The sequence below is a fragment of the Microbacterium sp. TPD7012 genome (assembly GCF_003075395.1).
Classification (GTDB): Bacteria; Actinomycetota; Actinomycetes; order Actinomycetales; family Microbacteriaceae; genus Microbacterium.
In genome coordinates, this window is sequence record NZ_QDFV01000003.1 from 55,156 (window position 1) to 169,223 (window position 114,068).

Genomic DNA, 114,068 nt, shown 5'->3' on the forward strand with positions numbered 1-114,068 from the left:
CGATGCTCCGGGGGCTCTCGACGGTGATCTGGATCAGACGCCGAAGTACAGCTCGTACTCGAACGGGTGCGGGCGCTGGGCCATCGGCAGGATCTCGTTCTCGTACTTGTACGAGATCCAGGTCTCGATGAGCTCCTTGGTGAACACGCCGCCCTCGAGGAGGAACTGGTGGTCCTCCGCCAGTGCGTCGAGCGAGTCCAGCAGGGAGTTCGGGACCTGCGGGATGCCCTTGGCCTCCTCGGGGGGAAGCTCGTAGAGGTCCTTGTCGACCGGCTCGTGCGGCTCGATGCGGTTCTTGATGCCGTCGAGGCCCGCCATCAGCTGTGCGGCGAACGCGAGGTACGGGTTGCCGGAGGCGTCGGGTGCGCGGAATTCGATGCGCTTGGCCTTCGGGTTCGAGCCCGTGATCGGGATGCGGATCGCAGCGGAGCGGTTGCCGGCCGAGTAGACCAGGTTGACCGGAGCCTCGAAGCCCTTGACCAGACGGTGGTAGCTGTTCAGGGTCGGGTTCGTGAAGGCGAGGAGCGCCGGCGCGTGGGCCAGGATGCCGCCGATGTACCAGCGCGCGATGTCGCTGAGCTGTCCGTAGCCGGCCTCGTCGTAGAACAGCGGCTTGCCGCCATCCCACAGCGACTGGTGCGTGTGCATGCCGGAGCCGTTGTCGCCGTAGAGCGGCTTGGGCATGAAGGTCGCGACCTTGCCCCACTCGTCAGCCGTGTTCTTGACGATGTACTTGAACTTCAGGATGTCGTCCGCCGCGTGGACCATCGTGTCGAAGCGGTAGTTGATCTCCTGCTGGCCCGCGGTGCCGACCTCGTGGTGCGAGCGCTCCAGGATGAAGCCCGCCTCGATCAGCTTGAGCGTGATGTCGTCGCGCAGGTCTGCCGTCTTGTCGACGGGGGAGACGGGGAAGTAGCCGCCCTTGTACGGGGTCTTGTTGGCGAGGTTCCCGCCCTCTTCCTCGCGGCCGGTGTTCCACGCGGCCTCCTCGGAGTCGACCTTGTAGAAGCTCTCACCGGCGGTGACCGAGTAACGGACGTCGTCGAAGATGTAGAACTCGGCCTCGGGGGCGAAGTAGGCCGTGTCGGCGATGCCGGTGGACGCGAGGTACTTCTCGGCCTTCTTGGCGACCTGACGCGGGTCCTTCGAGTAGATCTCACCGGTGCGCGGGTTGTAGATGTCGAAGATCATCACGAGGGTGCTCGCCTCGCGGAAGGGGTCGATGTACGCCGTCGTGACATCGGGGATGAGCTGCATGTCGGACTCGTGGATGCTCGCGAAACCGCGGATCGAGGAGCCGTCGAAGAGCTGGCCCTCCGTGAAGAACGCCTCGTCGACCGTCGCCGCAGGAATGTTGAAGTGCTGCTGCACACCCGGGAGATCGGTGAAACGGATGTCAAGGAACTTGACGTCGTTCTCCTTGATGTAGCTCAGAACCTCGGACGAATCTTTGAACATGTACGACTCCTGGATTGCGGATCGATGGCTTCACGGCCATTGTGCACAGTACGGCTGGGGCGTTTCCCCAGGGTGTCCGTATTGTTTCGGGCATGTTACAGGGGTCGCCTAGGCTGGAGCAGTGACGGATGCTGTGAACACGTACCCCGGTGAACGACTCGGACTGCCGACCTCGGGCCCGGGAAGCGTGGCCAGAGTCGGTCGCCGCATCGGTGCTCTCGCCATCGACTACGCCGCGGCGACGATCATCGCGACGGCCTTCCTCGGGTTCGACCAGTTCGCGCTGCCCACCGAGGCTGGGCTGTCCCAGTTCGCGCCGATGATGGTGTTCGCGCTCCTGCAGATCCTCTTCATCCCGACCGCCGGCGGCAGCCCGGGCCACCGGATCCTCGGCATGCGCGTCGTGCGCCTGGACGGCGCCTGGGTCGGCCTGTGGCGACCGATCGTGCGCACCCTGCTGCTGATCGTGGTCGTGCCGGCCGTGATCTGGGACGCGGATCAGCGCGGCCTGCACGACAAGGCGATAGGGACGGTCCTGATCCGCGCCTGAGTGCGCGTCAGATCCGGCCGCGGTTGCGGCGTCGTGCCTCTCGCGGCGCCCGGCCACCGAGGAACGAGCGCGCGGGGTCCACGATGTACCCGCGGCGCAGGGCCTCGCGCCCGATCAGCATGCGGAAGCCCATCTCGTCGCGATTGCTGAGCGTGACCTCCGCGAGAACCTCCCGATCGACGAGACGCACGAGGAGCTTCACGACCAGGCGCTCCTGCGCGTGTCCGGAAGAGCTTCGCACCGCGCGCCGGTCGTGGACGGGCGTCTCGACGACGACGGCATCCTCCTGGCTGTCCTGCCAGGGCTTGACGCGGAATCGGACCCAGTCCTCGCCCTCGCGCTCGAACTCGTCGACGTCGAACGCGTGCAGCGAGGAGGTGCGGGCGCCGGTGTCGATCTTGGCTTTGAGCCAGTCGACTCCCAGATCCGGAAGGCTCACCCACTCGCGCCACCCCGTAAGGGTGTTTGAATGGGTAGACCTACTCACCTGATACATCCTGGCAGGAAATCCCCGTGAAGATCGCAGTGCTCTCCCGTGCGCCGCAGGCGTACTCCACCCAGCGACTGCGTGCGGCCGCGCTTCAGCGCGGTCACAACGTCAAGGTGCTCAACACGCTGCGCTTCGCGATCGACCTGACGGCAGATGAACCCGACCTGCACTACCGGGGACGTCAGCTCAGCGACTACGACGCGATCCTGCCCCGCATCGGCAACTCGATCACCTACTTCGGCACGGCTGTCGTGCGGCAGTTCGAGCAGATGGACGTCTACACGCCGAACACGGCCAACGGCATCTCGAGTGCGCGGGACAAGCTGCGCGCCAACCAGATCCTCTCCCGTCACAACATCGCGATGCCGCCGACGGCCTTCGTCCGCAACCGCGCCGACGTGCGCCCTGCCATCGAGCGCGTCGGCGGTGCGCCGGTCGTGATCAAGCTGCTCGAGGGCACGCAGGGGATCGGCGTCATCCTCGCACCGCAGGTGAAGGTCGCCGAGGCGATCATCGAGACGCTGCACTCCACGAAGCAGAACGTGCTCATCCAGAAGTTCATCTCCGAGAGCCGCGGCCGCGACATCCGCGCGCTCGTCGTCGGCGACCGGGTCGTCGCGGCCATGCGGCGCTCCGCGGCCGGCGATGAGTTCCGCTCGAACGTGCACCGCGGCGGATCGGTCGCGGCGATCGAACTCGACCCGGTGTACGAGCGCGCGGCGGTGCGATCGGCACAGATCATGGGTCTGCGCGTCGCGGGTGTCGACATGCTCGAAGGGGAGGACGGGCCTCTCGTGATGGAGGTCAACTCCTCGCCGGGCCTGCAGGGCATCGAGAGCGCCACCAAGCTCGACGTCGCGGGAGCGATCATCGACTACATCGCCGGCCAGGTCGCGTTCCCTGAGATCGATGTGCGGCAGCGGCTGACCGTCTCCACGGGCTACGGCGTGGCCGAGCTGATGGTCCACGGCGCTGTCGACCTCGTGGGGAAGACCCTCGGCGAGGCGGGCCTCTGGGAGCGCGACATCACCGTTCTCACGCTGCACCGTGGCGTCAGCGTGATCCCGAACCCGCGCAAGCACGTCGTCCTCGAGGCCGAGGACCGGCTCTTCTGCTTCGGCAAGCTGGACGAGATGCGCTCCATGGTCCCGGAGCGGCGTCGTCGCCGCGCCAAGGTGCGCCGCCTGCCCCGCCAGCCGCTCTCGGAGTGAACGAAAGCGCGGCCGCTCCTCGGAATGAGGGCGGCCGCGCTCGTCGTGGCGGATGTCGCGGGATCAGCGCGGACGCTGAGCGCGGACCTTCGTGGGGTCGATGCCCTTCGGGATCGGCAGCGACGACAGCGACTGCGAGACGGAGTCGATGCGTCGGATGACCGCGGCCATGGTGGTCTTGTCGATCGCCTTGGGGAGCTTCTTGATGGTCTTCGAGAGGTCCGCGATGGCGACCTCGTCATCGCCGTGGCCGACGTACAGGACCGTGACGGGCACGCCGTGCGCGACGCGCTGCGCCTTGCTGCGCTCCTCGTTGATGAGACGGGTCAGCCGTCCACGGGCACCTTCGCCGACGACGACGATGCCGCCGCGGCCGATGGTGCGATAGACCGCCTCCTGCGTCTTGGGGTTGATCCCGACGGGCGTCTCCGATGCCTGCCAGCTGCGGCCGAGGCTGGTGCTGAGAACGTGTCCCGTCGCACCGGGCATGCCGTCGATCTTCGAGTACATCGCCGACGTCGACAGCCGGGTCATCAGGAAGAGCGACCCGAGCACACCCAGCATCAGACCGGTGATGCCCCACAGCACGAGCGTCCAGATCTGGAACGGGGGGATCAGGTACCCGGCGACGAGGCCGAGGAGCACGCCGATGAGAAGGATGCCCACCTGGAGCCACGGAAGCCACGGGTAGACCTCACGGGTGAACCGGAAGAGGGACTTGATCTGGGAGAAGAACCCAGGACGCTTCTCGGGTTCGGGAGCACGCTTTGCCATGGGGACCAGCCTACCGAGTTCGCGGATGCCGTGATGCCGAGTTCGCGCCCAGCGGAGCGGGCGCCGGGCGACTGGTTCTGCACATTCGCCGAGCTCCATGAATTCCTCCCCATCGTCCTCGTTCGCCACCGCGTCGATCGCTGGTCCGCTCTGATGGGGACATGGCAGACGTCGAGATCGAAGACCGGGGCACCGCGCTCCTCCCGGGTGCGCATCGGGTGGTCCGGGCTCTCGATCCGACAGAAGGACCGTTCTCCGGCGTACTGGTCACTCGTGGGGACGCAGTGGCCGTGCGGGTGGATGCCACCGCTCTCGCCGGATGGGTGGGGTGGCGCTTCGCGGGAGCGGAGCATGTCGCGGGTCCGGTCGACGTCATCCGGCGTGCCGACGGACACGACGCGCTGCTGCCATGGTGCACCGACCGGGCGCTGGGGTTCCTGGTCCGCCGCGCGGCCGCCGGCTCCGCGTTGTCGTCGGGGGAGTGCAGCACGCTCGTGGTGAGCCTGCTGCGAGGACTCGACGAGCTCGGAGAAGGTGCCGCCGGGGTGCAGACGGGGGTGTGGTGGCTGACCGACGGCGGCCGCCCCATCCTCGTCCTCGGCCAGGGAGAGGACCCGCGGTCAGGAGCCGCGGAGATCATCGAGCGCCTCACGGAGCACTCCGGAGACAAGGCGCTGACCCGTGTCCTCGGCGGGGTGCAGCAGGGGCTCGTCAAAGCGCTTCCGCAGCCGCGCGTGCCGCGGCGACTGCTGGAGGAGTGGGAGAAGGAGCTGCTTGCCATCGCGGCACCCCGTCCGATCGGCCGGGAGTCGCATGCCCCGGAGCGTGCACGCGACGTCGCTCGCACCGCTGTCGACGTCGACCGGTCCCTGACGCCTGTTCGCGGGATGAGGAGAGGCGGACTGCGGTCGCGTTCGTCGAGTGAGCGGCGGGAGAGGTCGCCCTTCGCTGTCGGGTTCGGCATGCTGCGGTCGATCGCATCCGGCATCCGCGCGCGTCTCGAGGGGCGGACCGGTGGCTCCGCGGTCCGGCGGACGGCGGCGGAATCTGACGCCCCACGCTCGTCGTCTCGGCGGCGCGCGTTGATCGTCGCCGGCGGTGCGGCGGCCGTCGTGCTCGCCGGCGGGTTGCTCTGGCCGACAGGCGATGCGGCGGAATCGGCGGATGCCGCCAGGCGCACGGCTCCGCCGGTGTGGACATCCGACGACGCGACGGAGAGTCCGGCGCCGGGAGACGCGGGATCGGATGCGGCGGCCTCTCCGTCTCCGCCCGCAGACGACGGCGGACCCGAGGCGGCCGCCATCGCTCTGCTGGCATTGGTCGCGGAGTGCCACACGACCGAGGACCGGGTCTGCGCAGACGCCGTCGCGGAGGGATCCGTCGGCGTGGTCGACGTGCTCGGCGACCGAGGAGAGGGCACGCCGACGGTCGAACTGGTGGACGAGTACGGCGACGTCGCCGTGGTGCGGCTCGGTCTTGCCGGCGGTCGTCCGGATGACGGTGCCGCCGACGCGACGACGGCGCCCGAGCAGATGCTGGTGCTCGAGCGCCAGAAAGAAAGATGGCTGGTCCGCGACGTCTACGGCGTCGCGGACCAGCCAGAGTGATGCGGAGTGTCAGGCTCCGAGCTGTGCGGCGAACTGCGCCGCCTCGAGACGAGCCTTCACCGCGCCGAGGAAGCGCGCGGCATCGGCGCCGTCGATGATCCGGTGATCGTACGACAGCGCGAGGTAGACGTACGAGCGGACCGCGATCGCGTCAGCGCCGCCGACCTTCACCAGACCCGGGCGCTTGACGACCGTGCCGGTTCCGAGGATGGCCGACTGCGGGAGGAACACGACGGGCGTGTCGAACAGCGCGCCACGCGAGCCCGTGTTCGTCAGCGTGAAGGTGCCGCCCGCGAGCTCGTCCGGCTTCAGCTTGTTGTCACGCGTGCGCGCGGCGAGATCGGCGATCTCGTGGGCGATCTGCGCGATGTTCTTCGACGCCGCGTCACGGAGCACCGGCGTGAGCAGTCCGCGCTCGGTGTCGACCGCGATCGACACGTTCTCGCTCGCGGGGTAGACGATGTTCTCGCCGTCGACCGTCGCGTTCACGATGGGGAAGGCCTGCAGGGCCTCAGCGGTCGCGAGAGCGAAGAACGGGAGGAAGGACAGCTTGTCGCCGGTCTTCTCCAGGAAGGAGGCCTTCACGCTGTCGCGGTAGTCCGCGAGGGCCGTGACATCGACCTCGACGACCGTCGTCAGCTGCGCCGTCTGCTGCATGGACTCCACCGCGCGCTTCGCGAGGACCTTGCGCAGGCGAGACATCGGCTGCGTGGTTCCGCGCAGCGGCGAGACCTCGAGCGGTGCCGGAGCGGCAGCTGCCGGAGCGGCCGCCGCCGGGGCAGCAGCGGTCTCTGCCGCCTTCAGAACGTCTTCCTTGCGGATGCGACCGCCGACGCCGGTGCCGGTGACCGACGCCAGGTCGACGCCCTGCTGGGCGGCCAGGCGGCGAACCAGCGGCGTGACGTAGAGGTTGTCGTTCTCGGTCGGCAGGCTGAGCTTCGGCGCGTCAGGCTCGGCTGCCGGAGCAGCGGGTGCGGATGCGGCGGCAGGGGCCGGCTCAGCGGGTGCCGCAGCGGGTGCGGGAGCGACCGGTGCCGGCGCGGCCTCGGCTGCGGGGGCCTGAGCCACCGGAGCCTCAGCGGCAGGAGCAGCTGGTGCCTCAGCGGCCGGTGCCTCAGCAGCCGGTGCCGGAGCGGCGGGTGCAGCGCCCGAACCGACGCGAGCGAGAACGGCGCCGACGGCGACGGTCTCGTCTTCGGCGGCGACGATCTCCTGCAGCACGCCGGCGACCGGCGAGGGGATCTCGGTGTCGACCTTGTCCGTCGAGATCTCGAGGAGAGCCTCATCGACCTCGACGGTGTCGCCGACCTGCTTCAGCCAGCGCGTCACGGTGCCCTCGGTCACGCTCTCGCCGAGTTCGGGGAGGACGATGTCCTTCGCGTCGCCGGAGGGTGCAGCGGCAGGCGCGGCCTCTGCAGCGGGAGCAGGCTCGGCTGCCGGTGCCGCCTCGGCGACGGGAGCCTCAGCTGCCGGAGCGGCTTCCGCAGGTGCGGCTTCTGCTTCCCCGGGAGCGGCTTCGGTCGGAGCATCCGCGGCCGGGGCCGCAGCGCTGCCGTCGCCGATGCGCGCAAGCAGGGCGCCGACCTCGACGGTCTCGTCCTCGGCCACGAGGATCTCCTCGATCACACCGCTGACGGGGGACGGGATCTCGGTGTCGACCTTGTCGGTCGAGATCTCGAGCAGGCCCTCATCCGCCTGAACGGTGTCGCCCACCTGCTTGAGCCAGCGGGTGACCGTACCCTCTGTGACGCTCTCACCGAGAGCGGGGAGGACCACGGATGTGCTCATGACTGAGTCTCCTTCAAGAAGTTGTATGACGCGTATCTAGCTTAGTGACTCGGGCACCGGTTGGTGCTCAGAGGGCGTGCAGCGGCTTTCCGGCCAATGCGAGGAAGGCTTCGCCGAGGGCTTCGCTCTGCGTGGGGTGCGCATGGATCAGCGGAGCGATGTCCTCCGGGTGCGCTTCCCAGGCGACGGCGAGCTGCCCCTCGGTGATGAGCTCGCCGACACGGTCGCCGAGCAGGTGGACGCCGACGACGGGCCCGTCCTTGAGGCGGACGACCTTGACCAGTCCGCTGGTCCCGATGATCTCGCTCTTGCCGTTGCCGGCGAGGTTGTACTCGTAGGCGACGACCGCGTCAGCGCCGTGCTCGGCGATCGCGGCATCCTCGGTCACACCGACGGAGGCGACCTCGGGGCTCGAGTAGGTGACCTTGGGGATCTGGGCGTCGGGGATGTTGACCGGCGAGAGACCGGCGATGCGCTCGGCGACGGCGATGCCCTGCTGGAAGCCGCGATGGGCGAGCTGGAGACCGGGGACGATGTCACCCACGGCCCAGACGCCGGGAACGCCGGTGCGAAGATCCTGGTCGACGGTCACGAACCCGCGGTCGAGCTTCACGCCGGCCTCCTCGAACCCGAGGTCCGCGGTGACGGGTCCGCGTCCGACGGCCACGAGAAGGTAGTCGGCGGTGAACTCCTTGCCGTCTTCCAGCGTGACCGTGACCGAGGTCTCGTCCTGCGAGGCGGTCTGGAAGCGCACGCCGAGCGAGTACTGGATCCCGCGACGGCGGAAGGCGCGCTCGAGACCCTTGCTGAGGGCGATGTCCTCGTTCGGAACGAGGTGCGGCAGCGCCTCGATGATCGTGACCTCGGTGCCGAAGGAGCGCCAGACGCTGGCGAACTCGACGCCGATCACGCCGCCGCCGAGGACGAGGACCCGCTCCGGGATGACGTCGAGAGCGAGAGCCTGCTCGCTCGTGAGGATGCGGCCGCCGATCTCGAGGCCGGGCAGCGATCGGCTGTACGAGCCGGTGGCGAGGACGACGTCGCCGCCGACGTACACGTCATCGCCGACGCTGATGCTGCGGTCCGCGTTGAGGCGGCCGAGTCCGGCCACGGTGGTGATGCCACGCGCCTTGACGAGCCCCTCGAGGCCCTTGAACTTCTTCGCGACGATGCCCTCGCGGTACGCGCGGACGCCTGCCGGGTCGATGCCCTCCAGCGTCGCCGTCACGCCGACGTGTGCCGCGTCCCGCACGTGCTCGGCCACCTCGGCCGCGTGCAGCAGCGCCTTCGTCGGGATGCAGCCGCGGTGCAGGCAGGTGCCGCCGACCTTGTCCTTCTCGATGAGGGCGACCGACTTGCCGAGCTCGCTGGCTCGGAGCGCCGCGGCGTAGCCGCCGCTTCCGCCGCCCAGGACGACGATGTCGAAGGTGTGGGTTGTCATGTGTCATGCCTCCTTGTGGGATGCTGCGGCCAGCGCGATGATCGTTCGGACCATCGCTCCGGTGGGGCCCTTCTCGGTGAAGCCGTATGCGGCGCCGGCGTGCTCGCCGGAACCCGCGATGTCGAGGTGCACCCATGGGATGCGGGGTGCGTCCTCCGCGTCCGAGGTGCGCCCGACGAAGCGGCGCAGGAAGAGCCCGGCGTACGAGGCTCCGCCCATGCGATCGCTCATGTTCACGTTCTGGAGGTCGGCGATCGGAGACTCCATCGAGTCCTCCATGTACGACGGCAGCGGCATGTGCCAGGCGAGCTCATCGGCCTGCTCGGCCGCGGCGAGGAGCTCGGCGACCGTGTCGTCATCGCCGAACACTCCGGTGTGGCGGTGGCCGAGCGCCGCGACGATGGCGCCGGTGAGCGTGGCCACGTCGACGATCACGTCCGGGTGCTCGCGGCTCGCCGCGACGAGTCCGTCGGCGAGGACGAGCCGGCCCTCGGCGTCGGTGTTGAGCACCTCGACCGTCGTGCCGTCGAGGATGCGGACGACGTCGCCGGGGCGGAGAGCGCGACCGGACGGCATGTTGTCGGTGATCGCGAGCCACGCCGTGACCCGGACCGGGAGTGCCAGCGTCGCGATCGCGCGGAGGGCGGCGAGGCTCGTGGCGGCGCCCGCCATATCGAACTTCATCCCGACCATCGAGGCCGCGGGCTTCAGGGAGAGTCCGCCGGTGTCGAACGTGATGCCCTTGCCCACGAGGGCGATATGGCGTGTCGCGTCGGCGGGGGAGTAGTCGAGTCGGACCAGGCGCGGCGGGCGGTCTGAGCCCTGCGCGACGCCCAGGATGCCGCCGAAGCTCTGCTCAGCGAGCGCGGTCTCGTCGAGGATCTCGACCGAGACGTCGAGGTCGGCGACGCTGTCCGCTGCGCTCTGGGCGAGCTGCGCGGGACTCTGCCACTCGGCAGGCACGTTCACGAGGTCCTTGATCAGCGCCACGGCCTCGCCGGTCGCCTGCGCCTTCGCGATCGACGCGTCGTCGATGTCGGCGTGCAGCACGACCGCAGCAGCGCGGGACTTGCCCTTCTCGGACCGGTAGGTGTCGAAGCGGTACCCGCCGAGCACAGCGCCCTCGGCGGCCGCGGCGGCGAACGGCTCGAGTCCTGCGGCGAGTCCGACAGCCACGTTCTCGAAGCCGGTGAGCGAGCGCAACGCGGCACCGACGGCGTTGCGCACCGCGGTGTCGCTCGAGGCGGCGCCCGTTCCGACCACGGCGAACGGCAGCGATGTGACCTCGGGTGCGTACACGCGCGCGTAGGAGGAAGCGGATCCGGTGAACCCGATTCCGGCGAGCGCGTCGGCGAGGCCGGGGTAGGCAGCCAGCGACTCGGCCGATTCGGAGAGATCGGGGACGACGAGCACTGCGGCATCTGCAGCGCTTCCGGGGAACTGATCGGTGGTGTGCGAGAGCACGGGAAGCGTCATGCCTCCATCCTAGGATCCTCGCCGCGGCCCGGGTGCGCGGGGCCCGTCCGCGTGTTCGCTCTCAGCATGATGAGCCCAGCCCGGGCATCCGGAGCTGCTCGTAGCATGGAGGCATGCCCTTCTCCGGTGAGATCCACGAACGCGTCGCGAATGCGCCGGCGGTGCCGCACGGCCTGCCCCTGGTCGTCCTCCTGACCGGGTTCACCGACGCCGGGAGCGCGGTATCCGGTCTCATCGACCACCTGCGCGAGACCGCGTCGCCCGAGCCCGTCGTCGTCTTCGACAACGACGCGCTCCTCGACTACCGTGCGCGTCGTCCGGTGATCTCGTTCGATCAGGACCATCTCACGGAGTTCCGTCCGTCCCGGCTCGAGCTCTCGCTCGCGACCGACGCGCTCGGTCAGCCCTTCCTGCTGCTCGCGGGCTACGAGCCGGACTTCGCCTGGAACGCCTTCGCGGAGACGGTCCTCGACCTCGCCGCCGAGTTCGAGGTGTCCGGACTCAACTGGGTGCACTCGATCGCGATGCCGGTTCCGCACACGCGTCCGATCGGGACCACCGTCAGCGGCAATCGTCGTGAGCTCACGGTCGCGCACTCCGTCTGGCGCCCGCGCACGCAGGTCCCGGCGACCGCCGGTCACCTCCTGGAGTTCCGCTTCGTCGAGAGCGGACACCGCGCCGTCGGCTTCGTGCTGCTGGTCCCGCACTACCTCGCCGAGACGGAGAACCCGGATGCCGTGATCGCCGCCGCGGACAAGCTGATGGCGTCCACCGGACTCGTCTTCCTGGTCGACGCCGTGCAGGATCGCCGGGAGGACTACTTCACCCGCGTCGACGAGCAGGTCGCGGGGAACGAGGAGCTGCAGCAGATGGTGCACAACCTCGAACGGCGCTACGACGCCTACATGGCGGGTCGCAACCCGGACGACGACACGTACGACGAGGGCGGCTTCAGCGAACGCGATCTGCCGAGCGCCGACGAGCTGGCGGCCGAATTGGAGCGCTATCTGGCGTCTCGTCCCTCCGGAGACGACGACAAGCCCGGTCGCGGCTGAGACGAATCGGCGTGAACTTCGCCGGAATGCATCCGCATCGCCACACGTATGCGATACTAGGACTCTGACCCGTTGTCAATCGGCGTTTTCGAACGCCGGACTTGACAAGGGTCTTACTAGTGTCCGAAATGTCCCGGGGCGGTCCCGCAGCCCCGTGAAAGGCGAAACGTGACTCCTGCCACGACGAAGAAAACACGGACGACGAAGAAGGCCGAAGAGACCGCCGTCGACGCCGAGGTCGAGGTCGACGCTCCTGAGAAGCCCGCGCCGCTGAGCGCAGCGAAGCGTGCGGCTGCCAAGCGCGCCCCCGTGAAGAAGAAGAAGTCGGATGACGTCGTCGAAGAAGACGAGGCTCCCGCTGTCGGCGCTGCCGAGGACGGCGACGACGACGAAGACGACTCCAAGCCCAAGTTCACCGAGCCGCTGCCGACCGGCGCGATCGTCATCTCGTCGAACGACGACGAGGACGTCCCGGTCTACTCGACGCAGATCACCGGCGCGACCGCCGACCCGGTCAAGGACTACCTGAAGCAGATCGGAAAGGTCGCGCTGCTGAACGCGGCCGAAGAGGTCGAGCTCGCGATGCGGATCGAAGCGGGCCTCTTCGCCGAGGAGAAGCTCTCGGCGATGACCGCGGCGGAGAAGACCGGTCAGCTCGGGCTCGACCTGCAGTGGGTCGCCCGCGACGGCCAGCGCGCCAAGAGCCACCTGCTCGGCGCCAACCTCCGCCTCGTGGTCTCGCTCGCGAAGCGCTACACCGGCCGCGGCATGCAGTTCCTGGACCTGATCCAGGAGGGCAACCTCGGTCTCATCCGCGCGGTCGAGAAGTTCGACTACACCAAGGGCTTCAAGTTCTCGACCTACGCCACCTGGTGGATCCGTCAGGCGATCACGCGCGCCATGGCCGACCAGGCCCGCACCATCCGCATCCCGGTGCACATGGTCGAGGTCATCAACAAGCTCGCCCGCGTGCAGCGGCAGATGCTGCAGGACCTCGGTCGCGAACCCACTCCGGAAGAGCTCAGCCGCGAGCTGGACATGACGCCGGAGAAGGTCGTGGAGGTGCAGAAGTACGGCCGCGAGCCGATCTCGCTGCACACCCCGCTCGGCGAGGACGGCGACAGCGAGTTCGGTGACCTCATCGAGGACACCGAGGCGGTCGTCCCGGCTGACGCCGTGGGCTTCACCATGCTGCAGCGTCAGCTCGAGCAGCTGCTCGACTCGCTGTCGGAGCGCGAGGCCGGCGTGATCCGGATGCGCTTCGGTCTCGGCGACGGCCAGCCCAAGACCCTCGACCAGATCGGCGACACCTTCGGCGTGACCCGCGAGCGGATCCGTCAGATCGAGTCGAAGACGATGGCGAAGCTGCGGCATCCGAGCCGTTCGCAGTCGCTGCGGGACTACCTCGAGTGATGCAGGCGAACGAGGGCAAGGCGCTGGAGACCAGCGTCGATGGAAAGAGCTTCGCGCGGATTCCGCTGCGCACCCGTGTCGTCATGCCGAATGACGACCTCGACGCCGTCATCACGGAGTACGCGAAGGACGCGGTACGTCCTGGCGACCTGCTCTTCGTGACGGAGAAGATCGTCGCCATCACTCAGGGCCGGTCGTACCGTCTCGACGAGATCAAGCCGCGCAAGCTCGCGCTCTTCCTGTCGAAGTACGTGACCCGCACGCCGTACGGCATCGGACTCGGCATGCCCGAGACGATGGAGATGGCGCTGCGCGAGTGCGGCACGCCGCGCATCCTGGTCGCCTCGGCGGTCGCCGCCGTGACCAAGGCGTTCGGTCGTCGCGGAGACTTCTACCGGATCGCCGGCGACAAGGCCAGGGCGATCGACGGTCCGACCAGCCACACGATCCCGCCGTACAACGAGGCGGTCGTGCTCGGTCCGAAGGATCCGCGCGGTGTCGCGGCGCACCTGAAGGCGCTGCTCGGCGGCGATCTCGAGGTGGCCGTGGTCGACATCAACGACCTCGGCGGCAACATCCTCGGGTCCACGCTCGACAGGAACGGCGAGCGCCGTCTCGTCAAGATCCTCGGAGACAACCCGCTCGGACAGGGCCGCGAGTCCACGCCGCTCGGGATCGTCCGCGAGGTCTGATCCCTTCGACACACTCAGGGACTCGTCGATCGAGGCAGGACCCGTCGACCGAGGCAGGACCCACCCATGCAGGAGGCCCGGATGCTCGGCATCCGGGCCTTCTGCGTTCCTGCGGCAGACATGCCCGACGAACCCGGAAGCTAGGCTGGAACGCGTGTGTGAGACGACTTCCAGCGCCCTGCCGCGTGCCGTGATCTCCCGCTCGGCACTGACGGCAGCGGCATCCGCTGCCGTCAGTGCGGGCGGACGGACGGCCGACCTGCGGCGGGATGCCTGGGGACACGGGGTGCTGTCGGTTGCGCAGGCGGTCGCCGCCGCCGGCGCCGAGCGGGTGCTCGTCGACTCGCAGGGCGAGGTCGACGCGCTGCGCCCCGAGGGGATCGACGCCGTGACGTCGGGGGCTGCGGACCTTGATCCTCATCTGCTCTACGGACTTCCCGACGATGGTGGGACCACGACCCTGCAACCGGTCATGCGGCTCACCGGTCGGGTCCTGTCCACCAAGCGCCTGCGCGAAGGCGACGCCGTGTCCTACGGCTACACGTATCGCGCGCCGGCGGACACCACGGTGGCGCTCGTGACCGGCGGGTACGCGCAGGGCATCGTCCGCGCGCTCGGGAATCAGGCGCACGTCGATGTCGAGGGCGTCGCCCGCCCGATCGTCGGTCGTGTCGCGATGGACGTGTGCGTCATCGACCTCGAAGGGCACGACGTCGCGTCCGGCACCGAGGTCACGTACTTCGGCGGAACCGGATCGGCGGCGTCCGCGCTGAGCCGATGGGCGCAGATCACCGCGATGTCCGTCGCCGAGCTCGTCACCGTCGCCGGTGCCCACGCCGCTCGGGGGTGGGAGGCGTGATCCGCCCGGAGCTGCGGATCAGCAGCGCGGCGTTCCGCGCGAACATCGAAGCCGTCCGAGCCCGCATCGAGCCGTCGACGCTCATGCTGGTCCTGAAGGACGACGCCTACGGGCACGGCTTGCGCTGGGCCGTCGAGACCGCCGTGCAGACCGGCGTCCGGTGGTTCGGCAGCTACGACATCCGCAGCGGTCTGGAGGTGCGTCGCATCGCCGGCGGCGACGTGCGCATCTTCGCCTGGGCGACGTCGACGGATGACGAGATCGACGAGGCGCTGGCGCACGACATCGACCTCGGCGTCGGCACGACGGAGTACCTGGAGCGCGTCATCGCCCGTGCCGCTGTCCTCGGCGCATCCGCGCGTGTGCACCTCAAGATCGACACCGGACTGCATCGCAACGGCGTGCTCCCGGAGGAGTGGCCCGCCGCGGTCGCGGAAGCACGCGCGGCGGAGCGGCTCGGGCATCTCGAACTCCTCGGCGTGTGGAGCCACATCGCCGAGGCGAGCGACGCGGAGGACGACGAGGCGCAGGCCGTCTTCCTGGATGCCGTGCGCATCGCCGGCGAGTCCGGAGCCGCGCCGGCGCTCCTGCACCTCACGGCATCGGCCGCGTCGTGGTGGCGTCCGGAGCTTCGCGGAAGCGTGTCGCGCATCGGGGCGTTCTGCTACGGCATCCGCTCCGCGGAGGGGCCCGATCTCGATGGCGTCCGGCCGGTCGCATCGCTGAGCGCGCTCGTCGAGGACGTCGTCGAGGACACCGCGGTGGTCGCGATCGGGAGCTTCGACGGTCTGCCGTCCACGCTGTCCGGGATGCCGGTCGGCACGCCGGGCGGCACGCGCACCCTCCGCGTGATCGGTCAGACGACATCGGTCGTCGACGGGTGGCCGGGGATGCGGGTCGGCGACGAAGTCATGCTGTTCGGCCCGGGGGAGGCCGGTGAGGTCAGCGCGACCACGCTGGCGGAGCGGATCGACACCGTCGGCGAGGAGATCCTCACCCGGTTGACCCCTCGCGTGCGCCGTATCGTCCGGGAATGAGAAAGACTCCGGACCGCGCGAACGCGCGACCCGGAGTCGGAAGTCGGCCGGAGCCGGCGAGCAGCCTGCGTCAGACGGTCTCGACGAGGCGAGCGCTCTCGTCGTGCCAGCTGGTGGCGATGCTGCGGAGCTTCTCTTCGTACTTGCGGCCGTGGTGGGCGCAGAACAGGAGCTCGGATCCGTTGACCTCTGCGGCGATGTAGGCCTGAGCGCCGCATGAATCGCAACGATCCATGGCGGTCAGGCGGAACTCGATGGCGGAAGCCTCACGTTCGGTCGTTGCATTCATCTCGGTGCCTCCTCGGGTGTCGGCCTCGCTGTGGGTCGTGCTCAATACAACCACGCTGCACCTGTGGGCATGCCCGGATCACGGCGTGTTTCGCTCAGCGCGTACGCGATCCGCGCGGGGTGGATCCCGCTGGGGAGTGTCTGCCGGCCGAAGCGGGGCGGCGAGAATAGACTCGGAGATTGTGACCGCCGAGTATTCCGCCCATCATCTCCAGGTGCTTGAGGGGCTCGAGGCTGTCCGCAAGCGCCCAGGCATGTACATCGGGTCGAACGGATCGCCCGGGCTCATGCACTGCCTCTGGGAAGTCATCGACAACGCCGTCGACGAAGCCGTCGCCGGCAACGGCGACAAGATCGACATCATCCTGCACGACGACGGCAGCGTCGAGGTCCACGACAAGGGTCGCGGCATCCCGGTCGACATCGAGCCGCGCACCGGTCTGAGCGGTGTCGAAGTGGTCTTCACCAAGCTGCACGCCGGCGGGAAGTTCGGCGGCGGCTCGTACGCGGCGTCGGGCGGTCTGCACGGAGTCGGAGCCTCCGTCGTGAACGCGCTCTCCGAGCGGCTCGACGTCGAGGTGGACCGCGGTGGCAAGGTCTACGCGATGTCGTTCCATCGCGGCGAACCCGGGATCTTCACCGACACGGGCGAGAAGCGGCCCGACGCCCCCTTCCGTCCCTTCGAGGACAAGAGCGAGCTGCGCGTCATCGGCAAGGCTCCCCGGGGCGTGACCGGCACCCGGATCAGGTACTGGGCCGACCGGCAGATCTTCACGAAGGATGCCGCCTTCCAGCTGAAGGACCTCGAGACGCGCGCTCGTCAGACGGCGTTCCTCGTGCCCGGACTCGAGATCCTGGTCCGCGACGATCGCGATCGCGGACCCCAGGCCGCCCCGGCATCCGAAGAAGGCGGGCTGGCCGCCGTCGTCGACGAGGTGCCGCGCGAGATCTCCTACCGCTACGAGGGCGGCATCTCCGAGTTCGTCGACTATCTCGCGACCGATCCTCCTGTCACCGACAACTGGCGCATCCAGGGGGAGGGCACCTTCAAGGAGACCGTCCCCGTGCTGCAGGCCGACGGCCACATGATCGCCACCGAGGTGGAGCGGGTCTGCGCCGTCGACATCGCGCTGCGCTGGGGAACCGGCTACGACACCACGGTGCGCTCCTTCGTCAACATCATCGCGACGCCCAAGGGCGGCACGCACCAGCAGGGCTTCGAGCAGGAGCTCCTGAAGGCTCTGCGCGCGCAGGTCGAGCAGAACGCCCGCCGGCTCAAGGTCGGCAACGACAAGCTCGAGAAGGACGACGTGCTCGCGGGTCTCACCGCCGTGCTCACGGTCAACGTGCCCGAGCCGCAGTTCGAGGGCCAGACGAAAGAGGTGCTCGGGACGCCCGCCGTGCGGCAGATCGTCGCGCAGGTGCTCCGCAAGGATCTCGCGCAGCGCTTCACCTCGACCAAGCGCGACGACAAGAACCAGGCGTCGCAGCTGCTCGACAAGATCGTCTCCGAGATGAAGGCGCGCGTCTCGGCGCGTGCGCACAAGGAGACGCAGCGTCGGAAGAACGCTCTGGAGTCCTCCACGCTGCCGACCAAGCTCGTCGACTGCCGCACCAACGAGGTCGAGCGCAGCGAGCTCTTCATCGTGGAGGGCGACTCGGCGCTCGGCACCGCCAAGAACGCCCGCAACAGCGAGTTCCAGGCGCTGTTGCCGATCCGCGGCAAGATCCTCAACGTGCAGAAGGCCTCGGTCAGCGACATGCTGTCGAACGCCGAGTGCGCATCGATCATCCAGGTGATCGGAGCCGGCTCCGGCCGCACGTTCGACATCGACGCCGCGCGGTACGGCAAGGTGATCCTGATGAGCGACGCCGACGTCGATGGTGCGCACATCCGGACTCTCCTTCTGACGCTGTTCTTCCGGTACATGCGTCCGCTGATCGAGGATGGTCGCGTGTTCGCCGCCGTGCCGCCGCTGCACCGCGTGATCGTGATGAACCCGGGCTCGAAGCCGAACGAGACGATCTACACGTACAGCGAGCAGGAGATGCACGCGCTGTTGGCGAAGCTCCGCAAGTCGGGCAAGCGCTGGCACGAGCCGATCCAGCGCTACAAGGGCCTCGGCGAGATGGATGCCGAGCAGCTGGCCAACACGACCATGGATCGTTCGGGGCGCCTGCTGCGCCGGGTGCGGATGGAGGATGCCGAGGCGGCCGGTCGCGTCTTCGAGCTGCTCATGGGCAACGAGGTCGCCCCGCGCCGCGAGTTCATCATCGATTCCTCCGGGCGTCTGTCGCGCGAGGCCATCGACGCCTGATCGCGTCAGCGGACCGTCGCGAGGGCTGCCTCGTAGACGCCGACGAGCGCGGCGCGATGCGTGGTCTGCGCGACCTGCACGCGGTGCGCGACGGCGGCGGCGCTGAGTCTGGTCACCTCGGCGGGATCGTCGCGCAGCCCTGCCAGGGCGACGGCGAGGCCCGCGGCATCCGGAGTCGGCGTCACGCTCCCGCCGCCCGGCGGCAGGGTCTCCGCCAGATCGGGATCGGTGACGATCACGGGAAGACCGGAGGCGATCGCCTCGAGCAGCACCATCGGCTGGTTGTCGAAGTCGAGCGAGCTCGAGACCAGCACGTGCGCCCGACGCATCGCCGCGAGGACCTCGGACTGCGGGACCGGGCCGTGCACGTGGACGCGACCGTCGGCGCCGCCCGCCGCCCGCCGCGATACCGCACCTCGGGAGATCCCGTCGCCGTACAGGTGCGCCACGACGCCCGGCACCCGGGCGACGGCGTCGAGGAAGACCTCGGGGCGCTTCTCGGGTGACAGCCGTCCGCACCACATGACCTGCAGATGCTCGCCCGGGGCGACCGTGCGCGCGACGGGCTCGCCGATGTCGTCGAGCACGGACGCCTCGAGGCCGTTCGACAGCACCGTGATCGGGGTGTCGACGCCCTGGGCGAGGAGCTTCTCCGCGAAATGCGCGGACGGAACGATCACCTGATCGGCATGGTTCGCCTGACTGACCATGAGCCGCCACATCCGCCGGGCCGTCCGCGTGCGGGTGTACGAGGACGTGACGTCGACCCGCGCACGCTCGTGGCTCATCCGCCGGCGGTGCATCCCGGCCAGCAGCGCCGTGGTCACGCTCGGCAGCGGGAGGACCGAGCTCGTGTAGACGTCGATCCGGCCGTGCATGGTCTGCACGATCGGGATGCCCGACGCCCTGGCGGCCTCGAACCCCGCCAGCGCGGCGAACATCTCGGTGTGCACGTGCACGACGTCGACCGCGCGGCGGCGCAGCTCGTCCTGCAGGAACGCGGCGGCGGCCGTGGGCGTCCAGGTGAACGGGTAGCCGTCGGGGGCGAAGCCCCGGGCGGTCGGAAGCCGGACGACGGCGGGATCGGAGCTCGGCGCGGAGAGCGGGGCGAAGACCAGGACGTCGTGTCCGTTCCGCTCCAGCTCCTCCCGGTGCGCCTTGATCACCGTCTGCACCCCGCCGAGCGTCGGCAGGTAGTAGTCGGTGACCATGGCGATGCGCACCCCCTCAGACTAGGGCCGCTATGGTGAGGAGCATGTCCGGAGCCCGTGTGCTGGTGACGGGGGCGAGCGGGTTCCTCGGCGGTCACGTCGTGCGTGATCTGCGGGCACACGGGTTCGAGGTGTTCGCCGCCGGACGCGATGCTGCCGCCCTCGCCGCGGTCGCCGACGGGGAGCACCGCGTCATCGGCGATCTGGCGTCTCTCGCGTCTGCGGAGCTCCCGGTCGACGCGGTGATCCACTGCGCCGCCCTCTCGACGCCCTGGGGACCATGGAAGGCGTTCCGCGAGGCGAACATCGAGGGCACGGCGCACGTCGTCGAGTTCGCCCGCCGCAACGGCGTGCGCCGCATCGTGCACGTCTCCTCGCCGAGCGTCTACGCGGCGCCGCGCGATCGCCTCGCCATCCGCGAGGACGATGTGGACCACGGCAACCGCCTCAACGGATACATCCGCTCGAAGATCGCCGCCGAGGGCCTTCTCCAGGATGCTCGCCGCGCGGCCGCGTTCCCCGAGCTCGTGATCGTGCGACCCCGGGGGCTCATCGGCGCCGGCGACCCGAGCCTGGTCCCGCGTCTGCTCGACGTGCATCGTCGTGTCGGGATCCCTCTGTTCGACGGGGGAGGGAACCTGATCGACGTCACGGCTGTCGAGAACGTGGCGACCGCCCTCCGGCTCGCGCTCGATGCCGGCGATCCCGCGGGCGGCGTGTACAACATCAGCAACGACGATCCTCGTCCGTTCCGCGACCTGCTCGCCGAACTGCTGCGGCTCGTGGGGGAGACGCCCCGGATGCGCCCCATGAGCAGACGGTTCGCGTGGGTACTGGCGGCGGTCCTCGAGGCCGTCTTCCGGGTGGTGCCGGGTCGCCCGGAACCGCCGCTCACCCGCTACACGCTCAGCACGATCGCGTACTCGCAGACGCTCGATCTGACGCGGGCGAAGGCCGAGCTCGGCTACCGACCGCTCGTCTCGCTCGACGAGGCGCTCGCCCGTGCGGCGGCCGATCAGAGGGCGCACGCATGAGCGCGCGGCTGCGGCACTACGTCTGCGGGAGCACGGCGCACGACCTCTCCGCCATGTTCCGCGGCGGCGCGCACGAGTCGCGCGAGTTCCCCTCCGGTGTCTTCCTCTTCGACGGACCGGAGGGTCGCCGCGTCCTCTTCGACACGGGCTATGCGCCGGGAGCATGGGACACCGGGTGGCGGGGCGCCGCGTACCGCCGTCTGCTCCCGCCCCAGGTCGCACCCGACGACGACATCGCTCGACAGCTGGCCGACGACGGCGTCGATCCGTCATCCGTCACCCACGTCGTGCTCTCCCACCTGCACCCCGATCACATCGGCGGGATCCGGCGATTCCCGGGGGCGACGTTCGTGATCACCGCCGGACAGCGCAGGTCGCTGGCGGCGCCGCGGCTGCGTACCGGCATCCTCACCGGACTGCTCCCGGACTGGTTCGACGATGCGACGCGGATCGTCCTCGACGACGCCGACTTCCCCGTGCGGCACGTCGGCGGCATCGCGCTGCGGGGCGCCGACCTCTTCGGAGACGGCTCCTATCTCGTCGTAGATCTCCCCGGACACGCGGACGGGCACATCGGCGCCCTGGTGGACGGGCGCGTCCTGCTCGCCGGCGATGCCGCCTGGGGGCGAGACCTGCTCGGGGCGACCGCCGACCTCCGCACGATCCCTCGAGCCGTGCAGCACGATCACCGCGCCTATCGCCGCACGGCGGCACTGCTGGAGGATGCGTCCGCCGCCGGCATCCGCATCGTCTGCAGCCACGACCCCCTCGGCGCGAAGGAGCTGCTGGACTGATGTCGACGGTGCGCATCCTGCGGGAGTTCGTCGCTGTGCGGTGGGTGCGGCGTCTGCGCACGCGCGCCGCGGTCGAACGGCGCCAGGCGAGGCTCCTGCGGCGTCATCTGCGTTTCCTGCGCCGCCGATCGCCGTACTTCGGACGACTGCTCGAGACGCACTCCTTCGCGCAGCTCCCGCTCATGGACAAGAGCGTGATGATGGGTCGCTTCGACGAGATCAACACGGTCGGCGTGCAGCGCGACGAGGCGCTGGCCCTGGCCATCGCGAACGAGCGGTCCCGCGAGTTCGACGCCGACCTGGGGGAGAACTCGGTCGGCCTCTCCAGCGGCACCAGCGGACACCGTGGACTCTTCATCGTCAGCCCCAGGGAGCGGGACGCCTGGGTCGGCACCGTGCTCGCGCGGACGCTGCCGCGTGGACGACTCACGGGCCATCGCATCGCGCTCTTCCTGCGCGCCGACAACAGCCTGTACGAATCGGTCGGCTCCAAGGCGGTGTCGTTCTCCTACTTCGACGTGTACGCCGACATGGACGAGAACATCCGCCGCCTCGAGGCCTTCCGGCCGACCATCCTCGTCGCACCGCCGTCTGTCCTCCGCCTGATCGCCCGTGCGGCGGATGCCGATCGCCTCGGGACCGTTCCGCAGAAGGTGTACGCGGTCGCCGAGGTGCTCGAGATCGCGGACGAGGCGCGCATCGCCACGTCGCTGCGCCAGTCGAGGATCCACCAGCTCTATCAGTGCACCGAGGGCTTCCTCGCGCACACCTGTGAGGCGGGCGTGATCCACCTGAACGAGGACAGCGTCATCGTCGAGCGCGAGCAGCTCGACGACCGGCGGTTCACGCCGATCGTCACGGATATCCGCCGCCGCGCGCAGCCGATCGTGCGCTACCGTCTCGGCGACGTGCTCCGTGCCCGCACCGAGCCGTGTCCGTGCGGGAGCGCCCTCGCGGCGATCGAGCGCATCGAGGGGCGGGAGGGGGACACCCTGGTGTTCCGCGGGCTCGACGGCCGCCGTGTCCCGGTGTTCGCCGACGTGATGTCGCGCGCGCTGCTCTATGCCGAGGGGTTCGACGAGTATCGAGTGGTGCAGACGAACGCGTCGCTCCTCGAGATCTCCCTGGACGTGCTCGATGATCGGACGACGGGCAGCGTCACCGCCGAAGTGCAGGCTCTCGCCGAGCGACTGGGCTGCGAGCGGCCGGAGATCGTCTTCCTGCCGTACACGCGGGACGGATCGGTGAAGCTGCGCCGAGTGGCGCGGACCTGGAGGGGGGATGCCGATGAGGAACTGTGAGATCGTCGGCTGGGGCAGCGTGCTGCCGCAGCAGACCGTGCGCTTCGGCGACGAGGTGCGCTATCGCATCGCGGAGGACGTGTCGCATCTGGACATGCTTGCCGGCGCGTGCGAGCGGGCGCTGGCTCGCGCCGGCATCGGCATCGAGGACGTGGATCTCGTCCTCGGGGCGTCGGCGGCGGGCATCCAGCCCATCCCGTGCACGGCGGCACTGGTCCTCGAGAGACTGACCCTCGAGGGGCATGCGGCGGCGTTCGACGTGAATTCGACCTGCACCAGCTTCATCACGGCGCTCGACGTCGCGTCGCGGTACCTCGACTCCGGCGATCACGAGACGATCCTCGTGTTCTCGGGAGACGTCGGGACACGGTTCCTGAATCCCGCCCAGCGCGAGAGTTACGAGCTGTTCAGCGATGCCGCCGCGGCCGTCGTGCTGCGCCGATCGGACGACCCGTCGCGGGGCGTGATCGCCAGTGCTCAGCAGACCTGGCCTGCCTATGCGCACGATACGGAGATCCGTGGCGGGCTGTCGCGCTCACCGGCGCAGCTCTATGCGGAGGCCGACCCCGGCGACTACCTCTTCGACATGGACGGCCGTCGTGCGCTCCTCGGCATGATGCGCGTCCTGCCGGGATTCTTCGAGCGGTTCCATGAACGCCACGGCATCGACTACGACGACGTGGCGCTGTGGGTCCCGCATCAGGCCTCTGCCGCGCTCGGACCCATGCTCGACCGTCTCGGCATCCCGGCGGAGCGCCGCGTCGACGAGGTCGCCGCGTTCGGGAACATGGTGTCGGCCTCGGTGCCGTTCATGCTGACCCGGGCTCTCGAGGCGGGCCGTGTGGGCGCCGGCGACATCGTGATCCTCTGCGGAACCGCCGCCGGGCTCACCGCGAACGTGCTCGCGCTGCGTCTCTGATGCCGAGGGCGTCGCCCATCGGTCAGACGATCGTGCGGCCGATGCTGCCGATGACCCCGTCGATCGGCTGACCGGAGGCGTCACGACGTGCGCCGGGCTCGGGGAGCTTGCGCACCGCGCCGGTCGGGTCGACGGCCTGCGCGGGGTTCGGCCCGACCCAGGCGACCGTGAGACGGTCCTCGCCCTTCAGGAACGAGTGCGCCCGAACGCCGCCGGTCGCGCGTCCCTTCGCCGGGTACTCGGTGAACGCCGAGACCTTGGCCCGACCGGGGTCGGTGCCCGGCAGGATGCTGTCGCCGCCCGAGACCGTCGCGACGACCGCGTCGGAGCCCGCGGCGACCACGCCGAAGAAGAGGACGGAGGCACCGGCGGAGAGCTTGACGCCCGCCATTCCGCCGGCAGGGGCACCCTGCGGACGGACCGCGGACGCCGCGAAGTGCAGCAGCTGCGCATCGGTCGTCACGAAGACGAGCTCGGCATCGTCCGCTGCCTCCGCCGCACCGACCACCGTGTCACCGGGCTTCATGCCGATGACTTCGAGCTCGGGGCGGACCGGGAGGGCCGACGGGACGATTCGCTTCACGGTGCCCTGAGCCGTGCCGAGCGCGATCGGCGTCTCGCTGTTGAAGCGCACGAAGCCGATGATCCGCTCGTTCTTCGACAGGAGGCCGAGATAGTCGCGCAGAGGCGTCCCCGCCGCGAGCTGCACCGATGTCGCCGGCACGGACGGCAGGTCGACGGGGGAGAAGCGCATGACACGCCCTGCGCTGGTCAGCGCGCCGAGCTCCGCGCGCACCGTCGTCTCGACGGTCGTCAGGATCGCGTCGTGCTTGCTCCGACGGGCCGGAACACTCAGCTCCTGCCCCTCGACGAGATCGACGCGCACGGCGCGGCCGGTCGTGGAGAGCACGAGCACGGTCGGGGCGTCGGCGATCTGCAGATCGACCGATCCCTTCGTGGCGCGCGGCTTCGGGGGAGCGGCGTTCATGAGGAGGGTGCGACGCGGGGTGCCGTAGGCATCGGCGGCGGCATCGAGCTCCCGGGCGACGACCGCTCGGAGGAGCACCGGGCTCTCCAGCAGTTCGCGCAGCGCGGCGATCTCCGCGAGCAGGGAGTCCCGCTCCGCCTCCAGCTCGATGCGGGAGAACTTGGTGAGTCGACGCAGGCGCAGCTCGAGGATGTACTCGGCCTGCAGCTCGCTGAGGTCGAACACCGAGCGCAGCCGGGTGCGGGCCTGCTCGGAGTCGTCGGACGAGCGGATGACCTGGATGACCTCGTCGATGTCGAGGATCGCGATGAGAAGTCCCTCGACCAGGTGCAGTCGCTCCTCGCGACGCGCCAGACGGTAGCGGCTGCGACGCGTGATGACCTCGAGACGGTGGCCGACGTAGACGCTCAGCATCTCCTTGAGGCCGAGCGTGCGCGGCTGCCCGTCGACGAGGGCGACGTTGTTGATGCTGAAGGAGTCCTCCAGCGGCGTCAGCCGGTAGAGCTGATCGAGGACGGCGTTGGGGTCGAAGCCGGTCTTGATGCCGATCGCGACGCGCAGTCCGTGGTTGCGGTCGGTGAGGTCGGTGACGTCGCTGATCCCCTGCAGCTTCTTCGCCTGGACCGCGTCACGGATCTTCTCGATGAGGCGCTCCGGGCCGACCATGTAGGGCAGCTCCGAGACGATGATGCCGGTCCGCCGCGGACCGAGCGGCTCGACCGAGACCTTGCCGCGCACCTTGAGCGCGCCGCGGCCGTTCGTGTACGCGTCCTTGACGCCGTCGAGGCCCATCAGGATGCCGCCGGACGGGAAGTCCGGACCCGGGACGAACTCCATGAGCTCCTCGGTGGTGGCATCCGGGTTCTCGAGCAGGTGCGTCGCGGCGGCGACGACCTCGATGAGGTTGTGCGGCGCCATGTTGGTCGCCATGCCGACGGCGATGCCGCTGGCGCCGTTGACGAGGAGGTTCGGGAAGGCCGCCGGCAGCACCGCCGGCTGCTGGAACTGCCCGTCGTAGTTCGGGATGAAGTCGACGACGTCCTCGTCGAGGTTCTCGGTCAGAGCCATCGCGGGGGCTGCGAGGCGGGCCTCGGTGTATCGCGCGGCGGCCGGGCCGTCGTCGAGCGAGCCGAAGTTGCCGTGCCCGTCGACCAGCGGCACGCGCAGCGCCCACTCCTGGGCGAGCCGCACGAGGGCGTCGTAGATCGCGGTGTCGCCGTGAGGGTGCAGCTTTCCCATGACCTCGCCGACGACACGGGCGCTCTTGACGTGGCCGCGATCGGGACGCAGGCCCATCTCGGCCATCTGGTACAGGATGCGGCGCTGCACGGGCTTCAGACCGTCGCGCGCGTCGGGCAGGGCGCGCGAGTAGATCACCGAGTACGCGTACTCGAGGAACGAGCCCTGCATCTCGCTTCCGAGGTCGATGTCCTGGATGCGTTCCTCGACGGGCTCGGGCGGCGGGGTTTTCGGCATGGACTTCCTGGGGGCGTAGAGGAGCCTGTGTCAGACTGGCTCGGATGTCCTTCATGCTACCGTCCGAGTCGCCCGGAGCCCGGAGCATCGTCGGGGTGGCGGGCGACCTGTTCGCCGCGCTGCGCGGCGAATCCGACCTGCTGCCGCGCGCGGACTCCGTGGTGCTCGTCGTGATCGACGGCCTCGGCGCGATCAGCCTCCGCGCGCACGCCGGCCACGCCAGGGCGCTGACGTCGGGCATGGCGAAGCGCGACGTCGCGCACTCGGTCTTCCCCTCGACGACGGCCGCGGCGCTCACGAGCATCGTCACGGGGGCGTGGCCGGGCGAGCACGGTCTCGTCGGGTACCGCGTGCTCGATCCGAGCCGTGACGTGCTGGTCAATCAGCTGAGCGGCTGGGAGACCGACGGGATCGACCCGCTGGTCTGGCAGCCCGCGGAGACGATCTTCGAGCGCGCGGCCGCGCGAGGACACGGGAGCTTCGCGGTGGGGGTCGCGGCCTACGCCCGCAGCGGCTTCACCAGGGCCACACTGCGCGGCGCCGAGTTCGTCTCCGCCACGACTCCTGCGGATCGCGTGGCGACCGCCTACGACCTCGCGCAGCGGCATCCGGGGTCCCTCGTGTACTGCTACCTGCCGGAGGTCGACAAGGCCGGGCACAAGCACGGCGTCGACTCGCCCGAATGGGTGACCGCGCTGGAGGACATCGACGCGGCTCTCGCTGTGCGTGCACCGGCGGGCGTCGGGGTGCTGGTCACCTCCGACCACGGGATGGTCGATGTCCCGGCGAATCGTCAGATCGTTCTCGAGGAGGAGCATCTCGTCGGCATCCGCCACGTGGGGGGAGAGCCGCGGATGCTGCACGTCTACCTGGAACCGGATGCCGAACGCGCCGCGGTCACCGCGCGCTGGCGCGCCGATCTGGACGGCGCGGCCGATGTCATCACGCGTGACGAGGCGATCGGACACGGTCTGTTCGGCCCGACGGTCAGCGTTGCGGCGTCATCACGGATCGGCGACCTGCTGGTCGTGCCACGCGGTGCGGGCGCCCTGTACGACGGGACGGCGGCGGATCAGCGCGGCCGCGGGATGGTCGGACAGCACGGCGGGCTCACGCCCGAAGAGCGTCAGGTTCCGCTGATCCGGCTCGGAGCCTTCGCCCGCTGAGATCCGACGTCACTCGTCGGTGCGGGCGCCGAAGACGATCTCGTCCCAGGACGGCATCGCGTTCCGACGTCGACGACGTGCACCGCCGTCGGTCGCATCGGCGCCGGACGGCTTGGGAGTCGGGGCTGCGGGCTCCGGCTCGTCGGCCGGCTGATCGAAGGCGTCGAACAGCGAGATCGGGCTCTGTCCGCCGTCGGACTCGTCGACGTCGTCGATCAGGGGAGCGGTCTCGCGCTGACCGCGCCGGCGCCGGAGCGCCTCGAGCAGGTCGGCGGTCTCGGGATTGGTCCTCGGGGATTCCGGCGCGCGGTTGATCGCCGCGTCCTGAGCCGCGGCGTCGGAGCGCTCGGGCAGAGACGGGTCCTCGACGCCGCCGTCCGGAGCGGGGAGCAGCCGAGGGCCGAAGGCTCCGGAGTCGAACCTGCTCTCGTCCTTGTACGGCGAGGTGGTGCGCTCGGGATCCACGGCTCGCAGCCGGGGGATGAGTCCTTCGGGCAGCGAGCCCTGGCGCGAGAGCTGAGTGGCGTCGGCGTTGAGCGGCGCCAGCGCGCTGCGACGGGGGTCGAAGCTCCAGCGCGCGTCATGGTCGACGTCGTTGGCGGTGAACTCCAGCTTGATGACCCAGCCGGACTCCTCCTTCCAGCTCGCCCAGCGCTCGGAGGACGCGGCGACGTCGGCGAGCTTGTCGCGCACGGCGGCGCCGAATGTCGGCTGCGCGTCGGGCTCGACCTCGCTCCCGATCAGGACCGGCACGGCGAGCGCCTGCCCGATGATGTGCTCGCGCTCCGCGAGGACCGGACCTTCGAAGCGTGCGACGTCGTCGACGCTGATCCCGAGGAGCTCGGAGACCTCGGTCGCGGTGAGTCCGGCGCGGATCTGCGCCTGGATGTCCCGAGGACTCGCGGCGAGCCGCTGACCCGCCGGCTCGGCCTGGCGAGTGGCGCGTCGGATCTCACGCTGCAGCACGTCGTCGATGGGCAGCGCGAAGCGCTCGCCCGACTCGGTGGCGAGTACGAGCACTCCTGCCTCTGTGCCGACGATGGTGACGTTTTCCATGCGAATGCCCCTCTGATGGGTGTGCGTTCATGGTGCCACGCGACGGCCGCTGCGACCGGGAATAGCCTGGGCGTGCCGTGAGTTTGGTATGTCGCACGGACCGGCATTTGCTTATTGCGTTCGGGTCGTGCAAACTATGGCCGCCGATTACCCGACGGCGCACCACCCACTCGCACCATGAAAGTGGAGATCTACCGCATGGCAACCGATTACGACGCTCCCCGCAAGAGTGAAGACGACTCCGAGTCGATCGAAGCCCTCAAGGAGCGTGTGCCGGACAAATCCTCCGGCTCAAGCGGGGACGAGGACTCCGACAACCCGTCGAACTTCGACCTGCCCGGTGCCGACCTCTCCGACCTCGAGCTCGACGTCGTCGTGCTGCCCGCGCAGCAGGACGAGTTCACATGCATGAGCTGCTTCCTCGTGAAGCACCGCTCGCAGCTCGACCACGAGGGCGCATCCGGGCCCATCTGCAAGGAGTGCGCTGCGTAGCAGCCCTCTGAGCGACGTCTCACGCGCCCCCGATCACTCCGATCAGGGGCGCGCTGTCGTCTGCGGCGCGCTTCTCAGCGTGCAGCGCGGATGGCGGCGGCGAGGCGGTCCGGCGTCCTGCTGGAGATCGTCCAGGCCTCGACCGGGTCGTCCTGGTCGCTGTTCGGCACGACCACGATGCCGTCGATGCCCCCGCGGATGAGGTGCCAGCCGCGCGCCGGGAGGCCGGGGCCGCGGGCCTGCCGGGCATCCGCTCCGGTCAGCGCGACGGGATCGCCGAGGAAGCGGGCATCGATGTGCGCGCGGCCGACGCGCAGCGTCGTGCCCTCGACGGAGACCACCGGGGCGGCGGCGATGAAGGCCGTCACGAGGAGCGCCGAGACGGCGGCTCCGGCGATCAGCGCGACGGTCGAGCCGACCGGCACGAAGATGAGCGAGACCATGGGTCCGGCGAGGGCGACGGTGACGAGCAGCCAGAGGCTGGGAGCGAGCCGTTCACGGTAGCGCGGACGTGCGTCTGTGGCGGTGTTCTGCATTAGCCTCATGGGGTGACCGATTCCGTTGATGTCCCCATTATCGCCGCTGTGGTCCCCGGATACGCCCACCCGGGCGACGCCGGTGCCGACCTGGTGGCCGCGGAGGCCGTCCGTCTGGAGCCGGGAGAGCGCGCCCTCGTCGCCACCGGCGTGCGCATCGCGCTGCCCGACGGGTACGCCGCGTTCGTCGTGCCGCGGAGCGGACTCGCGGCGAAGCACGGCATCTCGATCGTCAACTCGCCCGGCACCGTCGATGCCGGGTACCGCGGTGAGATCAAGGTGAGCCTGATCAACACCGACATCCGGAACGCGTACGATGTGGCCGTCGGCGATCGCATCGCGCAGCTGATCGTCATGCCCGTGACACGCGCCACGTTCATCCCGGTCGACGAGCTGCCCGACAGCGTCCGCGGTGACGGGGGCTTCGGCTCCACCGGATACCAGGCAGGGCTCCACCAGAACGAAGCAGGACAAGGCTGATGACAGACAACAACGCGACTCCCTCGAAGTCGGCGCCGGACGATCGCGCCACCGAAGGTCCCTTCGACGACTCGGAGGCGAACCCGGTCCGGCCCTACATCGACCTCGGCGGGATCAAGATCCTGCCGCGCGAGGGGCTGAACCTGCGCCTCGAGGTCGAGGAGCAGTCCAAGCGGATCGTGGCCGTGGGCCTCGACTATGCGGACTCCTCGCTGCAGGTGCAGCCGTTCGCGGCGCCGCGATCCGGCGGGCTCTGGGACGAGACCCGCGTGCAGCTGCGCGACCAGGTCAAGGCGCAGGGCGGGCGGGTCGAGGAGCGCGAGGGCGCCCTGGGCAAGGAGCTGCTGGCCGAGGTGCCGGCCACCGCGAACGAGGGATCGGGCCTCCGGCTCGCCAGGTTCATCGGGATCGACGGACCGCGCTGGTTCCTGCGCGGTGTGATCGGCGGGGCCGGTGCATCCGACCCGGAGGCGGCGGCCAAGGTCGAGGACCTCTTCCGTTCGATCGTGGTCGTCCGCGGCAGCGCCCCCATGCCCCCGCGCGACCTGATCCCCCTGAAGATGCCGGCGACGCCGGGATCCGCGTGACCGAGCCGGGACCCGACGCCCAGCGCGAGCAGAGCGCGTCGGAGATCCTCGGCGCCGCCCTCGGCGGTGCTGCGCGCCGCGCCGGTCTGGATCCGGCCGAGAGCGCGACCACCCACAAAGTTGTCTGGTCCGCGATCGGCGGATGGCGCGGCATCCTGGAATCCGTCCTCCCCAGCCTGGCGTTCGTGATCCTCTTCACGATCAAGCCGGAGCCGCTGATCCTCGCCCTCGGGGTGTCTGTCGGCCTCGCCGCGGTCTTCACGGTCGTGCGCCTGCTGCAGAAGTCCCCGCCCTCGGCCGCGCTCGGCGGCCTCATCGCCGCCGCCGCTGCGGCGGCCCTGGCGCTGTGGACCGGGCGCGGGCAGGACAACTTCGTCCCCGGTCTCATCACGAACGCGGCCTACGGCACCGTGATCCTCGTATCCGCCTTGATCGGCTGGTCGCTGATCGGGATCGCCGCCGGATTCCTGATGGGCGAGGGGACGGCCTGGCGTGCCGATCGGCGCAAGCGCAGGGCGTTCTTCTGGCTCGGCATCGCCTGGGCGGCGCTGTTCTTCGCCCGCCTCGCCGTGCAGCTGCCGCTCTATCTCACCGAGCAGGTCACGGCACTCGGCACTCTGAAGCTCATCATGGGTCTCCCGCTGTTCGCGCCGCTGATCGCGGTCACCTGGTTGGTGGTCCGCGCGCTCTATCCGCGCGCGTCGGGGAACGACGAGCCCGCCGAGGCGTGATAGATTTATCTTGACATCAAGATAAATTGCAGGCTTTCGCCGGCGACTCCCGCGGGGCAGACTGGTTAGGTCCGCCTTCCTAGCCGCAGGGGCTCACTGGCGAGCAAGATGGAGGCGCCTGTCGCTCCCATCCGAATAGAAGGAGACGGATTCGTGTCCACGGTGAACAGCTTCGGTGCCAAGAGCACCCTGACGGTCGGCAGCACCGACTACGAGATCTTCCGCATCGACACGGTGCCCGGTTTCGAGAAGCTCCCCTTCAGTCTCAAGGTCCTCCTGGAGAACCTGCTCCGCACCGAGGACGGCGCGAACGTGACGAAGGCGCAGATCGAGGCGCTCGGGTCCTGGGATGCCGCGGCGGAGCCGAACACCGAGATCCAGTTCACGCCGGCCCGCGTGGTCATGCAGGACTTCACGGGTGTTCCGTGCATTGTCGACCTCGCCACCATGCGTGAGGCCGTCACGGCTCTCGGCGGCGACGCCAACAAGATCAACCCGCTCTCGCCGGCCGAGATGGTCATCGACCACTCGGTCATCGCCGACCTCTTCGGCTCCGAGAACGCTCTCGAGCGCAACGTCGAGATCGAGTACGAGCGCAACGGCGAGCGCTACCAGTTCCTCCGCTGGGGTCAGACGGCCTTCAGCGACTTCAAGGTCGTCCCCCCGGGCACCGGCATCGTCCACCAGGTGAACATCGAGCACCTGGCGAAGGTCATCTACGACCGCACCGTCGACGGCGTGCTCCGCGCGTACCCCGACACCTGCGTCGGCACCGACTCGCACACCACGATGGTCAACGGACTGGGCGTGCTGGGCTGGGGCGTCGGCGGCATCGAGGCCGAGGCCGCGATGCTCGGTCAGCCCGTGTCGATGCTGATCCCGCGCGTCGTGGGCTTCAAGCTCAGCGGCGAGATCCCCGCCGGCGTCACCGCGACCGACGTCGTCCTGACGATCACCGACCTGCTGCGCAAGCACGGCGTCGTCGGCAAGTTCGTCGAGTTCTACGGCGAGGGCGTGGCATCCGTCCCGCTCGCCAACCGCGCGACCATCGGCAACATGTCGCCCGAGTTCGGCTCCACCGCCGCGATCTTCCCGATCGACGACGTCACCCTCGACTACCTGCGCCTCACCGGTCGCAGCGAAGAGGCCGTCGCTCTCGTCGAGTCGTACGCGAAGGAGCAGAAGCTCTGGCACGACGCGTCGCACGAGCCGACCTTCAGCGAGTACCTCGAGCTCGACCTCGGCACCGTCGTCCCGTCGATCGCTGGACCGAAGCGCCCGCAGGACCGCATCCTCCTCTCGGAGGCGAAGTCGCAGTTCGAGCAGGACATCCTGGCCTACGCGTCGGCGTCGACCTCGGACTCCGTCGTCGATCTCGAGTCGAAGCACTCCTTCCCGGCATCCGACCCGGGTTCTGTCCCCGGCGAGGAGGAGCCCACGACGACGCGCCCGGTGCACATCAACAGCGGTGCACCGGCCAACGCCTCGAAGCCCGTGCCGGTCACGACGCCGTCGGGGGAGAAGTACATCCTCGACAACGGCGCCGTCACGCTCGCCGCCATCACCTCGTGCACGAACACCTCGAACCCCTCGGTCATGATCGCCGCCGGCCTGGTGGCCCGCAAGGCGCTCGAGAAGGGCCTGAAGCAGAAGCCGTGGGTCAAGACCACGCTCGGCCCGGGTTCGAAGGTCGTCACGGACTACTACGAGAAGTCCGGCCTCGACAAGGACCTCGAGGGTCTCGGCTTCTACACGGTCGGCTACGGCTGCACGATCTGCATCGGAAACTCCGGACCGCTGATCGAAGAGGTCTCCGAGGCGATCAACTCGCACGACCTGGCCGTGACCGCCGTGCTCTCCGGAAACCGCAACTTCGAGGGCCGCATCAGCCCCGACGTGAAGATGAACTACCTCGCCAGCCCGCCGCTGGTGATCGCCTACGCTCTCGCGGGCTCGATGCACTTCGACTTCGAGAACGACGCCCTGGGCAAGGGCACCGACGGCGAGGACGTGTTCCTCCGGGACATCTGGCCCACGCCGGCCGAGGTGCAGGAGCTCGTCGACTCGTCGATCTCCCGTGAGCAGTTCATCAAGCAGTACGCGACCGTGTTCGACGGCGACGAGCGCTGGAAGAGCCTGCCGACCCCGGACGACGCGATCTTCCAGTGGGACGACAACTCCACCTACGTCCGCAAGGCTCCGTACTTCGACGGCATGACGATGGAGCTCACCCCGGTGCGCGACATCGAGGGCGCCCGGGTGATGGCGACGCTCGGCGACTCGGTCACGACCGACCACATCTCGCCGGCCGGCAACATCAAGGCCGGCACCCCCGCGGCGCAGTACCTCACCGAGCACGGCGTCGACCGCAAGGACTTCAACTCCTTCGGCTCGCGACGCGGCAACCACGAGGTCATGATCCGCGGAACCTTCGCGAACATCCGCCTGAAGAACCTGATGGTGTCGGCGGTCAACGACGGCCAGGTCGTCGAAGGCGGCTACACCCGCGACTTCACGCAGCCGGGTGGCCCGCAGTCGTACATCTACGACGCGAGCATGAACTACCAGGAGCAGGGCACCCCGCTCGTCATCTTCGGCGGCAAGGAGTACGGCTCCGGCTCGTCGCGTGACTGGGCCGCCAAGGGCACGAGCCTGCTGGGCGTCAAGGCGGTCATCACCGAGAGCTTCGAGCGCATCCACCGCTCGAACCTCATCGGCATGGGCGTCGTCCCGCTGCAGTTCCCCGCCGGCGAGAGCTGGGAGTCCCTCGGCCTCGACGGGACCGAGGTCGTTTCGATCACGGGTCTCGAGGAGCTGAACGAGGGCGTCACGCCCAAGACGGTGCGTGTGACCGCGACCCCGAGCGAGAACTCGCCCGAGGGCAAGCAGACCGTGGAGTTCGACGCGGTCGTCCGCATCGACACCCCCGGTGAGGCGGACTACTACCGCAACGGCGGCATCCTGCAGTACGTGCTGCGCTCGCTCGTCTGAGCATGGTCCGAGAGAGGGGCCCGCGTCTTCGGATGCGGGTCCCTCTCCGCATGTCAAGGGGTCTCCGCTCTCCGAGCTTTCCCGGTCGGGCGCGATAGGATCGAGGGGACGCCCGGCCCCTGTCGGACGGCACGGACACAGCCTGTGAGGAGGTGCAGATGCCCATTCTTCCGAGCATCTCAGGACCCCGTGATCTGGACGCGCTGTCCACCGAACAGCTGGACGAGCTCGCTGCGGAGATCCGCACGTTCCTCGTCGAGAACGTGTCCCGCACGGGAGGGCACCTCGGACCGAACCTCGGTGTGGTCGAGCTGACGATCGCTCTCCACCGCGTCTTCTCCTCGCCGGACGACCCGTTCATCTTCGACACGGGTCACCAGTCCTACGTGCACAAGCTGCTCACCGGGCGGCAGGACTTCTCGGGCCTCCGCGTCCGCGGCGGACTCGCAGGGTATCCGCAGCGCAGCGAGAGCGCGCACGACGTGGTCGAGTCCTCGCACGCCTCGAGTTCGCTCAGCTGGGCTGACGGCATCTCCCGCGCTCTGACGGCGACGGGACGGGCCGACCGCCACGTGGTCGCCGTGGTGGGTGACGGCTCCCTCACGGGTGGGATGACCTGGGAGGCGTTGAACAACATCTCCGACGACAACGACCGCAACCTCGTGATCGTGGTGAACGACAACGGCCGCTCCTACGCGCCGACCATCGGCGGCATGTCGCGCTATCTGAACCGGGTGCGCACCGCTGCGGCCTACAAGGAGCTCCATCACAAGTCGGACCGCCTGTTCCGCGCCTTCGGACCCGTCGGGCGCGCGGTGTTCCGCGGTGTCCGCGGCGGCACGCATGGCTTCCTCTCGCGCTTCACCAACAACGAGGCGCTGTATTCCAATCTCGACATCAAGTACCTCGGTCCGGTCGACGGGCACGATCTCCCCGCCCTGCTGGAGACTCTCGAGCTCGCGAAGTCCTACGGGGCCCCGGTCATCGTGCACGCCATCACCGAGAAGGGCCGCGGCTACCAGCCCGCCCGCGATGATGAGGCCGACCAGTTCCATGCGGTCGGACGCATTGATCCGGCCACAGGCGAGGAGCTCTCGTCCGGGGGACGCAGCTGGACCGATGTGTTCTCCGACTCGCTCGTCTCGATCGGAGAGCGCCGCACCGACGTCATCGCCATGACCGCGGCGATGCTCCGGCCGACGGGTCTCGCGCCGTTCGCGGAGCGCTTCCCTGACCGCGTCTACGACGTCGGCATCGCCGAGCAGCATGCCGTCGCCTCCGCGGCAGGGCTGGCCTTCGGCGGCCTGCACCCGGTGGTGGCGCTGTACGCGACCTTCATGGGCCGCGCTTTCGACCAGGTGCTGATGGATGTCGCCCTGCACCGCGCCGGCGTCACGTTCGTACTCGACCGTGCCGGCGTGACCGGGCCGGACGGCCCCAGCCATCACGGCATGTGGGATCTCGCGATGCTCCAGATCGTGCCGCACATCCGGATCGCCGCGCCTCGAGACGCCGCGCGGCTCGCCGAGGCCCTCGAGGAGGCGGTCGACGTCGACGACGCACCGACCGTGATCCGGTTCCCGAAGGGAGAGGTCGCGAAGGACATCCCGGCCATCGAACGCCGGGACGACGGCGTCGATGTGCTCGCCCGCGGCGAGTCCGAGGACGTGCTGATCGTCGCGATCGGACCTTTCGCCGCGCTGGCCATGGACGTCGCCGACCGGCTCCGCGCACAGGGGATCGGCGCGACGGTGATCGACCCGCGCTGGGCGATCCCGGTGCAGCCGTCCGTCGTGAGCCTCGCCGCGCAGCATCGTCTGGTGATCACGCTCGAGGACGGCATCCGTGTCGGCGGCATCGGCACACGCGTGCGACAGGTGCTCCGCGAGGCCGGGATCGACACCGCGGTCGACGAACTGGGCCTGCCGGACGAGTTCATCGACCACGCCTCCCGCGATCAGATCCTCACGGATGCGGGGCTGACGTCGTCGAAGATCGCGCAGGACATCGTCTCTCAGGTGCTCGGCACCCGGATCCCGGTGGCGCGTCAGACGGGTGAGACCGAGGCGATCGATCTGCCGCTCCGCGAACGGCGCTGAGCGGGCTTCCGCGCACGACCGGCGCAGCTTCAGTTCAGGGCGTGCAGGGCGGCGACGACCTCGGGCGCGCTGTCGGTGCCGCGGATGGCCTGCGACAGCAGGTAGCCGTCGGTGAGGGCGTCTCCGGTGATGAGCACCTCGACGACCTCGACACCGCACGCCGCACGGACCTTCTCGCCGCACATCGCCAACACCGTGGTGCTCAGCTCGTCGTTGCGGGGGAGCTCGGCTCCCTCGAGTGAGCGCACCGCGTCGCGCAGCGCCGCGGAGATGATGTTGGCGGCGCGCTCGGTGACGTTGACGACGTCGAGCTCGAACACCCGCAGGTCACGTCCCGACACGACGGGTCGCCATTCGAACGACGCATGCACGAGGTGCTGATGCCCGGAGGCCGCGGTGAGCTGCCGGGCGGGCAGGTCTGTCGCGCGGCACCGCACGTCGATGAGCTTGTACCAGTAGAACAGCGGGAAGGCGCCGTGCGAGCCGGGCGTGAGCACGACGACCTCGCCGACGCCGGGAGCTGCGGCCTTGCCCAGGCGTGCGCGGCGGATGATCGGTTTGCCGTTGCGCGTCCGGATCGCCGCCCAGCCCTCATCGACGGTCACGATGAACAGCTTCAACATGGCCGGAACCACGAGGAGGACCGTGAGGACCGCCGTCCCGGTCTTGACCAGTCCGCCCATCGCGCCACCGCTGCTGAAGATGCTGAAGATCGCGTCCACGCTCATACTCTGCACGTCCTGACGACGTCCGAGCCCCCGTGAAGCGTCCGCGCACCCGATGTTCACGTGGATTTCGCGGCCGATTCCTCTCCTGGTCTTCTCAGTCGATCTGTGCCAGCGTCTGCGCGACGATCTCTTCGACGGCGTGCCTGCTGCGGTCGCTATCAGCGTCGACGAGCCCGATCCGCGTCCGTCGCTCCATCACGTCGTCCACGGTCATCGCGCCCTCGGCCCGCACGGCGAACTCGATCTCCGCCCGGGTGATCGCGATGCCCTCCGCGACTTCGGCTCCCGCGTCCGCGATGCGGGCGCGGCCCACCATATCTTCCTCGATCAGACGGATCGACGCCGAGCGGCTCGGCGCGGGACTCAGACCGCGCGTTCGCACCGCGAGGTCCACGGCATCCTCGGCCATCCGCCGGTAGGTGGTGAGCTTGCCGCCGAGGACGGTGACGAATCCGCCGTCGGAGACGGCGACCAGATGCCGTCTCGAGACATCGGCGGTGGTGTCAGCGCCGTTGTCGACCAGGGGGCGCAGACCGGCGAAGGCCCCGCGCACCTGATCGCGACGGATGGGCGTCGACACCACGCGGTTGAGGGTGGAGAGGAGGAAGGCGATCTCGGGCTCGGTGGCTTCCGCGACACGGGGCACGGGTCCGGGTGCGCTCTCGTCGGTGAGCCCCACGATGACGCGGCCTCCTCTCTGGGGGAGCGCGAACACGTAGCGGCTGATCGAGCCCTCGTGCGGGATGGTGAGGGCGGCGGACGGATGCCCGAGGTCCGCCGCATCGAGCACGATGTGCGTTCCTCGGCTGGGACGCACCGAGATGGCGTTGTCGAGCGTGCCCGCCCAGACGCCGGTCGCATTGATGACGCTGCGCGCGCGGATCTCGAATCGTTCGCCGGTGAGCTCGTCGGTCACGGCGGCCCCGTCGGATCGCAGCTGCTCCGCGCGAACCCGGGTGAGGATGCGCGCGCCCATTCCGGCCGCCGTCCGCGCAACCGTCACGACGAGCCTTGCGTCGTCGACGAGCTGCCCGTCGTAGGACAGCATTCCGCCGCGGAGTCCCCGTGCGTCGAGCGCGGGGAAGAGTCGCCGTGCGGTGCGGGCGGCGACCGGACGAGGTGCCGGGAGTACCGACCGCGACGTGCGCGCCTGCATGCGCAGGAGGTCGCCGAGTGCCATGCCCACCGCGCCGGCGCTCCGCTGCCGCCAGGTCACGCCGGGGCGGAACGGCAGCAGCTGGGCCAGCGGACGGATGAGGTGCGGCGCGATCGTCGTCATGAGCAGATGGCGCTCCTGCGCGCTCTCCTTCGCGGTGGCCACATCGCCGGTCGCGAGGTAGCGGAGCCCGCCGTGCACGAGCTTCGAGCTGAACCGGCTGGTGCCGAAGGCGAGGTCCTCGGCTTCGATGAGAGTCACGCTCAACCCGCGGGACGCGGCGTCGAGCGCAACCCCTGCTCCGGTGATACCGCCGCCGACCACGAGCACATCGGCCACCTCGAGCGAGGACTCCTGCAGCTCTCTGCGACGGCGGCGAGGATCGAGATCGGGCGACGAGTGGCTCATGCCCGCAGATGTCCGTCGAGCGCCGCACGCAGTTCGCGCTCCCAGGCGGCTTCATCGATCAGGTCGGCGACCGTGCCGTGCGAGATCACGGCGGACTGAGCGATCAGGAGCAGCATCACCGCGATCTCCTGCGGCTCTCCCGCGCGCACCGAGCCGTCGTCCTGCGCGGCTGCGATGGCGGCGGCGAGCCACTGGAGGATCATGCGCTGGCTGGAGCCGACACGCTGCAGCGTGTAGCGGGTGAAGGCCTCGGGCTCGTCGTCGAGCAGGCGGCTGTACACCGCGTCGGTCCGGAAGAGGGCGGTGAACCGCATGACGTCGTCGACCAATGCCGCGCGGGTGCGAGCCGGAGCGGGGAACTGATCGATGAGTCCGATCACGCGACGCAGAAGTGCGGAGCGCACGACGTCGTCGGCGTCGTTCCAGCTGCGGTAGATCGTCGGTCGACTCAGTGACGACTTCCGAGCGAGCTCGGCGATGGTGACGCCGTGGACTCCGCGTCGGCTGATGAGGGCGTCGGCGGCGTCGAGGACGCGCGCCTGCGTCGCGTCCCAGTGCGGACGATCGGTGAGGAGAGCGGAGCTTCCTGGTTGACGTTCTTCCATGATCTGTCACACTGTAACGCATGGAGCAAGAGAACGGCAGAGGCGCCGACGCCGGGCCGATGCGCTGGAACGGCTGGGGAGATCCCGCAAAGGCCCACGATCTGCCTCGCGCAGTGCGGGCCCTTCTCCCGCTTCTGCTGGGCCGCCTCCGCCGCCCGCCTGCCGCGGTCGAGCTGGATCACGTCCGTATCGCCGACAGCGCTCTGACAGCGGATGACCTCGCGAGCTTCGCCGCCGTCGTCGGACTCGGCGAGGTCGATGCGAGCCCCGATGCGCGGATCCGACACGCCGGGGGCCGTTCGACCCCCGATCTCCTCCGCCGCAGGCAGCCCGGTCAGCAGGTGCCGGACGCGGTCGTCCGCCCGGGGAGCCACGACGAGGTGCGTGCCTGCCTCGTCGTCGCCGCCGATCGTGACATCGCGGTCATTCCCTTCGGCGGCGGCACGAGCGTGGTCGGCGCGCTCGACCCCGAGCGTGGCGCACACCACGCGGTCGTCAGCCTGGATCTCCGGCGCCTCAGCGGGCTCCTGCAGCTCGACGAGGTCAGCGGCGAAGCCGTGCTCGCCGCGGGGACCACGGGCCCCGAGGCTGAGGCGCTGCTGTCGAGGCACGGCCTCGAGCTGGGGCACTATCCGCAGAGCTTCCGCTATGCGACGATCGGCGGGTTCGCCGCCGCACGCTCGTCCGGACAGAACTCGGCCGGCTACGGCCGCTTCGACACGATGGTGACCGGCATCCGCGTCGCGACGCCCACCGGGGACGTGGAGCTCGGCCGTTCACCGGGTTCCGCTGCGGGGCCGGACCTCGTGCGTCTCTTCCTCGGCTCGGAGGGGATCTTCGGCGTGATCACCGAGGTGCGCGTGCGCGTGCACCCGGTGCCGAAGGACAGGGTGTTCGAGGCCTGGTCGTTCCCCGACTTCGCGAGCGGTGCGGAGGGACTGCGCCGGGTCGCGCAGCAAGGCGGGGGACCGACCGTGATCCGGCTGTCCGACGAGGCGGAGACCGCGGTGAGCCTGGCGCAGGTCGGCCGCATCGGGAAGGCGCTCGCGAAGGGCGCGAGCGTCGTGACCGTGTACGAGGGCGATGGCATCGGCGAGAGGCGGGAGCGCACCGCGGCGCTGCTGGCCGCGGCCGGCGGGACCTCGTCCGGCCAGGGGGCAGCGGAGGACTGGTTGTCCGGTCGCTTCGACGGACCCTATCTCCGCGACTCCCTCCTCGATGCGGGCGTCTTCTGCGAGACGCTGGAGACGGCGACGACCTGGGCGAACCTGCACGCCCTGCGAACCGCGGTCACGGACGCGCTGCGCACGGGCTTCGCGGATGCCGGTGCGAAGTCCTCCGTGATGTGTCATGTCTCGCACATCTACCCCACGGGGGCCTCGCTGTACTTCACCGTGCTCGCCGGCATCCGCTCCGATCCGCTGACCGTCTGGGAACCGGTGAAGGCGCGGGCGAACGACGCGATCCTCGCGGCCGGCGGCACCATCAGCCACCATCACGCCGTGGGACGCGATCACGCACCGTGGTTGGCGCAGGAGATCGGCGAGACAGGGGTCCGCATCCTGGCGGCCGTCAAGCGGGAGCTCGACCCGCGCGGCATCATGAATCCCGGAGCCGTGATCGGCGCGCAGCCGCACACCGAGAGGATCGGCTGACGTGGGGCATATCGCACTCCTCTCGAACCCGTACGCCGGGAAGGGGCGGGGCGGTCAGGCCACGGATGCCGCCGTGTCGCACCTGCGCTCGCGCGGATCGGAGGTGCGGGTCTACACCGGCGACTCCGCGTCGGCGACCGTCGAGCTCGCTGCACGAGCCGTCGACGAAGGTCCCGACGTGCTGGTCGTCGTCGGGGGAGACGGCACGCTGTCCGGAATCCTCGACGTGGTGTGCGCCGCCTCCGTGCCCGTCGCGCTCGTCGCCGCCGGCACGGGCAACGACCTCGCCCGTGCGCTGGGGCTGCCACGGCACGATCCTGCAGCGGCGGCGGAACTCGCACTGACCGGGACGGGTCGCGTGCTCGACGTCGGCGAGGTGACGACCGCCGACCGCTCCGCGCGGTTCCTCACGGTCGCGGCGTTGGGATTCGACGCGAAGGTGAGCGACCGCACGAACCGGCTGCGCTGGCCGCACGGGGCCCTCCGCTACTATCTGGCGCTCGTCATCGAGCTCGTTCGCCTCCGGCCTCTGCGCTTCACGGTCGCCGTGGACGGCGAGACGCCGGAGACGGCGCTCGGCACGCTCGTCGCCGTGGGCAACACGGCGAGCTACGGGGGCGGCATGCCGGTGTGCGCGGGCGCGACGCCGGATGACGGGATGCTCGATCTGGTGCAGGTCGCACGGCTCGGGCGTCTGCGGCTCCTGCGGCTGTTCCCGCTGCTGCTGCGCGGACGGCACCTCTCACGACCGGAAGTGCGTCATCGTCGAGTGCGGATGGTGACGGTGAGCGCGCCCGGTCTCGTGGTCTACGCCGACGGCGAGCGTCTCGGCGAGGACGAGTGCACCATCTCGCTGTGTCCGGCAGCGTTCACTGTCCTGACCCCGGCCGAGGGAGTTCTCGCGTGACCGGGTTCGATGAGGACGTCGTGATCGTCGGATCCGGGTTCGGCGGCGCGGTCGCCGCACTCCGGCTCACCGAGAAGGGACATCGGGTGCGGGTGTTCGAGGCGGGACGGCGCTTCGAGGACGAGGACTTCGCGAAGACGAGCTGGGACGTGCGCCGCTACCTCTGGGCGCCGGGCCTCGGATGCTTCGGCGTGCAGCGCATCCACCGCCTGCCGCACGTGATGATCCTCGCCGGGGCCGGTGTGGGCGGCGGTTCACTCAACTACGCGAACACCCTCTATCAGCCCGGCGGAGCGTTCTTCGCCGACCGGCAGTGGGCAGGGATCGCCGACTGGGAGACCGAGCTCGCACCCCACTACGCGACGGCGAAGCGGATGCTGGGCGTCGTCGAGCGCTATCCGCACAGCGGACCCGTGGAGCGGATCATGGCCGGGGCCGCCGAGGATCTCGGGGTGGGCAGCACCTTCCGTCATGCGCCCGTCGGCGTCTGGTTCGGGAAGCCGGGGGAGCGCAGCGCTGATCCGTTCTTCGGCGGGGAGGGACCGGAGCGCACCGGATGCACGCTCTGCGGCAACTGCATGGTCGGATGCCGGGTCGGCGCGAAGAACACCCTGATGAAGAACTACCTCGCCCTCGCCGAGCGCCGTGGCGCGATCATCGAGCCGCTGCGTACCGTGACCGAGGTTCGGGCGCTCGCGGGCGGCGGGTTCGCCGTCACCACGCGCCGCAGCGGCGCGTGGCTGCGACGCGGGCAGCGCACCGTGACCGCGCGTGAGGTCGTGCTCGCCGCCGGCACCTGGGGCACGCAGCAGCTGCTGCACCGGATGAAGCACACCGGGGCGCTCCCGCACGTGTCCGATGCCATGGGCCGGCTCACCCGCACCAACTCCGAGGCACTGGACGGCGCCGTGGCGACGAGGGTGCCGGAATCCCTCGCCCTGGCCAGCGGAGTGGCGATCACGACGTCGTTCCACGTGGACGAGCGCACCCACGTCGAGAACGTCCGCTACGGCCCGGGCTCGAATCTGATGGGCGCGCTCGCGACCGTGATGGTGCCGGGCGACCGTTCACTCGCCCGGAGGCTCGGCGGGGTCGTGGTCCGGGCTCTGCGGTCGCCGATACGCCAGTTCCGCCTGGGGTCGCTGCGGCGTTGGAGCGAGCGCGGGATCATCGCTCTGGTGATGCAGACAGCCGACAACTCGCTCACGCTCTCCCTGCGGCGTCGGTTCGGGCGTCTCACGATGACCAGCGCTCAGGGGCACGGTGAGCCGAATCCGAGCCATCTGCCTCAGGCTCATCGCGCAGCACGCGCCATCGCCGCCCGGATGCGCAGCGAGGGCGGCGTTCCCGCCGAGGCTCGAGGATCGTGGCCCGAGGTGTTCGGCATCCCGCTCACCGCGCACTTCCTGGGCGGCGCAGTGATCTCCGCCTCGCCGGCGGACGGGGTGATCGATTCCTATCACCGCGTGTGGGGTCATCCCGGACTCCACGTGGTCGACGGTGCCGCCGTGCCGGCGAACCCGGGTGTGAACCCCTCGCTGACCATCACGGCGCTGGCGGAGCGGGCGCTGTTCTTCTGGCCGCGCGCGGGGGATGACGACGAGCGTCCGCCGCAGACTCCTGTCGCCGGCTGATCGGCCGGTGAACCGAGAACGCCCCTCCGACGCTCGCGCGTCGGAGGGGCGTTCCCCGTCGGTCGTACCGCGCTCAGCGGCTCTCGATGCCGCGGATCTGCGGGGTGTGGAACGAGCCTCCGAAAGCCCGGTCGGACGCGCCTTCGCGGTCGAGGTACGGCGAGGCGCCACCGTCGATGAACGGCCAGCCGGCGCCCAGGATCAGACACAGATCGATGTCCTCGACCTCGGGCACGACCCCTTCGTCCAGCATGAGCTTGATCTCGGTGGCGAGGCCGTCCTGCACGCGCTGCAGGATGGTCGCGGCCGAGGCCGGCGCCTTGCCGACCGCCGGCTTGAGCACCTTCTCCGCCTGCTTCGTCCAGCCGGTCACGCGACCGCCCCTGTCCTTCTCGACCACCGCATCCAGCTCTGCGAGGGCGTGGAAGTTCTCGTTGGCGTAGAAGCGGTCCGGGAAGGCATGCACCATCGTGTCCTGCACGTGAGCTGCGACCTTCCAGCCGACCAGATCGATCAGCTGGAACGGACCCATCGGGAGCCCGAGCGGACCGAAGGCCTTCTCCACCTCCGCGATCGGCGTGCCCTCGTAGACGGCCCGTGCCGCCTCGCCCATGACCTTGGCGAGCAGGCGGTTCACGACGAAGCCCGGCGCGTCGGCGGTGAGCACGGCGTTCTTGCCCAGATTCTTCGCGACGACGAAGGCGGTCGAGAGTGCGGCATCCGCCGTCGCCGGCGTCTTCACGATCTCGATCAGCGGCATCACGGCCACCGGGTTGAAGAAGTGGAAGCCGACGAGGCGCTCGGGGTGCGCCAGCTTCGATCCGATCTCCTCGACCGAGAGCGACGAGGTGTTGGTGGCGAGGATCGCGTCCTCGGCGATGATCTTCTCGATCTCCCCGAACACCTGCTGCTTGACGCCGACCTCTTCGAACACGGCCTCGATCACGAAGTCGCAGTCCGCGTACAGGGTCTTGTCGGTCGTGCCGGTGACCAGCGCGCGCAGCTTGTTCGCGGCGTCGGAGTCGAGCCGACCCTTCGCCTCGAGCTTGCCGATCTCCTCGTGGATGTACGCCACGCCCTTGTCGACGCGTGCCTGATCCAGATCGGTGATCAGCACCGGGACCTGGAGCTTGCGCACGAACAGCAGCGCGAACTGGCTGGCCATGAGGCCTGCGCCGATGATGCCGACCTTCGTGACCTTCTTCGCGAGCTCCTTGTCGGGAGCGCCTACGGGGCGCTTCGCCCGCTTCTGCACCAGGTCGAACGCGTACATCGAGGCGGCGAACTGGTCGCCGGTCACGAGTTCGGCCAGCGCCTCGTCCTCGCGGGCGAAGCCCTCGGCCTTCGTGCCGCTCTTCGCCTTGTCGAGAAGGTCGAGCGCCGCGTAGGGGGACTTCGGAACGGTGCCGATCTTCGACTCCAGCATGCCGCGGGCCATCTTGATCGCGATCGGCCACTTGGTGAGGCGCTCGATCTTGCCCGGCTCGTTCCTGCGCTCGACCTTCTTGCCGCCGAGGACCGCGTCGGCCCACGCCAGCGAGTTCTCGAGATAGTTCGCCGCGGGGAAGATCGCGTCGACGATCCCCAGGTCGAACGCCTGCTGCGGCTTCAGCATCCGGTTCTGCTTGAGCGGGTTCGAGATGACGACCTCGAGAGCGTTCTCGATGCCGATGAGGTTCGGCAGGAGGTAGGCACCGCCCCAGCCGGGGATGATGCCGAGGAAGACCTCCGGCAGCGCGATGGCCGCCGCCGACGCGTCGACCGTGCGGTACGACGAGTTGAGCGCGATCTCCAGACCGCCGCCGAGAGCGAGGCCGTTCACGAAGGCGAACGAGGGGACTCCGAGCTCGCTGAGCTTGCCGAGCACCTTGTGCCCCAGCTGGGCGATCAGGCGTGCGTTGTCGCGCGACCCGACCTTGCTGATGTCGGACAGGTCGGCGCCGGCGGCGAGGATGTACTGCTTGCCGGTGATGCCGACCGCCTGGATCTCGCCGGCAGCTGCTCGCGCCGTGAGTCCGTCGAGGGTCTCGCCGAGCTCGGTGAGCGTGGCAGGACCCAGCGTGTTGGGACGGTTGTGGTCGCGACCGTTGTCGAGCGTGATCAGGGCGAGGGTCTTGCCGGAGGCGAGGCGGATGTCGCGCACGGGGGAGTGCGTGACGACCTCTCCCTCGGTGAGGGCCTGGATGGGCGAGAAGTCGACGTCTTCGTAGCTCACTACTTCTTCTTCTTTCCGTCGTAGTGCGGGTTCTCCCAGATGACCGAGCCGCCCTGGCCCAGCCCGACGCACATCGCCGTCAGGCCGTAGCGGACGTCGGGGCGCTCGGCGAACTGCGCCGCGAGCTGGATCATCAGACGCACACCGGAGGCGGCGAGCGGGTGTCCGAGGGCGATGGCACCGCCCCACTGGTTGACTCGGGGGTCGTCGTCGGCGATGCCGAAGTGGTCGAGCAGGGAGATCACCTGGATGGCGAAGGCCTCGTTCAGCTCGAACAGTCCGATGTCGGAGATCTGCAGACCCGCCTTCTTCAGCGCCTTCTCCGTCGAGGGGATCGGTCCGATACCCATGATCTCGGGCTGGACACCGGCGAAGGCGAACGAGACCATCCGCATCTTCGGGGCGAGACCCAGCTCCTTGACGGCGCCGCCCCCGGCCAGCAGCGACATGGTCGCGCCGTCGGTGAGCGGCGAGGAGGTTCCTGCGGTGACGCGTCCGTGGGGACGGAACGGGGTCTTGAGCGCAGCCAGGTCCTCCATGGTCGTCTGCGGGCGTCGCCCCTCGTCCTCGGACGCGAGACCCCAGGCGCCGTCGGCGCCCTTGATCGCGACGGAGACCAGGTCGGGCTGGATCTTGCCCGCGTCGTACGCCGCCTGCACCTTGTGCTGGCTGAGCATCCCGAAGCGGTCGGAGCGCTCCTTCGTGAGGTGCGGGAAGCGGTCGAAGATCCGCTCGGCCGTGACGCCCATGTTGAGGGCTCCGGGGTCGACCATCTTCTCGGCCACGAACCGCGGGTTCGGGTCGGCGTTGCCGCCGATCGGGTGGTGGCCCATGTGCTCGACGCCGCCGGCGAGGGCCAGGTCGTACATCCCGACGCCGATCGATGCGCCCATGGTGGTCACGCTGGTCATCGCACCGGCGCACATGCGCTCGACGGCGAGGCCGGGGACGGTCTGCGGGAGCCCCGCGAGGATCGCCACGGATCGCCCGAGAGTGAGGCCCTGGTCGCCGGTCTGACTCGTCGCGGCGATCGCGACGTCGTCGATGCGATCCGCCGGGACGGCCGCGTTGCGCTCCATGAGGCCGATGGTCGCCTTCACGGCGAGGTCATCAGCGCGGGTGTTCCAGTACATGCCCTTTTCGCCGGCGCGCCCGAAGGGGGTGCGCACTCCATCGACGAAGAAGACGTCCGAGATCTCGGCCACTCTGCCTCCAAGTTTGTGCGGTCGCCTCAGTCTATGAACGGGCGGAAACCGGGAGGAATCGGTTGGATCGAACCTACGAAGCGGGTGCGGGGGTGGTGTCGGGCGATTGCGCCGCCTCTACAAAGGCAGTCGCGATCTTCTGTGCGGTCTGTGCAATCTGCCACGGACGTGCGCCGAGCGCCGAGAGGGCGGCGCCGATGTCTTCGGCGGTCTCGCCCGGCGCGTCCCACGCCACGCGGCGCAGGAACTCCGGGGTCAGCAGATTCTCGGTCGGCATGCCCAGTTCCTCGGCGACGGCCTCGACCACCGGGCGCGCGGCCTTCAGACGTGCGTCGGCCTCGGGATTCCGGTCGGACCAGGCACGCGGCGGCGGCAGCGCGTCGCTCGGAACCCGTTCGCGGGGGAGTTCCTCGGTGGCACGACCGTCGACGATGGCCTGCCACCAGCGGTCCAGCTGCGTGCGGCTCGCGCGCCCCTGGAACTCCTTGATGCCGGCGAGTGCCTGCTTCGACTGCGGGTTCGCCATGACGGCGGCGACGAGCGAGCGGTCCGGAACGAGTCGCCCGGGGGAGACGTCCTGCTCCTGCGCGAAGGTCTCGCGCGCCTGCCACAGGGAACGGGCGACCGCGAGATTGCGGGCGCCGCGGACCTGGTGCAGTCCGCTGAGACGGCGCCACGGATCCTCGCGCGGAGGCTTGGGCAGCCGGGTCAGGGTGGCGGCGAACTCCTCGGCGGCGAACTCGGTCTTCTCCTGCTCCGCGAGCTCCGCAACGAGGGCGTCGCGGACGTCGATCAGGTGCAGCACGTCGAGCGCGGCGTAGTCGAGCCACGAGTCCGGGAGCGGGCGCGTCGACCAGTCAGAGGCGGAGTGCTCCTTTTTGAGAGTGATCCCGAGGGTGTCCTCGACGACGGCCGCGAGGCCGACACGGTCGTGCCCGAGCAGGCGCGACGCGAGTTCCGTGTCGAAGATCGACGGCGGCTCGAGATGCAGCTCGCGGAGTGAGGGAAGGTCCTGGCTGGCGGCGTGGAACACCCACTCGGCCTCGCCGATCGCCTCCTGGAGCGGTGAGAAATCGCCGAGCTCGGGCGGATCGAAGAGGAACACGCCCGCGTCCCGCCGGAACACCTGCACGAGGTACGCGCGCTGCGAGTAGCGGAAGCCCGACGCGCGTTCGACATCGACGGCGACCGGCCCGGTGCCCGCCGCGAGCGCAGCGCACGCTGCGCGGAACTCCTCGACATCCGAGATCACGGAGTATTCAGTCACGTACTGCCTTTCGAGCGCCGAACACGGCGATGCCCTCGGAGCCCGGCGGAAGTCCCGCCAGCATTCCGACCAGCTCGGCCCATGCTTCGACGTGCGGTCGGAACGGGCCTTCCGGAGTCCAGGACGCCCGCAATTCTATCTGTGCGCCGTCGCCTTCGACGGCGAGAGCGCCGAATCCCTTCGACAGCGTCTTCGTGGAGGTGCCGGATGCCGAGTGGTAGATCGCGTCGCGGGAGTCGAGCGCGTCGACCAGCCAGGACCACGTGACGTCCGCCAGGAGGGGGTCGGTGCCGATCTCGCTCTCGAGCGGCGCCTGCGCGAAGATCACGATGCGCCATGCCCCGCCCCAGGCTCCCGGTTCGTCCGGATCGTGCAGCAGCACGAATCGACCGGTGCCGTAGACCGACTCTCCGTCGCCCCCTGGTCGCACGTCGGCGGCGAGCGCGATGGCGAAGGGCGCCAGGCCCTGAGGCGTGGAGATCTCGCGCACCGTGATGTCGTCGCGGAACGCGGTCTCGCGCAGTTCGGCCATCGCGCTGTCGAAGGGGGTCCCGGCATCGGGGTGTGCGGTCACGGCAACAGGCTAGAGTCAGGAGGCGATGAAGAGTCTCAGGCACGCCGTTGCACTCCTTGTCCCCGCTCTGCTCGCACTCGGGGCCGCCCTGTCGTTCCTCGTGTTCGGCGTGGCTCGTCGCGTCGTCACCCCGATGCGCCGACCGGTCGACACGCAGATCCTCGCGGTCGACACCGGTGCGCAGACCATCGAGCTCGAACGCACGGTCGACACCGAGCTTCCTGGACGTTACGGGCTGTTCACGACAGGCACCTACGGCTACGTGAAGCTCGGCGCCGTCCTCGGCGTCGATGCGACCAGCGTGCGGCGCAAGCTGCTGACGAAGATCGAGACGGGGGCCAGGGTCGATCGGGGGGCGGGATTCAGCGGCTACTACTACTCGTCGCCGAGTGAGCTGCATCTGTCCTGGCAGAACGTGCTGATCGGATCACCCGCGGGGCCCTGCCCTGCCTGGTTCTTCCCAGCGACGTCGACGACGTGGGTGATCCAGGTGCACGGGCGCGGAGCCACGCGGGTGGAGTGCCTGCGGGCGGTCCCGGTTCTGCATGCCGCCGGATTCCCCAACCTCGTGGTGTCGTACCGGAACGACAGCGAGGCGCCGCGCAGCCGGGCCGGCGCCTACGCCCTCGGGACCGCGGAGTGGCGGGACGTGGATGCGGCGATCGCCTACGCACTGCGCCACGGCGCCGAGCGGGTGATCCTGATGGGCTGGTCGATGGGAGGCGCCGTCTCCCTGCAGGCGGCGGTCAGCTCGAGCTATCGGGAGCGCATCGTCGGTCTGATCCTGGAGTCCCCGGTCGTCGACTGGCGCACCGTGCTGCGCTTCCAGGCCCGGATCGCGGGTGTCCGCGCACCGCTCCCGGAACTGGCGATGAGCGCCCTGCAACGCCCCCTCACCGCACGGATCAGCGGCGCGGACGACGCGATCTCGTTCGACCGGCTCGACATGGTCGCGCGCGCCGGCGAGCTGACAGCGCCGATGCTCATCCTCCACAGCGTGGACGACGGATTCGTGCCGATCGACTCGTCGGTGGCCCTTCAGCAGGCACGACCGGATCTCGTGACCATGCCCGAGTTCAGCGTCGCCCGGCACACGAAGATCTGGAACTACGATCAGCCCGGCTGGACCGCGGCGATCACCGACTGGGTCGAGGCGCAGGGCTTCAGCGCTTCTGCCTGACCTGCTTCTTCGCGCGCATCAGCATCCCGGTCATCCCACCGATCCGCAGCGGCGAGACCGCCTTCGTGAGTCCGATCGACTGCGGGTAGTCGTCGGGGATGGCGAGCACCTCGTCGGATGTGAGTCCGGTGATGCCCTGCACGAGGATGCTGGCGAACCCGCGGGTGGTCGGCGCCTCCGGCGGTGCGGTCGCATGCATCGTGACGATGTCGTCGTTCACCTCGACGTAGATGTAGACCGGCGACTGGCACTCCGCGACGCGCTCGCACATCTCCGGATGGTTCGCGACCTCGTCGGAGACGGGGGGAAGCTCGTCGGAGTACTCGAGCAGCAGCAGGAGCCGATCCGACTCGGGGGTCTCCAGGAAGCCGTCGCGGATGTCGGCGAGGATGTCAGGAAGGTCGCTGGCGCTCATCCCTGACATCCTCCCATGTTCAGAGCGAGCCGGGCTCGGCACCCGTCACGATCGGAACCCGCACGGCGCTGCCCCACTCGGTCCAGGAGCCGTCGTAGTTGCGCACGTTCTCGAAGCCGAGCAGGTGCTTGAGCACGAACCAGGTGTGGCTGGAGCGTTCACCGATCCGGCAGTACGCCACGACGTCGTCGCCGTCCTTCAGCCCGGCACCGTCACGGTAGATCGCGTCGAGCTCGGCGCGGCTCTTGAAGCCGCCGTCCTCCGCGACGGCCTTGGCCCACGGCACGCTCTGCGCGGTGGGGATGTGCCCGGCGCGCAGCGTGCCCTCCTCGGGGTAGGCGGGAGCGGTCGTGCGCTCTCCGCTGTACTCCTCGGGGGAGCGGACATCGATCAGCGGGTTGCCGATGTGCGTGAGGACGTCTTCCTTGTAGGCGCGGATCACGGAGTCGTCGCGCTCGACGACCGGGTACTCCGTCGCGGGGCGCGTGGTGGCGTCGCGCGTGAGCTCGCGTCCCTCGGAGATCCAGCGGTCGCGGCCGCCGTCGAGCAGTCGCACGTCCTCGTGTCCGAAGAGGGAGAACACCCAGAGGGCGTAGGCCGCCCACCAGTTGTTCTTGTCGCCGTAGATGACGACCGTGTCGTCGCGGGCGATGCCCTTGCGGCTGAGCAGCTGGGCGAAGCCCTCGCCGTCGACGTAGTCGCGCACGACCGGGTCGTTGAGCTCGGTGTGCCAGTCGACCTTCACGGCACCGGGGATGTGTCCGGTCTCGTAGAGGAGCACGTCCTCATCGGACTCGACGACGACGAGACCAGGCTGTCCGAGGCGCTCCGCCAGCCATTCGGTCGTCACCAGACGGCCGGGTTCGGCGTACTCGGCGAACTTGGGGGAGGAGGAATCGATCTCGATGGCCATGGGGTTCTCCGAAGCATTGAGCGGGCGAGGGTGCGGTGGCGGACGGCGTAGTGTGGAGCCGTCCCTTCGACGATAGATCCCCTCAGTGCGCCCTGCACCCGATTCGTAAGACTTCGACACAGGTGCGCACCCGATTCAGGACCGTGATGACCGACACGACCAGCCGCACGGGAATCGTGCACCTCACCGAGCGCCAGCCCGCCGTCAGCGGACCCGAGATGCTGGCCAGTCTGGTGCCGCCGCCGCAGTTCGACACGGCCACGTTCGACAGCTATCGCGCGGATCCCGCCTACCCCTCTCAGGAGGAGGCCAAGGAGACGCTGATCCGCTTCGCCGGTCGCGGCGGCCCGGTCAAGCGCGGCGGGTTCTTCAGCCGGGCGAAGAAGGAGCCAGAGGTCAAGCCGGGGGTGTACCTGGACGGTGGCTTCGGCGTGGGCAAGACGCACCTTCTCGCGTCGATCTATCACGCGATGCCCGCACGCAGGAAGTACTTCGGGTCGTTCATCGAGTACACCGCGCTCGTGGGCGCACTCGGCTACAAGAACACGGTCGACCTGCTCAAGGGCGCCGACCTCCTCTGCATCGACGAGTTCGAACTCGACGACCCGGGCGACACCATGGTCATGACGCGTCTGCTCGGCGAACTCGTCCCGACGGGCACCCGCCTCGCCGCGACCTCGAACACCCCGCCGAACGCTCTCGGCGAAGGACGCTTCGCGGCGCAGGACTTCCTTCGCGAGATCCACGCGATGTCGGACAGCTTCCAGACGATCCGGATCGACGGCGTCGACTTCCGGCAGCGCGCTCTGGACGGCCATGCCGTCGTCCTCGACGACGAGGCCTACGACAGCGCGCGTGAGGCGGGCGCGACCGCCGGCACGGCATCCGATGACCGCTTCGATGATCTGATCCGTCATCTGGCCCAGGTGCATCCGTCCCGCTACATCCGCGTGATCGACGGACTCGACCAGGTCGGCCTCCGCGGCGTCCGCCAGCTGACCGATCAGTCCGAGGCGCTGCGGTTCGTCGCGTTCGTGGACCGGGTGTACGACGCCCAGATCCCGATCATCGCCACAGGCCTCGGTCTGGACGCCGTGTTCTCCGATGAGATGCTCGCCGGCGGATACCGCAAGAAGTACCTTCGCGCCATCTCCCGACTGAACGCGCTGACGCATTCTGCGTGACCCTGCAGGCCCGTGTAACGCGATGTTCACACCCGGAGCCCTTCTGTAACACCGGAGAAACAAACCTCACGCATGCGCGAAACCGCGCGTCGTCACACTGAAGCTCTCAATTACTTCGGATGTGAGGTTTTCCTATGGATGCTCCCGGCAACATCTCGTGGGCGATCACCGCGACAGCGCTGGTCCTGCTCATGACGCCTGGCGTCGCCTTCTTCTACGGCGGTCTCGTCAAGGCGAAGAGCGTCGTCAGCATGATGATGATGAGCTTCGGCTCGATCGGCCTTGTCGCCGTGCTGTGGATTCTCTTCGGCTTCTCCATGAGCGCCGTCGACAGTCCGACCGCCTTCGCCGGCAACCCCTTCGCCGACTTCGGGCTCTCGAGCCTGGCCTCGGGTGAGGGATCGAACGTCGCCCTTCTCGGTGTCGCCTACGGCGCGACGTTCGCGATCATCACGGTCGCCCTGATCTCCGGCGCCATCGCCGACCGCGCGAAGTTCGGCAGCTGGCTGATCTTCGCCGGTGTCTTCGCCACCGTCGGCTACTTCCCCGTCGCCGCATGGGTCTGGGGCGGCGGCTGGATCATGAACCTCGGCACCACGCTGTTCGGTGAGGACAGCGGGATCGGCGTCATCGACTACGCCGGCGGTACCGCTGTGCACATCAATGCGGGCGCTGCGGCCCTCGCCCTCGCGATCGTCCTCGGAAAGCGCATCGGCTTCCAGAAGGGCATCCTCAAGCCGCACAACGTGCCGCTGACGCTGCTCGGCGCTGCGCTGCTGTGGTTCGGCTGGTTCGGCTTCAACGCCGGTGCGGAGTGGCTCGCCGAGGACATGGGCGGTGTCGGACTCATCGGTCTCAACACGCTCGGCGCCACGGCTGCTGCCATCCTCGGCTGGATCCTGATCGAGAAGATCAAGGACGGAAAGCCCACCTCGGTCGGCGCCGCATCCGGTGCGGTCGCCGGTCTCGTCGCCATCACCCCGGCGTGCGCCAACCTGACGCCCGGCTGGTCGCTCCTGCTCGGCGCCGTCGCCGGTATCGTCTGCGCTCTCGCGGTCGAGCTGAAGTTCCGCCTCGGTTTCGACGACTCGCTCGACGTGGTCGGCATCCACCTCGTCGGCGGCCTGATCGGAACCCTGTACCTGGGCTTCTTCGCCACCGACACCGGCCTGTTCGTCGGCGGCGACGCCCGCCAGCTCGCCGTCCAGGTGATCGCCGCTCTGGGTGTGCTCATCTACTCCTTCGTCGTCGCCTTCATCATCGGCTTCGCGATCGAGAAGACGATCGGCTTCCGCGTCACGAACGAAGACGAGATCGCCGGTGTGGACCAGGTCGTGCACGGCGAGGAGGGCTACGCTCTCGCGGACGCATGACAGCGGTTAGGGTGACCGTGTGAGCAATACCGACGGCATCCTGGCGACACTCGCGCAGATCCTGCAGAAGCTGCTGGGGTCGGACCGGGCGTCTCGGACAGAACATCGTCCGAGACGCCCGGTCGCGCGTCTGCGGACGTCCTCGGAAGCACGGGTGCCGGTCGATGCGTCGCAGGATCGGGGGAGCGGCAGTGACACGGCCACGATCCGGATCGACCCCGAGCGCATTGACGATCTGCAGGTCGCCTACGCTCCCGAACGCGACGGAGCCCCGGACGCCGGCGAGATCGTCTGGACCTGGGTGCCCTACGAGGAGAACGACGGTCGAGGCAAGGACCGACCGGTGCTCGTCATCGGGCGGGCTTCGGCGGACCGCGTGTACGCCGTCCGCATGACCAGTCGGGCACACGACGGCGACCGCGACTTCCTCACGATCGGTGCCGGCTCCTGGGACTCGCAGGGACGCGAGTCCTGGGTTGACATCGAGCAGCTGTACAGCGTGCACGAGCACGGCCTGCGGCGTGAGGCGGCTGTGCTCGACCGCGGGCGCTACGACAGGGTCGCGAGTGCGCTCACACGCCGCTACGGCTGGGCTGCAGCGGGCTGAGCGACGGGAACGCCTGCAGCACCATCTCGACGAGCTCGGTCAGCGGGCGCGTCAGGGGATCGGTGGCCGGGAGCCCCAGGCTCAGTTCGATCTCGTCGATCGACGCGCTGAGCTGAGCCTCGGAGAGGTTCTCGTGGTTCACGGTGATCCCGATGACCCTGGTGTCAGCGAAGGCCTCGATGAGCGCGACCTCGCTCTCCACGGTGGGCATCGCGACCATCGGGAAGTCCCCGAGGTTCTCGCGGCCGGGGGCGTGCTGCACGATGACGCCCGCCGGCTGGCTGCCGCGGAGGATGTGCGCGGAGGTGATGTACGCCGGGTGGCTGAGCGCTCCCTGGCCCTCGACGATGATCACGTCGGGGTCTTCGCCCTCGAACGCGGCGACGACCTGGTTCTCGACCTCGCCCGAGCAGAACTGGGGGACGAGGGCGTCCAGCGCTACCCCGTACTTTCCGCCCTGGATGATCGTGGTCTGCCCCGTGCCGACCATCACGGCATGGATGCCATGCTCGTTCAGCGCGCGCACCAGCAGGGTCGCGGTCGTGCGCTTGCCGATCGCTCCATCTGTTCCGAGAATGGCGATCCGGGGGCACGTGACGTCGAAGATGCGCCCCGAGAAGAGGTGCAGATCCTTCTTCTCCTTGGGGCGGCGGATGTCGGTGATGGTGACACCGGCGAGCAGGCTCGCCGCGACGAACTCCGCGTCATCCGTCAAGAACTCGTGCAGGCCGTTGATGATGTGCATCCCGCGCGCGATCCCATCCAGCAGCACGGTGCGCTGCCCGGGCGAGAGCAGGCCGTCGGCGGGCGCGACGCCGCAGATGAGGTAGTCGGGAACGTGTCCGGCGTGAGCGATCGCGGCGGTGAGGCCGTCGAGGACCGGGATCCCGACCGCCGTGCCGTCGAGCAGCATCCCGGCATCCGCCCCCGCGTGCGTGCTGTCGATGACGCTGAGGATCTCGTACTTCTCGGAGTGGCGGACGAGCCCGTTGGCCGTCTTGCCGTCCTGCTCGCCGAACTGGCCCTCGCAGTAGATGACTGCGGTCGTGCCCGTGGGGAGCTGCGGCTCCGACCAGGAATGGGCGGAGGAATCGCTCGAAGCAACGGGCAGGGATGGGTGAGACATGGCTCTCCTCTGATCGCACAGAGGAGGCGACGGAGAACGAAATGGCCGAGAACGGCCCGTTGGTCGACAAGAAGTCTTCCCTGATACCGGCACGATGCCGGTTCCCTCACCGTAGCAGGGCGGTCTGGGACTCAGCCGCGAGTCGAGCAATCCGATTCGGCGGGCGCGCCGAATCAGATGTGAGCCGCGACCGCGGCGAAGCACAAGGAGGAATCATGCGTTTCATTCCCACCAAGGTCCACGGAATCCTCGACTACATCGTCGGTGTGGCTCTCATCGCTGCGCCGTGGCTCTTCGGATTCGCCGGCATGGGCGGCCCTGCCGTCGTCATCCCGATCGTGCTCGGAGTCGGCCTGATCGTCTACAGCCTGTTCACCAAGTACGAGTGGGGCCCCTTCGGGTTCATCCCGATGCCGGTCCACCTCGTGTTCGACATCGTCGCGAGCCTGTTCCTCGCCCTGTCGCCGTGGATCTTCGGGTTCTCCGGTGAAGCGCTGAACGTCTGGCTGCCGCACGTCGTCGTCGGCGCCGCGGTCATCGTGGTCGTGCTGTTCTCGCAGCCGCAGCCGGAGACCGCTCGCGGCCGTGCCGCCACGGCCTGATCCCATGCCACAGAGGCGCTCCCGGCCACAGCCCGGGGGCGCCTCTGTCACGCCCGGAGAGCCTCGCTGAGCCATCGCGCGTAGAGCTCCCAGGGGTCGCCGATGCTGCGGAGACGCGCGATGTGGGCACGCAGCTCATCGTCGAGCGTGAACCACTCACCGCCTTCGCGCTGCGCCGCATACTCGCGGTGCCGCTGCTGTTCGACCGGCCGGCCGCCTCGCTCGAAGGCGAGGAGCTCGTCATGTCGGATGCTCGCGAGGCGCTGCCGAGGGCGTCGACTCGTGCCGATCTTCACGCGCCGGTCGTATCGCAGGTAATAGACCACCTCGATCTGAGGCAGCGGCAGATCGCTGTCGGGAACATCGCCGTACCGCCAGCCGCAGGTGCCGCAGATCCAGGCGCTGCCGAGGCGCGCCCCTGTGCGGCCTCCGCAGAGGTGGCAGGGACCGGGCAGGTCATGACTCGACGGCACAGCTCGAGCGTACGAGCAGGTGCCGACACGGCTCGGCGCGCGGTGTCACCCGAGGGTACCGAGGAGCGGAGCGGCCGCATAATGTCGAAGTCGGCGTGAGGGGAGAGGCGATGACGACCACGACAAGACGGTGCATCTGCGCGGGCGCGGCGGCATCCGCTGTCCTCGTGCTGGTGGCCTGCACGAGCGAGCCAGCCCCGCGTCCGCCCTCCGCGACGAGCGCAGCGCCGTCGTCGGTGGAGCCGGAGGAGGTGACGGTCGTGGCGCAGGACCTCGACGCGCCATGGTCCATCGCCTTCCGTGATGATGTGGCGCTGATCAGCGAACGCGACTCCGCCCGCATCCTCGAGCTCTCCGACGACGGCGAGGCTCGGGAGGTCGCGGTCATCGACGGTGTCGCGCCGCGGGGAGAGGGCGGACTTCTGGGGATCGCCGTCCATGAGGACTACCTGTACGTCTATCTCACGGGTGCCGACGAGAACCGCATCGAGCGCTTCGAGCTGACCGGGCCGGCCGGTGACCTCGCGTTGGGACGGGCGGACACCGTCATCTCCGGAATGGATGCCGCCGGCAACCACAACGGCGGACGCATCGCGTTCGGTCCCGACGGGATGCTCTACGCGACCGTGGGCGACGCGGGTGACCCCTCGAGCGCGCAGGATCTCGACTCCCTCTCGGGAAAGATCCTGCGCCTCACGCCGGAGGGGGAGATTCCTGCGGACAACCCCTTCGACGGCTCACCTGTCTACAGCTACGGGCATCGGAATCCGCAGGGTCTCGCGTGGGACGACGACGGCGTGCTGTACGCGAGCGAGTTCGGTCAGGACACCTGGGACGAGCTGAACGTCATCGAGGCGGGCGGCAACTACGGCTGGCCCGAGATCGAGGGCTTCGCCGACCGCGAGGGGTTCATCGACCCGGTGCAGCAGTGGAGCCCCGATGTCGCCAGCCCGAGTGGGATCGCCGTCGCGAACGGTGCCGTCGTGGTCGCGAACCTGCGCGGCGAGAGGCTCCGCGAGATTCCCCTGGCGGCTCTCGGAACCGCGAGCGAGCACCTCGTCGGCGAGTACGGGCGTCTGCGCGACGTCGTGCTCGCGCCGGACGGCACGCTGTGGGTCCTGACGAACAACACCGACGGGCGCGGGCAGCCGGCTGCGGGAGACGACCGCGTGATCAGCGTTCCGATCGGCTGACGGGTACGAGGCCGCGCCGTGTCCAGGCCCTGCCGAAAGTTCTCTTTCCTTGACAGACTCGGCTCATGGTCTTCATCGGTTTCCACGCGTCGCATGAGCAGATCGCCCCGAGCGCACTTCTCGATGCGGTCGCCGCGGCGGAAGGAGCGGGGTTCGACGGAGCCATGTGCTCCGATCATCTTGCACCGTGGAGTCCGCGCCAGGGGGAATCGGGGTTCGCTCTGAGCTGGATCGGGGCGGCCCTGGCACGAACCCGCTTCTCGATCGGCATGGTCAACGCCCCCGGACAGCGATACCACCCGGTGATGATCGCTCAGGCTTTCGCGACGCTCGAGGAGATGTTCCCCGGGCGATTCTGGGCGGCCATGGGGAGTGGAGAGGCCGTCAATGAACATGTCACCGGGGACGGCTGGCCACCCAAGCCGGAGCGGAACGCCCGCCTGCGGGAGAGTGTCGACGTCATCCGGCGCCTGATGGACGGGGACGAGGTCACCCGCGACGGTCTCGTCCGGGTGCATCGCGCACGGGTGTGGAGTCGACCTGCTCAGCCGCCGCCGCTGTTCGCCACCGCGGTGAGTGCGGAGACCGCCGCGTGGGCAGCCGGATGGGCGGACGGGCTCGCCACGGTCGCGCAGGAGCCGGCAGCGCTGAGACGGGTGGTGGCCGCGTATCGCACGGCCGGTGGTGGAGGACCCTGCATCCTCCAGGTTCACATCAGCTGGGCGCGCACCGACGCCGCGGCATTCTCGATCGCACGAGACCAGTGGCGCAACGGTCTGCTCACGCCGCCCGTGACCTGGGATCTCGAGCAGCCGGAGGACTTCGACGACGCCGTCGCAGGCCTCGACGATCACGGTCTGCGCAAGGCTGTGCTGATCGACCACGACCCGGTGTCACTGGCGTCTCGTATCGCCGAGCTGGCGGACATCGGGTTCGATCGCGTCTATCTGCATCACGTCGGCCGCGACCAGTCGGCGTTCCTCGACATGGCGGCGTCCGACCTGATCCCGTCCCTGAAGGAGCAGCTGTGAAGATCACCGACACGAGCGATCTGTGGTGGAAGTCCGCCGTCGTGTACTGCCTCGACGTCGAGACGTTCCTCGACTCCGACGGCGACGGCATCGGCGACCTTCAGGGACTCGCGCAGAGGATCGACTACCTTGCTCAGCTCGGCGTCACCTGCCTCTGGCTCATGCCGTTCTACCCGACGCCTGACCGAGACGACGGCTACGACATCAGCGACTTCTACGGGGTGGATCCCCGGCTGGGCACCCACGGCGACCTGGTGGAGGTGATCCGCACCGCCCGCGATCGCGGCATGCGTGTCATCGTGGATCTGGTCGTCAACCACACGTCGGACCGGCATCCGTGGTTCCTCGCAGCGAAGCGCAGCGTGAACTCCCCGTATCGCGCCTACTACGTCTGGCGTGACGATGCGCCGCCCAAGGGGCAGAAGAACGCGGTGTTCCCTGGCCAGGCCGATGGCATCTGGGAGAAGGACGAGAAGTCCGGGCAGTGGTATCTACACAGCTTCTACGAGCATCAGCCGGATCTCAACGTCGCGAATCCGAAGGTGCGCGATGAGATCGCGAAGGTCATCGGCTTCTGGCTGCAGCTGGGCATCTCGGGATTCCGCGTCGACGCCGTGCCGTTCCTGCTCGAGGCACCTCCCGGTGCGGTGATCCCGGACCCGCACGAGCTCCTGCGCGACATCCGGCGCTTCTTGCAGCGCCGCTCGAGCGAGGCGATCCTGCTCGGAGAGGTCAACCTGCCCTATGCCGAGCAGGTCGAGTACTTCGGTGGAGACGCGGGTGATGAGCTGACGATGCAGTTCGACTTCGTGGGGATGCAGGCGTTCTACCTGTCTCTCGTGCGCCGCGACCCGGCTCCGCTGATCGACGCCCTCACTTCCCGGCCGTCGTTGGGTGCAGAGGTGCAGTGGGCGAATTTCCTGCGCAACCACGACGAGCTCACACTCGACAAGCTCACCGACAGCGAGCGGCAGGAGGTGTTCGATGCGCTCGCGCCTGACGAGCGCCAGCGCGTGTTCGGCCGCGGAATCACCCGCCGGGTCCCGCCCATGCTCGAGGGCGACCCGCGACGGATACGGATGGCGTACAGCCTGCTCTTCACCCTGCCCGGCACCCCGGTGCTGTTCTACGGCGAAGAGATCGGCATGGGGGAAAATGTCGACATCGAAGGCCGCGAGTCGGTGCGGACTCCGATGCAGTGGTCGGCGGATCGCAATGGCGGCTTCTCGGATGCTGCGCCCTCGCGACTCGTCGCGCGGCCGCCCGCCGACGGATACGCGCCGCAGCATGTCAATGTCGCCTCCCAATTGGAGGACCGGGGTTCGCAGCTCCACTTCATCCGCGATCTCGTCTCGCGCTATCGGATCTCGCCGGAGCTGGGCTGGGGCGAATTCGAGGTGATCGATCAGCCGGCGCGGGCGCTGCTCGTCCACTCGCTGCGAGCGGATGTCGGTCGGGTGATCGCACTCCACAACTTCTCCGAGGTGCCCGTCGAGACGTCGTTCCGGCTTGCCGACGAGCCCGAGGGGACGACGCTCGTCGACCTTCTCGAGGCGGCGCGACTGACGCTCGGGCCAGGCGGTGCCGTCGAGCTGGAGGTGCCGGCGTACGGCTACCGCTGGCTGCGGGTCTCGCGACCGGGGGACGGGCGCGTAACCTGACCGTCTGATGATGGCTGGACGTCTGCGTCAGGCTGGGCGAAGTCCGCGTCTGTGGTGTCGCCCGAGTCGAGGTCGTTGACACGTTCGAGGGAAGAGCGAAGGCCTCTTCCGTGCGGATGCCCCTGGGGTCGCTGCGCGGGGTGAAGCGTGGTTCAGCGGTGCAGCATCGTCCACATCCAGCCGTGATTGGGGGGGTGGTCCCGACAGGTCTGGGGTACCTTCGGGACCACCTGCCGGTGTTGCTGGGGACTTCACCGGCCCGTAGGTCGCCGTTTCATGCGACCCAGCCTCAACCTACAGGGCTGCTCCGCCGTGCTGTCAATCCCCTTGGCGTGTCGGCCCTGCCCCGTAACGTGGGCGGCTGCAGCGGAGCCGTGCTGTTCTGGGGAACGTCACGTGCACCCTGCAAACTCGCGGCCTGTCGTCGTGTGAAGGGATACGGCGGCAGGCCGCTCCCGGTATCCTGGCCGGCATGGGCAGTCTGATCTACGGCGGCGGTGACGACGCAATTCACATCGAGGATCGCGCTCTCGCGCACCTGAAGGTCGTCATCGCGACAAAGCTCCGCAGGAATGAGAGCTTCACCCTGTCGTGGCGTCATCCCGAGGAGGACCCGGCTGGACGTTCGACCATCTGGCTGCACCCATCCATCCCGCTTCGCTTCACGTTCGAGGAGCCCGAAACCCCTCAACTGAACATGCGATGGATCGAAGATCTCATGCATTCGGCGAACTCCTCCGGCGGCATCCAACTCATCGACGAGGTACTCGAAGCTCCGGCGAACTGAGCCACGGGCGTTAGCCGAAAGAGGCGCGCCTGTTGGTCCCGGTCTCGATCTGGACGCCGGAAGTTTAACGGCGTACTCTGCTCGCAGAACCGCGGTGCAGGGCAACTGGGGACGATATGTGTCGCGTTCTGGGCCTTCCGCCGAGTGAGCACCTGGCCAGGCGCGAGGCGGAAGGCTCTCTCCGTTCAGACCGGGTCTGAGCCGAGAAGCTGACCGCAGCGCCCCAGGTTTGCCCCAGGGCGTCAGACGAGACGACGAAGGCCCCGACAGGATTTCACTTCCTGTCGGGGCCTTCTCGGTGGGCGATACCGGACTCGAACCGATGACCTCTTCCGTGTGAAGGAAGCGCGCTACCAACTGCGCCAATCGCCCATACCTGTGGGGTACGTCAACAGATACTACCCGACGCTCGGAGGCCGCGAGGACCAGTCGGGGAGACACGCGCGAGATTCGTTTCCGGTTTGGACACTTGCCGAACATCGGCTAATGTTTCATGAGTGCCCGGGACAACCGGGAACGAAATGCGGATGTAGCGCAGTTGGTAGCGCACAACCTTGCCAAGGTTGGGGTCGCGAGTTCGAGTCTCGTCATCCGCTCGAGTGCAGAGGGTCTTCTCCGGAAGGCTCACGGCACGTGGGGTCAATCCACACGGTGGCGTGGCCGAGCGGCTAGGCACCGGCCTGCAAAGCCGTTTACACGGGTTCGAATCCCGTCGCCACCTCGTCGCATACAACTGAACAGCCTGTATAGGCGCGATTGGCGCAGCGGTAGCGCGCTTCCCTGACACGGAAGAGGTCACTGGTTCGATCCCAGTATCGCGCACAGACAAACCCCCGGTTCTCCGGGGGTTTTTTCGTGTCGGCGAGCACCTCGAGTGAAGTCGGCGAGCACCTCGAGCGAATCAGAGAGGACTGCTCGGGGTTGGTGCCGGGGCCATCAGCGGTGGCTGATGCGGGATCTCGATCGGCCTCGTGGAGCGGCTGCGGTTCTCGAACCGGAGCAGTTCCTGCAGGGCATCGAGCGGTGTCATATATCGGCGTGCGAGCGGGATCTCCCGCATCCACGACACCTCGACCTCGTACTCATCCACCTGATACACGCACCCGACGGTGCGACGCGGATCGTTCACTTCGTATCGGTGATCGAGGATCAGCCACTCGTACCCGACGACCTTCCGGAGCTCGAACCGAGCATCCGCCACTTCCGTCATCTCACCCTCCATCGACAGACCCGGTGTCACCCCCAACCGGGGCTATGAGGACACCGTCGAGCATCATCTCCGACCTGAGAAGAACCTTGACAGTGAACACTCAGGGCAGCTAACAGCAGACACTCAGGTCGCCTAGGCTGGGTGGATGCTCGCTGCCCTGATCCGCCCCGCTGAGAAGAAGACCGCGACCGTAGAGGGCACGGACATCCCGGAGCTCCGGGCGCAGCTTCTCGCCCAGGCTCCGGCGGGCTGGGACATGGCGACTGCGCACGTGGAGATGAAGCCCGGCGGCATCCGCATCGTCGAAGGGCGCTTCCAGCGGCGCGACGAGCCTCAGGAGATCGAGGCGGACGACATGGCGGCCCTCGAGGCCAAGGTCCCCGAGGGCTGGCAGATGCTGTCGGTGCGCCGCGTCTGAGCGCGTCGGCACTTGCCACAGCGGACCTCCGCTGCGCAAGGGGGAAGCGGAATGTCGCTCCCGCCTCATAGTGTTCACGGGTGAACGATCCCCACTCTGCTTCCTCCGACGTCCTCTGGGCGTGCGTCGAGGAAGGATTCCATGTCGGCAGCCGCAGCGGAGACTTCCTGGGCTACGTCGATCGGCAGCCTGACGGCGCCTACGCCGCCTTCGACGCGCGCTCGCGGGCGCTCGGCAGCTTCGCGACCCTCGACGGCGCCACCGCCGCGGTGTCCTCGTCGCGCGCCGTGGTCTCGCCGGACGACGGCACCGACGAGCAGCTGAGGGGAGTGGTGCAGCTGTGAGCACGGACGACACCACGCTTCTCTCGCTCGTCTATACGAGCAAGGCCGCTGCGCCCTTCCGGGAGACGGCTCTCACGCACCTGCTCGAGCAGGCCAGGAGCCTCAACGGTGCACGCGACATCACCGGGATGCTGCTGTACCGAGGCGAGCGATTCATCCAGGTGCTCGAGGGTCCTGCCCATGTCGTGCGCCGACTGGCTCGCACGATCGGCCAGGACGCGCGTCATCAAGATATGCGGATCCTGATGGAGGAGCCGATCGAGGAACGGCAGTTCGAGGATTGGACGATGGGCTACCGCACCCTCCAGGGTGATCGCGATCATGCCCCGGCGGGGTTCCGCGATTCCTTCGCCGACCTCGAGGATGCCGATGAGCGATCGACCACGCTTCGCGCGCTGGCCGAGCTCAGCCTGTGGTTCCGGGTGCGTGCAGGTCAGACCGTCGACGCCTGAGGTGCCCGCAGCCGTCCGTCGAACCGCGTCGGACGGAAGCGCGCCAACTCGGGCGCAGCAACGGGGGTCGTGAGCTCGTCTGCGACGAGCCTTCCGATCGTGGCGGCGAGGCAGACACCGGGGTGTGCGACGGCGACGTGAAGCCCCGGGATGCGCGTGGCGCCGACGGCGGGCTCTCCGTCGCTCGTCATCGGCCGCCAGCCGACCTCTGCGCTGAGCAGACGGACGTCGTCTGCGCCCTCGAACGAATCGATCAGCAGTCGTCGGGCCGTCTCGCCAGTGGCCAGCAGCGATTCGGTCGAGTCCTCGCCGGCGTAGCCGCGCGGCATCAGGATCGTGCCGTCCGGGCTCTGCCTGGCCTCGAACTCGTCGTTCGCGACGATGTGCCCGATGAGTCCCGGCTCTGCCCAGAGGCGAACCATGACCGCGGGAGCCGCCGGCAGGGGAAGGCTGACGCCGACCGAGCTGCAGAGCGCGGCAGATCCGGTCCCGGCAGCCACGATGACGTTCGTCGCTCCCAGCACGACGTTGCCGAGGTCGACGCCGATCACGCCCGCGACCTCGCCACGGATCAGTCGCAGCACGGGCGCTCCGAGCCGGATCTGCGCCCCGCGATGTCGGGCGGCCTCGATCAGCCGTTCCGACGCGCGGACGGGATCGATCCATCCCTCGTCGGGGCTGAACCGAGCGGACGAGGGAAGATCAGCGAGCCGTGGTTCGACGTCGATCGGCGGCTCGATCGCCCCTGCGCGCCCGAACTCCTCACCCCAGGTGAGCGCTCCGGACCAGACCAGCCCGAGTCCCGGGATCTCCTCGCCGAGGCGTCTCCAGTCCTGCACCGAGAGATCCCTGAGCCCGAAGGCCGGCCCATCCGCGCCCCCGGTGCTGCTGATCCAGGCGAACGAGTGCCGGGTCGCGCCGGACGCGGGAAGACCCGCATCGACAACGGTCACCGCCGCTCCGCGTGCAGCGAGGTGGTAGCCGATCGACGCCCCGATCACGCCGGCACCGATCACGACCGTATCGTGCATCTCCCAGGGGCGCATGATGCTCATCTCTCGCTTCGCGACCCGCGCTTGACCTGGTCGTAGGCGGCGAGAGCCGCCTTCCGCGTCTCGCTGAGGTCGACGATCGGCTCGGTCGGGGCATCCGATGCCCACTGCGCGATGTAGAGGCCCTGGGGGTCGAACTTCTTCGCCTGCAGCTCGGGGTTGAACACGCGGAAGTACGGCGCAGCATCTGCCCCGGACCCTGCCACCCACTGCCAGTTGAACGGGTTGCTCGCGTCGTCGGCGTCGACGAGCGTGTCCCAGAACCACTCCTCGCCGAGCCGCCAGTCGATCAGCAGGTTCTTCACGAGGAACGAGGCCGTCACCATTCGCACCCGGTTGTGCATGTAGCCCGTGTGCCAGAGCTCGCGCATGCCGGCATCCACCAGCGGTACCCCCGTCTCGCCGTGCTGCCAGGCGTCGAGCTGCGACGGGTCGAGCGGCGGCCAGGGGAACGCGTCGAACTCCCGCCGCAGGTTCTTCGTCGCGAGATCCGGGGAATGGTACAGCGTGTGCCAGGCGAACTCCCGCCAGCCGAGCTCCGAGAGGAAGCGGCCGGCTCCGTCGACGCCGACCGCCTCGTGCCAGACCGTGAAAGGGCTCAGCTCGCCCCAGCGCAGACGCGGCGACAGCAGCGACGTCGCGCCGGCCGACGGCTGGTCGCGGGCGCTGTCGTAGTCGGGGAGGTCGCTCTCGAGGAACTCCCTCAGTCGCCGGCGCGCGGCCGGTTCACCCGGCTCCCACGTCTCGCGAAGGCCACCTGCCCAGTCCGGCGCCGTGGGGAGGAGCTCCCAGTCGTCGAGAGCGTCGGATGCCGAGACCGGCGTCGCGCCGGGAACCTCCCGCGGTTCCGGAAGCGGGGCACGGGGCGCGGGGAGCGCGAGGCACGCACGCCAGAACGGCGTGAACACCGAGTAGTGCGTGCCACCGCCCGTCGTGACGGTCCAGGGCTCATGCAGCAGCGACGCGGCGAAGGAGGCGACCGTCACGCCCTCTTCGCGCAGGGCCGACTTGATGCCGGCATCGACATCCCGTTCCGGACCGCCGTACCTGCGGTTCCAGAACACGGCACCCGCCCCGGAATCCGCGACCAGGTCGCGGACGATGCGGTCGGCCGCACCCCGCCGCAGGATCAGTTCTGCTCCACGCTCCTGCAGACGCTCCGCGAGCGAGGCGAGCGAATGATGCAGCCACCAGCGCGAGGCGCCGCCGAGGGCACGGATGCCGTCGGACTCCTCGTCGAGGACGAACAGCGCGATGATCGGCTCACCGAGATCGAGCGCGGCGCGCAGGGCAGGATTGTCGGCCAGTCGAAGGTCGTCGCGGAACCAGACGATCGAGGGAGAGGACATGGCCCCATTGTCTCTGACCCCGGCGACGATGCGTGCCCGCCGCGGTGGCTTTCAGCGACGGCGAGCCGGTTCGTCGTTCGTCGCCCAGAGGGCCCAGAGCACGAGCACCGGCTGCAGGAAGAGCCGCCCGAGCCGTCGAGCATCCGTGTCGAGCCCCGGCGTCGAGCGACGCGTCTGCCACTGATGGATGTTGCCGGGGAGGACGGCGACGAAGAACGCGGCGGTCGCCCAGCCGATCCGGCGTCGTTCGCGGGGGAGCGCGATCAGGCCGGCGGACAGAGCGATCTCGGCGGCACCGGAGGCGAGGACGATGTCGTTCTTGTCGAGCTTCGTCAGCTCCACGGCCCAGTCCGGGACGACGACGCGGAACCCGCGGGTCGACGTGAAGTGCATGACGCCGATCGCGCCGAGCGCGATCGCGAGGATCCATCGGGCGACTGCTCTCATTCCCTCACGGTACGTGATCGGGCGGCATCCTGCCGTCGCCCGCCCCTACCGAGGTGTGAGGCGACATCGATACTCCCGTAGCTGTCGGCGGCGCGCGCCGGAATCTACGCTGAGGCCATGCGCTCACGTCTCGTCCGCCCTTCCGCCATCGCCCTGCTCGTCGTCTCCGCTTCCGCGTTGACGGGGTGCGCGGCGTTCGATCCGGGCCCGGTCGTCACTCAGAACCGAGAGATGACCGACGTCGCCGCGGTGGAACTCGACACCTCCGGCGATCTCACCGTCACTCTGGGCACGACGCCCTCGTTGACCGTGACCGCCGGCGAACGCGTGATCGACAGCCTCACAGCCGATGTCGTCGACGGAGTGCTGCAGCTCGGGATGGAGGGCGAGCCGATGCTGCGGAACGGAGAGATCCGGTACGAGCTCACGGTGTCATCGCTCGAGTCCCTCATCGTGCTCGGGTCGGGCGACGCCTCGATCGATCTCTCTGCAGCGACCGCTCCCGCGGTCACCGTGCGGGGCTCGGGTGACGTCGACGTCACGGGCATCGACGCCGCGACGGCTGTGTTCCGGATCGACGGCGCCGGCGAGATCGTCGTCCACGACGTCACGGTCGACGAGCTCACCGTACGTATCGACGGTTCCGGCGGGGTCGAGATCGATGGCACGGCGCACCGGCAGGACATCGCGATCAACGGCGCCGGCTCCTACTCGGCCGAGGCTCTGCGCAGCGTGGACGCACTCGTCTCGATCCGCGGTTCGGGGAGCGCGGACGTGACCGCCGACGGGGATCTCGCGATCATCATCGACGGCAGCGGTGACGTCACGTACGCGGGGGATGCGCGTGTCGCCCAGGACATCTCGGGCTCCGGAGACATCACACGACGCTGACGATCCGACGCGTGAGGCTGACACACTGGCGGGATGACCGTCTTCCGCATCGTCGTTCTGTTCGTCCTCGCGGCCCTCGCCGAGATCGGCGGCGCCTGGCTGATCTGGCAGGCGGTGAGGGAGGATCGCGGCTGGATCTTCGCGGTCCTCGGCGTGATGGCGCTCGGCGCCTACGGATTCATCGCGGCCCTGCAGCCGGACGCGAACTTCGGTCGAGTGCTCGCCTCGTACGGCGGGATCTTCATCGCGGGTTCGCTCGCCTCGGGGATCATCGTCGACGGCTTCCGGCCGACCGTGTGGGACTGGGTCGGCTCATCGGTCGCCCTCGTCGGTGCGGCGATCGTCATCCTCGCCCCGACCGCCTCGAACAGCGCATCCGATGCCGTCGTCTGACGGTCCGGAGCGCCTGGGCGTACCGGTAACCTGGGTAGTGACCCAGATGGAGAGTTTCTGTGCCTGAAAACGCCCGGCCGCACGATGGCTTCGCCCTGTTCACCGATCGAAACGTCGTCGCCATGCGCGTCAACGGCGACCTCAAGGATCTCGCCACGACCGTGACGGATGCCGACGAGGTCGAGCCGGTCACGATCGACAGCGCCGACGGGCTGAACATCCTCCGCCACTCGGCCGCGCACGTGCTCGCGCAGGCCGTGCAGCGCATCAACCCGCAGGCGAGCCTCGGCATCGGCCCGCCCATCACCGACGGCTTCTACTACGACTTCGGTGTGGAGACCCCGTTCACCCCCGAGGACATCAAGGCCATCACGAAGGAGATGCAGCGCATCGTCCGCGAGGGACAGCGTTTCGTCCGCCGCGTCGTGACGGACGACGAGGCTCGCGCCGAGTTGGCCGATGAGCCGTTCAAGCTCGAGCTGATCGGACTCAAGGGCGGGAAGGAAGCTGCCGAGGGCGCCTCCGTCGAGGTCGGCGAGGGCGAGCTCACGATCTACGACAACACCACGCGCGACGGCGAGGTCGTCTGGAAGGACCTCTGCCGCGGACCGCACCTGCCGAACACCCGCATGATCGGCAACGGCTGGGACCTCACCCGCATCGCCGCCGCCTACTGGCGCGGCAGCGAGAAGAACCCGCAGCTGCAGCGCATCTACGGCACGGCGTGGCCCACCAAGGACGAGCTGCGCGCGTACCAGCATCGCCTCGAGGAGGCGGCCAAGCGCGACCACCGCCGCCTCGGCAAGGAACTCGATCTGTTCTCGTTCCCGGAGGAGATCGGCTCCGGCCTCTCGGTCTGGCACCCCCGCGGCGGCATGATCCGCGGCGAGATGGAGCAGCACGCCCGCAAGCGCCACATCGAGGGCGGCTACACCTACGTGTACACGCCGCACATCTCGAAGGAAGACCTCTTCCTCACCTCGAACCACCTCGTCACGTACAAGGAGGGCATGTTCCCGCCGATCGTGATGGACGAGGAGCGCGACGACGAGGGCAACATCACCAAGCAGGGCCAGGACTACTACCTGAAGCCCATGAACTGCCCGATGCACATCCTCATCTACAAGGAGCGCGCGCGCAGCTACCGCGACCTGCCCCTGCGGTTCGCCGAGAACGGCACGGTCTACCGCAACGAGCTCTCCGGCGCGCTGCACGGCCTGACCCGCGTGCGCGGCTTCACCCAGGACGACTCCCACCTGTTCGTCACCCCCGATCAGCTCGAGGACGAGGTCGCGAAGGTCCTCGACTTCATCCTCTCGATGCTGCGCGATTTCGGTCTGACCGACTTCGAGCTGGAGCTGTCGATGAAGGACGACGAGAAGTCCAAGTGGATCGGCTCGGACGAGTTCTGGGAGTCGTCGACCGACGCGCTGCGCCGTGTCGCGGTGGCATCCGGTCTCAAGCTCACCGAGGTCCCCGGCGAGGCGGCCTTCTACGGCCCCAAGATCGACCTCAAGACGCGGGACGCGATCGGACGCACCTGGCAGCTCTCGACCGTCCAGGTCGACCCGAACCTGCCCGAGCGCTTCGACCTGGAGTTCATGGACAAGGACGGCCAGAAGAAGCGTCCGATCATGATCCACCGAGCGCTGTTCGGCTCGATCGAGCGGTTCTTCGCGATCCTGCTCGAGCACTACGCCGGAGACTTCCCGGTGTGGCTGTCGCCCGTGCAGGTCGTGGGCATCCCGGTCGCTGAAGAGTACGCCGACTACCTCGGCGAGGTCATCACCACGCTCCGGAACTCGGGTGTGCGCGCCGAGCTCGACACCTCGGACGACCGGATGCAGAAGAAGATCCGCAACCACACCACCGGCAAGGTGCCCCTGTTGCTGATCGCGGGGGAGCAGGACCGCGCCGCCGGCACCGTCTCGTTCCGCTACCGCGACGGCACGCAGGAGAACGGCGTCCCGATCGCGGATGCCGTCGACCGCATCCGCGCGGCGATCGACTCGCACGCACTCGTGCAGACAGCAGGGGACCTGGCGTGACCCTTCGACAGGTGCAGGGATCCCGCGGTGGCTGAGCTGGAGGATGCGGGGCGCCTCGTCGGCGTACCGGACGAGTTCCAACGGCTGTGGACCCCGCACCGGATGGCGTACATCCAGGCGGGGCCGGAGCCGCTGCGCGACGAGTGCCCGTTCTGCGAGGCGCCGAAGCATGCGGATGCCGATCGATTGATCGTCGCGCGCGGGGAGACGGCCTACGTGCTGCTGAACCTGTTCCCGTACAACTCCGGTCACTTGCTGGTGTGTCCGTATCGCCACATAGCGACGTACGACCAGGCCACGCCCGAAGAGGTCGCCGAGATCGGTGCGCTCACGCAGACCGCGATGCGCGTGCTGCGGGACGTGTCGCGCTGCGACGGGTTCAACCTCGGCATGAATCAGGGCGCCGTGGCGGGCGCCGGCGTCGACGGCCACCTGCACCAGCACGTCGTGCCGCGGTGGACGTCGGACGCCAACTTCTTCCCGATCATCGCCAAGACCAAGGCGCTGCCGCAGCTGCTCGGCGAGGTGCGCGAGGCCGTCGCGGACGCCTGGCCACGCTGACCGCGTTTCGTCCCGTCGCTTCGCCCCTCGCTCGACGACCGGCGGATGCGGGGTCGCTGAGCCTGTCGAAGCGTCTGCCCTTCGACAGGCTCAGGGACCCAAGGTCCTCAGGGACCCGACGTCGGGTCTGACGCTCAGCGCACCTGGCGCGCGGTGAACTGCATCCGAGGGTTCGCGTAGAACTCCTGGGCCTCGACGAGTTGCAGCTCGCGCTCTCCGGAGTCGAGCGTCGCCTTGAGCAGGTCGTAGACGCTGGATGCCGTGCGCTCGAGCGCGACCTGCGCGCTGCCTCTCTCGACATAGTGCGCGGTGAACAGCGCAGCCGTGACGTCGCCGGAGCCGTTCGCCTTCATCGGCAGATGCGGCGTCTGCACGATCCAGGCGCCCTGGTCGTCGACGGCGAGCATCTCGATGGTTCCCTCTTCGCGGTCGGGCCGCTCGACGCTCGTGACGAGCACCGTCCGGGGGCCCATCGCGCGGGCGAGGTCGACCGAGGCGAGAGTCGACTCGAGCGTGTCCGGCTCGGTGTCGGTGAGGAACCCGAGCTCGAACTGGTTCGGTGTGATGATGTCGGCCACCGGCACCACGCGCTCGCGCAGCAGCACCGGGATCGCCGGCGCGACGAAGCACCCGGACTTCGCGTTGCCCATGACGGGGTCGCACGCGTAGACGGCGTTCGGGTTGGCGGCCTTCACGCGCGCGACGGCGTCGATGATCACGTCGCCGATGCCCTCTCCGCCCTGGTAGCCGCTGAGCACCGCATCGACCTGCCCGAAGACGCCGCGCTCCTCGATGCCGGTGATGACCTCGCGCACGTCGTCGGGCGCGATCAGCGGTCCTCGCCACGCGCCGTATCCGGTGTGGTTGGAGAAGTTCACCGTGTAGACGGGCAGCACCTCCACGCCGATGCGCTGCAGCGGGAACACTGCTGCGGAGTTTCCGACGTGACCGTAGGCGACGGCCGACTGGATGGAGAGGATCTTCATTCTCCGATCCTTTCATTCAAGGCGGCCCGGTGTCCGCGGCGGGTGGTCAACGCACGGCGGCGACGAGGTCGGCCACGAGCGTCGCGGCATCCTGGTCGTCGAGGTCGTGCACGGTGAGGCGCAGATGGTGGGAGGGCTCGGCGCGATCATCGAGGGCGAACTCGTCGCCGGTGCGGGCGAGCCAGCCGCGCCGCATCAGGCGCTCGGCGACGATCCTCGCGGGCTGCGGCAACTCGACCCAGAGGCTCAGCCCATCGGATGCCGGCGCCTCGATGCCCTGTTCCCGCAGACGCGCGGAGAACGCGGCGTTCCGCTCCGCGTAATGGGCGGCTGCGGCGGCGACCTCGGCGGTCACCGCCTCGTCCGTGAGCTGCGTCAACGCGAGGCGCTGCAGCAGATGGCTGACCCAGGTGGTGCCGGGACTCAGACGCATCGCCAGCCGCTCGGCGGTCTCGGCATCGGTCGCGGCGATCGCGAGGCACATGTCGGGTCCCAGGAACTTCGACACCGAGCGCACGAGGGCGAACCGGCGGTGCTCCGGACCGATGAGCGACTCGTAAGGCCGCTGCGAGAGCATCGAGAAGTGATCGTCCTCGATGATCAGCACGTAGGGGTGATCGGCCAGCACGGTCCGCAGCTCGGCTGCGCGCGCGGCGGAGAGACTCGCGCCGGTCGGATTCTGCGCGCGCGGTGTGCAGATGACGGCACGGACACCCGCGTCCAGCGCCGCGCGCAGCCCGTCGACCGTCATGCCCTGCTCGTCCACCGGCACAGCGACGGCACGGTAGCCGCCGAGCCGCACGGTGTGGATGCTGGCGAGGAAGCACGGATCCTCGAGGGCGACGGCGTCGTCGCGCATCAGCGCCTGCGCCAGAAGTCGCTCGACCGCATCGACGGCGCCGCTTGTGATCGTCACGCGGAATGCGGCGTCGAGATCGGCTGCCACCCACTTCCGCGCCCAGTCGTCGAGATCGCGGTCGATGACGGGCTCGCCGTAGAGCACGGGGCGGCTGGCGATGTTCATCAGTGCGGGGGAGGGATCGGGGATCAGCCGCGGATCCGGATTGCCGGTGCCGACGTCGCGCAGCACGGTGTCGGCGGCGTAGCCCTCCTGCGGGACGGATTCATGGCCGGTGACGACGGTTCCTGCACGACCGCGCGAGATCACCAGGCCCGCCTGGGCCAGCTGCCGGTAGGCGGCGACCGCGGTGTTCCTGTTGACGCCGAGTCGTGCGGCGAGCTCGCGCACGGGAGGCAGCGGGCTGCCGGGACGCAGGATGCCACGGTCGCGGAGTCCGCGCACGCTGTCGGCGATGTCGGCCGCCGTGGTTCCTGTGATCTCGTCGCTCATGTGCCCTCCGGACCGATTCTAGGTCGTTTCGGACAGTGCTATGTTTGGCCTAGATCAATTCAGACTTTGGTGCACCCGACAGGAGTCCTCATGACCGCCCAGACCACCACCGGATCCTCGCGCGTCAAGCGCGGCCTCGCAGAGATGCTCAAGGGCGGCGTCATCATGGACGTCGTCACCGCGGACCAGGCGAAGATCGCCGAGGATGCCGGCGCCGTCGCCGTCATGGCGCTCGAGCGCGTTCCGGCCGACATCCGTGCGCAGGGCGGCGTCTCGCGGATGAGCGATCCCGACATGATCGACAGCATCATCGACGCCGTCTCCATCCCGGTGATGGCGAAGGCGCGCATCGGGCACTTCGTCGAAGCGCAGGTCCTGCAGGAGCTCGGTGTCGACTACATCGACGAGTCGGAGGTGCTCTCGCCGGCCGACTACGTGAACCACATCGACAAGTTCGGCTTCAAGGTCCCCTTCGTCTGCGGCGCCACCAACCTCGGCGAGGCTCTCCGCCGCATCAACGAGGGTGCCGCGATGATCCGCTCGAAGGGCGAGGCCGGAACCGGCGACGTCTCCGAGGCGATGAAGCACATCCGCAAGATCCGGGGCGAGATCGCCGCTCTGACGGCCCTCCCGAAGGACGAGCTGTTCGTGGCGGCGAAGGAGCTGCAGGCGCCATACGACCTCGTCGCCGAGATCGCCGAGACCGGCAAGCTCCCCGTGGTGCTCTTCGTCGCGGGTGGCGTCGCGACGCCGGCGGATGCCGCGATGATGATGCAGCTCGGGGCCGACGGCGTGTTCGTGGGCTCGGGCATCTTCAAGTCCGGAAACCCTGCCGAGCGCGCGAAGGCGATCGTGAAGGCCACCACGTTCTTCGACGACGCGAAGGTCATCGCGGAGGTCTCGCGCGGCCTCGGCGAGGCGATGGTGGGCATCAACGTGACCGATCTGCCCGCTCCGCACCGCCTCGCCGAGCGTGGCTGGTAGTCCCCGGGTCGGCGTCCTCGCGCTGCAGGGCGACGTGCGCGAGCACGCCGCCCTGCTCGCGGAGCTGGGCGCCGACGTCACGCTCGTCCGCCGCCCCGAGGAGCTGGCGGCCGTCGACGGCCTCGTGATCCCGGGTGGCGAATCCAGCGTGATCGACAAGCTGTCCCGGATCTTCGGGATGCAGGAGCCGATCCGAGCCGCGATCGCCGCGGGGATGCCGATGCTCGGCACCTGCGCCGGACTCATCATGCTCGCCGACACGGTCGTCGACGCGATCGACGGGCAGGAGTCGTTCGGCGGCATCGACGCCGTGGTGCGGCGCAACGCCTTCGGCAGGCAGGTCGAGTCCTTCGAGGCCGAACTCGCCGTCGCGGAGCTCGGACCGGATCCGGTGAAGGCCGCCTTCATCCGCGGTCCCGTCGTCGAATCCGTCGGACCCGGCGCGGAGATCCTCGCGGCGCTGCCGGACGGACGCGTCGTCGCCGTCGAGCAGGGCGGCCTGCTCGGGCTGAGCTTCCACCCCGAGATCACGGGGGAGACCCGCTTCCATCGGCGGTTCCTCGACCGGGTACGCGCCGTCACCGCGGCAGCCGCCTAGATCGCGACCAGTCTGCGGATCGCCGCGACCGTGAGCTCGATGTCGCCGGGGGTCGTCGCCCACGACGACATCGAGCAGCGCAGCGACGCCCTCCCGCGCCACTCCGCGCCCGTGACGGCTGCCGTCCCGTCGTGCAGGATCGCCTCGCCCAGCGCCCGGGTCGCGGCATCCGATCCGGCCCGGAACATGACCTGCGTGTAGTCGACCTCGTTGAGGACCTCGATCTCCTCGATCGAGGCGAGACCCGCCGCCATCGCGACCGCGTTCTCATGCAGGCGGTCGATGAGGCCCGCGACCCCGGAGCGTCCGAGGCTCCGCAGTGCCGCCCAGGCCGGCACACCGCGGGCGCGACGCGAGAGCTCGGGCGTGACATCCCAGGGATCGAGGCCGGAGTAGATGAGGTAGTCGCCGCCGGTCCGGAAGGCCGCGATCGAGTCGGCAGGGTCGCGCACGATCGCCATTCCGCAGTCGTAGGGCACGTTCAGCGTCTTGTGCGCATCGGTCGCCCACGAATCCGCCTGCTCCATCCCGGTGGTGAGCCGACGCAGGTCTTCGGATGCCGCGGCCCAGAGCCCGAATGCGCCGTCGACGTGCACCCAGGCTCCGTGCTGCTTCGCGAGGGGGATCAGCGCCTGGAAGTCGTCGAACGCCCCCGTGTGCACCTCACCGGCCTGCAGGCAGACGATCAGCGGTCCCTCGCCGTCACCGAGCGCGCGCTCGAGGGCATCCGGCCGCATCCTGCCCTGATCGTCGGAGTCCACGACCGTCAGCTCCGCGCGCCCGATGCCGAGGAAGCGCGCGGCGCGGTCGATCGAGCCGTGCCGATCCGCGCCGACGACGAAACGCAGCGGGGGAGCGTCTCGCACGCCCCTCTCTGCGATGTCCCATCCCGCGCGCGCCATGACCGCGTGACGCGCGGTGGCGAGGCAGGTGAAGTTCGCCAGCTGACCTCCCGTCACGAAGCCGACACTCGCGGATGAGGGGAGCCCGAACAGTTCCAGCATCCATCCACCGGCCACACGTTCCATCGCGACGGTCGCGGGTGTGAGCGTGGACGAGCCGGAGTTCTGGTCCCACGCGGAGACGAGCCAGTCCGCGGCCAGGGCGGCCGGATGCGTGGCACCGATCACGAAGCCGAAGAAGCGGCCGCCGGGGATGGCAACGAGACCGGGCTCCGCGTGCTCCGCCATCTCGTCGATCACCTGTGCCGGGTCGGTGCCGGCCGCCGGCAACGGTCCGCCGAAGGCAGTCAGCATCTCGTCGAGGGCCGCCCGCGGCCAGACCGGTCGGTCGTCGAGCGTCCCCAGGAATTCCGTCGCACGGCGGTGTGCGGCGTTGAGCGCACGGGTTCTGTCGTCGAGGCCACTCTGGTCCATGGGGTCAGGACTACACCCGCGAGCCGTCGCGCACCAGACGATGATCAGTCGACGCGTCGGTGGGAGAGCAGCCACTCGTAGAACCGGGGATTCTCGTACGTCTCGGTCCAGGAATCGTGGCCGACGCCCGCGTAGCTCGTGAACCGCACGTCGGCGCCGAGTGACCGGAGTTCGCTCACGATCTGCTCCGTGGCGGAGATCGGCACGACATCGTCGGCGTCGCCGTGGAACGCCCAGACGGGCAGGTTCCGGATCGGCGCAGCACTCTGCAGCCACAGCCCGCCGCAGATGGGGGCGATGGCGGCGAACCGATCGGGGTAGCGCACCGCGAGGCTCCAGGTTCCGTAACCGCCCATGCTGAGTCCGGTGACCGCGATGCGCGCCGGATCCACGCGGTGCGCCGCGACGGCCTCGTCGAGCAGCCCGGCCAGCGTCGAGAGCTCTGCGACCCACTGACTCGATTCGGGGCACTGGGGGGTGACGAGGATGAAGGGGAAGTCTCGGCCGGCATCCGCCAGCTTCGCCGGGCCGTGCAGCGCGGCGAGGTCGAGGTCGTAACCCCGTTCGCCCGAGCCATGCAGGAACAGCACGAGCGGCCAGCGCCTGTCCGAGTCGGCGTCGTAGTCGTCCGGCAGATGGACCAGATATCGCAAGGTGTCGGCTGGTGTCGGTTCGTCGTCGCGCACCTCGGATGAGCGGAGGACCGGGGTGATGTGTCGGGATCTGCGCATATCTCCATCCTGTGCCACTCGCGCGGTTCGTTAGACTTGACGATGCCCTGGGTGCGAACTCCGGGGCGGATACGACGAGCGGAGACTAATGTCCGGGCATTCCAAGTGGGCGACCACGAAGCACAAGAAGGCCATCATCGACTCCCGCCGGGCGAAGTCGTGGGCCAAGCTCATCAAGAACATCGAGGTCGCGGCCAAGCTCGGCGGCGCTGACCTGGCCGGAAACCCGACGCTGTTCGACGCGGTGCAGAAGGCGAAGAAGACCTCTGTTCCCAAGGACAACATCGACCGCGCGGTGAAGCGCGGTGCGGGCATCGGCGGCGAAGCCGTCGAGTACCTGTCGATCATGTACGAGGGGTACGGCCCCAACGGCGTCGCCCTGATGATCGAGTGTCTGACCGACAACAAGAATCGCGCGGCCGCTGAGGTGCGCACGGCTCTGAGCCGCAACGGCGGCACCCTCGCCGACCCCGGCAGCGTCGCGTACAACTTCAGCCGCAAGGGCGTCATCGTCGTCGGCTCCGAGGGTACGACCGAGGACGACGTGATGATGGCGGCGCTCGAGGCGGGTGCGGAGGAGATCGAGCCGCACGCCGAGGGGTTCGAGGTCATCACCGAGGCGCATGATCTGGTCGCGGTCCGCAGTGCGCTGCAGGAGGCCGGGATCGACTACGAGTCCGCCGACGTCGAGTTCGTCCCGAACCTCAAGGTCGAGATCGACGCCGACACCGCTCGCAAGATCTTCCGTCTCATCGATGCGCTGGAGGACAGTGAGGACGTGCAGAACGTGTTCACGAACTTCGACCTCTCGTCCGAGGTGCAGGCGGAGCTGGAGAACGACGACGCCTGAGGCGAGCCTGACGCTCCTCGTCGGGCGTCCGGCTTAGCCTGGGGGAGTGACCTCCTCCCTGCGCGTCCTCGGCATCGATCCCGGCCTCACCCGGTGCGGTGTCGGGGTCGTCGACGTCGACCGCTCCCGCCGCGGGACGCTTGTGCACGTGGGGGTCATCCGCTCGTCTCCGGATGCCGAGATCGGCGACCGTCTCGCGATCGTCGCAGCCGGCATCCGCGAGGTGATCGCCGAGCATCGACCGGATGCCGTGGCTGTCGAGCGCGTGTTCGCGCAGCAGAACACCCACACCGTGATGGGCACGGCGCAGGCGAGCGGCGTCGCGCTGCTGATCGCGGCGGAATCCGGGCTTCCCGCCGCCACGCACACGCCGAGCGAGGTCAAGGCGGCGGTCACGGGGTACGGCTCCGCCGACAAGCGCCAGGTGCAGGCCATGATCGCCCGCATCCTGCGCCTGGACGCCCCGCCGCAGCCGGCGGATGCGGCGGATGCTCTCGCGATCGCGCTGTGCCACGCCTGGCGCCGGGGAGGTGCGGTCGCCACGCAGGGGGCGCTCACACCGGCGCAGCGCGCCTGGGCTGCCGCAGAGCGTGTCGCTCGAACATAGCTACGAGTGACGCCGTAGGCTGAGGGGATGATCTCCTCTCTGCACGGCGTCGTCCTGCACACGACGCCCGACCAGGTCGTCGTCGAGGTCGGCGGCGTCGGCTTCTCCGTGGCCGTCCCGACCGATGTGGCTCACACGGCGACGGTGGGAGAGCGGCTCCAGCTGCACACCAGCCTCATCGTCCGCGAGGACTCGCTCGCGCTGTACGGGTTCGCCGAGCGCGACGAGCTGGAGATCTTCGGGTTGCTGATCAGCGTCACGGGCGTCGGTCCGAAGTCGGCGCTGGGCGTCCTGTCGCATCTGACGGTCGATCAGATCGCCGAGGCCGTGACGTCCGAAGACGATGCACCCTTCCGGCGCGTGTCCGGCATCGGGCCCAAGACCGCCAAGCTCATCGTGCTGCAGCTGGCCGGCAAGGTCCATCCGACGTCGACGCCGAAGCGGACCGCGGCATCGGCCGGCACCGACGTCGTCTCCCAGGTCGCTGCCGCGCTCGTGGGCCTCGGCTGGTCGGAGCGCGTGGCTACCGAGGCGGCGACGCAGACCGCTGCCGATGCGACGGATGCCGAGCGCGGCTCTGTCGCGTCGCTCCTGCGGCGCACGCTCGCCGTGCTGGGACCGGCTCAGGGAGGCCAGGCGCGTGTCTGACGCCCGCGATGCCACCGAGCCCGTCGACGACACCGAGCTCGCGATCGAGGGCGCACTGCGCCCCGCGAGCCTCGACGAGTTCGTCGGTCAGCAGAAGGTCCGCGGGCAGCTCCAGCTGCTCCTGGAGGCGGCCCGCATCCAGAGCCGACCCGCCGATCACATCCTCCTCGCAGGCCCTCCGGGTCTCGGCAAGACCACGCTCGCGATGATCGTCGCGCACGAGAGCGACCGACCGCTGCGACTGTCCAGCGGGCCCGCGATCCAGCACGCCGGCGATCTCGCCGCGCTCCTGTCGAGCCTCGTCCCCGGCGAGGTGCTGTTCATCGACGAGATCCACCGGATGGCCCGCTCCGCGGAGGAGATGCTGTACCTCGCGATGGAGGACTATCGCATCGACATCATGGTCGGCAAGGGCGCCGGCGCGACCAGCATCCCGCTCGAGCTCGCGCCGTTCACGCTGGTCGGTGCGACGACCAGGTCGGGTCTGCTGCCCAATCCGCTCCGCGACCGCTTCGGGTTCACCGGACACCTCGAGTTCTACGACGAGCGAGAGCTCGAGCAGGTCATCGAACGGTCGGCGATCGTGCTGGGCGTGGAGATCCCCCAGGACTCGCTCGCCGAGATCGCCCGACGCTCCCGGGGCACACCCCGCATCGCGAACCGCCTGCTCCGGCGCGTGCGCGACTATGCCCTGGTGCACGGCGACGGCTCGGCGACGATCCACGACGTCCGCGCCGCGCTCGAGCTCTACGACGTCGACGCGATCGGTCTCGACCGGCTGGATCGTGCCGTGCTGGAAGCACTCGTCCGGAGGTTCCGCGGCGGCCCTGTGGGACTCAGCACGCTCGCCGTCGCGGTCGGAGAAGAGGGCGAGACCGTCGAGAGCGTCGTGGAGCCCTACCTCGTCCGCATCGGCTTCCTCGGACGGACACCGCGGGGCAGGGTTGCCATGCCGGAGGCGTATGCGCACCTCGGAGTGGCCCACCCCGACGGGGCGCTTCGCCTTGATGACCTATAATCGCTGAAGACTTCCCCCCGGATACCTCTGTGCGCCCAAAGGCTGGTGCGTGCACCTGAGAAAGGCGCTTCCCCCATGCCCATGGAATTCATCCTCTTCGGCCTTCTGGCCGTTCTCCTCGTCTTCATGATCTTCAACACGCGCAAGCGCACGAAGCAGATGAAGGCCGAGCAGGAGGAGAAGGCGACCAAGACCGTCCCCGGCGTCAAGGTGCTGCTGCAGGGCGGGATCTACGGGACGATCGTCGCGTACGACCCCGAGGACCTCGATTCCCCGGCGCTCGTCGAGATCGCTCCCGGCACCATCATCGAGGTGCACAGCCAGGCCATCCTCCGCATCGTGGAGCCCAAGGACGTCGTCGTCGAGGAGCCCGCGGTCGTCGAGGACGACGTGGTGGCCACCGAGACCGATGCTCCCGCGATCGAGACCACCGAGGAGACGCGTGCGCGTCTCGAGCGGGACGCAGACGACAAGTAAGACCGCCGCCAGCGCTGCCTCTCGCATCTCCGGCATCTCAGAAAGCTGAACACACGTGGCTTCATCCTCTCCGGTCCGTCACGCCTGGCGGGTCCTCCTCGGCCTGCTCCTCGTGACGGGCGTGCTCTTCGGCATCAACTCGCTGGGCGTCTACCTCATCAAGGACGGCAACGGGGAGGCGGCGAGCTCGTGGACGCCGGAACTCGCCCTCGACCTGCAGGGCGGCACGCAGATCGTCCTGAGCGCCGAGACCGAAGACGGCGCTGCCCCCTCGTCTGAGCAGCTCGACCAGGCCGCGGCGATCATCCGTCAGCGTGTCGACGCATCGGGTGTCGCCGAGGCCGACATCACGACCGAGGGCGGACAGAACATCGTCGTCCAGATCCCCGGTGTCGCCGACGAGCAGACCCGCGAGCGGATCCAGTCGAGTGCTCAGCTCGAGTTCCGCCCGGTGCTGGCCACCAACGCGGCCACCACGGACTTCGTCGGCGAGGACGGCAACTCCACGCCGTTCCCGTCGCCCGATCCGTCGCTCAACGCGACGCCGACCACCGAGCCCACCGACCCCAGCGACCTGGCCTGGGTGACCGAGAAGCTTGCCGCGGAGTTCCAGGCGTATGACTGCGCCAACCCGGACAACGACCCGGCGCGCGCGCCGAAGGACGAGCCGCTCATCGCGTGCTCGCCCGACGGAGCCCAGAAGTACCTGCTCGGCCCGGCCGAGCTCGACGGCACGGCCATCACCGACGCGGCCGCCGGTCGCGACCCCAAGTCGGGAGCCTGGCTCGTCCAGCTCACGATGAGCGGCTCCGGCGGAGACGCCTTCGGCGTCGTCAGCACGCGCCTGAACCAGAACCGCATCGACGGACTGTCGCCGCGGGACCAGTTCGCGTTCGTGCTCGACGGCAGCGTCCTCAGCGCCCCGCGGATGAACGGCGTGATCCTCGACGGTCGGCCGAGCATCTCGGGCAGCTTCACGCAGGAGAGTGCGACGACCCTCGCGGACCAGCTGAAGTTCGGCGCTCTGCCGCTGAGCTTCACCGTGCAGAGCTCCGACACCATCTCCGCGACCCTCGGAACGCAGCAGCTGCAGATCGGCCTGATCGCCGGCCTCATCGGACTCGCGCTCGTGGCCATCTACTCGCTCATCGTCTATCGAGCGCTCGGCTCGGTGATCATCGCCTCGATCGCCGTGATGGCCGTGCTGACCTACATCATCATCTGCATCCTGGCCTGGCGACTGGGCTTCCGCCTGTCGCTCGCCGGCGTCGCGGGTCTCATCGTGTCGATCGGATTCACCGCCGACTCGTTCATCGTCTACTTCGAGCGAATACGAGACGAGCTCCGCGACGGCAAGTCGATCACCTCGGCCGTGGAAGACGGCTGGGGTCGCGCCAAGCGCACGATCTACATCTCGAAGTCGATCAACATCCTCGCGGCGGTCGTCCTGTACATCCTCGCGGACTCGACCGTGAAGGGCTTCGCGTTCACGCTCGGCCTCACGACCCTGATCGACGTCTTCATCTTCGTGATCTTCACGCACCCCGTGATGCAGCTCCTCGCGCGAACGAGATTCTTCGGCGGGGGACACAGGCTGTCCGGTCTCGACCCCGAGGCGCTCGGCGCGGTCTACCGCAGTCGGTCGCAGTTCCGTGAGGTGTCGACCGTCACCACCGGCCGCGGGGCGAAGAACGCCCGCGCGAGAGGTGAGGCCGACCGTCGTCAGACGATCGCCGAGCGGAAGCGCGCAGAAGCCCTGGCGGGGGAGAGACCTGCCAACGCCGACAGTTCGACCAAGGGAACCGGGGAGGGAGACGCCTGATGCCTTCCATGAATGAGTTCGGCAACAACCTGTACTCGGGGAAGACCTCTTTCCCGTTCGTCGGCAAGCGCCGGCTCTGGTTCATCATCGCGATCGTGCTCGTCGTCGGCTCGGCGCTCGTGCCGCTGATCCGCCCGATCCAGTTCTCGATCGAGTTCACCGGCGGGTCGCAGTTCACGGTGCAGGCACCGGACAGCCTCGACCAGGAGGCGGCGACTGCCGCCGTGCAGTCGGTCGTGCCTGGCGCGGCCACCAAGGTCGTGGTCGTGAGCGACCGCGACATCCGGGTGCAGACCGATCAGATGAGCGCCGACGAGACGCAGCAGGTCGCTGCGGCCCTCGCCGACGCGTACGAGGTCGATGCCGCCGACGTGACGTCGTCGTTCATCGGTCCGGCCTGGGGTGAGAACGTCACCAAGCAGTCGCTGTGGGGCCTGGCGATCTTCCTGGCGCTGACCTTCCTCATCCTCGCGATCTACTTCCGCACGTGGAAGATGTCCGCCGCGGCGATCATCGGTCTCCTGGACGTGCTCGTGATCACGGTCGGCGTCTACGCGCTGGCCGGCTTCGAGATCTCGCCCGCCGCCGTGATCGGCTTCCTGACGATCCTCGCGTACTCGCTGTACGACACCACGGTCGTGTTCGACAAGATCCGCGAGAACACCACCGAGGACGGGGAGAAGTCCGCCCGGCTGTTCGGAGAATCCGTCAACCTCGCCGTGAACCAGACACTCGTGCGATCGATCAACACCTCGGTCGTCGCGGCTCTGCCCGTCGGCGCGGTGCTCTTCATCGGCGCCTTCTGGCTCGGCGCCGAGTCGCTCACCGACATCTCGCTCTCGATCTTCGTCGGCATCCTCGTCGCGACGTACTCGACGCTGTTCGTCGCCGCTCCGCTCTACTCGCTGTTCCGCGAGAACGAACCGCAGCTGAAGGAGCGGGACGCCCGCATCCGCGAAGCCCGCAGCAAGGCGTCCGTCGACGCCTGATCGTTCCCTCTCGCGGGAGCTCGTCCCGCACAGCACGCGTAAGATGAGAAGATTCGGGAAGGTGAATGGATGGCGGAGCCGCAGACGTCGTCGCAGGGATCCAGTCTGCGACGACTGGTGCCCCGCATCTTCTCGCGCGCGTCCAGGATCAACGACCTCGACAACCTGATCCGCACCGTCCGTGCCAACCACCCCCGAGGTGACTTCCCGGTCATCGAGCGCGCCTACGCGGTCGCCAAGGAGAAGCACGAGGGCCAGAAGCGTCAGAGCGGCGAGCCGTACATCACGCATCCGCTCGCGGTCGCGCAGATCCTCGCCGAACTGGGGCTGGGCCCGCGGGCGATCGCCGCAGCCCTGCTGCACGACACGGTCGAGGACACGGGCTACGCGCTGACCGATCTCACGGCCGAGTTCGGCGACGAGGTCGCGATGCTGGTCGACGGCGTCACCAAGCTCGACAAGGTCAAGTACGGCGAGAGCGCTCAGGCCGAGACCGTCCGCAAGATGATCGTCGCGATGTCGAAGGACATCCGCGTGCTCCTGATCAAGCTCGCCGACCGCCTGCACAACGCGCGCACCTGGGGTTTCGTCCCGCCGGAGAAGGCGGCGAAGAAGGCCAAGGAGACGCTCGAGATCTACGCGCCGCTGGCCAACCGACTCGGCATCCAGGCCATCAAGTCCGAGCTCGAGGACCTCTCGTTCGCGGTGCTGCACCCGAAGATCTACAACGAGATCCACAGTCTCATCGCGCAGCGCACGCCGCAGCGGGAGAAGTACCTCGGCCAGGTCGTCGAGGAGATCGACGAGGATCTGCGCGATCTCCGCATCCGCGGCAAGGTCGTCGGACGCCCGAAGCAGCTGTACTCCGTCTACCAGAAGATGGTGATCCGGGGTCGCGAGTTCGACGACATCTACGACCTGATCGGGATCCGGGTGCTCGTCGCCTCGGTCCGTGACTGCTACGCGGTGCTCGGTGCGATCCACGCCCGGTGGACGCCGCTGCCCGGCCGGTTCAAGGACTACATCGCGACGCCGAAGTTCAACCTGTATCAGTCGCTCCACACCACGGTGATCGGGCCAGCGGGTCGCACGGTCGAGATCCAGATCCGCACGCACGAGATGCACCAGCAGGCGGAGTATGGTGTCGCCGCGCACTGGATGTACAAGGAGCGGATGAACGGCGGCGGCAAGACCGAGGTCCGCGCCTCCGACACCGACATGGCCTGGCTCGCCCACATCTCCGACTGGCAGGCCGAGACGGCCGACCCGGGTGAGTTCCTCGACTCTCTGCGCTTCGAGATCGGCGCCAAGGAGGTCTACGTCTTCACGCCGAAGGGGCGTGTGATCGGTCTGCCGTCCGGTGCGACACCCGTGGACTTCGCGTACGCCGTGCACACCGAGATCGGCCATCGCACGATGGGCGCGAAGGTCAACGGACGCCTCGTGCCGCTGGAGTCCGAGCTGAAGAGCGGCGACGTGGTCGAGGTGTTCACCTCGAAGAACCCGGATGCCGGCCCCAGTCAGGACTGGCTCGGATTCGTGGCGAGCACCCGCGCACGGAACAAGATCCGCGGCTGGTTCACGAAGGAGCGTCGCGAAGAGGCGATCGAACAGGGCAAGGAGGCGATCGCTCGGGCGATGCGCCGGCAGAACCTGCCGCTGCAGAAGCTGATGAGCCAGGATTCCTTCGCGGAGGTCGCCCACCAGCTGCACTACGAAGACGTCTCTGCCCTGTACGCCGCCGTCGGTGAGGGACACGTCTCGACGCAGTCCGTCCTCGAGAAGGTCACCGCGCTCGTCGCGGCGAGCGACCCGGCGACCGGCACCATCGACCTTCCCGGGAGCGTCCCCACCCGCGAACCGCGTTCGGGCGACTCGGGCGTCCTGGTCCGCGGAGCCGCCGACATCCTGGTCAAGCTCGCGAAGTGCTGCACCCCGGTTCCGGGCGATGCGATCGTCGGCTTCGTGACGCGCGGCAGCGGCGTCTCGGTGCACCGTGCGGACTGCGTCAACGTCAAGGCGCTGAGCGCCGAGCAGGACCGCTTCGTCGACGTCTCCTGGGCGCCGACGACGAAGAGCGTGTTCCGCGTGCAGATCCAGGTCGAGGCGCTGGATCGCTCCGGTCTGCTCTCCGACGTGACGAGGGTGCTCAGCGAGCACCACGTCAACATCCTGTCGGCGACGGTCACGACCAACGACGAGCGCCTCGCGCTGAGCCGGTTCGTGTTCGAGATGGGCGATGCCGTGCACCTCGATCGCGTGCTGAACGCGGTGCGGAGGATCGACGCGGTCTACGACGTGTACCGCGTCACCTCGTCCTGAGGTCCAGACGCTCCAGCGCCGCGAGACCCACGCGGCTCCCCGGCACGCGTCGGAGGGAGCGGAGCACGGGTGCCGTCTCCGCGGGGAGTCCGGGGCGGAGCAGCGCCAGGCGCTCCATCCACGCCTGCATCCGGGGATCCCTGTGCAGGGCGGTGGCGAGATCGAGCATCGTGCGCGCGGGCGTCGAGACGGCGATCCCGCCGATCAGCTGCATGTCGGGTGCGGGCAGCACCGTGTCGTGGAAGACGAGGCGCGCGCTCGTGCGCGGACGAAGGCGTCGGTCCACCGCGCGCTTGACGTGGTGGACCGACGGGGCCGCATCACCGGCGCCGTGGATCCACGCCGCCGTCGGTCCCGACGCCGCTGTTCCCGGATGCACGAAGACGGCGACGGATGCCGCGCGGAGATCGGCTGTCTCGACCAGGTCGGCCGGCGCATAGGCCTCGCCGATCTCGAACACGTGCCCGTCGATGCGGGCGGCACTCAGCTCCGCCTGGCTCAGGCGGGCGCCGGGCACATACAGGAACGCGGGGTGCATCACGCCAGTGTGGCGTGATGCACCCCGCGTGCGAGCGATCGCGGTCGACCTGTGGAGAACCGGGTCAGCCGCCCAGTGCGCTGAGCCAGGTGCGTCGAGCCTCGAGCGCATCGGCGGCAGCCTTCGCCGCCTTCTTGTCGCCGGCCTTCTCCGCCGCCGCGAGCTCGGCCTCGAGCTTCTCGATCGCCTCGAGCAGCTGCGAGCTCATGTCATTGGCGCGGGCCTTGGTCTCGGGGTTGTTCTTCTTCCAGTCGACCTCTTCGCGCGCCTTCAGAGCCTGCTCGATGACGCGGAGGCGGTCGTCCAGAGCGCGCTCCTTCTCCCGGGGGAAGACGCGTCCGATCTCGTCCCACTGCTGCTGGATGCGGGTGAGCAGCGCGCGGGCGCGCTTGATGTTCGACTCGTCGGCGACGGCCTTGGCCTCTTCGAGCAGGGCCTGACGGGCCTCGATCTTCGGGCCGGACTCGGCCTCCTCGGCGGCGGCCTGCTCGGCGCGAGCGGCGTAGAGGGCGTCTCCTGCCGCCTTGAACTTCGCCCAGAGCGCGTCGTCGGCCTTGCGCCCGGCACGGCCGGCTGCCTTCCACTCGTCGAGCAGGTTGCGGTAGGCGGGGATGCCGTCGGTGCCGCGCGGGGCGAGAGCCTCTGCGCGCTCCACCAGACGGGACTTCGCGTCTCGAGCGACCTTGTGGGTGTCGTCGAGCTCGGAGTAGAAGGCGCGTCGCTGCTTGTCGACGACGGCGCGAGCATCGCGGAATCGCTTCCAGAGCTGCTGCGAGATGCCCTTCGACAGGCGAGGGCCGGTCTGCTGCTGCGCCTGCCAGGCGTCGAACAGCTCGCCGAGCTCGGCCGTGACCTGCTTCCACTGGACCTTGCTGAGGTCGCGCCCGGCGATCGCCTCGGCGCGCTCGACGAGGACGGTCCGCTCGGCGATCGCCTTGTCGACGAGCTCCTTCGCCTGCTGCGCCTCCTGCTCCGTGGCCTCGGAGAGCGATGCGGTGAGGGCGTTCAGACGGTCGCGCAGACCGGCGAGGTCTCCGACGGCGGCGGCATCCGTCGCCTCGTCGATGAGGTGACCGGCCTGCTTGGCGAGATCGCTCGCGGACGCCCCGCCCGACTGCTGACGCTGCTCGAGCGCGTGCACCTTGAAGGCGATGTCGTCGAACTTGCGCACGAAGTAGGCGAGCGCTTCGTCGGGGGTCCCGTCGGGGTACTGGCCCACCACGCGCCAGGCGTCGCCCTCGCGCACCTCGACGGTGCCGTCTTCGGACACGCGGCCCCATTCGGCGGACGACGACGAGGATGCCGGGGCCGGAGCGACCGGCGGCACGACGGCCGGTGTCGGCGCCTTCCGGGGCATCGGCACGGCGGGGGGTGCGGGAACGGGGGGAGTCGGCTTCGACGGCTCGGTGGCAGACACGGTGATTCTCCTTGCGCGGTAAGGCCGCGGGAGGCGGAAAGGACGAGGCTCAGCCTAGTACGCCCGCGGGTTGCCGGTGAGGCCCGCCGTTCTCACATCATCGTTACCGATCTGTGAGGAGATCGTTCGACGGGTGAAACATGCAGCGTCCTCTCCGAGAAACACGGCGCTCCTATCGTCGCCAGCACGACAGTTCCCCCGGTCGACAGGAGCCCCATGAACGACACCGCATCCACGCCGCACGAGATCCTGGTCGTCGGAGCGGGCATGGTGGCGCATCGATTCGTGGAGAGCCTGCTCAGCCGCGCCGACGCGGATGTGCGTGTCACCGTCATCGGCGACGAGGGGCGCGGGCCATACGACCGCGTGGGGCTGACGAGCTTCTTCTCGGGCGCCACCCCGGACGACCTCGAACTCGACCGCTCGGTCTTCCGCGACGCGCGGGTGCGTCTGATCCAGAACGATCGCGTCCTGCGCATCGATCGCTCCGCCCGCTCGGTGCGCACGCGCTCGCGTCGCAACTACGACTACGACACGCTCGTGCTCGCCACCGGCTCCTACGCCGCCAGGGTGGCCGTGGACGGCGCCGATCTCCCCGGCTGCTTCGTCTACCGCACGCTCGACGACGTGCAGGCGCTCCGGGACTTCGTCTCCCGGCGGGCGAGCGCGCTCGGCCGCCCTCTGCGCGGCGCGGTCATCGGCGGCGGCCTGCTGGGCCTGGAGGCGGCGGGTGCGCTCCAGGGGCTGGACGTCGACACCACGGTCGTGCAGTACTCGGACCGCCTGATGTCGGCGCAGCTCGATCAGGCCGGTGGCGGCATGCTGAAGCGTCTGCTCGAGGCCCGCGGCATCACGGTGCGCACGCAGGCACGGACGACGAGGCTCGACCCGGACGAGTCCGGGGCGGTCACGGCACTGGAGTTCCAGGACGGCTCGTTCCAGCGGGCCGATGTCGTCGTGTTCACGGTCGGCGTGCGCCCGCGGGACGAGTTGGCGCGAAACGCCGAGCTGGAGGTGCACCCGCGGGGCGGTGTGCTGATCGACGAGCGGTGCTCGACGTCCGACCCGAACATCCTCGCGATCGGCGAGGTCGCCAACTTCGACGACCGATGCGTCGGCCTCGTGGCTCCGGGGTACGCGATGGCGGAGGTCGCGGCCACCCGGCTGCTCGGAGGAGACGCAGGCTTCCCCGGCTACGACGAATCCGCCAAGCTCAAGCTCTCGGGTGTCGACGTGGCGAGCTTCGGCGATGCGCTCGCCCGTACCCCCGACGCGCTCGACGTCGTCTACGCCGATCCCGTGGCGGGCGTCTACAAGAAGCTCGTGCTCTCGGACGACGCGCAGACGCTGCTCGGCGGCATCCTCGTCGGCGACGCGAGCGCCTACGGCTCGCTGCGGCCGCTCGTGGGTGCCAGGCTCGGTGCCGATCCGTCGGCCTACCTGCTGCCGGAAGGGGGCAACGCCGCACCGATGGGGGAGCTCCCGGACGAAGCCGTCGTGTGCTCGTGCTCCAACGTCTCGGCGGGGCGGATCCGCCAGGCCGTGCACGAGGAGGGCTGCCGGGATGCGGCGGCCGTCAAGGGGTGCACGAAGGCGGGCGCGACCTGCGGCTCGTGCGTGCTGATGGTCAAGAAGGTGGTCGGGCAGGAGCTCACCAAGCTCGGCCAGACGGTGTCGAACGCGCTGTGCGAGCACTTCGACATGTCGCGCCGTCAGCTGTTCGACGCCGTGCGGATCGCCGAGCTGTCGACGTTCAGCTCGATCGTCGAGCGCTTCGGACGCGGTCGCGGCTGCGACATCTGCAAGCCCGCGATCGCCAGCATCCTGTCGGGACTCGTCGGCCAACACGTGCTCGAGGGCGAGAACGCCACGCTCCAGGACACCAACGATCACGTGATGGCGAACATGCAGAAGGACGGCACCTACTCCGTCGTCCCGCGGATGCCGGGCGGCGAGGTGACGCCGGACGGCCTGTTGGCGATCGGGCAGATCGCGAAGGACTTCGCCCTGTACACGAAGATCACGGGCGGTCAGCGCATCGACATGTTCGGCGCGCGTCTGGAGCAGCTGCCGCTGATCTGGGAGCGGCTGGTGGATGCCGGCTTCGAATCCGGTCACGCCTACGGCAAGTCGCTGCGCACGGTGAAGTCGTGCGTGGGGTCGACCTGGTGCCGCTACGGCGTGCTGGACGCGGTGGGCATGGCCGTGAAGCTGGAGCTGCGGTACCGCGGGCTGCGCGCACCGCACAAGCTGAAGCTCGGTGTCTCGGGATGCGCGCGGGAGTGCGCGGAGGCCCGCTCGAAGGACGTAGGGATCATCGCGACGGAGAACGGGTGGAACATGTACGTCGGCGGCAACGGCGGCTTCACGCCGCGGCACGCGCAGCTGCTCGCGTCGGAGCTCGACGACGAGGGTCTGATCCGCGCGATCGACCGGTTCTTCATGTACTACATCCGCACGGCCGATCGGCTGCAGCGCACGGCTCCCTGGTGCGAGGAGGTCGAGGGAGGACTCGACGGCCTCCGGTCCGTGATCTTCGACGACAGCCTCGGGATCTGCGACGATCTCGACGCCGCGATGGCGCTGCACGTGGAGCACTACGAGGACGAGTGGGCCGCGACGCTGAAGGATCCCCAGAAGCTCGAGAGGTTCCGCTCCTTCGTCAACGCGGCGGACACCCCTGACCCGTCCCTCGGGTACGTGGCCGAGCGCGGGCAGATCAGGCCGGCGACGGCCGAGGAGCGACGTTCGGGCGCGGTCCTGATCGCCGGGACGGCACTGGAGGTACGACGATGACCGGTCTGATCGCGGAGGAGACCCTGGTGCGCATCTGCGCGATCTCCGACCTCGAGGTCGAGCGCGGGCGCGCGGCGCTGCTCGGCAGCGAGCAGCTGGCGCTGTTCCTGCTCGCCGACGGCACGGTGCACGCCGTGTCGAACCTCGATCCGTACAGCGGCGCGAACGTGATCTCCCGCGGCATCGTGGGGACCAGGGGAGAGGCGCCGACGGTCGCGTCGCCGTTGCACAAGCAGGTGTTCGACCTGCGCACCGGGGCGTGCCTGGAGACGCAGGGGAAGCCGGATGCGTCGTTGCGGGTGTACCCCGTCCGGGTGACGGCCGACGGGGTGCATGTCGACGTCGCGGGGGCTGCCGCCGGGGAGGACGGCGCATGATGTTCCGGTTCCGTCGGAGGAGGACGGCAGGATCGTGGACGAGCGGCGGATCGACGCGTGTGGGGCGCGTCGATCTCGTCGGCGGCGGACCGGGGCCCGCCGATCTGATGACCCTGAGGGCCCATCGTCTGCTCGCCGAGGCCGACGTGGTGGTCGCCGATCGGCTGGGTCCGGCGGACGAGGTGCGGGCGCAGCTCGGTCCTGAGGTCATCGTCATCGACGTCGGCAAGCGTCCGGGGCATCACCCGGTGCCGCAGGCGCAGATCAACGCACTCCTCGTCGACCATGCGCGGGCGGGAAGGCGCGTCGTGCGTCTGAAGGGGGGCGATCCCTTCGTCCTCGGTCGTGGAGGCGAGGAGGTGCTCGCCTGCGAGGCCGCGGGCATCCCCGTCTCGGTGACACCCGGGGTGAGCAGTGCGATCTCCGTGCCCCAGGCGGCCGGCATCCCGGTGACGCATCGCGGCGTGGCATCCGCCCTGCACGTGGTGAACGGCCAGGGGCCGTTCACCGACAGCACCCTGTCGTCGCTCGCCGACCCGTCCGTGACCACGGTCGTGCTGATGGGCGTGGCCGCGCTCCCTCGGCTGGTCGATGCGGCGCTCCGACACGGCATCCCCGTCGATCGTCCGGTCGCGGTCGTCGAGAACGGGCACACGCCGCGACAGCGCACGGTGCGCAGCACCCTGGGCGCTATCGTGGCCGACGCAGAGGAGGCCGCCGTGGTCAATCCCGCCGTGATCGTGATCGGCGACGTCGCACGCGCCGGACTGCTGCTGCCCACGACGTCGCAGTTCGCGGAGAGCTCGGCGTGACGAACACACCCACACTCGACTCCGCGCTGGCCGGCTGCACGATCATCGTCGCCGCCGACCGCCGCTCGGTCGACCTCGCGACGGCGCTCGAGCGGAGGGGAGCACAGGTGCATCGTGCTCCCGCGCTCAGCATCGTCGCGAACGCGGATGACGCGGAGCTGATGCTCCGGACCGAGCAGCTCATCTCCGCGCCGCCGGACATCGTCGTCGTCACGACCGGCGTCGGGTTCCGCGGGTGGATGGATGCCGCGCACGAGCACGGTCTCGATGAGCGCATCGGCGCGGCGCTGCGCGGTGCGCACTTCGTCGCCCGCGGACCCAAGGCGCACGGCGCGATCCAGCAGGCAGGGTTCACCGCCGACTGGGTCGCGGAGTCGGAGACCTCCGCGGAGGTCGGCGAGTATCTGCTCGCCTCGGGGATCTCGGGCAAGCGGATCGTGGTCCAGCACCACGGCGCCGGATCCGACGGGCTCGATGAGCTGCTGACGGAGGCCGGTGCCGAGGTCGTCAGCGTGACGGTGTATCGCTGGGGACCGCCGCCCGACCCCGAGGTGGTGCGCCGGTCGGCCCGCCAGGCGGGCGCGGGCGAAGCGGATGCCGTGCTCTTCACCTCCGCTCCCGGAGCCGCCTCCTGGCTCGCCGTCGCCGAGGAGGCGGGAGTGCTCGACGACATCCGTCGCCGTGCCGCGACCGGCAGACTGCTCCTCGCCGCGGTCGGCCCCATCACGGCGGGACCGCTGCTGTCGGCCGACCTGGAGACGACGATCGCGGACCGCGGGCGCCTCGGATCACTCGCCCGCTGTGTGATCGCGCATTTCGGCGGCGGCCGTGCGCCGTCGCTGGAGACGGATGCCGGGCGCCTCGAGGTGCGCAGCGGCGGAGTCCTGATCGACGAGCGCTTCGTGCCGCTGTCGCACACGGCCGCGCGCCTCATCGAGGCGCTGTTCGTCGCGGGCGGCCGCGTGCTCTCGCGTGCGGAGATCGGACGCGTCCTCCCCGGCAGCGACCGCAACGGCCACGCGGTCGAGGTCGCCGTGGCCCGGCTCCGGGAGTCGCTGTGCGGCGCGGAGCTCGTGCAGACCGTCGTGAAGCGCGGTTATCGGCTCGCGGTCATCGAGTACTGACCGGACGCGGAGTCGTGACCGGCTACTCCGCCGGGGTGTCCGAGGGGATCGGAACCGGGGTCTCGACCGGCGCCTCGGTCGGCGCGGTCGTCGGCTCGACGGTCGGCGTCGGCGTGGGCTCAGGAGCGGTGACCTGCGCATGCACGACCTGGCTCGCGATGGCGGCGAGGACGATGACGGAGCCGGCGATCGCCGCGATGGCGTTGTCGCGCGTGCGGCGACGGATCTGCCCCTGATGCCAGATCGTGCGCGCGGTGTGCAGACGGGTGCGGCGCTCGGCCTGAACGCGCTCCTGCCGGGTGCTCCTCGAACCGCGTGCGGCCATGCCTCGATCTCCCATCCGTGCGACGGTGCGTCACGTCGCCTCAGAGCCTACCGTCGGCGGCGGGGTGCGTTGAGCGTCACCCGAGTGTCGTGACCCGCCAGTAGCCTGGTGGGATGACGTCCCCTGCCGCGCTGCTCTCCGGGCAGACGCCTCTCGCCGTGCGCATGCGCCCGGTCTCCCTCTCCGAGGTCGCCGGGCAGCGTCATCTTCTGCGATCGGGCTCGCCGATCGTGGCACTCGCCGACCCGGAGGCGACGTCGCCGGGTGCGGTGTCGATCATCCTCTGGGGTCCTCCCGGCACGGGCAAGACCACTCTGGCTCAGGCGATCGCCCGTTCCTCCGGGCGCCGCTTCGTCGAGCTCTCGGCGGTCACCGCCGGCGTGAAGGACGTGCGCGAGGTGATGCAGGAGGCGATCACCCAGCGCGACCTCTACGGTCAGACGACGATCCTCTTCCTCGACGAGATCCATCGGTTCACCAAGGCCCAGCAGGATGCGCTGCTCCCCGGGGTCGAGAACGGCTGGGTCATCCTGATCGCGGCCACGACGGAGAATCCGTCCTTCTCGGTGATCTCCCCGCTGCTGTCGCGGTCGCTTCTGCTCACGCTGCAGCCGCTCACCGACGACGACATCGGCCTGCTGGTCGACCGGGCGGTCGGCGACGCGCGCGGTCTGAACGGTGCCGTCGCGCTGAGCGATGAGGCGAGGTCCGCGCTCATCCGACTCGCGTCCGGCGATGCCCGTCGTGCGCTCACCGGTCTCGAAGCCGCCGCCGCGGTGGCGCTCTCGCATGCGGCCGACGCCCCGGCGAAGGGCAGGAAGAAGAAGGACTCCGAGGCGAGTGGTGCGCCGGCGGTCTCCGCCGACGACGTCTCGCAGGCCGTCGACAAGGCGCTGCTGCGCTACGACCGTCAGGGCGACGAGCACTACGACGTCATCAGCGCGTTCATCAAGTCGATCAGGGGTTCCGACCCGGATGCCGCGCTGCACTACCTCGCCCGCATGATCGAGGCGGGGGAGGACCCGCGGTTCATCGCGCGGCGCCTCGTGATCTCGGCATCCGAGGATGTCGGTCTCGCCGACCCGCAGGGCCTCGTCATCGCGGTCGCCGCCGCCGACGCCGTCGCGTTCATCGGAATGCCGGAGGGGCGCATCCCGCTGGCCGAGGCGACGGTGTACCTGGCGACGACGGCGAAGTCGAACGCCGCGTACGTCGGCATCGACGCCGCGATCGCCGACATCCGCAAGGGCGGCTTCGGCCGGGTGCCCGTGCATCTGCGCGACGCGCACTACCCCGGCGCGAAGCGGCTCGGCCACGGCAAGGGCTACGTCTACTCGCACGACAGCGAGTACGGCATCGTGCCGCAGCAGTATCTGCCAGACGAGCTCGACGGCCGGCGGTACTACGAGCCGAAGACCCTCGGAGCCGAGCGCGACGTCGCCGCCCGCCTGGAGCGGATCCGCCGCATCCTCGGCGATCGCTGAGCTGCCTTCATCGAGCCGACCGGCGATCTGTTAGACTTGACCGGCTCGAAACCGAGTTTTCGGGCATCTCCTCGTTCACACCCCACCTGGCCGGTGCCCCGGCGTGCGCTCCCAGGCAGAACGCGGACGATACGTCCGTGAGTCGCGAAAGACGCGACCACGTCATCGGAAGGACAGCTTCGTGACCACGAAGTCCCAGGACCGCCGCAAGGTGCGTCTCAGCCGCGCCCTCGGCGTCGCTCTCACCCCGAAGGCCGCCCGCTACCTCGAGAAGCGTCCGTACGCTCCGGGTGAGCACGGCCGCACCAAGCGCAAGGCCGACAGCGACTACGCCGTCCGTCTGCGTGAGAAGCAGCGTCTGCGCGAGCAGTACGGCATCCGCGAGAAGCAGATGCGCAACACGTTCAACGAGGCTCGTCGTCACGACGGCCTGACCGGTGAGAACCTGGTCGAGCTCCTCGAGATGCGTCTCGACGCGCTCGTCGTGCGTTCGGGCTTCGCCCGCACCACCGCGCAGGCTCGCCAGCTCGTCGTGCACCGTCACATCCTCGTCGACGGCCAGCTCGTCGACCGCCCGTCGTTCCGCGTGAAGCCGGGTCAGCTCATCCACGTCAAGCCCAAGAGCGAGGGCACCGAGCCCTTCCAGGTGGCGGCAGCCGGCGGTCACGCCGAGGTGCTTCCCCCCGTTCCCGGCTACCTCGAGGTCGAGCTCGACAAGCTCCAGGCTCGTCTGCTCCGTCGTCCGAAGCGCGCCGAGGTCCCCGTGACCTGTGAAGTGCAGCTCGTCGTCGAGTACTACGCAGCTCGCTGATCCAGCGATCGAGTAATTCGCAGAAGGCGTCGGGGCAACCCGACGCCTTCTGTCGTTTCCGCCTACGATGGAGAAACCGCGCCTTCGCGGATAGAGGCAAGGATGGTGACATGAAGAGCTTGCGATGGTTCGTGTTCGGTCTGATCGGCGGCTTCGTCGTCGCTCATTTCATGGACAAGGACCCGCGGGGTCACGACATCCTCGCCGAGGTCGATGCCCGGATCAACGGATTCACGGCTGCCCTCGGCGATGCCTATCGCGAGCAGGAGGCACGGCTCACGGAGCCGGGCAAGAACTGAACCCTCGCTGCGCCTCGGCGCGGCATTCTCACGCAAGGACACCCGGCACTCTATGAAAACTGCGGAGATCGCGCAGCGCTACCTCGATTTCTTCGAGAAGAACGACCACGTCATCGTCCCGTCGGCCTCTCTGGTCAGCGACGATCCCTCCCTGCTGTTCACGGTGGCCGGCATGGTGCCGATGATCCCGTACCTGACCGGCGTGGTGCCTGCACCCCACCCCCGGATCGCGGACGTGCAGAAGTGCATCCGCACCAACGACATCGAAGAGGTCGGTCGGACCGCTCGGCACGGCACGTTCTTCCAGATGCTCGGCAACTGGTCGTTCGGCGACTACTTCAAGGAAGGCGCCATCCGCTACGCCTGGGAGCTGCTCACCAGCTCCGAGGCCGACGGCGGCTACGGATTCGACGAGAAGGACCTCTGGGTCACCGTCTACGAGACCGATGACGAGGCCGAGGCGATCTGGCGCGACATCATCGGGCTGAAGCCGGAGCGCATCCAGCGGCTCGGCCGCGCCGACAACTACTGGAACACCGGCCAGCCCGGTCCCGGCGGCCCGGACTCCGAGATCTTCTTCGACCGCGGACCCGCGTACGGCAACGACGGCGGACCAGCCGCGGACGACTCCCGGTTCCTGGAGATCTGGAACCTGGTCTTCATGCAGGACTTCATCGAGAACATCCGCAGCAAGACCGAGTTCGACATCGTCGGCGAGCTGCCGATGAAGAACATCGACACCGGCATGGGTCTCGAGCGCGTCGCGTTCCTCAAGCAGGGCGTCGACAACATGTACGAGACCGATCAGGTGCGCCCCGTGCTCGACCGCGCGGTCGAGCTGTCCGGACGCCGCTACGGCGCGTCCCATGAGGACGACGTGCGCTTCCGCGTGATCGCCGATCACGTGCGCTCCTCGCTCATGCTGCTGTCCGACGGCGTGCGGCCGTCGAACGAGGGCCGCGGATACATCCTTCGCCGCCTCATGCGGCGCACGGTGCGCGCGATGCGTCTGCTCGGCGTCGACGAGCCCGTCTTCCCCGAGCTCTTCGCGACATCGCGCGACGCGATGAAGTCGGCCTACCCGGTGCTCGAGAAGGACTGGTCGACGCTCTCCGCGTCCGCCTTCGCCGAGGAGGAGACGTTCCGGCGCACGCTCGTGGCGGGATCGACCATCCTCGACCTCGCGCTCGATCAGACGAAGCAGGGCGGGGGCAAGACGCTCAGCGGCCCCGAGGCGTTCCTGCTGCACGACACGTACGGCTTCCCGATCGACCTCACGCTCGAGGTCGCCGAGGAAGCAGGGCTCGACGTCGATCGTGCCGCTTTCGACTCGCTCATGCAGGAGCAGCGTCAGCGGGCCAAGGCCGACGCGCGCAACCGCAAGCGCCAGCTCGCGGACGTCTCGGTCTACCGTGATCTCCGTGCGCTCGGCGAGACCGGCTTCGACGGCTACACCGCGCTCGAGGTCGAGTCGCGCATCCTCGGCATCCTGGTCGACGGCGCCGTCGTGCGCAGTGCGTCGGAGGGGCAGATCGCCGAGGTGGTGCTCGCCGAGACGACGCTGTACGCGGAGTCGGGCGGTCAGGTGGCCGACAAGGGCACCATCGTCGGCCCCGGGTTCGAGCTCGAGGTTCTCGACGTGCAGCGTCCGGTTCCCGGTCTGATCAGCCACACCGTGGAGGTCACGCGGGGCACCGTCGCCGTGGATGACGCCGCGACGACGGTCGTTGACGCCGCGAACCGGCGTGCCGCGCGCCAGGCCCACTCGGCGACGCACCTCGTGCACGCCGCCCTTCGCGACACCCTCGGACCGACGGCCACGCAGGCCGGCTCCCTGAACCGCGCCGGGTACATGCGTTTCGACTTCTCGTGGTCGCAGGCGCTCTCGGGCGAGACGCGCTCCGAGATCGAGGAGATCACCAACCGCGCCGTGCAGGACGCCCTCGAGGTGACCACGCGCATCGTCTCGCTCGACGAGGCGAAGGAGGCCGGCGCGATGGCCCTCTTCGGCGAGAAGTACGGCGACGTGGTCCGCATGGTCGACATCGGCGGCCCGTGGTCCCGTGAGCTGTGCGCGGGCACCCATGTCGGCACCAGTGCGGAGATCGGTCTGGTCAGCGTCGTCGGAGAGTCGTCCGTCGGCGCATCCAACCGTCGGATCGAAGCCCTCGTCGGCGCGGACGCGTTCCGTGAACTGGCGGCGGAGCGGGCACTCGTGTCGCAGCTCACCGCCTCGCTGAAGACGCCGCGCGAGCAGCTGCCCGAGCGGATCGCCGATCTGGCAGCAAGTCTCAAGGCCGCCGAGAAGCGCATCGCGCAGTACGAGGCGAAGGAGCGCGCCGGTCAGGTGCCGGCCATCGCCGATGCCGCGCAGCGTGTCGGATCCTTCCTCATCGCCGCGCAGTCGCTCGGCGAGGTCGCCTCGGCCGACGATGTGCGAGAGCTCGTCCTCGGTGTGCGCGACCGTCTCGGGTCCGAGGCCGCGGTCGTCGCTCTCGGTGCTGTCGTGGGCGGACGGCCGGTCGTCGTGGTCGCGACCAACGATGCCGCCCGCACCGCGGGTGCCAAGGCCGGTGTGCTCGCCAAGCGAGCCGCGGGTGTGCTCGGCGGCGGAGGCGGCGGTCGTGACGACGTCGCACAGGGCGGTGGTACGGACGCTTCGGCGCTCCCCGCTGCGCTGGAGTCCGTCTCTCAGGAGCTGCACGCCGCGTGAGCGGGTTCCGCCGCGGGGTGCGCCTCGGCATCGACGTGGGCCGTGCTCGGGTCGGTGTGGCGCGATCCGACCCCGATGGGATGCTCGCCGTGCCCGTGGAGACCGTTCCCCGCGACGACCTCTCGATCGACCGCATCGTCGAGATCGCCGGAGACTACGACCTCCTGGAGTTCGTCGTCGGACTTCCGGTAAACATGCAGGGGGCGGACACGCCGTCGACGACGGATGCGCGCGAGTTCGCCGCCGCGCTCGGCCGGCGCAGCGGTGCGCCGGTGCGGCTGGTGGACGAGCGCCTCAGCACCGTCACCGCCCATGCGGCGCTGCGGTCCTCCGGGCGATCACAGAAGAAGTCTCGTAGCATTGTTGATCAGGTCGCCGCCGTGGTGCTGCTGCAGCAGGCGATCGACACGGAGAAGAGCACCGGAAACCCGGCCGGTGCCACGATCCCGGTTGACGAGGAGCCCGCCTGAACATGTCCGAACGCGAGAGTGCTTCCCCCCAGCACGATCCGGGCGCCCGCCTGGGCGACCTGTTCGAGAATCTGCCCGCCCCGACACGTCAGATCCCGACCGTCGACAACAGCGCCCCGACGCCGGGTTCGCGCCGCGCCGCGCGCGAGGCCGCCGGTCGGCCCTCGGAGTCGCACGACTCGGCGGGCTCGCCGGGTTCGGAGTCGACGAGCGAGGATTCCGCCAACACGGAGCCTGCGCGCCGCGAGCCCTCTGCCGCGGACGCCCTCTTCGCCTCCGCAGCGTCGCCGCAGCAGGATGCATCCGCCTCAGCGGCGACGTCTCCGAAGTCGACTTCTCCCGACCCCGCCCCGCCACTGGGCGGCGGGCTGGACGATCTCTTCGCTCCGCATGAGGAGCACCCCGCCGCCCGGCGGCCGAAGAAGAAGCGGCGAACCGGCTGCCTGATCGCCCTGGCCATCGTGCTGGTGATCGTGGGAGGTCTGGCCGCCGGCGGAGTCTGGGCCTGGAACACATACGGCGACAAGATCAGCGAGGCGCTCGGCTGGGGCGGTGCCGCCGATTGGGAGCCCGGCATCGCGACGGGCGAGGTGATGGTCACGATCCGCGAGGGCGACACCGGAGGACCGGTGTCGACCGCTCTCTACGATGCGGGCGTGACCAGGACCGAGGACGTCTTCTACGACTACCTCATCAACGAGAACCTCGCCGTGACGTTCTACCCCGGCATCTATCGGCTGCAGGAGAAGATGACGGCCGAGGCCGCTCTCGCCGCTCTCAAGGACGAGAAGAACAAGCTCGAGAACACGGTGTCGATCACCGAAGGCGGGACGATCGCCTCGTCGCTGGCGAACATCGCCGAGACGCTCGGCATCCCGCTCGCGGACTTCGAGGCCGCTGTGGCCGATCCCGCGGCCTACGGCGTGTCCGCACCGTCTCTCGAGGGATGGCTCTTCCCCGCGATCTACACCTTCGATCCCGAGGTGACGGCGAAGCAGGTCATCCAGCGGATGGTCGATCGCACGCGGGAGTCGCTCGCCGCGGCAGGGGTCCCGGACGACGAAGCGGAGCGTGTGCTGACCATCGCCTCGATCATCGAGCGCGAAGGCCGCCTGGACGACTTCGCCAAGGTGTCGCGGGTGATCCAGAACCGCCTCGACATCGACATGCTCCTGCAGATGGACTCGACGGCTCAGTACGGCTACGGCTCGCTGCACGAGGGCGTCGTGTCGAGCTCGGCCGAGGCACTCGCCGACGACAACCCGTGGAACACCTACGTCCACACGGGACTCCCGGTCACGCCGATCGCGAGCCCGAGCGACGCGGCGATCGACGCGGCGATGAACCCGGCCGACGGGCCGTGGCTCTACTTCGTCACGGTCAACCTGGCCACGGGCGAGACCCAGTTCTCCGAGACCCTCGCCGAGCACGAGCAGGGTGTGGAGAAGTGGCGCGAGTGGTGCCGTGCCAATCCCGACGGCGGTTGCTGAGCCGGTGACCGCCTCGTATCTCGCCGTCTGGGGAGACCCGATCGCGCACTCGAAGTCGCCTGCGCTGCACGCGGCCGCCTACCGTGTGCTCGGTCTCGACTGGGAGTACGGGCGACGGCAGGTCGATGCGGCGGCGTTCGCCGAGGCCCTCGACGGGCTCGACGCCCGGTGGCGCGGCCTGTCGCTCACCATGCCCTTGAAGGAGGAGGCGTTCCGTGCCGCCGCATCGCGTGATGCGCATGCTGAGCTGACGGGCGCCGTGAACACGCTGCTGCTCGGCGACGCCATCGCCGGCTACAACACGGATGTCGGCGGCATCGTCGACGCGCTGGCCGAGGCGGGGATCACCGAGACGCGCTCCGTGCGCATCCTCGGTGCCGGCGCCACGGCGGCATCCGCGCTCGTCGCCGCCGCCGATCTGGGAGCGGAGAGCGTCGAGATCTCGGCGCGCCGCCCGGAGCGCGCTGCCGGTCTCATCGCTCTGGGGGAGCGCATCGGCATCTCCGTCGAGGCACGCCCGCTCGACGATGTCGCGGCCGAGACCGATCTGACCATCGCGACGCTCCCGAGCGGAACCGTTCTTCCCGAGGGTGCCGCGTCGGCCTTGGCCGCGCGAGGGGGCGCGCTGTTCGATGCGGCCTACGCCCCCTGGCCGTCCGCCCTCGCGGCGGCATGGGGCGGTGCCACCGTGGTGTCCGGACTCGGGATGCTGCTGCATCAGGCCGTGCGCCAGATCAGGATCTTCCATCACGGCGACCCGTCGACGGCGCTGCCCGACGAGGCCGCTGTGGTGGCCGCCATGCGCGCCGTGCTCTGATCCGGAGGGTCCCGAACGAAACGCGGCGCAGGACAGGCCTGATCGCATGGGAGACTGGAGCAATGCTCCGCGTGCTCACGGCCGGCGAATCGCACGGCCCAGAACTCATCGCCGTCATGGAGGGTCTGCCCTCCGGCGTGCCGGTGTCGTCCGAGGCCATCCAGGCCGATCTCGCCCGCCGCAAGCTCGGCTACGGCCGCGGCTCGCGGATGAAGTTCGAGCAGGACGAGCTGTCGATCTCGGGCGGCGTCCGCCACGGCAAGACCCTCGGCAGCCCGATCGCACTGCGCATCGGCAACACCGAGTGGCCGAAGTGGATCGAGGTCATGAACCCCGAGCCCGTGGAGCTCACCGACAAGTCCCGTGGTCGCAGCGCCCCGCTGACGCGTCCGCGTCCCGGGCACGCCGACCTCGTCGGCATGCAGAAGTACGACTTCGACGAGGCGCGTCCGATCCTCGAGCGCGCGAGCGCCAGGGAGACCGCCGCCCGGGTCGCGCTCGGCGCGATCGCCCGCTCCTTCCTCGGCGAGCTCGGCATCCGCCTCGTCAGCCACACTCTCTCGATCGGACCGGTCCGGGTGCCCGAGGGCTCGGCGCTCCCGACCCCGGACGACGTCGACGTGCTGGACGCCGATCCGCTGCGCTGCTTCGACCCCGCGACCTCCGCGCTGATGGTCGCCGAGGTCGACGACGCGAAGAAGGACGGCGACACGCTCGGCGGCATCGTCGAGGTGCTCGCGTACGGCCTCCCGCCGGGCCTCGGCTCGCACGTGCACTGGGACCGCCGCCTGGACGCCCGTCTCGCCCAGGCGCTGATGAGCATCCAGGCCATCAAGGGCGTCGAGGTCGGCGACGGCTTCGAGACGACGCGCCGACGCGGCTCGGCCGCTCACGACGAGCTGTTCGCCACGGCCGACGGGATCTCTCGTGGCTCCGACCGGGCCGGCGGCACGGAGGGCGGCATGTCGACCGGGACGGTGCTGCGCGTCCGCGCGGGCATGAAGCCCATCGCGACGGTCCCGCACGCACTGCGCACGATCGATGTGGCGACGGGGGAGGACGCGACCGCGCACCACCAGCGCTCCGACGTCTGCGCCGTTCCGGCCGCCGGAGTCGTGGCGGAGGCCATGGTCGCTGTCGAGCTCGCCCGCGCCGTGCTGGAGAAGTTCGGCGGCGACAGCGTCCGCGAGACGCGTCGCAACCTCGAGGGGTACCTCGCGGGCATTCCGGCGGAGCTGCGCACGACTCCCGCGTCCGAGGCGGCGCTCATCGCGCATGACGAGCGCGACTGACCCGCTCACGCTGGTGCTGGTGGGCCCGATGGCCGCCGGCAAGACCAGCGTCGGCAGGCGCGTGGCGCGCCGGTTGAGCGTGCCCTTCATCGACACCGACAAGCGGATCGTCGCCGCGCACGGCCCGATCCCGATGATCTTCGCCGAGCACGGGGAGCCGCATTTCCGCGAACTGGAGCGCGCCGCTGTGGCCGCCGCGCTGTCGGAGGGCGGGGTGATCTCGCTCGGCGGCGGCGCGGTGACGGATGCCGGCACGCGCGCGCTCCTGCGACAGCATCCGGTCGTCTTCCTGACGGTGAGCGCGGATGCGGTGGCCGATCGCATCCGCGGCGGGAGCCGTCCGCTGCTGGCGGGGGAGGACCCTGTGGACCGCTGGATCCGGATCTTCGAGGAACGGCGCGACTGGTACGACGAGGTGGCCTCGACGACGTTCGACACGTCGCGACGCCCGATGCAGAGGATTGCCGACGAGATCGTGGCATGGAGGAGAGAACAGCGATGAGCACGACGACCATCAGTGTCACGGGGAACGACGAGTACGACATCACCATCGGACGGGGTGTGCTCGATCAGGTATCGGCCGCGCTCGCGCCGACCGTGCGCAAGATCCTCGTGGTGCACCCTCCGACGCTCGCCGCTCGCGCCGCCGAGCTGCGCGACCGTCTGCTCGCCGACACCGAGAACGGACAGCGCGAGGTGCTTCTCGCCGAGATCCCGGATGCCGAGCAGGGCAAGCGCGTCGAGGTGGCGGCCTTCTGCTGGCAGGTCATGGGACAGGCGGACTTCACCCGCAGCGATGCCGTGATCGGCTACGGCGGAGGCGCGGTGACCGACCTCGCGGGCTTCGTGGCCGCGACGTGGCTGCGCGGGGTGCAGCTCATCCAGGTGCCCACGACGGTGCTCGGACTCGTGGACGCGGCTGTCGGAGGCAAGACGGGCATCAACACCGCCGAGGGCAAGAACCTCGTCGGCGCGTTCTGGGCGCCGGCCGCGGTCATCGGCGACCTCGACGAGCTCGCCAGCCTCAGCCCGAACGAGGCCACCGCCGGTTTCGCGGAGGTCGTGAAGGCGGGATTCATCTGGGCGCCGGAGATCCTCGACATCGTCGAAGCGGATCCCGCGCGGGCCGTCGACCCGACGACCGAGGAGTTCCGCCGCGCCGTCGAGCTCGCCATCGACATGAAGGCCAAGGTCGTCTCCGACGACTTCCGCGAGGCGGGCCTCCGCGAGATCCTCAACTACGGCCACACCCTCGGTCACGCGATCGAGCACGCGGAGCGCTACCGCTGGCGGCACGGCGCGGCGGTGTCCGTCGGCATGCTCTACGCGGCGGAGCTCTCGCGTCTGGCGGGGCGTCTGTCCGACACCGCGGCCGAGCGGCACCGGACCGTGCTGGAATCCCTCGGCCTGCCGACCACGTATCGCGCCGGTGCGTGGCCGCAGCTGCTCGCGACGATGCAGCGCGACAAGAAGAGCCGCGGCGGGATGCTCCGCTTCATCCTGCTCGACGACATCGCGAAGCCCACCGTGCTGCAGGCCCCCGACGAGTCGCTGCTCTTCGCCGCCTACCAGGAGGTCGGTGCGTGAGCATGGTCATCCGGCGCGTGCGCGCGGACGAGGGGGAGCGGGTCCGCGATCTGCGCCTCGACGCGGTCCGCGACCCGGACGCCTCCATCGCGTTCCTGCACTCCTACGAGACGGAGGCGGCGCACCCGGACGAGTTCTGGCACGATCGTGCCGCGAACGCCGCCGAGGGTGACGGCGTGGCGCAGTTCGTCGCCGAGCGGGATGCCGAGTGGGTCGGCACCGTCACGGTGATCCGGTGGAAGGCGGGTGAGACGGACCACCACGGGCGCGAGGTCTCCGTCGCCCGCGGCGATGTCGTCGGCGTCTTCGTGCGTTCCGAGAACCGGGCCGGCGGCACGGTCGATGCGCTGCTCGGCGCGGCGGCTGAGTGGGCGCGCTCTCTGGGCGACGCCGCGCTCGTCCTCGACGTGCACGTCGACAATCAGCGGGCCCAGGGCGCGTATCGCCGCGCGGGATTCGTCGAGACCGGCCTGCGCTTCACCGGATCCATCGGACCCGAGCTCGAGATGAGCCGTCCGCTCGTGTCCGCGGATAGTGTGTCATCGTGACCGCGAATCCGCGCCTGCTCCTCGTGAACGGCCCCAACCTCAACCTGCTCGGCACGCGTGAGCCCGAGGTGTACGGCACGGCGACTCTCGCCGACGTCGAGCGTCTGACCGCCGAGGCCGCCGGTGCGCTGGGTTACGACGTGCGTGCGATCCAGAGCAATCACGAGGGCGTGCTCATCGACGCCATCCACGCGGCACGCGAGGACTGCGTCGGCATCGTCATCAACCCCGGCGGGCTCACGCACACCTCGGTCGCGCTCCGCGATGCGCTCACGGGTGTGGCGCTCCCGTTCGCCGAGGTGCACATCTCCGACGTGTACGCCCGCGAGGAGTTCCGTCACCACTCCTACCTCCACGATGTCGCCGCCGTGCGTGTGATCGGCCGGGGGATCGACGGCTATGCCGACGCCGTGCGGGAGCTCGTCGGCTCGCTCTGAGACGTCCGTTTCCGGGCCGCGCCCGCGCATCCCGTAGAATCGACTGTCGGCCCTGCCTGTATCGCGCGGGAGAGGCCGGCCCCACAGACTCAGGAACGGAACTCTCAGCGCATGGCATCTACCGCAGACATCAAGAACGGCGTCGTTCTCAGCATCGACGGACAGCTCTGGAACGTCATCGAGTTCCAGCACGTCAAGCCCGGCAAGGGCGGCGCGTTCGTGCGGACCAAGCTGAAGAACGTCGTGTCCGGCAAGGTCGTCGACCGCACCTACAACGCGGGCGCGAAGATCGACATCGAGAACGTCGACCGCCGCGACTTCACCTACCTGTACGCCGACGGCGACAGCTTCGTCTTCATGGACACCTCCGACTACGACCAGATCACCGTCGGTGCGGCGACCGTGGGCGACGCGAAGAACTTCCTGCTCGAGAACCAGCAGGTCACGATCGCGCTGAACAACGGCAACCCGCTGTACATCGATCTGCCCGCCTCCGTCATCCTCGAGGTGACGTACACGGAGCCCGGTCTGCAGGGCGACCGCTCGTCGGCCGGCACGAAGCCCGCCACCGTCGAGACCGGCTACGAGATGCAGGTCCCGCTGTTCGTCGAGACCGGCACCCGGATCAAGGTCGACACCCGCACGGGTGACTACCTCGGCCGCGAGAAGTAAGGCGTGAGCGCCCGCACGAAGGCGCGTAAGCGCGCTCTCGACATCCTCTTCTCCGCCGACGTCCGCGGCGACGACCTCTCGGTCACCCTCGCCGCCGAGGCGAAGCGCGCCGCGAGCGAGCCCGCGCGCGAAGCCTCCTGGCTGTACGCCCGCGAGATCGTGGACGGCATCATCGACCAGCGCGACGAGATCGACGAGCAGATCACCACGCACAGCCGTGACTGGAAGCTCGAGCGGATGCCCGCGGTCGATCGCGCCCTGCTCCGCATCGGCGTGTGGGAGATCCTGCACAACGACGCGGTGCCCACGGCCGTGGCCATCGACGAGGCGGTGGAGCTCGCCAAGGAGTTCTCGACCGACGATTCCGGTGCTTTCGTGCACGGCGTCCTCGCCCGGGTCGCCCGCGCCTCCTGATCGGTTCGTCCGAGTCGCGGTCTCCATGTCGGATGCCGCGGGAAGGATACGGGCATGCCCGCACCGCACGTCGACCTCCGCGACCTCATGCAGATCACGGACGCCGGTGGGTACGCGCGCGGGCTCGCGTACTTCCGTGAAGGGAACGTGCTCGACCTCGTCTGGGACGAGGACCTGCAGGAGCTCGAAGGCCATGTGAAGGGCAGCCAGGGCGCGCAGTACCTGGTCGAGGTCGGCTTCGTGTCGTCGAACGGCAAGCGGCATGTCCGATCCACGCGGTGCTCGTGCCCCGTGCGTTCCGCCTGCAAGCACGTCGTCGCCGCCCTGCTCGCCTCGAACGTCCACGAGTACTCCCAGCAGAGCGGCGCGCGAGTCGTCGAACCTGCCGTGGCCGCTCCCGCCCCCGCGCCCCCTGCCGCGCCCTCCTGGCGTGCGCTGGTCGATCCCGCGGTCACCGCGCAGACCCGTGCGCTGGCGCTCGGGGTGGAGCTGCGACACCGTGAGCCGCGCGGCGACAATCACTGGGCACCGCGTGCCGTGCGACCGGCGACGCCCAGAGACCTCGCCCGGTCGACCGGCGAGCTGCTCCTGGCGATCCGACCGCTGATGCGCAGCCAGCAGACCGGTGCCTGGATCCAGGGGCACGCCGGCTGGGACACGGTGCGACGGGACGCGGCGCAGTTCGGGCGCAGCCAGACCCGCTGGTTCGGCGATCTGCTCAGCATCTCGCGCGACTCGCTGCTCTCCGGCAACGCCGGCGACTGGCTGGTCGTCGACCAGATCGAGTCGGGACTCCTGTGGGGACACCTGCGCGCGGGTGCGGCTCTCGGCATCCCGATGGTGACCAGTCAGAAGAACGCCACCGTGCGCCTCGCCCATGCGGCGGAGATCTCGGCGACGATCGCCCGCGACGACGGCGGCGCATTGACGGTCGCCGCGGATGCCACGATCGACGGTCAGCAGGTCTCCGCGTCCTCCGTGCATCCGATCGGCCGATCCGGGGTGTACTCAGCGGTCCTCATGGGCAGCCGGATGCAGATCACTCTCGCCGAGGTGCCGCTCAGCGACCAGGTGCGGGCTCTCCTCGAGGCGCCGCGGCCCATCGTGGTCCCGGCCGATGAGGAGGAGGCGTTCGTCACCGAGGCCTACCCGCTGCTCGCGCGGCGCACGGCCGTGCAGACGGTGGGCGACGTCGCACTGCCGGAGATCCCCGCGCCGGAGCCCGTGCTGAACGTCGCCTTCGAACGCGGGGATGTCGTCAGCTACTCGTTCGCCTGGTCGTACCGCGGATTCGGGACGGTGCCGTTCGCGGCCGGTCGGACCGCTGTCCGCGATCCGGAGGCCGAGGCGGCGCGGCGTGCCCAGCTCGAGACAGTCTGGCACGAGCACACGACGAACCGGTTCGCGCCCTCGGGCTCGTTCCACGACATCGACGCTGCGGCTTTCGTCGCCCAGGTCGTGCCCGCGTTCGAGGCTGCCGGGGTCACGGTGGTCACGACCGGCACGCGCAAGGAGTACCGCGAGCTCACCGGCGTTCCCGAGGTGACGGTCTCGACGGTCGAGACGACGGATTCCGACTGGTTCGATCTGGGGATCATCGTGACGATCGACGGGCGGAGCATCCCGTTCGGGCCCCTGTTCACGGCGCTCAGCAGAGGGAAGAAGAAGCTGCTGCTCTCCGACGGCGGCTACTTCACCCTCGATCATCCGGCGCTCGATCGTCTGCGCGAGCTCATCGAGGAGGCGGGCGAGCTCGACGAGTGGGAGACCGGTCCGCGGATCAGCCGCTACCAGACCGATCTCTGGGAGGAGTTCGAGGATCTCGCCGACGAGGCGCAGCCGGCGGTGAGCTGGCGCTCGACCGCCGAGGGCCTCCGCCAGGCGACCGGCGTGCCCGCGACGCCCGTGCCGCCGTCGCTCCGCGCCGAGCTCCGTCCGTACCAGAAGTCAGGGTTCGACTGGCTGGCCTTCCTCTGGGCGCATCGGCTGGGCGGGATCCTGGCCGATGACATGGGGCTCGGCAAGACCCTGCAGCTGCTCACCTTCGTGCAGCACACGCGCGACCGGGGCGAGCGGCGGCCGTTCCTCGTGCTGGCTCCGACCTCGGTGCTGAGCACCTGGAAGACCGAGGCGGCCCGCTTCACGCCCGAGCTGCGGGTGGCGCTCGTCGACACGACGAGCGGAACGCGTCGCGGTTCGCTGACGGATGCCGCCGCCGGGGTCGACGTCGTCGTGAGCTCCTACACGGTGGCGCGACTCGACGAGAAGGAGTTCGCCGGCGTCGAGTGGGCGGGGCTCATCCTCGACGAGGCCCAGTTCGTGAAGAATCCGAAGACGAAGCTGCATCGGGCGATCTCGACGTTCCGCGCGGACGTGACGTACGCGGTCACGGGCACTCCGATGGAGAACAGCCTCTCCGACCTGTGGTCGCTGCTGAAGCTCGCCGCTCCCGGTCTGTTCCCGTCGGCGCGCCGGTTCCGCGATCGGTACATCCAGCCGATCGAGAAGGGCAAGGTCCCGGAGAACGAGGAGGGCGGCGAGTACCGCCGTCGTCGCCTCGAGCAGCTGCGCCGCCGCATCCGTCCGCTCATGCTCCGCCGCACGAAGGAGATCGTCGCAGCCGACCTGCCGCCCAAGCAGGAGCAGGTGCTCGAGGTGGAGCTGAGCCCCGCCCACCGCGCCCTCTATGACGTGGTGCTGCAGCGCGAGCGCCAGAAGGTGCTCGGACTGCTCGACGATCTGGATCGCAACCGCTTCATCGTGTTCCGCTCCCTGACCCTGCTGCGGATGCTGAGCCTCGCCCCGGGACTGGTCGACGAGAACGACCCCGACATCGGCTCGAGCAAGCTCGACACCCTGCTCGAGAGAGTCGTGGAGCTGCAGGCCGAAGGGCACAGGGCGCTCGTTTTCAGCCAGTTCACCTCGTTCCTCGACCTCGCTGCCGCCCGCCTCGACGCCGCCGGCATCCCCTACGCCCATCTCGACGGGTCTACCCGCCGCCGGCAGGACGTCGTCGACGGGTTCCGGTCGGGGGAGCAGGTCGTGTTCCTCATCAGCCTGAAGGCCGGCGGATTCGGACTCACCCTGACCGAGGCCGATTACGTGTTCCTGCTCGACCCCTGGTGGAACCCGGCCGCCGAGGCGCAGGCGATCGACCGCACGCATCGCATCGGCCAGACCAGTCAGGTCTTCGTGTACCGCATGATCTCGGCCGGGACGATCGAGGAGAAGGTGCGCGAACTGCAGCAGCGCAAGGCCCGCCTCTTCACGGCAGTGATGGACGACCAGGAGCTGTTCGCCCAGTCCCTCACAGCCGACGACATCCGCGGCCTCTTCGACGACTAGCGCGTCGCCCCGACCACCGTCGGGTCGAGTATTCACGGCTGGTCTCCGCGGGCGCCCAGGAGGCCGTCGGTAGACTCTTACGGTTCACTTTCGAGAGGAATGCAATGCGGATCACGGGACTCGGCCACGCCGGGATGTTCATCGAGACGGTCGGCGGGAACATCATCTGCGACCCCGTCCTCGGACCCTCGTTCTATGGATCCTGGTTCCCGTTCCCGGACAATCGCGGCCTCGACTGGGAGCGCTTCGGCCGTGAGGCCGACTTCCTCTACATCTCGCACCGCCATCGCGACCACTTCGACCCGAAGCTGCTCGAGCGGTACATCCGTAAGGACATCGAGGTGCTGCTGCCGGAGTACCCGATCGACGATCTCGAGCAGGACATCCGCGCGCTCGGGTACACGAACATCACCTACGCGCCGGCGGGGGAGATCATCCACCGCGGCGAGCTGAAGATCATGATCACGCCGCTGCGCGCCCCGAGCGACGGCCCGATCGGCGACTCCTCGCTGAGCGTGGACGACGGCACCGCATCCGTTCTGAACCAGAACGACTCGCACCCCCTCGACCTCGAGAAGCTGCTGGGCTTCGGCAAGCCGGATGCCTACTTCACGCAGGTCTCGGGCGCGATCTGGTGGCCCATGGTCTACGACCTGCCGCTCGACGCCAAGCAGAACTTCGCGAAGCTCAAGCGCGACGCGCAGAACAAGCGGGCGATGTACTACATCGAGAAGGTCGACGCGACGCACGTCTTCCCGATGGCCGGCCCGCCCATGTTCCTGCGGGACGACCTGTTCGACTTCAACGGCGTCGGCAGGAACGGCGAGTCGATCTTCACCGACCAGAAGCAGTTCCTCGCGCACATGAAGGAACTCGCTCCGCAGTACGACGGTCACCTGTTCGTCCCGGGGACGGTCGTGACCGTCGAGGGTGCGTCGGTGAGCACCGAGCAGTCCCTCTACACCGAGGCGGAGATCGCCCACATCTTCGATGAGAAGTGGGACTACCTCGAATCGCAGCGGGCCAGCAGGCAGCAGGAGATCCGCGACGAGGAGGCCTCGCGCGCCGAGATCATCCCGCCTGCTGAAATGCTCGAGACCCTCAAGGCGTGGTGGGAGCCGCTGCTGAAGAAGTCGCGCACCATCCGGCTCGGCGTCGGAGGATGCGTGAGGTTCAAGATCGGCGAGCTCGACATGGTGGTCGACTTCCCGCGGGCGAAGGTCCGTGAATACGCGGGGGAGGAGTGCATCTACTGGTACACGATCCCCGCCGATCTCGTCTCGACCAACATCCGCGACCGCGAGATCGACTGGTCGAACTCGATCTTCCTCTCGATGCAGTTCCAGGTGGGTCGCAGCGGCAAGTTCAACGAGTTCCTGACGACGTTCCTCAAGTGCCTGTCGGTCGACCGCATCGAGTACGTCGAGAACTGGTACCAGGAGCAGACCGATCAGACCGAGGATGCCGAGGTCGGGGACTGGCTCGTGCAGCGTCGCTGCCCGCACCTGCGCGCCGACCTCACGAAGACGGGGAAGGTCGACGAGGACGGCGTCCTCACCTGCAGCATGCACGACTGGAAGTGGGACCTGAACACCGGTCGGTGCCTGACCACGAGCGGCCACCCGATCCGCTCGTCGAAGATCGACGAGGTCATCGAGGGAGCCCTTCGCCCCGCAGTGTGAGAGAGCTGGTACCACCTCGCCATCGAGTGGTACATTTGCGGCATGGCGACGACACTCCCTCGCATTCAGGTGACCCAGAGCCCGGAGCTTGCCGCGGGCCTCGAGCTCGCCGCACAGGAATGGCCGGGAGCTTCGCGGTCTGAACTGGTGGCCCGTCTCGCTGAGAGCGGCGTGGAAGCGCTCACGGCGAAACGCGCGGCTCGACGCGCCGAGCGTCGCAAGGTTCTCGAGGAGACGAGAGGCAAGTACCGATATCCTCCTGGCTATCTCGCGGAACTGCGTGAGGACTGGCCGGAGTGATCGTGCTCGATGCCAACGTGCTCATCTCCTTCTGGGCCGAGGGCGACGCCCACGCGGCAGATGCGTTCGAGATACTCGACACTGAGGAGGATCTGGTCCTGCACCCCGTGACTCTCGCCGAAACGCTGGTGTGGCCTGTCCGCGAGCAGCGCGAGAGCGAGGCGCTCGAGGATCATGCCAGGCTCGGAGTCGAACGTCTCACGCCTGCGACGGATGAACCCCTCAGGGTCGCTCGCCTCCGCGCCGAGACCGGACTCAAGCTTCCCGACGCCTATGTCCTCGCCGCAGCGATCATGCTCGGCGCCACCCTCGCCACCTTCGACCGGCGGCTGGCCGACATCGCCCGCGAACGCGGTGTCGAGGTCGTCGGAGCCTGAGCCGCTCCGATAGACTGAAGCCACAAGCAACCTTTAACACCGTCCTGTGAGGCGGAGAAGGGAGCGGCTGATGAGCGCACGCACCGTGCTGCACGAAGCCGACGTATCGCGGGCTCTGACCCGTATCGCGCACGAGATCCTCGAGTCGAATCGAGGGGCTGAGAACCTCGTCCTGCTGGGCATTCCGACCCGCGGCGTCACTCTCGCCCACCGCCTGTCGCGCCTGATCGGCGAGATCGCGCAGACCCCGGTCGCCGTCGGCGCGCTGGACGTCACGCTGTTCCGCGACGACCTGGCCAAGCACCCGACGCGGTCCCCGCACCCGACCGAGATCCCGGACGGCGGGATCGACGGGAAGACGGTCGTGCTGGTCGACGACGTGCTCTTCTCCGGTCGCAGCATCCGCGCGGCGCTCGACGCGATCCAGTCGATCGGACGACCGGCCGTCGTGCGGCTCGCGATCCTCGTCGACCGCGGTCATCGCGAGCTCCCGATCCGGCCCGACTTCATCGGCAAGAACATCCCCTCCGCCCGCTCCGAGCGGGTCAACGTGCGCCTCACCGAGAACGACGGGGCCGAGGAGGTGACGATCGGCGAATGAGACACCTCCTCGACACCCGCACGCTCGACCGGGCGACAGCCCTCCGCATCCTCGACATCGCCGAGGACATGTCCGACACCCAGTCCCGCGAGGTGAAGAAGCTCCCGACGCTCCGCGGCAAGACGGTCGTGAACCTCTTCTTCGAGGACTCGACCCGCACCCGCATCTCCTTCGAGGCTGCCGCCAAGCGCCTCTCCGCGGACGTGATCAACTTCGCGGCCAAGGGCTCGAGCGTCTCGAAGGGCGAGAGCCTGAAGGACACGGCGCAGACCCTGGAGGCCATCGGCGCGGATGCCGTCGTCGTGCGTCATCCCGGATCCGGCGCCCCGCAGACGCTCGCGACCAGCGGATGGATCTCGGCCGGTGTGGTGAACGCCGGCGACGGCACGCACGAGCACCCGACGCAGGCGCTGCTCGACGCCTTCACGATCCGCAAGCGCCGCTTCGGCGCCGACTGCCGCGGGCGCGATCTCGCCGGACTCCGGATCGTCATCGTGGGCGACGTGCTGCATTCGCGGGTCGCGCGCTCGAACGTCTGGCTCCTCACCACCCTCGGCGCATCCGTGACTCTCGTCGCTCCGCCGACGCTCGTGCCGCAGAACGTGTCGCTCTGGCCGGTCCGGGTCGTCTTCGACCTCGACGAGGCACTGGCGGAGGGGCCGGACGCCGTGATGATGCTGCGGATCCAGCTCGAGCGGATGAACGCGGCGTATTTCCCGACTGAGCGGGAGTATTCGCGCCGCTGGGGGCTCGACGCACGGCGTGTGGCCGGGCTCCCGGACGGTAGCATTGTCATGCACCCCGGACCCATGAACCGTGGACTGGAGATCTCCTCCGAAGCAGCCGATTCCGACCGCTCGACGGTGCTGGAGCAGGTCACCAACGGAGTGTCCGTCCGCATGGCGGTGCTGTACCTGCTGCTGGCAGGAGAACGAGACGACGAACGAGGGGGAGACCTGTGAGCGAGACCCTCGTCATCACCGGTGCACAGCTGCTCGGTGCGGAGAGCGCCGACATCATCGTCGAAGGCGGTGTCATCACCGAGATCGGCAGCGGCCTGAGTCGCGCAGGTGCACGCGTCATCGACGCCGACGGACTCGTCGCACTGCCGGGCCTCGTCGACCTGCACACGCATCTGCGCGAGCCCGGCTACGAGGCATCCGAGACGATCCTCACCGGCACGAGGGCGGCGGCGGCCGGCGGTTTCACGGCCGTCTTCGCCATGCCGAACACGTCGCCGGTCGCCGACACGGCGGGCGTGGTCGAACAGGAGCTCGCGCTCGGCGAGGCCGCCGGATACGCCACGGTGCAGCCCATCGGCGCCGTCACGGTCGGCCAGAAGGGCGAGCGTCTCGCCGAGCTGGGGGCCATGGCCACCTCCCGGGCGCAAGTGCGCGTCTTCAGCGACGACGGCTTCTGCGTGTTCGACCCGCTGATCATGCGCCGGGCCCTCGAGTACGTGAAGTCCTTCGACGGCGTGATCGCGCAGCACGCGCAGGACCCGCGGCTCACCGAGGGCGCGCAGATGAACGAGGGGACCGTCTCGGCGGAGCTGGGTCTCGCCGGATGGCCCGCGGTCGCGGAGGAGTCGATCATCGCCCGCGACGTGCTCCTCGCCGAGCACGTCGGTTCGCGGCTGCACGTGTGCCACCTCTCGACGGCCGGATCGGTCGACATCATCCGCTGGGCCAAGAAGCGCGGCATCGCGGTCACCGCCGAGGTGACACCGCACCACCTGCTGCTGACCGATGAGCTCGTGCGCGGCTACGACGCGCGCTACAAGGTCAACCCGCCGCTGCGGCGGGAGGAGGACGTGCTGGCCGTGCGTGAAGGACTCGCGGACGGCACGATCGACATCGTCGCGACGGATCACGCCCCGCACCCCAGCGAGCACAAGGCCTGCGAGTGGCAGGCGGCCGCGAACGGCATGGTCGGCCTCGAGAGCGCGCTGCGCGTCGTACACCAGTCGATGGTGCAGACCGGGCTCATCGGCTGGGCCGACGTGGCCAGGGTCATGAGCGCGGCTCCCGCGCGCATCGGACGGCTCGCCGGACACGGAACGCCCCTCGAGGTCGGGGCTGCCGCGCAGATCACCCTCTACGACCCCTCGGTCGCCGGTGTCTTCACGGAAGCCGACCTCCACGGGCGCAGCGTGAACTCGCCGTACCTCGGTCGCGCGCTCCCCGGACGGGTCGAGTT

107 protein-coding genes and 4 tRNA genes (1 of these 111 running past the window's edge) are annotated in these 114,068 nt (G+C 69.2%); 77 read left to right on the plus strand and 34 right to left on the minus strand.

The features are described from left to right. Positions 1-33: 33 nt before the first annotated feature. Positions 34-1,458: a type I glutamate--ammonia ligase gene (glnA, locus tag DC434_RS08325; RefSeq protein ID WP_116634844.1), complete on the minus strand. Its 1,425-nt coding sequence runs from the start codon at positions 1,456-1,458 to the stop codon at positions 34-36. Between the two features lie 121 nt (positions 1,459-1,579). Here glnA and DC434_RS08330 point away from each other — a divergent pair, with 121 nt between their 5' ends. Beyond that, positions 1,580-2,008 carry an RDD family protein gene (locus DC434_RS08330; RefSeq protein ID WP_165808033.1) on the plus strand — a complete coding sequence of 143 codons (429 nt, stop codon included), beginning with the start codon at positions 1,580-1,582 and terminating at the stop codon, positions 2,006-2,008. A gap of 7 nt (positions 2,009-2,015) precedes the next feature. On the opposite strand, the gene DC434_RS08335 is transcribed toward DC434_RS08330, so the two are convergent. Next, positions 2,016-2,504 carry a RimK/LysX family protein gene (locus DC434_RS08335; RefSeq protein ID WP_116634846.1) on the minus strand — a complete coding sequence of 163 codons (489 nt, stop codon included), beginning with the start codon at positions 2,502-2,504 and terminating at the stop codon, positions 2,016-2,018. A gap of 17 nt (positions 2,505-2,521) precedes the next feature. Here DC434_RS08335 and DC434_RS08340 point away from each other — a divergent pair, with 17 nt between their 5' ends. Next, complete coding sequence (locus DC434_RS08340; RefSeq protein WP_116634847.1) at positions 2,522-3,709, plus strand: RimK family alpha-L-glutamate ligase; 1,188 nt, start codon at positions 2,522-2,524, stop codon at positions 3,707-3,709. 63 nt (positions 3,710-3,772) lie between these two features. Here the strand turns inward: DC434_RS08340 and DC434_RS08345 are convergent, their stop codons facing one another. After that, entirely contained in the window at positions 3,773-4,483 is a 711-nt protein-coding gene (locus tag DC434_RS08345) for a DUF4191 family protein (protein WP_116634848.1), read from the minus strand. A 161-nt stretch (positions 4,484-4,644) separates the two neighbouring features. Here DC434_RS08345 and DC434_RS20105 point away from each other — a divergent pair, with 161 nt between their 5' ends. Then, on the plus strand, positions 4,645-6,090 hold the full coding sequence (locus DC434_RS20105) for a hypothetical protein (protein ID WP_165808034.1): 1,446 nt from the start codon (positions 4,645-4,647) through the stop codon (positions 6,088-6,090). Positions 6,091-6,099: 9 nt separating this feature from the next. Here the strand turns inward: DC434_RS20105 and sucB are convergent, their stop codons facing one another. The 3 genes from sucB to DC434_RS08365 all read right to left on the minus strand — a co-directional run bounded on the left by sucB (position 6,100) and on the right by DC434_RS08365 (position 10,795). Then, positions 6,100-7,878: a 2-oxoglutarate dehydrogenase, E2 component, dihydrolipoamide succinyltransferase gene (sucB, locus tag DC434_RS08355; protein WP_116634849.1), complete on the minus strand. Its 1,779-nt coding sequence runs from the start codon at positions 7,876-7,878 to the stop codon at positions 6,100-6,102. 67 nt (positions 7,879-7,945) lie between these two features. Further along, positions 7,946-9,319, minus strand: coding sequence for a dihydrolipoyl dehydrogenase (lpdA, locus tag DC434_RS08360; protein WP_116634850.1), 1,374 nt, complete (start codon positions 9,317-9,319; stop codon positions 7,946-7,948). A gap of 3 nt (positions 9,320-9,322) precedes the next feature. After that, positions 9,323-10,795, minus strand: a complete 1,473-nt coding sequence (locus DC434_RS08365) for a leucyl aminopeptidase (protein ID WP_116634851.1) — start codon at positions 10,793-10,795, stop codon at positions 9,323-9,325. Between the two features lie 113 nt (positions 10,796-10,908). Between DC434_RS08365 and DC434_RS08370 the strand changes: the two genes are divergently transcribed. The 5 genes from DC434_RS08370 to DC434_RS08390 all read left to right on the plus strand — a co-directional run bounded on the left by DC434_RS08370 (position 10,909) and on the right by DC434_RS08390 (position 15,851). After that, positions 10,909-11,850 carry a PAC2 family protein gene (locus DC434_RS08370; protein WP_116634852.1) on the plus strand — a complete coding sequence of 314 codons (942 nt, stop codon included), beginning with the start codon at positions 10,909-10,911 and terminating at the stop codon, positions 11,848-11,850. Between the two features lie 168 nt (positions 11,851-12,018). Beyond that, complete coding sequence (locus DC434_RS08375) at positions 12,019-13,263, plus strand: RNA polymerase sigma factor (protein WP_116634853.1); 1,245 nt, start codon at positions 12,019-12,021, stop codon at positions 13,261-13,263. Beyond that, positions 13,263-13,955, plus strand: coding sequence for a coenzyme F420-0:L-glutamate ligase (locus DC434_RS08380; RefSeq protein WP_207769933.1), 693 nt, complete (start codon positions 13,263-13,265; stop codon positions 13,953-13,955). The genes DC434_RS08375 and DC434_RS08380 overlap by 1 nt, the downstream gene beginning before the upstream one ends. A gap of 154 nt (positions 13,956-14,109) precedes the next feature. Further along, positions 14,110-14,814, plus strand: a complete 705-nt coding sequence (locus tag DC434_RS08385; protein WP_243408868.1) for an alanine racemase C-terminal domain-containing protein — start codon at positions 14,110-14,112, stop codon at positions 14,812-14,814. Continuing rightward, a complete protein-coding gene (locus tag DC434_RS08390; protein WP_116634855.1) occupies positions 14,811-15,851 on the plus strand; it encodes an alanine racemase in 1,041 nt (346 codons plus the stop codon). The genes DC434_RS08385 and DC434_RS08390 overlap by 4 nt, the downstream gene beginning before the upstream one ends. 70 nt (positions 15,852-15,921) lie before the next feature. Here DC434_RS08390 and DC434_RS08395 read toward each other — a convergent pair whose 3' ends face one another. After that, on the minus strand, positions 15,922-16,140 hold the full coding sequence (locus DC434_RS08395) for a hypothetical protein (protein WP_116634856.1): 219 nt from the start codon (positions 16,138-16,140) through the stop codon (positions 15,922-15,924). A 181-nt stretch (positions 16,141-16,321) separates the two neighbouring features. Here DC434_RS08395 and DC434_RS08400 point away from each other — a divergent pair, with 181 nt between their 5' ends. Then, positions 16,322-18,457: a DNA topoisomerase IV subunit B gene (locus DC434_RS08400; RefSeq protein WP_207769934.1), complete on the plus strand. Its 2,136-nt coding sequence runs from the start codon at positions 16,322-16,324 to the stop codon at positions 18,455-18,457. A gap of 5 nt (positions 18,458-18,462) precedes the next feature. On the opposite strand, the gene DC434_RS08405 is transcribed toward DC434_RS08400, so the two are convergent. After that, positions 18,463-19,680, minus strand: a complete 1,218-nt coding sequence (locus DC434_RS08405; RefSeq protein ID WP_207769935.1) for a glycosyltransferase — start codon at positions 19,678-19,680, stop codon at positions 18,463-18,465. A gap of 32 nt (positions 19,681-19,712) precedes the next feature. On the opposite strand from DC434_RS08405, the gene DC434_RS08410 reads away from it, so the two are divergent. From DC434_RS08410 to DC434_RS08425, 4 genes are read left to right on the plus strand one after another with little or no spacing between them, the layout of a single operon-like run. Further along, positions 19,713-20,702 carry an NAD-dependent epimerase/dehydratase family protein gene (locus DC434_RS08410; protein WP_116634857.1) on the plus strand — a complete coding sequence of 330 codons (990 nt, stop codon included), beginning with the start codon at positions 19,713-19,715 and terminating at the stop codon, positions 20,700-20,702. Continuing rightward, complete coding sequence (locus DC434_RS08415; protein ID WP_116634858.1) at positions 20,699-21,496, plus strand: MBL fold metallo-hydrolase; 798 nt, start codon at positions 20,699-20,701, stop codon at positions 21,494-21,496. The genes DC434_RS08410 and DC434_RS08415 overlap by 4 nt, the downstream gene beginning before the upstream one ends. After that, the gene (locus DC434_RS08420; protein ID WP_116634859.1) at positions 21,496-22,797 is read left to right on the plus strand and encodes a F390 synthetase-related protein; all 1,302 of its coding nucleotides are present in this window, start codon (positions 21,496-21,498) and stop codon (positions 22,795-22,797) included. Before DC434_RS08415 ends, DC434_RS08420 begins: the two co-directional genes overlap by 1 nt. Further along, positions 22,784-23,716 carry a 3-oxoacyl-[acyl-carrier-protein] synthase III C-terminal domain-containing protein gene (locus DC434_RS08425; protein WP_165808035.1) on the plus strand — a complete coding sequence of 311 codons (933 nt, stop codon included), beginning with the start codon at positions 22,784-22,786 and terminating at the stop codon, positions 23,714-23,716. The genes DC434_RS08420 and DC434_RS08425 overlap by 14 nt, the downstream gene beginning before the upstream one ends. A gap of 22 nt (positions 23,717-23,738) precedes the next feature. Here DC434_RS08425 and DC434_RS08430 read toward each other — a convergent pair whose 3' ends face one another. After that, positions 23,739-26,180 carry a DNA topoisomerase IV subunit A gene (locus DC434_RS08430; RefSeq protein ID WP_116634861.1) on the minus strand — a complete coding sequence of 814 codons (2,442 nt, stop codon included), beginning with the start codon at positions 26,178-26,180 and terminating at the stop codon, positions 23,739-23,741. A gap of 44 nt (positions 26,181-26,224) precedes the next feature. On the opposite strand from DC434_RS08430, the gene DC434_RS08435 reads away from it, so the two are divergent. Beyond that, on the plus strand, positions 26,225-27,346 hold the full coding sequence (locus DC434_RS08435) for a nucleotide pyrophosphatase/phosphodiesterase family protein (RefSeq protein WP_165808036.1): 1,122 nt from the start codon (positions 26,225-26,227) through the stop codon (positions 27,344-27,346). A gap of 9 nt (positions 27,347-27,355) precedes the next feature. On the opposite strand, the gene sepH is transcribed toward DC434_RS08435, so the two are convergent. Further along, positions 27,356-28,402: a septation protein SepH gene (sepH, locus tag DC434_RS08440; RefSeq protein WP_116634862.1), complete on the minus strand. Its 1,047-nt coding sequence runs from the start codon at positions 28,400-28,402 to the stop codon at positions 27,356-27,358. A gap of 198 nt (positions 28,403-28,600) precedes the next feature. Between sepH and DC434_RS08445 the strand changes: the two genes are divergently transcribed. After that, positions 28,601-28,894 (plus strand): DUF4193 domain-containing protein, encoded by a 294-nt coding sequence (locus tag DC434_RS08445; RefSeq protein ID WP_105725536.1) that lies wholly within the window; start codon positions 28,601-28,603, stop codon positions 28,892-28,894. A 74-nt stretch (positions 28,895-28,968) separates the two neighbouring features. Here the strand turns inward: DC434_RS08445 and DC434_RS08450 are convergent, their stop codons facing one another. Beyond that, positions 28,969-29,430 carry a DUF3093 family protein gene (locus DC434_RS08450; protein ID WP_116634863.1) on the minus strand — a complete coding sequence of 154 codons (462 nt, stop codon included), beginning with the start codon at positions 29,428-29,430 and terminating at the stop codon, positions 28,969-28,971. 12 nt (positions 29,431-29,442) lie between these two features. On the opposite strand from DC434_RS08450, the gene dut reads away from it, so the two are divergent. The 5 genes from dut (at position 29,443) to dxs (ending at position 36,318) form a co-directional block, all read left to right on the plus strand. Beyond that, positions 29,443-29,910, plus strand: coding sequence for a dUTP diphosphatase (dut, locus tag DC434_RS08455; RefSeq protein ID WP_165808037.1), 468 nt, complete (start codon positions 29,443-29,445; stop codon positions 29,908-29,910). After that, complete coding sequence (locus tag DC434_RS08460) at positions 29,910-30,497, plus strand: DUF3710 domain-containing protein (protein ID WP_116634865.1); 588 nt, start codon at positions 29,910-29,912, stop codon at positions 30,495-30,497. Before dut ends, DC434_RS08460 begins: the two co-directional genes overlap by 1 nt. Then, positions 30,494-31,228, plus strand: a complete 735-nt coding sequence (locus DC434_RS08465; protein ID WP_207769936.1) for a DUF3159 domain-containing protein — start codon at positions 30,494-30,496, stop codon at positions 31,226-31,228. Before DC434_RS08460 ends, DC434_RS08465 begins: the two co-directional genes overlap by 4 nt. Positions 31,229-31,381: 153 nt before the next feature. After that, the gene (locus DC434_RS08470) at positions 31,382-34,219 is read left to right on the plus strand and encodes an aconitate hydratase (protein WP_116634866.1); all 2,838 of its coding nucleotides are present in this window, start codon (positions 31,382-31,384) and stop codon (positions 34,217-34,219) included. A gap of 158 nt (positions 34,220-34,377) precedes the next feature. Further along, a complete protein-coding gene (dxs, locus tag DC434_RS08475) occupies positions 34,378-36,318 on the plus strand; it encodes a 1-deoxy-D-xylulose-5-phosphate synthase (RefSeq protein WP_116634867.1) in 1,941 nt (646 codons plus the stop codon). Between the two features lie 29 nt (positions 36,319-36,347). On the opposite strand, the gene DC434_RS08480 is transcribed toward dxs, so the two are convergent. The 3 genes from DC434_RS08480 to DC434_RS08490 form a co-directional block, all read right to left on the minus strand. Next, the gene (locus tag DC434_RS08480) at positions 36,348-37,040 is read right to left on the minus strand and encodes a hypothetical protein (protein WP_116635386.1); all 693 of its coding nucleotides are present in this window, start codon (positions 37,038-37,040) and stop codon (positions 36,348-36,350) included. Between the two features lie 100 nt (positions 37,041-37,140). After that, positions 37,141-38,610, minus strand: a complete 1,470-nt coding sequence (locus DC434_RS08485; protein WP_116634868.1) for a glycerol-3-phosphate dehydrogenase/oxidase — start codon at positions 38,608-38,610, stop codon at positions 37,141-37,143. After that, positions 38,607-39,215, minus strand: a complete 609-nt coding sequence (locus tag DC434_RS08490; RefSeq protein WP_116634869.1) for a TetR/AcrR family transcriptional regulator — start codon at positions 39,213-39,215, stop codon at positions 38,607-38,609. The genes DC434_RS08485 and DC434_RS08490 overlap by 4 nt, the downstream gene beginning before the upstream one ends. A gap of 20 nt (positions 39,216-39,235) precedes the next feature. Between DC434_RS08490 and DC434_RS08495 the strand changes: the two genes are divergently transcribed. The 3 genes from DC434_RS08495 to DC434_RS08505 are packed head-to-tail and all read left to right on the plus strand — an operon-like array spanning position 39,236 to position 43,411. Beyond that, positions 39,236-40,870 (plus strand): FAD-binding oxidoreductase, encoded by a 1,635-nt coding sequence (locus DC434_RS08495; protein ID WP_243408869.1) that lies wholly within the window; start codon positions 39,236-39,238, stop codon positions 40,868-40,870. A 1-nt stretch (position 40,871) separates the two neighbouring features. Beyond that, complete coding sequence (locus tag DC434_RS08500) at positions 40,872-41,777, plus strand: YegS/Rv2252/BmrU family lipid kinase (RefSeq protein WP_116634870.1); 906 nt, start codon at positions 40,872-40,874, stop codon at positions 41,775-41,777. Next, positions 41,774-43,411, plus strand: a complete 1,638-nt coding sequence (locus tag DC434_RS08505; protein WP_116634871.1) for a GMC family oxidoreductase — start codon at positions 41,774-41,776, stop codon at positions 43,409-43,411. The genes DC434_RS08500 and DC434_RS08505 overlap by 4 nt, the downstream gene beginning before the upstream one ends. 73 nt (positions 43,412-43,484) lie before the next feature. Here the strand turns inward: DC434_RS08505 and DC434_RS08510 are convergent, their stop codons facing one another. From DC434_RS08510 to DC434_RS08525, 4 genes are all read right to left on the minus strand, one after another. Further along, on the minus strand, positions 43,485-45,626 hold the full coding sequence (locus DC434_RS08510) for a 3-hydroxyacyl-CoA dehydrogenase NAD-binding domain-containing protein (protein ID WP_243408870.1): 2,142 nt from the start codon (positions 45,624-45,626) through the stop codon (positions 43,485-43,487). Further along, a complete protein-coding gene (locus DC434_RS08515; RefSeq protein ID WP_116634872.1) occupies positions 45,626-46,831 on the minus strand; it encodes a thiolase family protein in 1,206 nt (401 codons plus the stop codon). The genes DC434_RS08510 and DC434_RS08515 overlap by 1 nt, the downstream gene beginning before the upstream one ends. Before the next feature lie 73 nt (positions 46,832-46,904). Continuing rightward, complete coding sequence (locus DC434_RS08520; RefSeq protein WP_116634873.1) at positions 46,905-48,098, minus strand: HRDC domain-containing protein; 1,194 nt, start codon at positions 48,096-48,098, stop codon at positions 46,905-46,907. Next, complete coding sequence (locus tag DC434_RS08525) at positions 48,091-48,672, minus strand: DUF3000 domain-containing protein (protein WP_279303204.1); 582 nt, start codon at positions 48,670-48,672, stop codon at positions 48,091-48,093. The genes DC434_RS08520 and DC434_RS08525 overlap by 8 nt, the downstream gene beginning before the upstream one ends. 25 nt (positions 48,673-48,697) lie before the next feature. Here DC434_RS08525 and DC434_RS08530 point away from each other — a divergent pair, with 25 nt between their 5' ends. Beyond that, the gene (locus DC434_RS08530; RefSeq protein WP_116634874.1) at positions 48,698-49,852 is read left to right on the plus strand and encodes an alpha/beta fold hydrolase; all 1,155 of its coding nucleotides are present in this window, start codon (positions 48,698-48,700) and stop codon (positions 49,850-49,852) included. Here the strand turns inward: DC434_RS08530 and DC434_RS08535 are convergent. Beyond that, positions 49,836-50,267 carry a SufE family protein gene (locus tag DC434_RS08535; RefSeq protein WP_116634875.1) on the minus strand — a complete coding sequence of 144 codons (432 nt, stop codon included), beginning with the start codon at positions 50,265-50,267 and terminating at the stop codon, positions 49,836-49,838. The two genes, DC434_RS08530 and DC434_RS08535, sit on opposite strands and share 17 nt — an antisense overlap. Positions 50,268-50,286: 19 nt before the next feature. Next, entirely contained in the window at positions 50,287-51,180 is an 894-nt protein-coding gene (locus tag DC434_RS08540; protein WP_116634876.1) for a sulfurtransferase, read from the minus strand. Positions 51,181-51,326: 146 nt separating this feature from the next. On the opposite strand from DC434_RS08540, the gene zapE reads away from it, so the two are divergent. The 3 genes from zapE (at position 51,327) to DC434_RS08555 (ending at position 54,344) form a co-directional block, all read left to right on the plus strand. Beyond that, positions 51,327-52,364 (plus strand): cell division protein ZapE, encoded by a 1,038-nt coding sequence (gene zapE, locus DC434_RS08545; protein ID WP_116634877.1) that lies wholly within the window; start codon positions 51,327-51,329, stop codon positions 52,362-52,364. A 134-nt stretch (positions 52,365-52,498) separates the two neighbouring features. Continuing rightward, complete coding sequence (locus DC434_RS08550) at positions 52,499-53,737, plus strand: ammonium transporter (protein WP_116634878.1); 1,239 nt, start codon at positions 52,499-52,501, stop codon at positions 53,735-53,737. Positions 53,738-53,756: 19 nt separating this feature from the next. Continuing rightward, on the plus strand, positions 53,757-54,344 hold the full coding sequence (locus DC434_RS08555) for a type II toxin-antitoxin system PemK/MazF family toxin (RefSeq protein WP_116634879.1): 588 nt from the start codon (positions 53,757-53,759) through the stop codon (positions 54,342-54,344). Here the strand turns inward: DC434_RS08555 and DC434_RS08560 are convergent. Beyond that, positions 54,310-55,470 (minus strand): DUF1611 domain-containing protein, encoded by a 1,161-nt coding sequence (locus DC434_RS08560; protein WP_116634880.1) that lies wholly within the window; start codon positions 55,468-55,470, stop codon positions 54,310-54,312. The two genes, DC434_RS08555 and DC434_RS08560, sit on opposite strands and share 35 nt — an antisense overlap. 215 nt (positions 55,471-55,685) lie before the next feature. On the opposite strand from DC434_RS08560, the gene DC434_RS08565 reads away from it, so the two are divergent. Next, complete coding sequence (locus DC434_RS08565; RefSeq protein ID WP_116634881.1) at positions 55,686-56,072, plus strand: SPW repeat protein; 387 nt, start codon at positions 55,686-55,688, stop codon at positions 56,070-56,072. Positions 56,073-56,119: 47 nt separating this feature from the next. Here DC434_RS08565 and DC434_RS08570 read toward each other — a convergent pair whose 3' ends face one another. Further along, complete coding sequence (locus DC434_RS08570; protein ID WP_116634882.1) at positions 56,120-56,545, minus strand: GIY-YIG nuclease family protein; 426 nt, start codon at positions 56,543-56,545, stop codon at positions 56,120-56,122. 110 nt (positions 56,546-56,655) lie between these two features. Here DC434_RS08570 and DC434_RS08575 point away from each other — a divergent pair, with 110 nt between their 5' ends. From DC434_RS08575 to DC434_RS08590, 4 genes are all read left to right on the plus strand, one after another. Continuing rightward, a complete protein-coding gene (locus tag DC434_RS08575; protein WP_116634883.1) occupies positions 56,656-57,738 on the plus strand; it encodes a PQQ-dependent sugar dehydrogenase in 1,083 nt (360 codons plus the stop codon). Between the two features lie 65 nt (positions 57,739-57,803). Continuing rightward, on the plus strand, positions 57,804-58,769 hold the full coding sequence (locus DC434_RS08580) for a TIGR03885 family FMN-dependent LLM class oxidoreductase (protein WP_116634884.1): 966 nt from the start codon (positions 57,804-57,806) through the stop codon (positions 58,767-58,769). Beyond that, positions 58,766-60,430 (plus strand): alpha-amylase family protein, encoded by a 1,665-nt coding sequence (locus DC434_RS08585; RefSeq protein ID WP_116634885.1) that lies wholly within the window; start codon positions 58,766-58,768, stop codon positions 60,428-60,430. The genes DC434_RS08580 and DC434_RS08585 overlap by 4 nt, the downstream gene beginning before the upstream one ends. A gap of 472 nt (positions 60,431-60,902) precedes the next feature. Then, positions 60,903-61,217, plus strand: a complete 315-nt coding sequence (locus DC434_RS08590) for a hypothetical protein (protein ID WP_116634886.1) — start codon at positions 60,903-60,905, stop codon at positions 61,215-61,217. 299 nt (positions 61,218-61,516) lie between these two features. On the opposite strand, the gene DC434_RS08595 is transcribed toward DC434_RS08590, so the two are convergent. Then, a tRNA-Val gene (locus DC434_RS08595) sits at positions 61,517-61,589 on the minus strand. Between the two features lie 151 nt (positions 61,590-61,740). Here DC434_RS08595 and DC434_RS08600 point away from each other — a divergent pair. The 3 genes from DC434_RS08600 to DC434_RS08610 all read left to right on the plus strand — a co-directional run bounded on the left by DC434_RS08600 (position 61,741) and on the right by DC434_RS08610 (position 62,039). Continuing rightward, positions 61,741-61,813 (plus strand) — tRNA-Gly (locus DC434_RS08600). A gap of 54 nt (positions 61,814-61,867) precedes the next feature. Then, positions 61,868-61,938, plus strand: a tRNA-Cys gene (locus DC434_RS08605). A 29-nt stretch (positions 61,939-61,967) separates the two neighbouring features. Further along, positions 61,968-62,039: transfer RNA gene (locus DC434_RS08610), tRNA-Val, on the plus strand. A 79-nt stretch (positions 62,040-62,118) separates the two neighbouring features. On the opposite strand, the gene DC434_RS08615 is transcribed toward DC434_RS08610, so the two are convergent. Then, complete coding sequence (locus tag DC434_RS08615; RefSeq protein ID WP_116634887.1) at positions 62,119-62,427, minus strand: hypothetical protein; 309 nt, start codon at positions 62,425-62,427, stop codon at positions 62,119-62,121. 145 nt (positions 62,428-62,572) lie between these two features. On the opposite strand from DC434_RS08615, the gene DC434_RS08620 reads away from it, so the two are divergent. The 3 genes from DC434_RS08620 to DC434_RS08630 all read left to right on the plus strand — a co-directional run bounded on the left by DC434_RS08620 (position 62,573) and on the right by DC434_RS08630 (position 63,641). Continuing rightward, entirely contained in the window at positions 62,573-62,845 is a 273-nt protein-coding gene (locus DC434_RS08620; protein WP_116634888.1) for a hypothetical protein, read from the plus strand. Between the two features lie 80 nt (positions 62,846-62,925). Further along, a complete protein-coding gene (locus tag DC434_RS08625; RefSeq protein ID WP_116634889.1) occupies positions 62,926-63,189 on the plus strand; it encodes a hypothetical protein in 264 nt (87 codons plus the stop codon). Next, positions 63,186-63,641 carry a BLUF domain-containing protein gene (locus DC434_RS08630; RefSeq protein WP_116634890.1) on the plus strand — a complete coding sequence of 152 codons (456 nt, stop codon included), beginning with the start codon at positions 63,186-63,188 and terminating at the stop codon, positions 63,639-63,641. The genes DC434_RS08625 and DC434_RS08630 overlap by 4 nt, the downstream gene beginning before the upstream one ends. Here DC434_RS08630 and DC434_RS08635 read toward each other — a convergent pair. Genes DC434_RS08635 through DC434_RS08645 form a run of 3 tightly spaced genes read right to left on the minus strand, consistent with a single transcriptional unit; the run spans position 63,623 to position 66,489 of the window. Further along, the gene (locus tag DC434_RS08635) at positions 63,623-64,696 is read right to left on the minus strand and encodes an FAD-dependent oxidoreductase (RefSeq protein ID WP_116634891.1); all 1,074 of its coding nucleotides are present in this window, start codon (positions 64,694-64,696) and stop codon (positions 63,623-63,625) included. The genes DC434_RS08630 and DC434_RS08635 overlap by 19 nt on opposite strands. Continuing rightward, positions 64,693-66,042 (minus strand): deoxyribodipyrimidine photo-lyase, encoded by a 1,350-nt coding sequence (locus DC434_RS08640; protein ID WP_116634892.1) that lies wholly within the window; start codon positions 66,040-66,042, stop codon positions 64,693-64,695. Before DC434_RS08640 ends, DC434_RS08635 begins: the two co-directional genes overlap by 4 nt. 51 nt (positions 66,043-66,093) lie before the next feature. Next, positions 66,094-66,489 (minus strand): hypothetical protein, encoded by a 396-nt coding sequence (locus DC434_RS08645; protein WP_116634893.1) that lies wholly within the window; start codon positions 66,487-66,489, stop codon positions 66,094-66,096. Between the two features lie 117 nt (positions 66,490-66,606). Between DC434_RS08645 and DC434_RS08650 the strand changes: the two genes are divergently transcribed. From DC434_RS08650 to DC434_RS08665, 4 genes are all read left to right on the plus strand, one after another. Next, on the plus strand, positions 66,607-67,380 hold the full coding sequence (locus DC434_RS08650) for a DUF2807 domain-containing protein (protein ID WP_116634894.1): 774 nt from the start codon (positions 66,607-66,609) through the stop codon (positions 67,378-67,380). A gap of 33 nt (positions 67,381-67,413) precedes the next feature. After that, positions 67,414-67,773, plus strand: coding sequence for a YnfA family protein (locus DC434_RS08655; protein ID WP_116634895.1), 360 nt, complete (start codon positions 67,414-67,416; stop codon positions 67,771-67,773). A 122-nt stretch (positions 67,774-67,895) separates the two neighbouring features. Then, positions 67,896-69,821, plus strand: coding sequence for a threonine--tRNA ligase (gene thrS / locus DC434_RS08660; RefSeq protein ID WP_243408899.1), 1,926 nt, complete (start codon positions 67,896-67,898; stop codon positions 69,819-69,821). Positions 69,822-69,848: 27 nt separating this feature from the next. Next, positions 69,849-70,382 (plus strand): HIT domain-containing protein, encoded by a 534-nt coding sequence (locus tag DC434_RS08665; RefSeq protein ID WP_116634897.1) that lies wholly within the window; start codon positions 69,849-69,851, stop codon positions 70,380-70,382. 134 nt (positions 70,383-70,516) lie between these two features. On the opposite strand, the gene pdxY is transcribed toward DC434_RS08665, so the two are convergent. Together pdxY and DC434_RS08675 are read right to left on the minus strand one after the other, a co-directional pair. Beyond that, a complete protein-coding gene (gene pdxY, locus DC434_RS08670; protein WP_116634898.1) occupies positions 70,517-71,368 on the minus strand; it encodes a pyridoxal kinase PdxY in 852 nt (283 codons plus the stop codon). 46 nt (positions 71,369-71,414) lie between these two features. Beyond that, entirely contained in the window at positions 71,415-72,719 is a 1,305-nt protein-coding gene (locus DC434_RS08675; protein WP_116634899.1) for an aminotransferase class I/II-fold pyridoxal phosphate-dependent enzyme, read from the minus strand. Between the two features lie 90 nt (positions 72,720-72,809). Between DC434_RS08675 and pdxS the strand changes: the two genes are divergently transcribed. Both pdxS and pdxT read left to right on the plus strand, forming a co-directional pair. Further along, complete coding sequence (gene pdxS, locus DC434_RS08680; RefSeq protein ID WP_116634900.1) at positions 72,810-73,703, plus strand: pyridoxal 5'-phosphate synthase lyase subunit PdxS; 894 nt, start codon at positions 72,810-72,812, stop codon at positions 73,701-73,703. Further along, positions 73,693-74,301, plus strand: a complete 609-nt coding sequence (gene pdxT / locus DC434_RS08685; RefSeq protein WP_116634901.1) for a pyridoxal 5'-phosphate synthase glutaminase subunit PdxT — start codon at positions 73,693-73,695, stop codon at positions 74,299-74,301. The genes pdxS and pdxT overlap by 11 nt, the downstream gene beginning before the upstream one ends. On the opposite strand, the gene DC434_RS08690 is transcribed toward pdxT, so the two are convergent. Continuing rightward, positions 74,298-75,677 carry an aminotransferase class V-fold PLP-dependent enzyme gene (locus DC434_RS08690; protein WP_116634902.1) on the minus strand — a complete coding sequence of 460 codons (1,380 nt, stop codon included), beginning with the start codon at positions 75,675-75,677 and terminating at the stop codon, positions 74,298-74,300. The genes pdxT and DC434_RS08690 overlap by 4 nt on opposite strands. 44 nt (positions 75,678-75,721) lie before the next feature. Beyond that, on the minus strand, positions 75,722-76,408 hold the full coding sequence (locus DC434_RS08695) for a PHB depolymerase family esterase (protein ID WP_116634903.1): 687 nt from the start codon (positions 76,406-76,408) through the stop codon (positions 75,722-75,724). Between the two features lie 88 nt (positions 76,409-76,496). Here DC434_RS08695 and DC434_RS08700 point away from each other — a divergent pair, with 88 nt between their 5' ends. The 8 genes from DC434_RS08700 (at position 76,497) to DC434_RS08735 (ending at position 85,141) form a co-directional block, all read left to right on the plus strand. Next, the gene (locus DC434_RS08700) at positions 76,497-77,258 is read left to right on the plus strand and encodes a YebC/PmpR family DNA-binding transcriptional regulator (protein ID WP_116634904.1); all 762 of its coding nucleotides are present in this window, start codon (positions 76,497-76,499) and stop codon (positions 77,256-77,258) included. A 46-nt stretch (positions 77,259-77,304) separates the two neighbouring features. After that, positions 77,305-77,865: a crossover junction endodeoxyribonuclease RuvC gene (ruvC, locus tag DC434_RS08705; RefSeq protein ID WP_116634905.1), complete on the plus strand. Its 561-nt coding sequence runs from the start codon at positions 77,305-77,307 to the stop codon at positions 77,863-77,865. A 27-nt stretch (positions 77,866-77,892) separates the two neighbouring features. Continuing rightward, positions 77,893-78,513 carry a Holliday junction branch migration protein RuvA gene (gene ruvA, locus DC434_RS08710; RefSeq protein WP_116634906.1) on the plus strand — a complete coding sequence of 207 codons (621 nt, stop codon included), beginning with the start codon at positions 77,893-77,895 and terminating at the stop codon, positions 78,511-78,513. Then, positions 78,506-79,531 (plus strand): Holliday junction branch migration DNA helicase RuvB, encoded by a 1,026-nt coding sequence (ruvB, locus tag DC434_RS08715; RefSeq protein ID WP_116634907.1) that lies wholly within the window; start codon positions 78,506-78,508, stop codon positions 79,529-79,531. The genes ruvA and ruvB overlap by 8 nt, the downstream gene beginning before the upstream one ends. A 75-nt stretch (positions 79,532-79,606) precedes the next feature. Beyond that, complete coding sequence (locus DC434_RS08720) at positions 79,607-80,008, plus strand: preprotein translocase subunit YajC (protein ID WP_347707145.1); 402 nt, start codon at positions 79,607-79,609, stop codon at positions 80,006-80,008. Between the two features lie 55 nt (positions 80,009-80,063). Beyond that, the gene (gene secD, locus DC434_RS08725; RefSeq protein WP_116634909.1) at positions 80,064-81,830 is read left to right on the plus strand and encodes a protein translocase subunit SecD; all 1,767 of its coding nucleotides are present in this window, start codon (positions 80,064-80,066) and stop codon (positions 81,828-81,830) included. Then, positions 81,830-82,819: a protein translocase subunit SecF gene (secF, locus tag DC434_RS08730; protein ID WP_116634910.1), complete on the plus strand. Its 990-nt coding sequence runs from the start codon at positions 81,830-81,832 to the stop codon at positions 82,817-82,819. The genes secD and secF overlap by 1 nt, the downstream gene beginning before the upstream one ends. Before the next feature lie 69 nt (positions 82,820-82,888). Next, positions 82,889-85,141, plus strand: a complete 2,253-nt coding sequence (locus tag DC434_RS08735) for a bifunctional (p)ppGpp synthetase/guanosine-3',5'-bis(diphosphate) 3'-pyrophosphohydrolase (protein ID WP_116634911.1) — start codon at positions 82,889-82,891, stop codon at positions 85,139-85,141. Here DC434_RS08735 and DC434_RS08740 read toward each other — a convergent pair. Both DC434_RS08740 and DC434_RS08745 read right to left on the minus strand, forming a co-directional pair. Next, positions 85,128-85,679, minus strand: a complete 552-nt coding sequence (locus DC434_RS08740; RefSeq protein ID WP_165808038.1) for a type IV toxin-antitoxin system AbiEi family antitoxin — start codon at positions 85,677-85,679, stop codon at positions 85,128-85,130. The two genes, DC434_RS08735 and DC434_RS08740, sit on opposite strands and share 14 nt — an antisense overlap. 64 nt (positions 85,680-85,743) lie before the next feature. Next, positions 85,744-87,096: a DUF349 domain-containing protein gene (locus DC434_RS08745; protein WP_207769938.1), complete on the minus strand. Its 1,353-nt coding sequence runs from the start codon at positions 87,094-87,096 to the stop codon at positions 85,744-85,746. A gap of 216 nt (positions 87,097-87,312) precedes the next feature. Between DC434_RS08745 and nirB the strand changes: the two genes are divergently transcribed. Genes nirB through DC434_RS08765 form a run of 4 tightly spaced genes read left to right on the plus strand, consistent with a single transcriptional unit; the run spans position 87,313 to position 92,205 of the window. Beyond that, a complete protein-coding gene (gene nirB, locus DC434_RS08750) occupies positions 87,313-89,892 on the plus strand; it encodes a nitrite reductase large subunit NirB (RefSeq protein WP_207769939.1) in 2,580 nt (859 codons plus the stop codon). Continuing rightward, a complete protein-coding gene (gene nirD, locus DC434_RS08755; protein ID WP_116634913.1) occupies positions 89,889-90,269 on the plus strand; it encodes a nitrite reductase small subunit NirD in 381 nt (126 codons plus the stop codon). Before nirB ends, nirD begins: the two co-directional genes overlap by 4 nt. After that, complete coding sequence (gene cobA, locus DC434_RS08760; RefSeq protein ID WP_116634914.1) at positions 90,266-91,081, plus strand: uroporphyrinogen-III C-methyltransferase; 816 nt, start codon at positions 90,266-90,268, stop codon at positions 91,079-91,081. Before nirD ends, cobA begins: the two co-directional genes overlap by 4 nt. Then, entirely contained in the window at positions 91,078-92,205 is a 1,128-nt protein-coding gene (locus tag DC434_RS08765; RefSeq protein ID WP_116634915.1) for a uroporphyrinogen-III synthase, read from the plus strand. The genes cobA and DC434_RS08765 overlap by 4 nt, the downstream gene beginning before the upstream one ends. Before the next feature lie 22 nt (positions 92,206-92,227). Here the strand turns inward: DC434_RS08765 and DC434_RS08770 are convergent, their stop codons facing one another. Continuing rightward, a complete protein-coding gene (locus tag DC434_RS08770; RefSeq protein ID WP_243408872.1) occupies positions 92,228-92,530 on the minus strand; it encodes a hypothetical protein in 303 nt (100 codons plus the stop codon). A gap of 113 nt (positions 92,531-92,643) precedes the next feature. Here DC434_RS08770 and DC434_RS08775 point away from each other — a divergent pair, with 113 nt between their 5' ends. The 21 genes from DC434_RS08775 to DC434_RS08870 form a co-directional block, all read left to right on the plus strand. Beyond that, positions 92,644-94,014, plus strand: coding sequence for a replication-associated recombination protein A (locus tag DC434_RS08775; protein WP_116634917.1), 1,371 nt, complete (start codon positions 92,644-92,646; stop codon positions 94,012-94,014). 181 nt (positions 94,015-94,195) lie between these two features. Continuing rightward, positions 94,196-94,825: a 30S ribosomal protein S4 gene (rpsD, locus tag DC434_RS08780; RefSeq protein WP_116634918.1), complete on the plus strand. Its 630-nt coding sequence runs from the start codon at positions 94,196-94,198 to the stop codon at positions 94,823-94,825. A gap of 110 nt (positions 94,826-94,935) precedes the next feature. Then, the gene (locus DC434_RS08785; protein WP_116634919.1) at positions 94,936-95,124 is read left to right on the plus strand and encodes a hypothetical protein; all 189 of its coding nucleotides are present in this window, start codon (positions 94,936-94,938) and stop codon (positions 95,122-95,124) included. 52 nt (positions 95,125-95,176) lie between these two features. Continuing rightward, positions 95,177-97,837: an alanine--tRNA ligase gene (gene alaS, locus DC434_RS08790; RefSeq protein ID WP_116634920.1), complete on the plus strand. Its 2,661-nt coding sequence runs from the start codon at positions 95,177-95,179 to the stop codon at positions 97,835-97,837. Next, positions 97,834-98,307: a Holliday junction resolvase RuvX gene (gene ruvX, locus DC434_RS08795; protein WP_116634921.1), complete on the plus strand. Its 474-nt coding sequence runs from the start codon at positions 97,834-97,836 to the stop codon at positions 98,305-98,307. The genes alaS and ruvX overlap by 4 nt, the downstream gene beginning before the upstream one ends. Positions 98,308-98,309: 2 nt before the next feature. Then, complete coding sequence (mltG, locus tag DC434_RS08800) at positions 98,310-99,797, plus strand: endolytic transglycosylase MltG (RefSeq protein WP_116634922.1); 1,488 nt, start codon at positions 98,310-98,312, stop codon at positions 99,795-99,797. After that, positions 99,772-100,614 carry a shikimate dehydrogenase gene (locus DC434_RS08805; protein WP_116634923.1) on the plus strand — a complete coding sequence of 281 codons (843 nt, stop codon included), beginning with the start codon at positions 99,772-99,774 and terminating at the stop codon, positions 100,612-100,614. The genes mltG and DC434_RS08805 overlap by 26 nt, the downstream gene beginning before the upstream one ends. A gap of 62 nt (positions 100,615-100,676) precedes the next feature. After that, entirely contained in the window at positions 100,677-101,906 is a 1,230-nt protein-coding gene (gene aroC / locus DC434_RS08810; RefSeq protein WP_116634924.1) for a chorismate synthase, read from the plus strand. Continuing rightward, complete coding sequence (locus DC434_RS08815) at positions 101,890-102,408, plus strand: shikimate kinase (RefSeq protein WP_116634925.1); 519 nt, start codon at positions 101,890-101,892, stop codon at positions 102,406-102,408. The genes aroC and DC434_RS08815 overlap by 17 nt, the downstream gene beginning before the upstream one ends. Continuing rightward, positions 102,405-103,493, plus strand: a complete 1,089-nt coding sequence (aroB, locus tag DC434_RS08820; RefSeq protein ID WP_116634926.1) for a 3-dehydroquinate synthase — start codon at positions 102,405-102,407, stop codon at positions 103,491-103,493. The genes DC434_RS08815 and aroB overlap by 4 nt, the downstream gene beginning before the upstream one ends. 2 nt (positions 103,494-103,495) lie before the next feature. Next, positions 103,496-104,041 carry a GNAT family N-acetyltransferase gene (locus tag DC434_RS08825; RefSeq protein WP_116634927.1) on the plus strand — a complete coding sequence of 182 codons (546 nt, stop codon included), beginning with the start codon at positions 103,496-103,498 and terminating at the stop codon, positions 104,039-104,041. Next, entirely contained in the window at positions 104,038-104,478 is a 441-nt protein-coding gene (aroQ, locus tag DC434_RS08830; protein WP_116634928.1) for a type II 3-dehydroquinate dehydratase, read from the plus strand. The genes DC434_RS08825 and aroQ overlap by 4 nt, the downstream gene beginning before the upstream one ends. A gap of 111 nt (positions 104,479-104,589) precedes the next feature. After that, the gene (gene efp, locus DC434_RS08835; RefSeq protein ID WP_116634929.1) at positions 104,590-105,150 is read left to right on the plus strand and encodes an elongation factor P; all 561 of its coding nucleotides are present in this window, start codon (positions 104,590-104,592) and stop codon (positions 105,148-105,150) included. A 3-nt stretch (positions 105,151-105,153) separates the two neighbouring features. Then, positions 105,154-105,564, plus strand: coding sequence for a transcription antitermination factor NusB (nusB, locus tag DC434_RS08840; protein ID WP_116634930.1), 411 nt, complete (start codon positions 105,154-105,156; stop codon positions 105,562-105,564). Positions 105,565-105,618: 54 nt separating this feature from the next. Further along, positions 105,619-108,909 carry an SNF2-related protein gene (locus DC434_RS08845; protein WP_243408873.1) on the plus strand — a complete coding sequence of 1,097 codons (3,291 nt, stop codon included), beginning with the start codon at positions 105,619-105,621 and terminating at the stop codon, positions 108,907-108,909. A gap of 104 nt (positions 108,910-109,013) precedes the next feature. Continuing rightward, positions 109,014-110,591 carry a Rieske 2Fe-2S domain-containing protein gene (locus DC434_RS08850; protein ID WP_116634931.1) on the plus strand — a complete coding sequence of 526 codons (1,578 nt, stop codon included), beginning with the start codon at positions 109,014-109,016 and terminating at the stop codon, positions 110,589-110,591. A gap of 42 nt (positions 110,592-110,633) precedes the next feature. Beyond that, on the plus strand, positions 110,634-110,891 hold the full coding sequence (locus DC434_RS19955; RefSeq protein WP_133192791.1) for a hypothetical protein: 258 nt from the start codon (positions 110,634-110,636) through the stop codon (positions 110,889-110,891). After that, positions 110,888-111,268 (plus strand): PIN domain-containing protein, encoded by a 381-nt coding sequence (locus DC434_RS08855; RefSeq protein ID WP_165808039.1) that lies wholly within the window; start codon positions 110,888-110,890, stop codon positions 111,266-111,268. The genes DC434_RS19955 and DC434_RS08855 overlap by 4 nt, the downstream gene beginning before the upstream one ends. Before the next feature lie 70 nt (positions 111,269-111,338). After that, a complete protein-coding gene (gene pyrR, locus DC434_RS08860) occupies positions 111,339-111,869 on the plus strand; it encodes a bifunctional pyr operon transcriptional regulator/uracil phosphoribosyltransferase PyrR (RefSeq protein WP_116634933.1) in 531 nt (176 codons plus the stop codon). Continuing rightward, positions 111,866-112,831, plus strand: coding sequence for an aspartate carbamoyltransferase catalytic subunit (locus DC434_RS08865; RefSeq protein ID WP_116634934.1), 966 nt, complete (start codon positions 111,866-111,868; stop codon positions 112,829-112,831). The genes pyrR and DC434_RS08865 overlap by 4 nt, the downstream gene beginning before the upstream one ends. Beyond that, positions 112,828-114,068, plus strand: the 5' portion of a protein-coding gene (locus DC434_RS08870) for a dihydroorotase (RefSeq protein ID WP_116634935.1). It continues 64 nt past the right edge of the window; only the first 1,241 of its 1,305 coding nucleotides appear in the window; its start codon is at positions 112,828-112,830; its stop codon lies off the right edge, out of view. Before DC434_RS08865 ends, DC434_RS08870 begins: the two co-directional genes overlap by 4 nt.

Bases quoted from the DNA above. Each gene is read 5' to 3' on its own strand.
- glnA (WP_116634844.1), bottom strand. From the start codon at position 1,458: ATGTTCAAAGATTCGTCCGAGGTTCTGAGCTACATCAAGGAGAACGAC.
- DC434_RS08335 (WP_116634846.1), bottom strand. From the start codon at position 2,504: ATGTATCAGGTGAGTAGGTCTACCCATTCAAACACCCTTACGGGGTGG.
- DC434_RS08345 (WP_116634848.1), bottom strand. From the start codon at position 4,483: ATGGCAAAGCGTGCTCCCGAACCCGAGAAGCGTCCTGGGTTCTTCTCC.
- DC434_RS20105 (WP_165808034.1), top strand. From the start codon at position 4,645: ATGGCAGACGTCGAGATCGAAGACCGGGGCACCGCGCTCCTCCCGGGT.
- sucB (WP_116634849.1), bottom strand. From the start codon at position 7,878: ATGAGCACATCCGTGGTCCTCCCCGCTCTCGGTGAGAGCGTCACAGAG.
- lpdA (WP_116634850.1), bottom strand. From the start codon at position 9,319: ATGACAACCCACACCTTCGACATCGTCGTCCTGGGCGGCGGAAGCGGC.
- DC434_RS08365 (WP_116634851.1), bottom strand. From the start codon at position 10,795: ATGACGCTTCCCGTGCTCTCGCACACCACCGATCAGTTCCCCGGAAGC.
- DC434_RS08370 (WP_116634852.1), top strand. From the start codon at position 10,909: ATGCCCTTCTCCGGTGAGATCCACGAACGCGTCGCGAATGCGCCGGCG.
- DC434_RS08380 (WP_207769933.1), top strand. From the start codon at position 13,263: ATGCAGGCGAACGAGGGCAAGGCGCTGGAGACCAGCGTCGATGGAAAG.
- DC434_RS08395 (WP_116634856.1), bottom strand. From the start codon at position 16,140: ATGAATGCAACGACCGAACGTGAGGCTTCCGCCATCGAGTTCCGCCTG.
- DC434_RS08410 (WP_116634857.1), top strand. From the start codon at position 19,713: ATGTCCGGAGCCCGTGTGCTGGTGACGGGGGCGAGCGGGTTCCTCGGC.
- DC434_RS08415 (WP_116634858.1), top strand. From the start codon at position 20,699: ATGAGCGCGCGGCTGCGGCACTACGTCTGCGGGAGCACGGCGCACGAC.
- DC434_RS08420 (WP_116634859.1), top strand. From the start codon at position 21,496: ATGTCGACGGTGCGCATCCTGCGGGAGTTCGTCGCTGTGCGGTGGGTG.
- DC434_RS08425 (WP_165808035.1), top strand. From the start codon at position 22,784: ATGAGGAACTGTGAGATCGTCGGCTGGGGCAGCGTGCTGCCGCAGCAG.
- DC434_RS08430 (WP_116634861.1), bottom strand. From the start codon at position 26,180: ATGCCGAAAACCCCGCCGCCCGAGCCCGTCGAGGAACGCATCCAGGAC.
- DC434_RS08435 (WP_165808036.1), top strand. From the start codon at position 26,225: ATGTCCTTCATGCTACCGTCCGAGTCGCCCGGAGCCCGGAGCATCGTC.
- sepH (WP_116634862.1), bottom strand. From the start codon at position 28,402: ATGGAAAACGTCACCATCGTCGGCACAGAGGCAGGAGTGCTCGTACTC.
- DC434_RS08445 (WP_105725536.1), top strand. From the start codon at position 28,601: ATGGCAACCGATTACGACGCTCCCCGCAAGAGTGAAGACGACTCCGAG.
- DC434_RS08450 (WP_116634863.1), bottom strand. From the start codon at position 29,430: ATGCAGAACACCGCCACAGACGCACGTCCGCGCTACCGTGAACGGCTC.
- DC434_RS08460 (WP_116634865.1), top strand. From the start codon at position 29,910: ATGACAGACAACAACGCGACTCCCTCGAAGTCGGCGCCGGACGATCGC.
- dxs (WP_116634867.1), top strand. From the start codon at position 34,378: ATGCCCATTCTTCCGAGCATCTCAGGACCCCGTGATCTGGACGCGCTG.
- DC434_RS08485 (WP_116634868.1), bottom strand. From the start codon at position 38,610: ATGAGCCACTCGTCGCCCGATCTCGATCCTCGCCGCCGTCGCAGAGAG.
- DC434_RS08490 (WP_116634869.1), bottom strand. From the start codon at position 39,215: ATGGAAGAACGTCAACCAGGAAGCTCCGCTCTCCTCACCGATCGTCCG.
- DC434_RS08495 (WP_243408869.1), top strand. From the start codon at position 39,236: ATGGAGCAAGAGAACGGCAGAGGCGCCGACGCCGGGCCGATGCGCTGG.
- DC434_RS08530 (WP_116634874.1), top strand. From the start codon at position 48,698: ATGAAGAGTCTCAGGCACGCCGTTGCACTCCTTGTCCCCGCTCTGCTC.
- DC434_RS08535 (WP_116634875.1), bottom strand. From the start codon at position 50,267: ATGAGCGCCAGCGACCTTCCTGACATCCTCGCCGACATCCGCGACGGC.
- DC434_RS08540 (WP_116634876.1), bottom strand. From the start codon at position 51,180: ATGGCCATCGAGATCGATTCCTCCTCCCCCAAGTTCGCCGAGTACGCC.
- zapE (WP_116634877.1), top strand. From the start codon at position 51,327: ATGACCGACACGACCAGCCGCACGGGAATCGTGCACCTCACCGAGCGC.
- DC434_RS08550 (WP_116634878.1), top strand. From the start codon at position 52,499: ATGGATGCTCCCGGCAACATCTCGTGGGCGATCACCGCGACAGCGCTG.
- DC434_RS08560 (WP_116634880.1), bottom strand. From the start codon at position 55,470: ATGTCTCACCCATCCCTGCCCGTTGCTTCGAGCGATTCCTCCGCCCAT.
- DC434_RS08565 (WP_116634881.1), top strand. From the start codon at position 55,686: ATGCGTTTCATTCCCACCAAGGTCCACGGAATCCTCGACTACATCGTC.
- DC434_RS08575 (WP_116634883.1), top strand. From the start codon at position 56,656: ATGACGACCACGACAAGACGGTGCATCTGCGCGGGCGCGGCGGCATCC.
- DC434_RS08580 (WP_116634884.1), top strand. From the start codon at position 57,804: ATGGTCTTCATCGGTTTCCACGCGTCGCATGAGCAGATCGCCCCGAGC.
- DC434_RS08590 (WP_116634886.1), top strand. From the start codon at position 60,903: ATGGGCAGTCTGATCTACGGCGGCGGTGACGACGCAATTCACATCGAG.
- DC434_RS08615 (WP_116634887.1), bottom strand. From the start codon at position 62,427: ATGACGGAAGTGGCGGATGCTCGGTTCGAGCTCCGGAAGGTCGTCGGG.
- DC434_RS08620 (WP_116634888.1), top strand. From the start codon at position 62,573: ATGCTCGCTGCCCTGATCCGCCCCGCTGAGAAGAAGACCGCGACCGTA.
- DC434_RS08635 (WP_116634891.1), bottom strand. From the start codon at position 64,696: ATGAGCATCATGCGCCCCTGGGAGATGCACGATACGGTCGTGATCGGT.
- DC434_RS08640 (WP_116634892.1), bottom strand. From the start codon at position 66,042: ATGTCCTCTCCCTCGATCGTCTGGTTCCGCGACGACCTTCGACTGGCC.
- DC434_RS08645 (WP_116634893.1), bottom strand. From the start codon at position 66,489: ATGAGAGCAGTCGCCCGATGGATCCTCGCGATCGCGCTCGGCGCGATC.
- DC434_RS08650 (WP_116634894.1), top strand. From the start codon at position 66,607: ATGCGCTCACGTCTCGTCCGCCCTTCCGCCATCGCCCTGCTCGTCGTC.
- DC434_RS08655 (WP_116634895.1), top strand. From the start codon at position 67,414: ATGACCGTCTTCCGCATCGTCGTTCTGTTCGTCCTCGCGGCCCTCGCC.
- thrS (WP_243408899.1), top strand. From the start codon at position 67,896: ATGCGCGTCAACGGCGACCTCAAGGATCTCGCCACGACCGTGACGGAT.
- pdxY (WP_116634898.1), bottom strand. From the start codon at position 71,368: ATGAAGATCCTCTCCATCCAGTCGGCCGTCGCCTACGGTCACGTCGGA.
- DC434_RS08675 (WP_116634899.1), bottom strand. From the start codon at position 72,719: ATGAGCGACGAGATCACAGGAACCACGGCGGCCGACATCGCCGACAGC.
- pdxS (WP_116634900.1), top strand. From the start codon at position 72,810: ATGACCGCCCAGACCACCACCGGATCCTCGCGCGTCAAGCGCGGCCTC.
- DC434_RS08690 (WP_116634902.1), bottom strand. From the start codon at position 75,677: ATGGACCAGAGTGGCCTCGACGACAGAACCCGTGCGCTCAACGCCGCA.
- DC434_RS08695 (WP_116634903.1), bottom strand. From the start codon at position 76,408: ATGCGCAGATCCCGACACATCACCCCGGTCCTCCGCTCATCCGAGGTG.
- DC434_RS08700 (WP_116634904.1), top strand. From the start codon at position 76,497: ATGTCCGGGCATTCCAAGTGGGCGACCACGAAGCACAAGAAGGCCATC.
- ruvA (WP_116634906.1), top strand. From the start codon at position 77,893: ATGATCTCCTCTCTGCACGGCGTCGTCCTGCACACGACGCCCGACCAG.
- DC434_RS08720 (WP_347707145.1), top strand. From the start codon at position 79,607: ATGCCCATGGAATTCATCCTCTTCGGCCTTCTGGCCGTTCTCCTCGTC.
- secF (WP_116634910.1), top strand. From the start codon at position 81,830: ATGCCTTCCATGAATGAGTTCGGCAACAACCTGTACTCGGGGAAGACC.
- DC434_RS08735 (WP_116634911.1), top strand. From the start codon at position 82,889: ATGGCGGAGCCGCAGACGTCGTCGCAGGGATCCAGTCTGCGACGACTG.
- DC434_RS08740 (WP_165808038.1), bottom strand. From the start codon at position 85,679: ATGCACCCCGCGTTCCTGTATGTGCCCGGCGCCCGCCTGAGCCAGGCG.
- nirB (WP_207769939.1), top strand. From the start codon at position 87,313: ATGAACGACACCGCATCCACGCCGCACGAGATCCTGGTCGTCGGAGCG.
- nirD (WP_116634913.1), top strand. From the start codon at position 89,889: ATGACCGGTCTGATCGCGGAGGAGACCCTGGTGCGCATCTGCGCGATC.
- cobA (WP_116634914.1), top strand. From the start codon at position 90,266: ATGATGTTCCGGTTCCGTCGGAGGAGGACGGCAGGATCGTGGACGAGC.
- DC434_RS08770 (WP_243408872.1), bottom strand. From the start codon at position 92,530: ATGGCCGCACGCGGTTCGAGGAGCACCCGGCAGGAGCGCGTTCAGGCC.
- DC434_RS08775 (WP_116634917.1), top strand. From the start codon at position 92,644: ATGACGTCCCCTGCCGCGCTGCTCTCCGGGCAGACGCCTCTCGCCGTG.
- DC434_RS08785 (WP_116634919.1), top strand. From the start codon at position 94,936: ATGAAGAGCTTGCGATGGTTCGTGTTCGGTCTGATCGGCGGCTTCGTC.
- alaS (WP_116634920.1), top strand. From the start codon at position 95,177: ATGAAAACTGCGGAGATCGCGCAGCGCTACCTCGATTTCTTCGAGAAG.
- mltG (WP_116634922.1), top strand. From the start codon at position 98,310: ATGTCCGAACGCGAGAGTGCTTCCCCCCAGCACGATCCGGGCGCCCGC.
- aroC (WP_116634924.1), top strand. From the start codon at position 100,677: ATGCTCCGCGTGCTCACGGCCGGCGAATCGCACGGCCCAGAACTCATC.
- DC434_RS08815 (WP_116634925.1), top strand. From the start codon at position 101,890: ATGACGAGCGCGACTGACCCGCTCACGCTGGTGCTGGTGGGCCCGATG.
- aroB (WP_116634926.1), top strand. From the start codon at position 102,405: ATGAGCACGACGACCATCAGTGTCACGGGGAACGACGAGTACGACATC.
- DC434_RS08825 (WP_116634927.1), top strand. From the start codon at position 103,496: ATGGTCATCCGGCGCGTGCGCGCGGACGAGGGGGAGCGGGTCCGCGAT.
- efp (WP_116634929.1), top strand. From the start codon at position 104,590: ATGGCATCTACCGCAGACATCAAGAACGGCGTCGTTCTCAGCATCGAC.
- DC434_RS08845 (WP_243408873.1), top strand. From the start codon at position 105,619: ATGCCCGCACCGCACGTCGACCTCCGCGACCTCATGCAGATCACGGAC.
- DC434_RS08850 (WP_116634931.1), top strand. From the start codon at position 109,014: ATGCGGATCACGGGACTCGGCCACGCCGGGATGTTCATCGAGACGGTC.
- DC434_RS19955 (WP_133192791.1), top strand. From the start codon at position 110,634: ATGGCGACGACACTCCCTCGCATTCAGGTGACCCAGAGCCCGGAGCTT.
- pyrR (WP_116634933.1), top strand. From the start codon at position 111,339: ATGAGCGCACGCACCGTGCTGCACGAAGCCGACGTATCGCGGGCTCTG.
- DC434_RS08865 (WP_116634934.1), top strand. From the start codon at position 111,866: ATGAGACACCTCCTCGACACCCGCACGCTCGACCGGGCGACAGCCCTC.